Raw genomic sequence first — 109,413 nt, forward strand, 5'->3', positions numbered from 1 at the left:
ACGAGTCGAAGTCGCCGAACCGCGAGCTGGCCCGCCTGCAGTCGGGGGAGCGACTCACGCCCCGTCAGCTCTACGCGGAGTCGTTCTGGGAATCGGTCACGGTCGGAAGCGCCCGCGAGATCGCGGACGACGTGCAGGAGCGCTTCGAGAACGGCGCGGCCGACGGCTTCGTCGTGCAGGCCCTCACGCAGCCGCAGGGGTTCCGCGACTTCGTCGACCTCGTCGTGCCGGAGCTGCAGCGCCGCGGGCTCACGCGCACCGCATACGAGGAGAGCACCCTGCGCGAGCGCCTGGGTCTCGCGCGCCCCGCCCGCCGTGCGGCGGAGACGGTGGGCTGAATCGCGGGCGATGCCGACCCGATACGGTGGGGGCATGCTCCAGGCCCTCCGCACCTTCGGGCGCATCCTCGCGCGGCATTGGCCGGCGCTCGTGGCCTGGTATCTCGGCGGCGAGGCGGTGCACCAGCTGCTCGTGCAGCTGGCCGGATTCGTCGGCGGCCTGACCACGCTCGGCGGTCTGCTCCTGCTCCCGCTCGCGGTCGCGGCGCGACTCATCTCCTACGTCGCGATGTACCTCACGGTGCAGCCCTCGCTGCCGCATGCCGCTCCCGAGGGGGAGCCGGGACCGCGACGTTTCGCCCAGGCCATCCTCACGGCGATCCTGCCGTTCTTCGCGTTCTCGGCGGCCTGGGGTCTGCTCGACGCCGACCTCATCGAGTTCTTCCGGATCGCCAGCAGCATCGCTCTGCGCGATGCCGGATACGACCTCGACCAGCTCGGCGACCGCGGTGGGCTCGTCGCCATCGGAGTGCTGCCGGTCGCGGTGCTCGTGATCGCGCTCGCCGTCCGTGTCGTCCTCGCCCGATTCGGCGCCCGGCTGCCCTCGTGGACGCTCGTCGTCGCGGCGTACGCCGAGGTGCTCTGGACCTTCATGCTGTTCACGCTCGTGGGGCAGTGGTGGGCGAACACGAAGGAGTGGCTGGCCGAGCGGGCTGCGGCCGTCTGGCTCGACGGAGTCGGCGACTGGTTCGCCGCGAACCTGGTCCCCGTCGCCGCGCTGTGGGAGGGTGCGCTCTGGCTCGTCGGCTTCCTGGTCGCGGCCGTCTTCGTTCCCGCTGCCTGGCTGACCATCGCCGGTGTCACCTACGGCACCGCGTTCGATGAGACGCCGCCCGTGCTGCGTCGCTTCGCGGGCGCGTCGAACGGGACGGTGTCGCGCCTCGTCACGATCGTCACCCGCCGCTTCGAGGAGCTGTGGGCCGCGGTCGCCCTGATCTGGCGGGGCGGACCGGTCGTCTTCGGATGCCTGGCGGTCGCCTACGCGGTGTGGGCCTGGGCGACGCAGGTCGGCTCCCGGGCCGTGCTCGGCATCTTCGGAGGACAGGAGACGTCGTTCTGGGCGGCCTTCCTCCCGCTCCTGCTCGTGGCCGTCGGAGTGATCGCCGAGCCGCTCCGCGTCGCGATCGTGGCCACCGCCTTCGATGCGGTCATCGGACGTCCTGAGGCCGAGATGGGGACGCGGGACTCAGAGCTCGACGGGGAACCGGGCGATCTCGCCGTCGCCGGGGACCTCGAGCACGAACGGGCCGTCGGCGTCGTCGGGAAGCAGGAAGACGGCGAGCAGGGCGTAGGGCCCTGACGCCTCCTGGCAGTACGACTCTCCGGCGTCGAAGGGCACGTCCAGCACGGAGCGCGCGTTGCTCCAGACGCGGTCGCCCTCTGCCTCGGCGAGGGTGAACAGCCCGCAGGTCGTCGCCTGCGAACCGCCACCCGACTCGATCCGGATGCTGAGGGTGCGGGATCCCTCCGGAGCCTCGAACTCGCCCCAGCGGGCGGACTCGACGGAGAGCGTCTGTCCGGCGATCTCGGCGGAGCCGGCTTCTGCCTCGACCGTCGACGGGTCGCCGGTCGACGCGGGCAGCACGTCGAGCCACACGTGCACGGCGACGACAGCCGCGGCCGCCACGATCAGCGCCGTGAGGGCGACCCGCTGCCTGCGCCACCACGACGTCATGGCGTCCCCAGACGCGGGGCTTCGATCTCGACGCTCGGCGCCGTCGACGCCCGGTCGAGGTCGACCCGGAAGGCGATCACGTCATCGAGCTCCGGCGTCGGATAGCGCCCGCTGAGCCGCAGCTCGCCGACGCCCGAGCGCAGGTCGTCGGGCAGTTCGAACGCCAGCATCCCCACCGTGTCCGTCCCTACGCGCAGATCCGTGGCGACGAGGGTCGCCGGCGGCCGTTCGCTCGCCTGGAACACCCGCCCGTCGATCAGCAGACTGGCCACGCCGATCGCGGCATCGACCTCGGTCGTCGGAGCGGAGACGGCGAGCTCGACGACGAGCCAGTTCCCCTCGGCCTCCCATTCCTCATCCGTCATCGTCACGTGCTCGGTGCGGGTGACGTCGACCACGACGACGGCGAGCGTGCGAGCCGTTGCCGGGCCGCCGTCGGCGGCACCGCGCACGACGAACGGATCGAGTAGTGCCTGCTCGGGCGGAGTGGCGGCTGTCACGACGCCGGCCACGAGGACGAGGACGGCACCGATGACCCAGGGGAGAGCACGACCCGACGCCCGGCCCTTCGCGACGCGCTTCACGGAGCAGCCGCCAACTCGATCTGCGCGCTGAGCGCGGCCCGCCGCCAGTTGATCGTGGAGGCTGCGAGAATGACCTGACCGGCCTGCTCCGTCGCGTCGTGGACGTCGAGCCGGGCCGTTCCGTCGGCGAGGGCGCGCACGGTGGCGTCGTCGTCGGCGACCGGCCACGCGATCGTCACCTCGGCGGGGACGCCCGGCTGCAGGATGACGGCGCGGGGCGAGCCGTCCGCGCGCCACGAGCGCGCCGTGCCGGTCACGACGACGCCGGAGATCTCGAGCATCGGCTCGCGCCCGACGATCATCCGCGAATCGACGCGGTCGGCCGAGCGCTCGACGCCGACCGCCCGGTCGGAGAGGTTCTCCAGCCGCACCGTCACCACGAGCAGCGTCTCGCCGGGTTCCGCCTCCAGGAACTGGCTCTCGACGGCGTCGGTGAGCTCCGCGTCGAGCACGGAGACGGTGTACAGCGAGGTGCGCGCGCCGTCGCCGGCGGAGACCTGAGCCGGCGTCCGGGATGCCGGGGCGAGGCCGCCGAAGCCGATGACCCCGGCGAGCAGGGCGACGATCGCGGCGGCGGCGATCCAGAACGGCAGCGCGGAGCGGCTCACGACCGTGCGCGCCGCGCCGGCAGCGGCAGCCCGCGCACCGGCCGCCACCCCCTGCGTCCTCGTCACGACGTCAGCCTAGCGAGGGCTTCGCCCCGACTGTCGTCCGGTGTCAGTCCTCGTCGACGACGCTCATGTCGGGATCCGTGTTCGTCCGGGTGTCCAGCAGCTCGGGCCCGGCATCGTCCGCCGCGGGATCGTCGGTGCCGGAGCCGTCTCGATGGGCACCGCCGTACTGCACGGCATCGGGAGCGGCGGGGTCGTCATGGGTGGCCGGGTCGTCGGCCGTGAAGACCTTCTCGCCGTCCGGCGCGGCTGCGGCGGCGTCGAAGGGGCTGTGGTCCTCGGGGTAGCTGCGGGGGTCGCTCATGAGGGATCCTCTCTGGTCGGACCACCAGGATCGCGGTTCCGTCGCGATCCGGCTCTCCCGTTGACAGGCACGCGATCGTCTGGGTGTCAGTCCGGGCAGGTCTCGAACACGTGGCCCTCGTCCGCAGGGGTGAGCAGGTCGCGGTCGCGCAGCACCATCGACGCGGGGGAATCCTCGTCGGCGCACATCTCGGCGAACGTCCGCGGCAGCTCGTCGGAGTACTCGACGTCGATCACGGCATCCCCGTAGACCGCGGTGTACGCGCGACATTCCTCGTAGGCCGCGCATTCCTCCGCGACGGCGAAGTCGAATCCCGCCTGCTCGTGCAGTGCGGCGGCATCCTCGGCGGAGTTCTTCTGCCCCGCGGCGAGACCGGCGCGGTGCGCGGCGTCGACGAGAACAGCGGCGAGCGCCAGGTTGTCCTCGAGGGATAGCGCCTCGTCCGAGCGCGTGTAGGTGTCGAGATTGTCGAACTCGACCGCGTCGAATCCGGCATCCGCGCAGCCGTCGATCCAGGGGACGACCTGTGCGGCGATGCGCTCACGATTCTCCGGGGTCGCCGTGTCGAGCAGCGCCTCATCCGGCCAGTCCGGGTCGAACACGACGTCGCCGTCGCGGTGCAGCAGCAGATCGGCATCCCAGGCGTCGAGCTCGCCGGGCTGGGTCTGGAAGCCGTTCACGTAGCAGACCGAGTAGATGCCGGGAGCGGGATCGGCTGCGCGGTCGCGCCCGACGACGGCGACCTCTGCGGCGGGCGCGTAGGCGCCGCCGAGCTGATAGTCGACCACGGCTCCCGCGGGAGGGAGCGACCAGTCGGTGGGCGGAGCGGATGCCGCGGGGGCGCCGGTCGCGGCGGTGCAGCCCGTGAGTCCGAGCAGGATGCCGACCGCCAGCGCGGCCAGCGCGGCCCGCGGCGTCCGGGCGGAGGAGGGGCGACGGAGCACTCCAGAAACCTACCCCGCCGATCGGGAATTCTCCGAGGGGAGGCGTCGTTGGCGTTATATGCAATTGCATGGACCTTGGAAAGGACCTCTTCGGTATGACCATCTACAACGTCGGCTTCCTCGTCGGCAGCATCTCCTCGACCTCGATCAACCGCCGGCTCTCGCGCGCCCTGGTGAAGCTCGCGCCGCAGGCCGATCTGACGCTCACCGAGATCCCGATCGCCGACCTCCCGTTCTACTCCGCGGATCACGATGCCGCGATCCCGGCCGAGGCGGCCGAGTTCAAGAAGGGCATCGAGGCGTCCGACGCGATCATCCTCGTGACGCCGGAGTACAACCGGTCGGTCCCCGGTGTGCTGAAGAACGCGCTCGACACCGCGAGCCGTCCGTGGGGTCAGAACAGCTTCGCCGGCAAGCCGTCCGCCGTCATCGGAGGCTCGATCGGACCGATCGGCACGGCCGTCGCCCAGCAGCAGCTGCGCTCGATCCTGTCGTTCCTCGCCTCGCCCGAGCTCGCGCAGCCCGAGGCGTACATCCACATGCGCGACGGACTGTTCACGGAGGACGGCGAGGTCACCGATGACTCGACCGTCGAGTTCCTCGTCTCCTGGCTGAAGGCCGTGCACACGCACATCGCGAAGACGCTCAGCCCCGTCACCTGACGCGGTCAGCTCGCGGTCGCTGTCCCGATCAGCGGTCGCTGTCCCGTTCTGCTGGCCCATCTCGGCGATGAGTCAGCAGAACGGGACAGGGTCAGCTGATCGGGACCGGGCCTCAGCTTCCGGCGCCGTACAGCTGCGCGACCTCTTTCGACCCCATGCCCTGATCGTAGGTCCCGTGCTGCGGCCAGCCCTCCGGCGAGTCCTCCCACACCTCCTGCCGACCGTACGGGAGCACGTCGACGAGCGCCTGCAGGTGACTGAAGCGCTCGGTGCCTCGCCCGTTCGTGTGCCAGGTGCGGTAGACGGTGTCGCCGTCGCGCAGGAACACGTTCACCGCGAACCCGCCGTCCGGCGGCGCGTCGACGTCGGAGCCGAACGTGCTGTCGGCGCTCGAGTACCACTCCATGCGGTTCCCCACCCGGTCGCGATAGGCGACGGCCTCGTCGATCGGGCCGTTCGTGACGATCACGAAGCGCGCGTCGTAGTAGCGGTCGAGGAAGTCCAGGCGCGTGAACTGCGAGGTGAACCCGGTGCAGCCAGGGCACTGCCACTCGTTGCCGTCGGACCACATGTGGTTGTAGACGATGAGCTGCGACTGCTCGCCGAAGACGTCGGCGAGCCGCACCGGGCCGTCGGCGCCCATGAGCGTGTAGTCCGGCACCCGCACCATCGGCAGGCGTCGTCGCTGCGCCGCGATGGCGTCGAGCTCGCGGGTGGCGGCCTTCTCGCGCACCCGCAGCGCATCGAGCTCGCGCTGCCAGGTCTCGGCGTCGACGACGGGCGGAAGGGGCGTCTGGGCAGTGCTCACGGTGACCTCCGGATGCTGATGAGACGATGCATCCAGTGTGCGCGCGGCCACCGACAGGGTCAACGGAGTTCAGCGCCGACCCACCCCGTTGTGGACGATCCGGCCTGTCGTGGGCGTTCGCAGAGGGCCGGTTCCCCCCGAAGGGGGTGGCCCGGCAGGGACTTACTCGCCCGTGCTCTGTTCGGCGGCGCGTTGCTCGACCGGGTTCCGACGGATCCCGATCCACGACACGACGCCGCCGAGCACCAGCAGTGACGCGGTGACCCAGGCGGCGTTGTGGAAGCCGCCGAGGTCGAGCGCCCCGCCGACGATCGTCGACAGCATCGCCACCACGAGCAGGCCCGCGACGCGCGACACCGCGTTGTTCACCGCCGAGGCGATGCCGGAGTGCTTCTCATCGATCGCGCCGAGGATCGCCGCGGTGAGCGGAGCGACCGTGAGGGACAGCCCGAGCCCCATCACGATCATCGCCGGGAGCACCTGCCACCAGTAGTCGAAGTCCGCGCCGACCGTGAGCAGCAGCAGGGCGCCTCCGGCCATCACGATCGGGCCGACCGTCATGAAGATGCGCGGGCCCCAGCGCCCGGCCCACGCTCCCGCGCGCGAGCTGAGCAGGATCATCAGGATCGTCATGGGGAGGCTGGCGAGACCGGCGGCCGTGGCGCTGAGCCCCGCGCCCTGCTGCAGGTACACGCCGACGACGAAGCCGTTGAGCGAGAGGGCGGCGTAGACGAAGAGCGTCGCCAGGTTCCCCCAGCCGAAGTCGCGCACGCGGAAGAGCCAGAGCGGCATCAGTGGCGTGGAGGAGGTGCGCTGACGCAGCAGGAACAGGACGAACAGCCCGGCACCGATCAGGGCGGGGAGCCAGATCGCGGGGGACTGCCAGCCGAGGTTCGGCTGCTCGATGAGCGCGAACACCACTGCGCCGAGGCCGAGGGCGCACAGCGCGCCGCTCCACCAGTCGACCCGCACCGTGCGCTCATGCTCCGGCAGGTGCAGGCGGGCGAGCAGGAGAAGCGTGATGGCGATCGGGACGACGTTGATGAGGAAGACGAAGCGCCAGGAGAGGAAGTCGACGAAGAGGCCGCCGAGCAGCGGACCGACGAGCATGGCGCCGGTCGTGAACGCCGTCCACACCCCGATCGCCCTGGCCTGCACCTCGGCGCGCATCGTGGCCGTGATCAGCGCGAGCGAGCTCGGAACGAGGAGCGCTCCCGCCGCGCCCTGCGCCGCGCGGGCGATGATGAGCGTCAGCGGATCGAACGCCGCGGCCACCGCGATCGAGGCCACTCCGAACGCGATCAGCCCGATGCGCATCACCAGCACGCGACCGTAGGCGTCCGACACGGAGCCGGCCAGGAGGATGAGCGCGCTCAGCGTGATCAGGTAGGCGTCGACCACCCACTGCTGAGTCGTGATGCCACCGCCGATCTCGCGGCTGATCGCCGGCAGCGCGACGTTGACGACCGTGCCGTCGAGGAAGGTGACGAAGGAGGCGAGCACCGCGATCGAGATCACGAGACGCTGAACAGGGGCGAAGGATGCCACAGGCCGAGACTACTCCCGGCTGCCCACCCCAAGGCGCGACGCGGGGCACGGCACCGCCCGGGTCACGGGGTCGGCGCCTGGTCCTGTTCGGTGATCGGGGCCGGGGTCCCCGCCCGGAGGAGCGCGGCCAGTCCGTGCACGCCCTCGTGTGCGACCGCACGTCGCTGCCGCGTCGCGCCGGTGCCGTCGCTGCGGATGCGCTCGAGCCGTTCGGTGACGAAGTCGTCGTCGCCGAACTCCTGGAGCGCGGGCGTGCTCGCTGCCCGCATCCGATCGACGACGGCCCAGGCATCGGCGGCCTCGCCCGTCGTGGGATCGATGATGCGTGCCTCCATGCCGGAGCGCGCGGCCGTCCACAGCGACGCATCGACCGCGTCGAGTCGGTCGCCCCGCAGGGAGCGGTCGTCCGAGAGCAGGAGGGCGCGGCAGAGCACGGCGGCGAGCACGGAGTCCTCGGGCTCCAGCTGCGCGTCGAACACCCGGACCTCGACCGTCGGGAAGCGCTCCGACAGCCGCACGGCCCAGGACAGCGACGCCGTCTCGCCGATCGCATCCAGGTCGAGGAGCTGCCGGATGCGGCCACGGTAGTCCTCGAGGTCGTGGAACCGGGGCGGGCACCAGGACGAGGGGAGACGGTGGATCAGCACGCTCCGCCAGCTGGCGAACGCCGTGTCGAGGCCGTTGGCGAAGGGACTGTTGCCGGTGAGGGCCAGCAGCACGGGGAGCCAGCCGCGGATCCGGTTGAGCGCGCGGACCCGCTCCTCGTCGTCGGCGATCTCGACGTGGACGTGCAGACCGTTCACCTCGTGGTCGCGGCTGAGATGCCCGAGACGGAAGGCGACATCGTCGTAGTGCGGGGAGGGGGAGACGATCGACGTCCGCGTCGTGGCGAACGGATGTCCGGTGGCGGCGGCGATCGCCCGCTGCTCCTGCGCATGCCATCCGACCAGGCCGCGCAGGTGGCGCAGCTGCGTCTCGGCCTCGGCACGGTCATCGACCGGCTCGGTGGCGGTCTCGAGCTGCGAGGTCAGGTACTCGGCCGTGACGCTGCCGCCGGTGCGGAGCCGCGTGAAGCGCTCCCGCGTGCCCGCGGCCATCGCCAGGGGCACGAGGGCGTCTTGGTCGAGAAGGAGGAACTCCTCCTCGATGCCGAATCGCGCCATCGCGGGTCAGTGATTCCGGAGGGCGGAGATGAGCTCGGACTTCCGCTTCCCGCTGTAGCCGGTCAGGCCCAGCTCCTTGGCGCGCTTCTTCAACTTGGGGACGGTCCAGTCCTCGTAGTCGCCGCTCTCGCCGCCGCGGCGGCCGACCGCCTTGCGTCCGTCTCTGGCCGCGGCGTTCGAGATGCGTGCGGCCTTCTCCTTGGATGCTCCGTCATCGCGGAGCTCCTCGTAGAGTTCCGGATCCTTCAGAGAGTTGTTCCGTCTGCCCGGCATGATCCTCAGCTCCTTGCGATGGCACCTGGGAGGTACCTGAGTCAACCCCCTGACGGGGAAAGTCGTACGTGGCTACGTTTGGTCGCTGTAGACGGGCGCACTGTGCCCCGGCGAAAGGAAATCTGATGAACATTCTGTTGATCATCGTCATCGTCGTCGCTGTGATCCTCGCGATCACCGGCGGACTCGTGCAGTCGCTTCAGTTCCTGCTCTGGGTCGGACTGGTCCTGCTGGCCATCGCCGTGATCGCCTGGTTGATCCGTGCGATCAGCGGGAGCCGACGGGCCTGACCCCACAAGTGAGGCCCGCCCGTCGGCGGGCCTCACTTGTCGAAAGCCGTCTTGGCGGCGTCCTTCACGTTCTCGCCGGCCTGCTTGGCTGAGGCCTTGACCTGGTCGGCCTTGCCCTCGGCTTCGAGCCGCTCGTTGTCCGTGACCTTGCCGAGGCCTTCCTTCGCCTTGCCGGCGGCCTTCTCGGCGGCGTTCTTGATGTCATCTGCGGCACTCATGTGCTGCTCCTCTCCTAGGCGGATCGTTTGCCTTCACACCCTCGCAAACCGCGGCGAAGACGGCCAAGGGATTGACAATCCGCAGGTGCCGTGTCAACGATGCCGAACCCGTCGACGTGGCTCCGTCGAAGGACTAGCCTGGCGCCAGGCGGGTGTCCTGCCCGCGGACCTCTCGAAGAAGGAAGCGGTGTGCGATGGACTCGATGATGATGGGCGCCATGTCGAAGAACATGGAGTCGATGACCGATGACATGGCCATGATGGACATGTCCGTCCTGCAGGCCTGTATGGACGCGTGCTCGGCCTGCGAGCAGGCCTGTACGGTGTGCTCCACTCAGCTGATGGACTGCGCGCCGGCATGCATGAACTGCGCCGACATGTGCAATACGATGATGCGCTCGATGATGCGGATGCAGGGGATGACCCCCGCCACCATGATGTCGATGCTCAACGCCTGCATCGCGATGTGTCAGCTCTGCATGGACGAGTGCATGAAGCACGCCGACCACAGCGAGGTCTGCAGGATGTGCGCTCAGGCATGCCAGGCCTGCATGGACGCGTGCATGGCCATGAAGGACATGATGATGGCGAGCGCCTGACCCTTCGACAGGCTCAGGGACCCAGCGACAGGCTCCGGGACCCAGCGAGGCCCAGGATGGCTCGGCGCCCAGCGGGGCTTGGGGCCCGGAGGGCTCAGGCCGCGGCGACGTTGTACTGCGTGCGCCCGATCGCGAGCACGCCGTAGCGCGCGTGCAGGGCCACCGGCGTGCCGGGGCCCGCTTCGAGCGAGGCGCCCGAGCCGTTCCACAGTGCGTGCGCCGCGCCGTCGAGCCCGCGCACGACGAGGTCGCCGGTCACGGCATCCGCCGACTCCACGATGCCGTCGACCCATTCGGCCGGCGTCGCCGAGGCGATGCGCGCCTGGATCAGGTGCAGGGCGTGGCCGGGAGCGAACGAGGAGCACCGGTCGCCGTGCTGGCACATGCACGCCGCACGCTCACGCACCGGGAGGGGCGAAAGGCGGTTCAGCGGCGTGGACACGGTGGTCTCCTTCATGATCGGGCGTTTCAGAAAGCGTAGGTCGGCATCCCGCGGGGCGATAGGCGCACCGACACGGAGTGAAACAAACAGGTGTAAGCTCGCCGGGTGCTGTTTTCGATGAGCGCCGTTCCGGCGCAGAACGGAGCCGCAGGCGCCCCCCGCGCCGCGGACAGAGGCTGAGGACCAGCCGGAGGCGGAATCCCCGTCCCCGGTGCTGCGTCATACCCGGCATCCATCGCCGGTGACCTCCACCTCCGATCGACTCGCCCGCTGCGGCGACCACTCCGAAAGCACCTCTCTCATGCGTCCCATCGACGAGCGCGCCATCCGCGCCTCCTTCATCAACGCCTCCCGCAAGGAGGTCTCCGACCTCCACCTGCCCGCCGACTTCGCGGACATCGACTTCGACAAGCTCGACTACCTCGGCTGGACCGATCCGAAGATGCCGCGCCGCGCCTACGTCGTGGCCTGGATCGACGATGCTCCCGTCGGCGTCGTGCTGCAGCGCGCCGAGCAGCGCGTGCTCGCCCGCGCGCAGTGCTCCTGGTGCGAGGACGTCACGCTCCGCAACGACGTGCAGCTGTTCGTGGCACGCAAGGCGGGCGCGGCCGGTCGCAAGGGCGACGCCGTCGGCAACCTCGCGTGCGCGGAGTTCGGATGCTCCCGCAACGTGCGGGTCCTGCCCCCGCTGGCGTACCAGGGCTACGACCGCGAGCTCGCGCGCGAGATGCGCATCCTGCGCCTGCAGGAGCACGTCACAGGGTTCCTGCGCGAGGTCGCGGGGACGACGGCCTAGGCGATCTCGAACGTCGCCACCGTCTCCTCGTCATCGCAGGCGCCGCCGACCCAGAGGCGGAATCCGCCGGGCTCGACCCGGCGGATTCCGTCGAGGCCGGAGCCGATCGAGCAGACGCACGTGACTCTTCCGACGCGGCTCGTGGTCAGGGCGACGACGGCGCGTCCCGCCGGGTGACCGCCCGGACGTGCTCCCACGCGGGCTCGGCAAGGCCGACCGAGAGCCGGGCGAACTCGTCGAAGCTGCGGCGGCCGGGCCAGTCGGACGGCAGCATCGACGGCGGCAGGCCGGGGTCGGTGTACGGCAGCACGCGCCAGCTGTCGATCAGCCGCACGTACGCCGCGAAGGGTTCGGCGGGAAGGGCGGCGAGCGAGTCCTGGAAGGCGAGGTGCTCGGCGCGCAGCGCCTCGAGATCCCACCAGTGCGCCGCGGCGTCGATCAGCGAGCCGGCAGGCAGCGGGTCGGACGCCCGGAACAGGGTGGTCCAGGGGCGGGCACCCAGGTCGTCGAGGATCTCGAGCACCTCGTCCAGGAGGTGTCCCGGGCAGATCCAGAGGGCGGGTGACACGTTGCCGGCGCCGATCCACTGCAGCCGGCGGCGCAGCTGGTGACGCACGCTGCGGGCGCTCTCGGGGACCGAGAACGACACGAGGCACCAGGTGTCGGCATCCGTCATCTCGCGCATCTCGAAGATGCGACGGTCACCGCGCTCCAGCATCCCGACGGCAGCCGGGTTCAGGCGGTACCCGATCGCCTCGGAGCGCTCCGGGACGAGGAGGCCCTTCTGCTTCAGCCGCGTGATGCCGGTCCGCGCCTGTGCGGCGGGGATGCCGAGATCGCCCGCGAGCGCGACAAGGTCGGCGGCCGAGATCTCTCCACCCAGCGGCCGCAGGTAGAGCCCGATCAGCGTGCGCAGCAGCGACGCGGTGCTTCCGGGTCGCGCATCGATGTCGTCCAGCACGGCCGGGCTCCCCGAGCCCGCCTGGGTCCCTGAGCCTCCCGGGGTCCCTGAGCCTCCCTGGGTCCCTGAGCCTCCCTGGGTCCCTGAGCCTGTCGAAGGGTCAGCGTCCATCGGACTTCAGAGCGTCGCGCACCGCGAGGATGCCCGTCACCGTCTCGACGTGCGACGTGCTCAGCGGCGAGAGCCCGAGGCGGATGCCGTCGGGGAAGCGGAAGTCGGGGATGATCCCGTCCTCCCACAGGCGCCGGGTGACCTCGCGGAAGTCGGGGTGGCCGATCGTCACGTGGCCGCCGCGGAGCTGCGGATCGCGCGGGCTGAGCAGGCGCACGTCGAGGGGGGCGAGGACCTCGTCGTAGGCCTGCACCGCGAGCTCGGTCAGCGATGTCGACTTCGCGCGCACCTCAGCGATCGTCGCCTGCTCGATGAGGTCGAGCATCCCCTGCATCGCGAGCATGGACGTCACCGGCGGAGTGCCGCTGAGCAGCTGCCGGATGTCGCCTGCCGGGGCGTACTCGGGACCCATCGCGAAGATGTCGGCCGCACTCCACCACCCCTGGATGGGCTGGCGCAGCACGCCCTGCAGGTCGTGGCGGAGGTACGCGAACGCGGGGGAGCCGGGTCCGCCGTTGAGGTACTTGTACGTGCACCCCACGGCCATGTCGACCCCCCAGGCGTCGAGCTGCATCGGGACGACACCGGCGGAATGGCACAGGTCCCACATCATCAGCGCGCCCGACTCGTGCACGGCCGCCGTGATCGCCTCCATGTCGGCGAGGGCGCCCGAACGGTAGTCCACGTGGCTGAGCGAAACGAGCGCGGTGCGCTCCGACACCGCGTGGTGCACGTCGGCCACGGTCACGCCCCGCACCGGGTCGGGGTCGAGCCAGCGCAGCGTCATGCCGGCCTCGGCTGCCACGCCTTCGGCGAGGAAGCGGTCGGTCGGGAAGTTGCCCGCCTCGATGACGAGCTCGGTCCGCGCAGGCGCGCCGTTCGTGCCCTGACGCCCATCCGTCGATCCCTGAGCGTGTCGAAGGGCGGCGCGCATGAGCTTGTAGATGAGCACGCTGGTCGAGTCGGCGACGACGGTCTGTCCGGCCGCGGCGCCCAGGGCGACGCGGCCGATGCGGTCGCCGAGCTCCATCGGCAGGGCCATCCACTGCTCGTCCCACGAGCGGATCAGTCGCGTGCCCCAGTCCTCGCGCACGAAGGTCGCGAGCTTCTCGGGGATGTCGCGCAGCGGGCGGCCGAGCGAGTTGCCGTCGAGGTACGCCGTGACGCCGGGGGCGTCGAGGAACGCGTCGCGGTGCGCACCGAGCGGGTCGGCGGCATCGAGGGCGCGGGCGGTGTCGAGGAGGTCGGTCATGTCACACCTTCAGATCGGCGGGGGTGAGGCGGCGGGCGCGGAGCGGGTCCGCGTCGCCGCGGAGGAAGAGGAGGACGGATGCCGGGTCGCGCGGGTCGGCCGGAGCGAGCGCGCGGACGAGGGCGAGGCTGTCGATGCCCGCCTCCCGGAGTGCGGCGACCTCGCCGGGATGCAGGTCGACGGGCGTCGGACCGTTGCCCATGTCGGTACCGTAGAGCACGGTTCCGCCCGCGGCGTGGAAGCGTCGGACGTTGTCGATCGCCGTCGCCCGCTCGGGGTCGTCGTGGATCGCGAGCGTCGAGATCCAGCGGACGGATGCCGCCTGCACCGCGATCTCCTCGTCGGAGAGCCGCTCGGAGAAAGGGGCGTGGGCGAGCGCGGCGGCACCGAGTCGGGCCGCCCGCTGCGCCTCGGCGGGGCCCTGCGCGTGCACGACGACGGGGAGGTCGCGCGCGGCGGCGAGCTCGATGATCGTGCGGAGCAGGTCATCGTCGAACACGGGACCGGCATCGCTGTTGCTCGCGACCTTGATGCGGGTGGCGCCGGCATCCGCCATCTCCGCGACGGCCGCGGCGGCGTCGTCGGTGCTCGCGATCTCGCGGAAGGAACCGCTCGGCGCCCAGTCGCGGTCGGACGGGTATCCGCCCGGCGGGGTGAGAAAGGCGCCGGCGAACTCGACGGTGGGGCCAAGCGGCGTGCGTAACTCAGCAAGAACTTCGCCGAACCGGGCGGAACCCGGCGGGGAGATGCTGTTCGGCGACGTTCGTGCTGAATTGTGAACGGCCAGCTGTGCCAGCACCTCGACGTTCCCGCCCAGATCCACGACGCGACCCAGCACCGAATCCGCCAGCAGGTCGGCGTCGACGAGCTGCAGGTGCACGTGGTGGTCGGTGAATCCGCCGACGATGACGCCGTCGAGGCGCGGCAGGTCCGCCGGCAGCGCGACTTCGCGCAGCAGCATCTGTCCGTCGTCGTCGGCCTCGACGACGCCCTCGCGCCATCCTTCGCCGTCGAAGAAGGTGACGGCGAACATCAGCCGCCGATCTCGGTGCGCACGGTGTACAGCTCGGGGAAGAACGTGAGATCCAGTGCGCGCTGCAGGAATTCCACCCCGCTCGATCCGCCGGTGCCGACCTTCATGCCGATCGTCCGGGCGACGGTCTTGAGGTGGCGGAAGCGCCAGAACTGGAAGTTGTCCTCGAGGTCGACGAGGTCTTCGCACGCCTCGTAAAGATCCCAGTTCTGCTGGTGGTTCTGGTAGATCTCGCGGATGGCCGGCACGAGCTCCGGGGTCTCGCGGTAGGGCTCGCGGACATCGCGCTCGAGGATCGAGGCGGGCACGGGCAGTCCACGCCGCGAGGCATAGCGGAGGAACTCGTCGTACAGGGTCGGCTTCTCCCACTCGGCCGTCAGCAGCGCGAGATTGGCGGGATGATCGGCGAAGACCTGCAGCATCTTCTCGTTCTTGTTGCCGAGGGCGAACTCCACCGCGCGGTACTGCACCGACTGGAAGCCGGACGAGTTGCCCAGCGCCCCGCGGAACTGCGCGTACTCGGTCGGCGTGAGCGTCGCCAGGATCGCCCACTGCTGCGTCATGACGTCCTGGATCCTCTTCACGCGCGCGACCCGCTTCAGCGCCTCGCGGAGGTCGTCGCTCGCGAGCAGTTCACGGGCCGAGGAGAGCTCGTGCAGCAGCTGCTTGAGCCAGAGCTCCGTGGTCTGGTGCTGGATGATGAACAGCATCTCGTCGTGGTGCTGCGGGGCGCTGACCGGATGCTGCGCCGTGAGCAGCTGATCGAGCCCGAGGTACGACCCGTAGGTCATCTTTCCCGACAGGTCGGTGACGATGCCGGACTCCAGGGTGCGCTCGTTCTCGGTGCTCATGATCCCGAACATATCACTTCTGTGGCGAACGTCATAGGTGTGAAATGCTGTCGCGCCGGTGGAGTTTCACAACTGGACCGTACCAATTGTTTCGAGAAGGTTACATTTTGTCGTCATGGTTGCTATGGTCTGGCATAGTCGAACCACCACTGGACCGTACCACTTGGAGGAATGATGCAGAAGAACCGAGCACTGACGCTGGGCGCAATCGCTGTGTCCGCAGCGCTGCTGGCCGGCTGCTCGACGGGATCGGGCGGCTCCGGCGGCTCCGACGGCTCGGGCGAGGGCACCGTGAAGCTCGTCGCCTGGCCGGGCCCGGAGGGCGATGCGATGGCTGAGGTCGTCGACGCCTACAACGCCGGGCAGGGCAAGGAGGACGGCGTCGAGGTCGAGGTGACCCTGCTCTCACGGCAGGACACGTTCTCGAAGGAGACGGCGCTCATGGCATCGAAGTCCTCCGACGTCGACATCTACTGGACGGCGTCGTACAACGTCGGGCAGTTCGCTCCGTCGCTCGAACCCCTCACCGACATCGACACGTCCGCATACTTCCCGGTCGCCGCCGAGGGGCTCACGTACGAGGGCGAGCTCTATGCCCTTCCGCTCGACGTGAGCAATCACTTCCTCCTCTACCGGAAGGACCTCATCGACGCGCTGCTCAGCAACCCGGCCGCGCAGGCCGAGTACGAGAAGATCAGCGAGACGGTGCTCGGCGAGGCGCGCGCCCCGAAGGACCCGAGCGAGTGGGACCTCGACGACTTCAAGGTCGCCGCCGCCTACTTCTCGCAGAGCACGAACCCCGATTCGCCCACCGAGTACGGCACGATCCTGCAGGCCAAGAACCTGCTGTACAACACGATGATCTGGAACGACGTGCTGTGGGGCTACGGCGGCAACTGGGAAGAGGACGGCAAGGCCGCCCTCACGAGCGACGCCGCGAAGAAGGCCGTCCAGCTCTACGCAGACATCTATGAGAACAAGTGGACGTCGCCGGACAGCGCGCAGGCCGAGTTCCCGGAGACCCAGGCGGCCCTGCAGTCGGGTGACACCGCTTTCGCGATCCAGTGGTCTGCGGCGTTCGCGGCACTCAACGACCCGGAGCAGTCGCCCGACGTCGCCGGCAAGATCGCCATCGCTCCCGTGCCGGGAGGGCAGACGCACGTGCACGCGCTCGCCGTCTCGCTGAACAAGTACAGCGAGAACAAGGATGCTGCGAAGAAGTTCCTCTCGTTCCTCGCCACCACCGATGCGATGACGCAGTACGCCGAGGCGGGCGGGATCCCGGCGATGCCCGAGGTGCTCGAGGCCAAGGCCGACATCAACCCCGCGTTCGCGCAGGTCTCCGACAGCATCTCGGAGTACGGCTTCTCGGAGCCGGTGTTCCCGCAGACCTTCCAGGCCTACAGCAAGCTGGCCGAGGATCTGAGCGGAGCGTGGGTCGGTCAGTCCGACGTCGATGAGGCGCTCGAGACCGCGAACGCCAACCTGCAGGAGCTGCTGGACCGCTAGCGACTCCGGGGCGGGCCAGCGCGGCCCGCCCCGGAGCACCCTGCACATCGCACGACAGACCGGATGGACGCCATGCCCCACACCGTCGAACGCGCCAAGACCATCGCCGCGGAGAGACACAAGAGGACGTTCGCGGCGACCGTTCTCAGCCTTCCCCTGATCCTCTTCGCGGCCGTCTTCGTGCTCTACCCGCTCGCATCGGGCGCGCTGACCGCGTTCCAGAGCAGCACTCTGCTCGACCAGTCCAACGAGCTGAACGGCATCGACAACTTCGTGTCGCTGTTCCGCAGCGACGGCTTCGCCAAGGCGGCCGGTTTCACGGTCGGCTTCTCCGCGATCGTCGTCGCCCTCGAGATGGTCCTCGGCTTCGCGCTCGCCCTGGTCATGAACCGCGCGTTCCCCGGCAAGAAGCTCTTCTTCACGTTGCTGCTGCTGCCGATCATGATCGCGCCCGCCCTGCTCGGTGTGATGTTCCGGCTTCTGCTCAACGGCGACATCGGTGCCCTGCCCACGCTGCTGGAGAGCGTCGGCCTGAGCGTGTCGCTGTTCTCGCCGGACTCGGTCGTCCCGCTGCTGGTCGTGCTCGACGTTCTCCAGTGGACGCCCTTCACGTTCCTGATCATCTACGCAGGACTCCAGTCCCTGCCCAAGGAGCTGCTCGAGGCGTCGGCGATGGACGGAGCCGGGTACTTCCGCTCCCTGTTCTCGGTCGTCGTCCCGGTGCTCAAGCCCGTGCTGTTCGCCGCGTTCTTCCTGCGCGCGATCGATGCGATCCGCACGTTCGACGTGATCTATGTGCTCACGGCGGGTGGTCCGGGCACGACGACCACCACTCTCAGCATCTTCATCTACAAGACCGCCTTCGAGGCCGGTGACTTCGGGAAGGCCGCCGCCGCGGCACTGGTCGTGCTGCTCTGCCTGATCCCGTTCGTGCCGTTCATCGTGCGACGCATCTCCTCGACCGGAATGGAGGCCAGGCGATGAGCACGACGACCGTCCGACCCTCGACAGCGTCCATCCGCCCGCGTGCGACACGGAAGCCCGCGGCATCCGGAAGGAAGTGGCTGTTCACCGCGCTCGCCGGAGTCGTCGCCCTGATCGTGAACGTGCCGCTGCTGAACGCGGCGCTGGTCAGCTTCAAGCCCGACGGCGAGATCGCGAAGAACCCCCTGGCGCCGCCGGCATCCCCCACTCTCGATCACTACGCGAACGTGCTCTACGCCTCGGGATACGACTTCCCGCGCTTCTTCCTGAATTCGGCGCTGATCGCGATCGGCACCGTCCTCGTCGTCCTGGTCATCGCGATCCCCGCGACGTACGCGATCGTGCGGCTCGGCTTCGGCGGACGGTGGATCATCAGCAGCGCATCCGGGCTGCGCCTGCTTCCCGCGATCTTCTTCGTGGTGCCGTTCTTCATCCTGTTCTCGACGCTGGGTCTGCAGGACACCATCCAGGGGCTGATCGCCGCGAACGCGTTCCTCAACCTCCCGCTCGCGATCATCCTGCTGTCGTCCGCCCTCGGAGACATCCCGCAGGAGATCGAGGAGGCGGCAGCGGTCGACGGCGCGAGCATCTACCGCACGCTGGGCTCGATCGTCCTGCCGCTGCTCGCTCCCACCGTGGTGGCGGTCGCCGTGCTCGTGTTCATCTTCAGCTGGAACGACTACCTCTTCGCACTGGTGCTGTCGACGTCGAACGCCACTCCGGTGACGCTCGGTGCGGCGAACTTCATCACCAGCACCGGCATCCGCTGGGGAGACATCTCCGCAGCCTCCGTGCTGTCGACGCTGCCGCCGCTGCTCTTCGCGGTGTTCGCCCAGCGATACCTTGTCAGTGGCCTGTCATCGGGGGCGGTCAAGGGATGATGCGGTCAGCTCAGGAAGGACCAGACCATGGCGCACAAGTATGAAGAGGTCGCTGCCAGCATCCGGGAGTCGATCGCGGAGTCCATGGCGCCGCACGATGCCCTGGCCTCCGAGCGTGAGCTCATGGCGATCCACGGGGTCAGTCGGATGACGGTGCGCAAGGCCATCGCGACGCTCGTCGAGGAGGGGCGGGTCTACAACGTCCACGGTTCGGGCACGTATGTCGGATCGGCCGACATCTTCTCCAAGACGCCGAAGCTGACCTCCTTCACAGAGGACATGATCAGCCGCGGAGCGGTCCCGTCATCCCGGGTTCTCGAGCTGGCCCGCATCGAAGCGCCCGAGAGCATCGCCGCCGCGCTCGGGCTCGCCCCGTCGGAGGAGACGACGCACATCCGGCGCCTCCGACTCGCCGACGATGTGCCGATCGCGATCGAGGACGTCTACGTTCCGCGGCTGGTGCTCGATCTCGAGTCGCTGAACCTCGGCGCCTCGCTGTACGAGCAGCTGCGCCTCGCCGGACACGAGGTGTTCCGTGCCGAGCAGGAGATCAAGGCGATCACGCTGACGGCGCAGGAGAGCCGGCTCTTGGAAGTCGCGAAGGGCGAGGCGGCGCTGTCGGTCACCCGGGTCAGCTCCTCTCGCCGTGGTCATCTGATCGAGTTCGCCCGCACCATCTACCGCGCCGATCGCTACACGTTCCAGCTCGCCGTCACCCGGGACGACAAATGACATCCGCGCGCACGCAGAGAAAGCTCCCCATGCTCCACAGCCTCCGCGGCGGCCTCATCGTCTCGTGTCAGGCGTATCCCGGCGAACCGCTCCGGAACGCCGAGGCCATGGCGCGCATCGCGCAGTCGGCCGTGCTCGGGGGCGCCGTCGCGATCCGGGCGCAGGGGATCCAGGACATCCGCGCCATCGCGCAGAGCGTGACGGTGCCGCAGATCGGACTGTGGAAGGTGGGCGCGGACGGCGTCTTCATCACCCCGACGCTGGATCACGCGCTGGCGGTGGCTGATGCCGGTGCCGACATCGTCGCGATCGACGGCACCCGCCGCGAGCGTCCTGACGGCCTGACGCTCGCGGAGACGGTCCGGCAGATCAGGGACCGCACCGGGCTCCTGGTGATGGCGGATGCCGGCAGCGTCGACGACGCGGTGGCCGCCGAAGACGCCGGGGCCGACATCGTCGGCACGACCCTCTCCGGGTACACGGGGGAGCGTGCACGCACGGCGGGGCCGGACCTCGAGCTCGTCCATCTGCTCGCATCCCGCCTTTCCGTCCCGGTGTTCGCGGAGGGGCGCATCCACACCCCCGCCGAAGCTCGCGCCGCTCTGGATGCCGGTGCGTACTCCGTCGTCGTCGGCACCGCCATCACGCATCCGACGTCGATCACCTCGTGGTTCGTCCGCGCGCTGACCGACGAGCCGGCCCCCGCCCAGGGCGGCGTCGACCGGGTCGGCATCTGACCTCTCCGGTCCGACTCTCTCGAAAGGACGCAGAGCCATGGTCGCAGTCGCGGTGGACATCGGTCAGACGCAGGCGCGCATCCGCGTGCTGTCGGCGGCGGCACCCGAGCTGCAGGTCTCGGGATTCTCGTACGGCGCGAACCTGCTCGCGGTGATCCCCGAGATCGTCGCCCAGGCGGCGAAGCAGCTGCAGCTCGCGACCATCGACGCGATCGGCGTCGGGAGCACCGGACTGTACGGCAGCGTCCCGGCCATCGACGCGTTGGCCGAGGATCTGCATCGTCGGTACGGCGTGAAGCGGGTCGTGGTCGCCGACGACGCCGTCACCGCGTATCTCGGCGCCGTGGGCGCCGCTCCGGGGGTGGTCGTGGCCGCGGGCACCGGGATGGTCGGGCTCGGGCACGGCCCGAAGGGAACGGCGCGGGTCGACGGTGTGGGAGGGATGATCGGCGACGACGGCGCGGGCTGGTGGATCGGGCGACGCGGCCTGATCGCCGCGATCAGCGCCGCCGATGGTCGCCCGCACGCGTCCGACGATCTCCTGGATCGGCTGGAGGCGCGTTTCGGTCCTGTGGCGGACTTCGCCGCGACGGTCGCGGCGGACTCCTCGCCGGTCGCCGTCGTCGCGTCGTTCGCCAAGGATGTGGCGGATGCGGCGCGCGCCGGCGATGCAGTGGCGGCGCGTATCTGGACGGAAGCGGGGACGCACATCGGGGGCGTCGTCGTCGCCGCGGCCGAGCGCTCCGGTCTCGCCGACGGGTTCCGGTGGGCCCTCATCGGACGGCTGGGCGCCGCAAGCGATCTGCTCGAGGGCGGGTGGGCACAGATCCTCGGCGAGCGGTTCCCCGGCGCCACTCGGGTCGCGCCCCGCGGAGAGCCGCTGGATGGCGTGGCACAGCTGCTCGACCTCGGTCCGGCGGACTTCGGTCCGCTCGTGCGCGAGGTCCGCATCCGCTGAATCGCGTCCCGGAAGAGTGCTCCGCCCGGCGCGCGTCAGAGATGCGAGATGCCGCGCTGATGCTTCTTCACGTACGCCCGCTCGCGGCGCGGACGGCTGTATTCGACGAAAGAACTGACCGCCCCTCCGATCAGCGCGTGGACGGCGGCGCCCAGAGCGAAGAGGATCCCTCCCGCGACCGCGATGACGACGGGCAGCAGCGGGCCGAAGAGCAGCAAGTAGAAGATCACCCCGTTGTCCACGACCCCAGAGTAGAGCCCCTCCCGCAAAGGCTGCCTAGAGCCGCGGCGTCCGCGGGGGCGGCGTGCGCCGCGTGCCAGGGGCGCCGCTCGCCTCGAACGCCGCAGCCAGCCGCAGCAGCCGCGTGTCGTCGTAGGCCCGCCCGGCAAAGGTCAGTCCGATCGGCATGCCGATGTCGGCCATCAGTCCCATCGGCACCGTCACGGTCGGGATGCCGAGGTGGCGCACCGCGAGGTTGCCGTTGGCGATCCAGGTGCCGTTGCGCCAGCCGAGATCCGCGGATGCCGGGTTGACGTCCATGTCCGCCGGGCCGACATCGGCGACGGCGGGGAAGACCACGGCGTCGAGGCCGAGGCCGTCCATCCATGCCTCGAGGTCGAGGCGACGGGTCTCCTCGAGACCACGCAGTCCCTCGGCGAGCTCGGGCATGTCCTCGAACCTCGCGCCGGGGTTGTGGCGCACCCAGTCCGGGTACTCGGCGATGTCGTCGTCGAAACCGGTGTACCGGTCGGGGAGTGCACCCTCCGGATGTGGCGAGATCGTCGCGCCGTCGACGTCGGCGAGGGTGTGCAGCGCGGGGTCGCCGTTCGCCTGCAGGAAGTCCTCCCAGCTCCAGGCCGACAGATCGACGATCTCCCTATGCAGGTACTCCGGCGACACCAGTCCGCGGGTCGCGAGTGTCGGCGCACCCGGTCGGTCGCCCTCGTAGTTCGACACGACCGGGAAGTCGACCTCGACGACGGTCGCCCCGGCGGCCTCGAGGTCTCGGCGGGCGGACTCCCACTGCGCGATGACCGAGTCCCGCGTCTCGATGCGCTGCCCGGTCGGTCCGCCGATTCCCGGGATGTCGGCGGTGCCGGCATCCGGATCGGCGTTGATGTACATCGTCGGGATCCCGATGCGGATGCCGTCGAGCGAGGCGCCTTCGGCCAGCGCCGGGTACGAGGGCGGGCGCACGGCGGATGCCGCCGGCAGCTCGACCCACGGCTGCGCGCGCCAGAAGTCGCCCCGGGTCTCGGCATCGTCGGCGACGATCACGTCGAGCACTTCGAGGAGGTCGGCCATGGTGCGCGCGTGCGGGACGACGACGTCCATCGTGGGGACGAGCGGCCAGTTGCCGCGGGTCGAGATCACGCCGCGCGAGGGCGTGTAGGCGCAGAGCGCGTTGTTGGTCGCGGGTCCCCGGCCGCTCGACCAGGTCTCCTCCCCGAGGCCGAAGGCGGCGAAGCTCGCAGCGGTCGCTGTGCCCGATCCGTTCGACGAGCCGGAGGCGAACGGCGCGGTGAGGAAGTCGCCGTTGTACGGGCTCTCGGCCCGGCCGTAGACGCCGCGCTGCATCCCGCCGTTGGCCATCGGGGGCATGTTCGTCAGCCCGAGGCAGATCGCGCCGCCCGCGCGCAGGCGCTCGATCGTGAAGGCGTCGCGCTGGGCCACGAGATCCGCGAACGCCGGGCTGCCGGCCGCTGCGGTGAGGCCCTCGACGAGATAGCTGTCCTTCGCCGTGTAGGGGATGCCGTCGAGCGGGCCGCGCGTCTCGCCGCGGGCTCGGCGGGCGTCGGATGCCGCGGCCTCGTCGCGCGCCGCGGGGTTCGCGACCACGACCGCGTTGAGGGCGGTGGCGGTCTCCGTCCCGTCGTACGCGGCGATGCGCGCGAGGTACGCGTCGACGAGCTCGACCGCGGTGGTCGCGCCGGAGTCGAGTGCACGGCGGAGGTCGGCGATCGTGGCTTCGGTGACGTCGATCATGAGAGGTCTTTCGGTGGTGGTGATTCGTCTCGCCGGTGCTCGCTCAACGACCGGCGGTCGGGAGCGCGGGCTGCTGCTGGGTGATGCAGTGGATGCCGCCGCCGCGGTCGAACAGGGGACGCGCGTCGACGGTCGCGACGCGGCGTCCGGGGTACGCGTCGGCGAGGACATCCCGCGCCGCGGCATCCGCCTTCTCCTCGCCGAACCCGCAGGCCACGACGCCGTCGTTCGTGACGAGGTGGTTCACGTAGCTCCAGTCGACGAAGCCGTGGTCGTCTCGCAGCGTGGCGGGGGCGGGAAGGCCGATGACCTCGAAGCGGCGGCCCGCGGCATCCGTCTGCTGCTCCAGGTGCGCCCGCAGGTCGCGGGTGACGGCGTGGTCGGGGTGATCGGCATCCTGCTGGTCATGCAGCAGGATGCGGCCGGGGGAGACGATGGTCGCGACGATGTCGACGTGGCCGTTCGTGCCGAAGTCGTCATAGTCGCGGGTGAGGCCGCGGGGGAGCCACACGGCCTTCGTCGCACCGATCGTGCGGAGCATCTCCGCCTCGACGCGCGCCTTGTCGGCGAAGGGATTGCGCCGCGGATCGAGCTGCACGGTCTCGGTGAGCAGCACCGTGCCTTCACCGTCGACGTGGATGCCGCCGCCCTCGTTCACGAGCACCGAGCTGACGATCTCCGCTCCGACGGAGCCCGCGACGATGCGTGCGTGCTCGGCGGCCAGGCGCCACTCGGCCCAGTCGGGTGCACCCCAGCCGTTGAAGATCCAGTCGACCGCGCCGAGCACACCGGGGCGCTCGTCGTCGATCACGAAGGTGGGTCCGGAGTCGCGCATCCAGAACTCGTCGACCGGCGCCTCGATGATGTCGATCCCCCCGCCCAGCATCCGGCGCGCCCGGGAGATCTCGCTCGGGTCGACGAGCATCGAGACGGGCTCGAACTCGGCGACGGCGTGGGCGACGGCCGTCCAGGTCGCGTAGCCCTCCTCGCGCTCGGCGGCAGTCTCGCCCAGGGTCTGGCCCTCGGCGGGGAACGCCATCCAGGTGCGGTCGTGGCGTGCGGTCTCGGCAGGCATGCGCCAGCTCATCGTGATCTCCTCGCTGGTGGTCCCGTTCACAGCATCAACGCTGTTGAACACGTGATCAACGGGTGCTACGGTATCCCTCGATGAACACCACGTCAAGAGCACCCGCACCGCGGCGGTTGCCGCCGGAAGAACGCGAGCGGTCGATCGTCGACGGCGCCGTCGCCCTGGCACGCGAGAGCGGGATCGACACGCTCACCGTGCGCGCCGTCGCCGCGCGCGTCGGGGTGACCCCGGCCCTCGTGGCGCACTACCGCCCCGTCATGGACGCCTTCGTCGCCGAGGTCTTCGGCACGATCGTCGCGGCCGAGCGAGACGAGGTGCTCGACGACTTCACGCCGACCGGCGGTCTGCGTGCGAGCCTGCAACGGCTGGTCGAGACCCTGCTCGACGACTCCCGTGAGGACGTCGCCCTCGTCTGGGTGCAGGCGTGGTCGCTCGGGGTGCGCAACGAGCCGCTGGGGGAGCGCGTCCGCGCCGAGATGGACCTCTGGCAGAGCCGGCTCGCGGCCGTGATCGCCGACGCCGACTCGGCCGACCCCGACGACTCCGCGGATCCGGCCTTCGCCGCGTGGATGCTGCTGGCCATGGTCGACGGCATGAGCGCGCACTCCCTCGTGAAGTGGGCGCCCCGCGACCGCGCCGACCTCGCCCGCCGCACGGTCGCGGCCGTGCTCGACCGACATTCCGCCATCCCGATCAGTGAGGACCGCCCATGAGCGCCGACCGCATGCACGCCGCATCGCCCGAATCGACCGCGATCGTCGACGCCGTGCTCGATTACTCCCGGCGGCGGATGCTGGCCACCGACGTGCCGCTCGACAAGCCGCAGTCCGAGGCCGAGCTCAACCGCCTGATCGGCGCGACCATCACGGATGCCGGGCTCGGGGCCTCTCGGGCGCTGAGCCTGTTCGAGCACGTGCTCGCCCCGGCGTGCCTGACCACCAGTCATCCGCTCTACCTGTCCTTCATCCCGACCGCTCCGACGATGGCCGCCATCGCGTTCGACCTGGTCGTCTCGGCATCCGGTCTCTACGGAGGCAGCTGGCTCGAAGGCGCGGGCGCGGTGCACGCCGAGAACGAGGTGCTGTCGTTCCTCGCGAAGGAGTTCGGACTGCCCGACACGGCCGGCGGCGTGTTCGTGCAGGGCGGCACGATCGGCAACCTGTCGGCGCTCGTCGCCGCGCGCGAGGCGGCGAAGGCACGGCTGATCGCTGCCGGCAAGGAGCTGCCGACGCGGTGGAAGATCGTGTGCAGCGTCGAGGCGCACTCCTCGAACAAGTCGGCCGCCAGGGTCATGGATGCCGACGTGCTCCTGGTCCCGGCCGGCGACGACGGCGTGCTGCGAGCGGATGCCGTGCGCGAGGCGCTGGCCGAGCACGGCGACGAGATCTGCGCGGTCGTCGCGACGGGCGGGTCCACCAACTTCGGGATCGTCGACGACATCGCGGGCATCGCGGCGCTGAAGGACGAGTTCGACTTCTGGCTGCACATCGACGGCGCCTACGGGCTCACCGCGATGCTCGCGCCCGAGGCGCGGCCGATCTTCGCGGGCGTCGAGCGCGCCGACTCCGTGATCGTCGACCCGCACAAGTGGCTGTTCGCTCCCTTCGACTGCTGCGCCCTGATCTACCGCGATCCCGACAACGGCCGCCGCGCGCACACGCAGCACGCCGAGTATCTCGACATCCTCACCGACGTCGACGAGTTCAGCCCCTCGGACTACTCGATCCAGCTCACCCGACGCCCGCGCGGGCTGCCGATGTGGTTCTCGCTCGCGACATACGGCGTCACCGCCTACCGGGATGCCGTGAGCAGCACGATCGCCCTCACGAAGCGCATCGCCGGAGAGATCGCGCGTCGCCCCGAGCTGCGGCTCGTGCGGGACCCGCAGCTGTCGGTCGTGGTCTTCGAGCGCGAGGGCTGGGAGCGCGCCGACTACGACCGCTGGTCGGCCGAGCTGCTCGACTCGCAGCGCGCGTTCGTCGTGCCGAGCTCGCATGCGGGCCGCCCGAACACGCGCTTCGCGATCCTCAACCCGCTCACGACGTTCGACGACCTGGTCGGCATCCTCGACACGATGAAGTAGGCCGCGGGGGCGGATGCCGTCAGCGCGTGGTGTGCGCGTTCAGGAAGGCGATCGTCTTCTGCAGGGCCGTCTGCGCGTCGGGCATGTCCAGGTGGAACTGGTACTCGTGCGGCAGCGCGGGCTCGTGCGGGGCGGGCCAGAACTGCGTCGTCACGTCCACGCCGAGCTCCTCGAGACGCTGCGCCATGGGGATCGACTGCAGCCAGGTGAGACCGTCGCCGTTGCCGCCGGAGATGTACGTCGTCGGGAAGTCCGCGGTCACCCAGTCGACGGTCGACATGGTCGCCCCGGTCGAGTCCTCGGCCCAGGTGCGCGTGCCGGAGTACGCCCACATCGCCGACTTGAAGCCCCAGCCGGCGATACCGTCCAGTCGGGCGAGGGCGGCGAGGTCGTACACGCCGCAGTTCAGCACGGTCGCGACGACCTGATCGGCCGCGATGGTCGGCTCGATGCCCATGATCTCGGCGTAGTCGGGGCTCGTGATGAGCGTCGCCATCTGGCTGGCGAGCTGTCCGCCGGCGGAGTCTCCGGCCAGCACGATCTGCTTCGGGTCGACGCCGAGCTCCTCCGCGTGCCCGTCGATGTAGGCGAGGGCCTCGTTGAGCTGGTTCACGGCGAGCGGGTACACGCCCTCCGGGCCGATCGTGTAGTTCACCGCGATGGTCGTGTAGCCCTCGGCGGCGAGGATCCGCATGTACGGGTCGACGTTCTCCTTGGCTCCTGAGATCCAGGCGCCGCCGTGGATCCAGACCACGGTCGGAAGGGGGCCGTCGGCGGATGCCGGACGGAAGACGTCCATCGTGGTGTCGGCGCCCGCGTCGCCGTACGAGACGTCGAGCGTCTCGGTGAGCTTCGTGTCGGGCACGTGCTTGTCCATCTCGGCGGCGGTCGCGTCGCCGCCCTTCGTGAACACCGCGCGGATGATCATCGCCGAGGGCCAGGGGCTGATCGACCCGATGATCGCGACCACCGCGACCACGGCGATGATCACGCCGAGGGCGACCTTCGTGCGGTGCCATGGCCGGCGGGCCTTCTTCGGGTGATCGGACTCTTCGGCGTGCGCGCCAATGCTCATGGAACCCCTCCCTGCGCATCAGTGTGCCAGTATTCCGGTTCGCCTCGCACGCAGTCCGCCTCGCATGAGCGTCGCGCGAGGTCGGCGCGGGTTCGCGCGTCGGCTACGTTAGTAAGGTAACCCTTACTAACCTCAGGAGCCCCATGTTCTTCCGCCCCGCCTCGGCGACGCTCTCGTGACCACCGTCGGCGGAGTGTTCCGGGAAGCCGTCTGGGGCAGGGGGCGCCGCGCGCGGGCCGCGCTCTCGATCGTGGGCTTCTGCGGCCACCAGCTCGCCGAGGTGATGGTTCCGGTGGCGGTCGGCGTCGTGATCGATCGGGCCATCGCCCCGCACGACCCGGTCGCGCTGGCCTGGTCGCTGGCCTTCCTGGTCGTGGTCTTCGCGGTGCTGATCTGCGCCTGGCAGCTCGGCGACCGTGTCGGCACCGTCGTCTACGCGCGCGGCGAGCACTCCCTCCGGCAGGGCGTCCTCGGTCTCGCCCTGCGCCGACGCACTCGCCGACCGGCAGGCGAGGTCCTCACGATCTCCTCCTCGGATGCCGGTGAGACGGCCGGCTTCTTCTGGGTCGTGGCCGAGCAGGCGGCGGCCGTGACGGCCGTGATCGTCGCGTGCATCACCTTGCTGATCATCGCCTGGCCGCTCGCGCTCGCCGTCGTCATCGGCACGCTCGTGCAGGCGCTCGTGGTCAACGCCGTCAGCGGAGGTCTGCGGCGGCGCGGCTACGAGGCGCAGCGGCAGGCCGCCCGGCTCGACGCGGTGAGCACGGACTTCGCCACCGGGCTCCGTGTGCTGGGCGCCCTGGGCGGCGCCACGCGGGCGACGGAGCGCTACGTCGCCGAGAGCGCGGTCGCCGCGGGGGCGGCGTATCGCGCCGAGAAGGCGGCTGCGGCGCTGACCGCGCTCAATCTCGTCGTCAGCGGTCTCGCCTTCACGGGGATCGCGGTCCTCGGCGGGTGGCTGGCCCTGGACGGGGCGATCACGGTCGGCGGCTTCGTCACCGCGATGGGTTTGGCGCAGACGATCCGCGGACCCCTGTCGGCACTCGGATACCTCCCCGCGGAGATCGCGTCGAAGCACGGTTCGGCGACGCGCATCGCCGAGTTCGCCCAGGAGGCGGGGGAGGCGTCGGCCGCTTCGGATGCCGTGCTGCCGGATGCCGCACTGCCGGGCGCCCCTTCCGGAGGCAGTGACGTCGTCGCGCGGGTGGTCGTCGACGGGCGACGCCTCGACATCGCCGCCGGCGAGATCACCGGCATCCGTGCGGACCCGGAGCGCATCTCCGATCTCGCCCACCTGTTCGGCGGGCGAAGGGAGGCCGACGCGGGCGAGCTCGTCGTCGACGACATCGACGCGATCCACCTCGGACCCGAGGGCCTGCGGGCGCTGGTGTTCGCGCCGCCGCACGACGCAGCCGTGTTCACCGGCTCGGCCGCCGAGAACATCGCCGAGACGATCGAGGACGCCCACCTGTCGGCATCCGCCTTCGACGAGGTCGTGCACCGCCTGCCCGACGGTCTCGACGAGCGCATCGGGGAACGCGGTCTGCGGCTGTCGGGAGGGCAGCGCCAGCGCCTGCTGCTCGCCCGTGCGCTGCACCAGCCGCAGCGCCTTCTCGTGCTGCACGAGCCGACCACCGCGATAGATCCCATCACCGAGGCGCAGGTCGCGGCCGGGCTCGCCGGCGAAGGTCGCACGATCGTCCTGCTCACGGACCGGGCATCCCTGCTGTCGGCCTGTCATCGCGTGCACGACCTGAGGAGGGCGGCGTCATGATCGAGGAGAAGCTGCCCATCGCCTCGGGTCGCGATACCGCCCGCGGTCTGCTCGCCGCGCTGGGTCGGCGCCGGGGCCTGACGATCCTGGCGCTGGTCACCCTGTGCGCCGGCGTCGGCGCGGCGCTCGTGGCCCCCTGGATCATCGGCCTCATGGTCGACGACATCACCCGGGGCGGCGGATCGCTGCTGCCCTACGGGCTCGCGCTCGTCGGCTCGCTCACCGCGGGTGCCGCGCTCACCTGGGCGGGACGCGTGCTGCTGGCGCGCCTCGGCCAGGGCACGATCCGCGAGGTGCGGGAGGCCGCGTTCCGCACGGCGCTGGCACAGCCCACGGCTCGCATCGAGGCCGCCGGGACAGGCGACCTGGTCGCCCGCCTCTCCGGTGACGTGCGTGCGGTCGGGCAGGTCGTCGAGGAGGCGCTCCCGGCCTTCCTGGCCGCGCTGTTCGGCATCGTGCTGAGCCTCGCCGGCATGGGGCTGCTCGACGGACGGTTCGCCCTCGCCGCCCTGCTGGCCGCTCCCGTGCAGTACTTCTCGCTGCGCTGGTTCCTGCGTCGATCCGCCCCGGTCTACCGTCGGCACCGGGCCGTGGTCGCGGAGCGCGGACAGCGCACGATCGAGGCGGTCCGCGGGGTCGACACCGTGCTGGCGCTGCGCACGGAGGAACGGCATCTGGAGCGCATCGCCGAGGCGAGCGAAGACGCGATCGGGCTCGAGGTCCGGGCGACCAAGGTGCGCAACGACTTCAACGTCTTCCTGAACGGCGCCGAGCTGGTCGGTCTGTCCGCGGTGCTCGTGGTCGGCTACTTCCTCGTGGCCGACGGTCAGGTCGAGCTGGGGGCTGCGACCGCCGCCGCCCTGTACTTCCTCGGCCTCTTCGGGCCGATGGGGACGCTCCTGTTCCGGATCGACGAGCTGCAGGATGCCGGCGCGAGCCTCGCCCGGCTGTTCGGCGTGATCGGTCTGCCCTCGCCCGCCCCGCGAGACGAGGTCGCGGCACCGCGCAGAGGCGCGATCGATGTGCGCGAGCTCGGTTTCGCGCATCGGCCGGGACAGCGCGACCTCGACGCGGTGTCGATGTCGGCGGAGCCGGGGGAGAAGATCGCCGTCGTCGGTGCGAGCGGCGCGGGCAAGACGACTCTGGCGCGGGTGCTGGCCGGCGCTCTGCCGCACGGGGAGGGCGCGGTGTGGCACGACGAGGTCGACATCGAGGCCTGGCATCCGCACGATCTGCGCGACGCTGTGGTGATGCTGACGCAGGAGCCCCATGTCTTCGCCGGCTCGATCCGCGACGACCTCGCGCTCTTCAGCGACGCCGACGAACAGCGGATGCGCGGGGTCATCGACGAGCTCGGAGCGGGGTGGATCCTCGCGCTGCCGGAGGGCCTCGACACGGTCGTCGGAGAGGCGGGAGTGCCGCTCACTCCGGGGCAGACGCAACACCTCGCCCTCGTGCGGGTCGCGCTCGCCGCGGCATCCGTCGTCATCCTCGACGAGGCCACCGCCGAAGCGGGATCCGCCGATGCCGAGCTGCTCGACGAGGCCGCACTCGCTGCGATCGGCGAACGCACCGGCATCGTGATCGCGCACCGGCTGAGTCAGGCCGTCACAGCCGACCGCATCCTGGTGATGCAGGACGGCCGCGTGGTGCAGTCCGGCACGCACGACGAGCTGGTCGCCGCGCCGGGCCCGTACGCGGACCTGTGGGCGGCCTGGACCGCGTGGTGAGGCCCCGTCGCCGATTCGGCCCCACCTCTCGGCGTGAGGCTGACGGCAAGCGCGACCCGGGAACGCGAACGGATGCCGCTCGTCAGGCCGTGAGCCCGGCGATCAGACGGCGCAGCCCGTAGTCGAAGGCGCGGTCGACGTCGCCGCCGAGCCGGAAGGCGCCGGAGAGCTCCATCTGCAGGAAGCCCGTCGCCCAGGCTGTGAACAGGCGGGCGGCGTCGAGCGCGTCATCGTCACCGACCAGGGCGGATGCCGCGCGGATGAGCGGGGCGGCCGAGCGCTGCAGAGCGGCATGCGGCGCGGCAGCGCTGAACATGAGCCGGAACGCCTCGGGCTGCTGCCGGGCGAAGGACCGATAGGCTCCCGCGATGTCGGTGAGATCGGCATCCGCGGCTTCGAGGCGGGCGGTGAGCTCGTCGATGATCGATTCGGCGATGGCCGAGAGCAGGGCGTCGCGATCGCGCACACGCTTGTAGAGCGAAGGAGCGCGCACGCCGACGCGCGTGGCGACGGCCTGCATCGTCACGCCGGCGGGTCCCGAGGCGTCGAGGATCTCGCGGCCCGCGGCGATGATCTGCGCGAGCGAGGTCCGATCGGGTGTCGGCATGGGAACTCCTTGATAGCTATTGACAATAGCCATCATAGCTACGTATCGTAGCCATCGCAAACATCCCCGGAAGGAATCCGCCATGAAGCTCGCACCGCACCTGCATCGGCTCGGCAACGACATCGTCGCGTCGTACCTCATCGACGTCCCGGAGGGGATCACGCTGATCGACGCGGGACTCCCCGGGCACTGGAACGACCTGAAGGCCGAGCTGGCGGAGATCGGGCGTCCGATGTCCGACATCCGGGGCCTTGTGCTGACGCACGGCGACAGCGATCACATCGGGTTCGCCGAGCGCCTGCGGCGGGAGGCCGGGGTTCCCGTCTTCATCCATGCGGCGGATGCCCACCGCGTGCGCACCGGGGAGAAGCCGAAGACGGCGATGGGGCCGGCACGGCTCGGACCGACGCTGGGCTTCTTCGCCTACGGCATCCGCAAGAACGCCCTGCGCACGCACCACGTCAGCGAGGTCGTCGAGGTCGCGGACGGCGACGTGCTCGCTCTCCCCGGCGCTCCGGTGATCCTCGGGATGCCGGGCCACTCGCCGGGGAGCATCGCGGTGCACGTGCCCGTCGCCGACGCGGTCTTCGTCGGTGACGCGCTCACCACACGCCACGTGCTCACCGGTCGCACGGGCGCTCAGCCGGCGCCGTTCACCGACGAGCCCGACACGGCCATGAGCTCGCTCGACCGGTTGGCAGGGGTGTCGGCGTCGTGGGTGCTGCCGGGGCACGGCGCCCCGTGGCAGGGGTCGCCTGCCGGCATCGCCGCGGCGGTGCGGGCTGCGGCCTGACCGGGGTCCCGATTCGCGGAGTCCGTCCCGATCAGCGGACGGTTTCGGGGAATTCGCCCGCAGATCGGGACAGGGTATGCAGATCGGGACAGGGCTCAGCGCGCCGCGAGGACGGATGCCGTGTCGCTCACGGTGATCTGCGGCGGATACAGGCCCATGACCTGGATCGCCGCGGCGTGGTTCTCGGCGGTCGACCCTGCGCAGGCGTCTGCGGCGATGGTCACGTGTGCCCCGGCATCCGCCGCGGCCAGCGCCGTGGAGATCACGCAGCAGTCGGTCGACACCCCGGCCAGCACGACACGCGCCGCTCGCCCGACCAGGGCCTCGAGCTCCGGGCCCCACTTCCCGAAAGTGGGCAGATCCAGCGTCGGATGCGGCGACAGCCCGACCGCCTCGGGTACCAGGGCGAACAGCGGATCCGTCGGCGGCTGGTCGGCGAAGGGCCACGCGGCGAAGTAGGCGCCCCAGGAGGTCGAGCGGTCGGCCGTCGGCATCCACCGCGTCACGATCACGCGCTCGCCGAAGGCGTCGGCCAGGGCGCGGATGCGCGGCATCGCGTCGGCGAAGAACGGCGATCCCCAGGCCGAGTCGGGTGCGGCGAAGATCGTCTGCGGGTCGATCACGACCAGCCAGGCGTCGGGGCCTGGCGTCTCGTCTCGTCGCTGGGCTCCTCGCTCGACGACCTCTTCCTGGGTCCCTGAGCCGGTCGAAGGGCTCACGCCTCTTCCTGTCGCCGGATCTTCGCGGCGCGCGCGAAATACGTCACCACGAATGACAGCACCAGCGCGAAGAAGACGCCGAGGTTCGCGTAGGCCCAGTCGCCCTCGACGCCGCCGACGAGGAACAGCAGATAGCCCTGCCAGTTGTTCCAGGGGGCGGCATCCGCGAAGCCGTTGAGCACGAAGCCCCAGCCGATCACGGAGGCGACGATCATGGTGCCGATCGAGGTCCAATCCCAGGCGCCGTAGCGGCCGGCCGAGTCGAACAGGGCATCCTCGTCATAGTCCTTCCTACGGCGCAGGATGTCGGCGATCAGGATGCCGGCCCACGACGCGAGCGGCACACCGAGCGTGATGAGGAAGCTCTGGAACGGTCCGAGGAAGTCGGTCGCGAAGAAGACGACGAAGACCGTTCCGATCGTGAGGATCACGCCGTCGATCGCCGCCGCCGAGGGGCGGGGGATGCGGATGCCGAGGCTCAGCAGCGTGAGCCCGGAGGAGTAGATGCCCAGCACCGCTCCCGACACGAGCGCGAGCACGGCCGTGAGCAGGAACGGCACCAGCACCCAGACCGGGAGGATCGAGGCGAGCGCGCCGATCGGGTCGGCGGCGATCGCGTTCATGAGGTCGTCGTCCGAGCCGCCGAGGAGCAGGCCGAACACCACCAGGATCACCGGAGCCACCGAGCCGCCGATCGTGTTCCACGCGACGATCGCCCCGTCGGATGCCGTGCGCTTCTGGTAGCGCGACCAGTCCGCGGCGATGTTGATCCAGCCGAGGCCGAATCCGGTCATGACCATGACGAGGGCGCCGACGACCTGGCCGATGCCGCCGTCGGGACGCGCCATGACGGCGGCGAGATCGATGCTCGGCGCCGCGAGGATGATGTAGAGCACGGTGACGACGCCGGTGATCCAGGTGAGCACCGACTGCAGCTTCATGATCGTGTGGTACCCGAGGACGGATGCCGTCACGATGAGCGCCGCGACGATCACGGTCGCGATGATCTTCAGCGCGACGCTGTCGCCGTCGCCGCCGAGCTGCGTGATGATCGTCGCGGTGGCGAGCACGGCGAGGATCGCGAGGAACGTCTCCCAGCCGATCGACGTCAGCCACGAGATGATGCCGGGCACCTTCTGCCCCTGCACGCCGAACGCGGCCCGGGAGAGCACCATGGTCGGCGCCGAGCCGCGCTTGCCGGCGATCGCGATGAGCCCGCACAGCAGGAACGACACCACGATGCCGATGATCGACACCAGGGTCGCCTGCCAGAACGAGATGCCGAAGCCGAGCACGAACGACCCGTACGACATGCCGAAGACCGACACGTTCGCTGCGAACCAGGGCCAGAACAGGTCGCGGGGCTTCGCGTTCCGCTCGGATTCGGGGATGATCTCGATGCCCGCGCGCTCGATGAGAGCAGGCTTGATGTCCGTCATGGACACATCTTGGCACTGCGCGAGCGTGCCGGGGCGGCAATCGGGGTCAGGCGGTGAAGAACGACTCCGCGGTGCGCGAGAGGTCGTACAGGTCGGAGACGCCGGCGAGCTCGCGCGCGGAGTGCATCGACAGGATCGGGATGCCGACGTCGACGGTGCGGATGCCGAGCCGGGTGGCGGTGATCGGGCCGATCGTCGAGCCGCACGGCACTCCGTTGTTCGACACGAACTCCTGGGTCGTGACCCCGACCCGCTCGCACCATTCGCGCCACGCGGCCGTGCCGACGGCATCCGTCGCGTAACGCTGGTTCGCGTTCAGCTTGAGGATCGGGCCCGACCCGAGGACGGGCTGCACGACCGGGTCGTGCTTGGCGACGTAGTTCGGGTGCACCGAGTGGCCGACGTCGCTGGACAGGCACCAGGACGATGCGTATGCCCGACGGCGGTCGGTGGCGTCCGCGCCGAGTCCGGCGTAGAGGCGCTCGAGCACGTCTTCGAGGAAGGGGCCGGCCGCTCCTGAGCGGGATTCGGAACCGAGTTCCTCGTGATCGAAGGCGGCGAGCACCGCGATGGGGCGACCCGCACGGGGCCCTGAGCCTGTCGAACGGGCGGCGATCTCACCGAGCGCGACGACTCCGGCGTGCACGGACGCGAGGTCATCGAGGCGTCCGGAGGCGAAGAACGCGTCATCCTTGCCGAAGACGGCGCCGCGCGCGGTGTCTGCGATGACGACGTCGTAGCCGCGGACATCGGATGCCGTCACGCCGGCGGACGCACCGAGCTCCGCGAGGATGTCGGCCTGGGTCGGGTCGCCGAGACCCCAGACGGGCTGCGTCTCGGTCTGCTTGTCGAGGGAGAGCCCGTTGTTGACGCCGCGATCGAGATGGATGGCCAGCTGCGGCAGCCGCAGCAGAGGGCCGGTGTCGGCGAGCACGACTCGGCCGTCCGCGAGGGCGAGGCGCCCGGCGAGGCGCAGCTCGCGGTCGAGCCAGGAGTTGAGCAGCGGACCGCCGTACACCTCGACCGCCGCCTGCAGCCATCCGCGCGCACCGGTGGTCGGCTGCGGCTTGAGCTTGAAGCCGGGGGAGTCGGTGTGCGCGCCGAAGACGTGCACGGGCGTGGTCGCCGCGGCATCCGTCGGCACCACCCAGGCGATCGTGGCGCCGTCCCTGACGACGACGAAGCGCCCGCCGGGCTGCGCAGGCCACGCCTCTTCCTCCTGCAGTCGGGTGAACCCGGCGCCTTCGAGGCGGCGGGCGACCTCGGCAGCCGCGTGGTAGCTCGACGGAGAGGCGGCGACGAAGTCGGCGAGGTCCTCGGCGTGGGCGAGAGCGTCCGGGGTGACGGGCATGTCGTGACCTTCCTGCAGGGGTGTCCTTCGATCGTAGGCGGCGCAGCGCGCTCGTCCTGTTCATCTCCCGTTCCCGACGATGGGTTATGGTGTACCGCGATAGCGCCTAGGGTTCCGGGGTCCGTCCCGTCTGGTCCGAGCGGCGCCACGGCCCGCCTCCGCAGGCGAGCCGTCATCTGACAGGACAAAAGCCCGGAGGACCCTGTTCGTCGCGCCCGCGTCGGACGGAAGGGTCTCACCGTGTCCCCTCTCGCGTTCGTCCTGGTCTTCGGCGCCGCGATAGCCCACGCCGCCTGGAACGTCATCGCGCACGGCGTGAGCCGAGCGGGCTTCCCGTTCCTGTGGTGGGGCGCCGTGTCCAGCACCGTCGTGTGGATCGGGGCGGTGCCGTTCACCGGTGGTCTCGGCGCCGACGACCTCGGATCGTTCGTGCTCGGGGTGGGGGTCTCCGCGACCCTCCACGTGGGCTACATGGTGGTGCTGCAGCGCGGGTACCGGGAAGGGAACCTGTCGACCGTGTACGCGACCGCGCGGGGAACGGGACCGTTCCTGTCGGTGATCGTCGCCGTGCTGCTGCTCGGCGAGCGGCCGTCGGTCGTCGCACTGGTCGGCGTCGCGGCGATCATCGTCGGCGTCGTGGCGATCGGTCTCGTCGACCGCGGGACCGGAGCGCGGACCCGTCGGATCGATCCCGGCCTGCTGTTCGGGCTGCTCACCGGTGTCGCGATCGCGATCTACACGATCTGGGACGCGCACGCGGTGCGCACCTGGAACCTCTCCCCGGTCGCGTTCATGGTCGGGACGACTCTGCTGCAGGTGCCGTTCTACTCCGTGGCGGTGCGTCGGCGGTGGGATGCCGTGTGGGCCCTCGGTCGCCTGCACTGGCGGCGGATCCTCGTGTTCGGCATCCTGTCCCCGCTGTCGTACATCCTCGTGCTCACCGCCATCCAGATCGCCCCCGTGGCGCTGGTCGCGCCCCTGCGGGAAGTGAGCGTGGTGCTCGTCAGCCTCTTCGGGGTGTTCGTGCTGCGGGAATCGCGACCCTGGTGGCGCATCGGCGCGTCACTGGTCGTGGTCCTCGGCATCGTGCTGCTCGCCGTGTGAGCGGAGCGGGTCGACTCCGTCGCCCGGGCCCGCACGCGGCTTCGTCAGCGGAAGTTCACGAGCCCGGCGTGCGCGGCCGCGACGAGGATCTGCACGCGGTCCCGCAGGTGCCACTTCGACATCATGCGCCCGAGGTGCGCCTTCACGGTCCCCTCGGACACGATGAGGGCCCGCGCGATCTCGGCGTTGGACATGCCCTTCGCCAGGCACTGGAGCACCTCCGCCTCGCGGTCGGTGAGCGGCTCGAGGTCTGTCGCGTCTCCGGTGAGCGGTTCGGAATCGCGTACGTGCTTGATGAGCATCGATGCGATCCGCGGTGACAGCGAGCTCTGGCCGCTGTGCACCTCGCGCACGCCGATCACGATCTCCTCGGCGCTGGAGTCCTTGAGCAGGTACCCCGATGCTCCGGCGCTCAGCATCGGCAGGACCGTGTCGCGTCCGTCGAGCGTCGTCACGGCGAGGACCCGCACGTGCGGCCACCGCTCGACGATGACGCCCGTCGCCTCGATGCCGTTCATCTCGGGCATCTGCACGTCCATCATGACCACGTCCGGCTGCTCGCGCTCCACCGTGGCGATGGCCTCGACGCCATCCTCGGCCTGACCGATGACCTTGATCTCAGGGTCGCGAGAGACGAAGTGCGAGAGCGCCGAGCGGACCAATGGGTCGTCGTCGACGATCAGGACTCGGATGTCAGGCATGAGGGAAGCCTAACGGCGGCGGCTTCGGGCCGCTCGCATGTAGACCTTTGGCCAAAAAGGTCTAGCTGCAAGTCAGATGTGCTCACTGTGCATCGCCGAGAAGATGGGTAAAGACATCGACGAACGACTAGGAAATGAGGTGAGTGTTATGACTTTTTGGCAGCAGGTTGGCAAGTTCTTTGGTCTTCACAGCTAGAGTACCTGGCGAATAGGAGATAGTGAAACATGGCCTTCGACCACTCAGACCGGGCATCCGCGGACACGTTCCGCTTGGCCCGGGGTGAGAAGCTCAGCACCATCGAGCGGATCGTCGTCCTGGTGATCGTCTCCATCACCGTCGCCACAGATCTCATAGGTTTCTTCACGACACCAGGGGTAAACCCGATCGCATTGCTCGTGAGCATCGCCTCGACGGCCGCGTTCACGCTCTACCTCTGGAAACCTCTCATCGCGACATGCGCCCTCGGTGCCGTGTTCGCGTTGTCCTTCATCCCCGGGTCTGAACTCCAGGTTCTGACCGCCGCCGCTGTCGCCGCTGGGCTGGTCATGCGGTTGGGGTGGACTTCCCTGATCCTCTCCTACACCGGCGCGTTCCTCGTGGCGGCGGCGCTCGTCGCGAACGGCGACGCCGAAGCGAACGTGAACGTCGGGCTGTACCTCGTCTTCGCCACCGTGGCAGGCGCCGTGGGCTTCGCCCTGCGGCTGGCCTTCGCACGAGGTCGCCGACTGGAACTGCAGCTGATCGAACAGGCAGAGCAGGAGAAAGAAGCAGTGCTCGCCGAGCGACGGTGGATCGCCGGCGAGCTGCACGACAGCATCGCCCATCACCTCACGGTGGTGGCGCTGCATGTGCAGATGCTCGAGGACCCCTCCACCAGCAACGACTCACGAGAGGCGATCCGCGTCGCCGCGAGAAAGGCGATGGCGGATCTCCGATTCGTGATCGAGCTCGCGGACGACGGACCGCGGTCCGCCGAGATGCAGACGGGTGACCTCGCCGACGCGATCGACGAGGCGCGGCAGGAGTTCGAATCCGCCGGCCACCCGGTGCGTCTCGAAGGCGACCTCCGGGATGAGCGCATCCCGCGTGCTGCGGAGATCGTGCTCGCGAGGATCGTGCGCGAGTCCGCCACCAACATCCTGAAGTACGCCGGCCCCGGAGAGGTGCTGGTCCGTCTCGAACTCGATGATGACGCGGCCGCGCTCACGTTGCGCAGCCCGCTCCCGACGACGCCCCGACGCGAGCTGTCCTCCAGCCGCACGGGTCTCGGACGGATGGCGGAGCGGGTGATCGGCGCGAGTGGCGAGTTCAGCGCGGGCGAGGTCGACGGTCACTGGCTGGTGTCCGCCCGCCTTCCCATCGCCTGACGCGCGGCGGGGTATAGTAGGCCGATGAATCGCGTGGCATCTCCGCGATAATGGACGAAAGTCCACTGAAGGTCTCGACCTTTGGCCCTACGAATCGGGCTCTCCAGGCAAATATCCTGAAACCTCCCCAGAATAAAGCGTCCCCAGCGCTGCGATCGCGAGCGCGGTCTTTCTGGCTTCTGAAACACTTGCGCGCTCGCGATCGCCTTCTGTCCTTCCGGACACCGCTACTTCGCTGCGCCCGCTGTCGCCAGACCGACATCCGGGCGCCTGCGCTCCTTCGCTAGCCGCCCACCGCTCTCATGTAGTGGCCGTCGTTCGAGATCCCGGATGCCGCGACGGTGAAGCGCACGACCTCGCTGAGGTAGCGGTCCTCCGATGCCTCGAAGATCCGGCCCTCCGCGTCTCGCGACGTGCGGCTGAGCCGCAGGATCGGCGTCCCGCGAGCCACCCGCAGCAGCGCGGCATCCTGATCGTCCGCCGCCACGGCGTCGATCACATGCTGCAGGCTCACGATCGGATGCCCGACCGACGCGAGGTGCTCGGTGATCGAGACCTCGTCCAGGTCGACCTCGAAGAGCCGCCGGCCCGCGACCTCGGTGTACGCGAGACGCTCCAGCATCGTCGGGCGCCCGTCGAGAAGTCGGAGGCGGACGACGCTGACGATCGTGTCGTCGGGCTCCACGCCGAGCGCGGCGGCCATGTCGCCGGCGCGCCGCAGGCTCAGCTCCTGCGTCTGAGCGCCGGGGGAGACGCCCAGCTCGCGCGCCCATCGCGTGAACGGCACCGAGACGTCGACGGCCTGGTTCGCCTTCCGTGCGACCACGCGTGCCGGCCGCCCGCGGCTCGTCTCGATCAGCCCCTCGCTCCGCAGCGCTGCCAGCGCGTTCCGGATCGGGCCGCGCGACGTGCGCCACTTCTCGGCGAGCTCCGCCTCGGTCGGAACGTCATCGCCCGGACGCAAGGCGCCCGCGACGATCTGGTCGCGGAGGTCGTCCGCGATCTGGGTGTACACAGCTTCGGCCACATAGGTACATTACTTCACCACCTCAGCGGGCCGCGCCTCGTTCCGTCAGTGTTCATTCAGGAGAATCCCGGGTAAACGACCGCTGAACTCTTCCAAGTTAGGTACATATCTCGATGGAGCGCGTGCGAGAGTCTTCGTGGATCACCCCTCCCACCCTGAAAGGTCCTCATGAAGCTTCGCGCTCTCCCCGCCCTCGCCGGCGCGGCGATCCTCGCCCTCGGCCTCGCCGCCTGTTCCGGCTCGGCCGAGGCCACCGGCACCCCCGGAGCGGACGAGTCGTCGTCCACGAGCAGCTTCGCGGTCGACGAGAACACCCTCGTCTTCGGCGTCGTGCCCGACTCGGTCGACACCGAGACGAACTACCAGCCGCTCATGGACTACATCGCCGAGATCTCGGGTAAGACGGTCGAGTACCACGAGTCCACCGACTACGCCGCGCTGATCGAGGCCGCGGTCGCCGGCAAGGTCGACGTCGCATCGTTCTCCGGCTTCACCTACGTCACCGCCACCAACAACGGCGCCAAGCTCACCCCGATCTCCTCCATCGTCACCGAGGAGGGCCAGGAGCCCGGGTACTACTCGCAGGCGATCGTGCCCAAGGACAGCGACATCTCCAGCATCGCCGATTTCAAGGGCAAGAAGGTCTGCTTCGTCGACCCGTCCTCGACCTCGGGCTACCTCTTCCCCTCGTACAACCTGCTCAAGGCGGGCATCGACCCCAAGACCGACATCACCCCCGTTTTCGCCGGCAAGCACGACGTCAGCGTGCAGAAGACCGGTGAGGGCGTCGAGTGCGAGGCCGGATTCGCCGAGGACTCCGAGGTCGAGAAGTCGGATGCCGTCAAGGTCATCGACGAGACCATGGTGCCGGGCGCCCCGCTGGTCTACTCCTCGACCCTCCCCGAGGACGTCTCGAAGAAGCTGATCGACGGCCTGGCCGACATCACGATCGACGACATCATCGCAGCCGGCATCGACAGCGCCGACTCCGACTCGTTCCGCAGCGTGTTCTACGCCACGAAGCCGGTCGACGACGCGTACTACGACCTCATCCGCGACATCTGCAAGGAGACCGAAGCGGAGCAGTGCCAGGGCTGACGCCCCGCAGCCCGCTCGACCGTGCGCTTCGGCAGGCTCAGCGACCCAGTGGGTCCCTGAGCCTGTCGAAGGGCCATCCATCTCTCGCTCGATCTCACCAGGAGAAACCCATGAACGCGGCATCCGATGCCCTCATCCGTCTCGAGGGCGTGACGAAGACCTTCGGGTCCACCACGGCGCTGAAGGATGCCTCGTTGCAGGTCTCCCGGGGCGAGATCGTCGTCCTGCTCGGCCTCAGCGGCTCCGGCAAGTCGACGCTTCTCCGCCACCTCGACGGACTCGAGCTCCCGACCGCCGGGTCGGTGGAGGTGCTGGGCCGGCAGGTGCCGACGCTGAAGGGTCGGGCGCTGCGCAACCTGCGCAGTCGCGTGGGCTTCATCTTCCAGCAGTTCGAGCTCGTGCCCTCGCTCACGGTGCTCGAGAACGTGCTCACCGGGTCGCTCTCGGGGGTCCGCGGTCCGCGCCTCGGCCTCTGGGGCTACTCGAAGGCCGCGAAGCTCACCGCACTCGAGCACCTCGATCGGGTGGGCCTGCTCGACCGCGCCTACCAGCGCAGCGACACGCTCTCCGGCGGACAGCAGCAGCGGGTCGCCATCGCGCGCGCTCTGATGCAGAAGCCCGACATCCTGCTCGCCGACGAGCCCGTCGCCTCGCTCGACCCGGAGTCGAGCGACCAGGTGATGGCACTCATCCGCGAGATCGCGGCCGACGAAGGCCTCACCGTGGTCTGCAGCCTGCACCAGGTCGACCTCGCGATCTCCTGGGCCGACCGCATCGTCGGGCTCCGCCACGGCGAGATCGTGCTGGACATGCCGACCACCGACCTCACCAAGGCCGAGGTCATGGAGATCTACGGCCGGGTCGCGACGACGACCGCCGAGATCGCCGCCGTCACGATGGAACTGGCGGATGCCGCGTCGCAGGTGGCGGCGTCATGACGGTCGTGCGCCCTTCGACAGGCTCAGGGACCCAGGGTGCAGGCTCAGGGACCCAGGGTGCAGGCTCAGGGACCCAGGGTGCAGGCTCAGGGACCCAGGGCGCAGGCTCAGGGACCCAGGGGGGAGGCTCGGGGACCCCGGGTGATGTCGCCGAGCGCGCGCCGCGCCGCGCCGTCTCCCCGGAGCGGATCGCCGCATCGCTGACGCTGCTCGCCCTCCTCGTGATCGGCATCCTCGCCGTGAACGAGGTCGGGATCTCGCTCCCCGCGATGGCACAGAGCTGGGGCAACGCCGAGAACTTCCTGGCGCGCGTCGGCGGGCTGTCGTTCCCGGAACCCGGCGATCTCGCCTGGCTCATCGCCCTCACCGTCGGGCTCGTGCTCGTCGGCACCCTGCTCGCCGCGGTGCTCTCGGTGCCGATCGCCTACCTCGCGGCGTCCAACACGACGCCCGGCAACGGCTGGCGCGCGGCGGCGCGCTTCATCGGCGTGCTCACCCGCGCGCTTCCGGACGTCGTGCTCGCGATGGCCTTCGTGCTCATGTTCTCGCTCGGCACGCTCCCCGGCATCCTGGCCATCGGCATCCACTCGATCGGCATGATCTCGAAGATGTTCGCCGATGCGATCGAGCAGATCGACGAGGGGCCCCGCCTCGCGATCCGCGCCGCCGGCGGCTCGAAGCTGCAGGAGTTCACCTCGGGCATCCTCCCGCAGGTGCTCCCCAGCTGGGTCGCGACGGTGCTGCACCGCAACGACATCAACCTCCGCGGCAGCGTGGTCCTCGGCTATGTGGGCGTCGCGGGTCTCGGACTGGAGATGTCCTACGCGTTCAAGGCGCTCAACTACGGCAAGGGTCTCGGCATCGCCCTGGTCATCTTCATCCTCTGCATCGTCATGGAGATCGTCTCGAGCATGGTGCGCGGTGCGATGCTCGGACAGCAGCAGCAGACGCGCTCGTGGATCGACCGCCTGCTGCACCCGCGCCTCGGTTCGCGGGGGTCTGCAGCCGCATCGACCGAGCGTCCCGCCTGGGCGGCGAGCCCCGCGACAGCCGTGCGCCGCCCGTGGACGGCGCAGCGTGTGCGCCACGCGATCGCCGGCGTCGTGGCGGTGCTCATCGTGGTCGGCAGCGTCGTCGTGAGCCAGATCAACTGGCTCGACTTCTTCACCTTCTGGGGCAAGCTCCCCGAGGTCGCCGTGAAGTTCTGGCCGCCCTCCTTCGGCAGCTACGACGCGAGCGTCATGTTCGAGGCCATGCGCGACACGGTCGCGATCGCACTCGCCGCGACCGTGCTGACCCTGCTTCCCTCGCTCATCCTCGGCTCGCTCGCGGCGAGCAACGTCGCGCCGAGCCCCGGGGCGCGCGGCGCCGCGCGCTTCCTGCTCGTCGGCATCCGGGGCATCCCGGAGCTCATCCTCGCGATCGTGCTCGTGGTGGTCACCGGGCTCGGCCCGCAGGCCGGCGTCATCGCGCTCGCCATCGGCGGCGTCGGCCTGCTCGGCAAGCTCATCGCCGACTCCTTCGAGGAGGTCGACCGCGGACCGGAGCGCGCGCTGCGCGCCGTCGGCGCCACCCGCCTGCAGACCTACACGTCGGCCACGGTGCCGCAGGGGATGCAGGCCCTGATCGGTCACAGCTTCTACATGCTCGACACCAACATCCGCGCGGCGACGATCCTCGGCATCGTCGGCGGCGGCGGCGTGGGCTACTACCTGCTCAACGCCAGCCAGGGCTCTCGGTACGAGACCGTGACCGCGATCGTCCTGATGATCCTCGCCACCGTGCTCGTCGTCGAGGGTCTCGCCATGTGGATGCGGAAGGTGTTCCGATGACCACGTCACCTGATTCCGCCGACCTCGTCGTCGTCGGCTCCGGCATCGTCGGACTCGGCGCCGCGTATGGGGCGGTCCGCCGCGGCCTTCGCGTCATCGTGGTCGACCGTGCGGATGCCGTGACAGGAGCCACGATCCGCAACTTCGGGCACCTCTGCATCGGGGCGCAGAGCGGAGAGGCCCGGCGCTACGCCGACGCCTCTCGCGAGCTCTGGCTGCGCCTCTCCCAGGACGCCGGGTTCTGGCTGCGGGAGTCGGGCACGCTGGTCGCCGCCCGCCATGACGACGAGCTCGCCGTTCTCGAGGCGGCCGCCGGCGACGGCGGCATCCGGATGCTGGAGGCCGACGAACTGCTCCGCCTCGCGCCGCTGCGACGCGAGGGCCTCCTCGGCGGCGCCCGCATCGAGACCGATCTGCAGACCGACCCGCGCACCGCGGCCGCTGCGATCGTGCGTCACCTCGCGGCGCTGGGCGTGGAGTTCCGGTTCCGCACGGCCGTCACCGCGCTGGGAGCCGGTCGCGTCGAGACGACGCGCGGAACCATCACCTGCGCGAACGTCGTCGTCGCCGTCAACCACGACATCGATCAGCTGCTGCCGGAGGTCGCCGAACGCCACGGCATCGTCCGCTGCGCGCTGGACATGATGCGTGCGGCCGTGACGCTCCGGCATCCGCTCTCCGCCCCGCTGCTCACCGGCTGGTCGCTGGTGCGGTACGGGCGATTCGCCGGCGGTCCGGAGTCCGCCGCACTGCGCGATCGACTGCACGCCGAACGGCCGGATCTCGCCGCCCTCGACCTCAACCAGATGTACACGCAGCTGCCGGACGGCTCGCTCATCATCGGCGACTCCCACGCGACCGCGATCGCGCCCGCCCCCTTCCAGCCCGAGGCCGCGTTCACGGCGTTCCTCGCCGAGGCGGAGGCCCTGTTCGACATGCCGACGCCGCGCGTGCTCGAGCGGTGGCAGGGCGTGTACGCCAAGGGCGCGCGGGAGTTCCTCATCGAACGGGGCGACGAGGGAGCGCTGGTGCTCGCCGCGACCACCGGCATCGGAATGACCACGGGTCTGGGGCTCGCCGAAGAGAATCTCACCGCCGCCTTCGGGTGGGCACCCGCAATGGAAGGAACATCATGACCACGACAACTCCCCTCGAACTCGTCGTCCTCGACATGGCAGGAACCACGGTGCTCGACGACGGCGTCGTGGAGCAGGCGTTCCAGCGCGCCGCCGAGCGCACGGGCGTCGCCGAGCGGATGCCGTGGGCCGAGGCGCTCGACCACGTCCGCGTCACCATGGGCCAGTCCAAGATCGACGTCTTCACCCACCTCGCCGGCGGCGACGTCGCGGCAGCCGAGCGTGCCACCGCCGCCTTCGAGGGCGCGTACGCCGAGATCGTCGCCGAGCAGGGCGTCACGGAGATCCCGGGTGCGGCCGACGCGATCCAGGGGCTCAAGGACGCCGGGCTCACGGTCGTGCTGACCACCGGCTTCGCGCCGGTCACCCGCGACGCGCTGATCGACGGGCTCGGCTGGCACGGACTCGTCGACCTGGTGCTCTCGCCGGTCGACGCCGGCCGCGGCCGCCCTGCCCCCGACCTGGTGCTCACCGCCCTGCTCCGCACGCAGACGTCCTCCGTCGCGGCGGTCGGCGTCGCGGGCGACACCGTCAGCGACGTCGAGTCCGGACGCCGTGCGGGCGCGGGCTTCGTCGCCGGCGTCCTCAGCGGCGCCCACGACCGGGTCGCTCTCGAGGGCGCGGGAGCGGATGCCGTGCTCGACGACGTCACCGCCCTCCGCGACGTGCTCGCCGACCGCGGACTGCTGCGCGCGGTCCCCGCCACCTGAGACGCGGGCGCGACATGGGCACCCTGCTGATCCGTCCGCCCGGCCACCGGCGCGACGTGGCCCTCCGCCCCGCAGCGACCGCGATGGTGTGGGTCGGCGAGGGGCATCCGCACGAGACGATCGCGGTGCCGGGTGTCGCCCTCGCCGACGGCGACGTGCTGGTCGCCGTCGAGATGTCCACGATCTGCGGCTCCGACGTGCACACCGTGCAGGGACGCCGGTCGGCGCCGACGCCCCTGGTGCTCGGTCACGAGAGCGTGGGCCGCGTGATCGCGACCGGCGACTCCGGGGCGAACGCGGTCGACGGCACTCCGCTCCGCATCGGCGACCGCGTGGTCTGGTCGGTCACGGTCTCGTGCGCGAGCTGCGACCGGTGCCTGCAGGGCCTTCCGCAGAAATGCCGGACCCTGGGCAAGTACGGCCACGACCGCGTCGGCGCGCACGGCGACCTCACCGGCGCGTTCGGGACCCACGTGCAACTCCGAGAGGGCACCGCCATCGTCCGCGTGCCGGAGGCGCTGCCGGCATCCGTCCTCGCTCCGGCATCCTGCGCGACCGCGACGGCGTGGGCGGCGGTGGCGCGCGCCGGTCGGGACCACGACCTCGACGGAGCGACGGTGCGCATCCACGGCGCGGGTCTCGTCGGGCTGTCCGCCGCGGCCATCGCGGCGGAGCAGGGAGCGACGGTCGAGGTGCTCGATCCGAACCCTGCGCGGCGGGCGCTGGCCACGCGCTTCGGCGCTGCGGATGCCCTCTCGCGCGAACCCGACGTCGTCATCGAGGCGTCGGGGCACGCGGTGGTGGCCGCGCTCGACGGGGTCGCGGTCGGCGGGACGGTCGTGCTCGTCGGCAGCGTCTTCCCGGCCGACCCCGTGCCGTTCGACGCGGAGAGCATCGTGCGCCGCCTGGTCACCGTCGCCGGCATCCACAACTACACCGGCGCGGAGCTGGCGGAGGCGGTGGCGTTCCTCGCCGGCCGCGGTCGCGCCTATCCGTTCGCCGACGCGGTCGGCGCCGTCCGATCCCTGCTCGACATCGACGAGGCCCTCGTCGAGGCCGCAGGTCCGGAGGCACCGCTGCGCATCGGCCTCGTGCCCGGGCGCTGAGGCCGACGGGGGGTCAGTCGGGGTCAGTCGGGGTCAGGCGGCCCCGTCGCCGGACCGGTCAGACGCCCCGGTCGGGCGCGGACTGCGGCTCGTTCGTCTGGGGAGCATCGGTGGACGCGGGGTCTTCCGGCTGCGGCTCGTCGGCGGCCTCCGGCGCCTCGCCGGCGGCGTAATCCGGACGCGGAGGCTGCAGGGGCTGGTCGGAGTACTCGCCACCCTTGCGGCCGCCGAAGGGGCGACCGTGATCGGCGAACTCCTCGCGCGCGAAGACGAGCGTCCACGGCCCCGCGGTGAACCGCGCGCCGGTGCGCAGCGTCTCGGTGGCATCGCCCTCGTGCGTGGCATCCGCTGCGGGGTTGGCGTTCATCTCGCCCTCGCCGTGGAGGGTCAGCACGTACTCGTCGCGCTCGTCGTGCGTGATCGTGGCGTGCACGGGATCCGTGTCGGGCAGTCGAAGCTCGTTGCCGTCGGCCGAGCCGATGCGCACGACGTCGGCCTCGAGTGCGAACTCCGACCGCTCATCGTCGCGCGTGATGCGCAGCAGCGGGTTGCCGGCACCCCATTCGGCATGCGTGGTCGTCGGCGTGTAGCCGTCATCGGGGCGGTCGTCGATGTGTCGTGCGTTCATGGCGGTGGCCTCCTCGGATCGGTCCCTTCACGCTAGGCGGCGGGCGCCGTTCTGCGTGAGGGGGTTGACTTCGCCCTCACGGGGCGTCCGTCTCGTCGCTCTCGTCCTTCGGGATCATGTCGGCGGTCAGCAGGGTGATGCCGCCGCTGGAGTTCGCCGATGTCGCCATCGCGGTGATCCACTCGGGCTGCAGCTCCGGGGCCACGGGGTCGTCGAAAGTGAACCGCAGCGGGATCGACGGGTGGAGCCAGATCGTCGAGCGGCCGTCGGGATCGCCCTCGGGATGGCGCCACGACAGGGTGAAGCTCTCGTTCCGACGCAGCTTTGTCGCGATCACGACCTTGAGGTGCGCCAGCACGAGATCGTCGATCTGGATCGGATTCCTCGCGTCACCGTAGTACAGGATGCCCATAGGCTTTACGCTACGCAGACGAGGACGAATCGGACAAGACTCGTCGGGCCGCCGCACCGGGAGAACGAGGAGCACATGGGCAAGTTCATCTACGAGGGCGGCGTGAAGACCGAGATCGAGGATCGCGCCCTCACACACCTGCAGCTCGTCATCACCGCCAAGCTCCGTCGCGGCGAGCCGTTCCCCTTCAGCTGGCGCGAGGATGCGAGCGTCGGCGGCGGACGGACCACCGTGTGGATCCAGCCCAACAGCTCCCTCGTCTTCAAGTACTTCGGCAGCCGTCAGCCCTCGATCAACCGCGCCTGGATCGAGGCTCTCGCCTTCACGGCCAACGCGCCGAGCGGCTTGTACCTGGTGCCCGAACCCTCCGATGCGGGCGAGGCGGCGGGCGCAGGAGACGCCCCGGCCGGCGCACCGGTGTAGCAGCCGGCACCTTCGGCCCGGCGGACGCCGCTGTCAACCCCCTGCCCGCGGCGGAAGCCGTCGGGGAGGCTCGTCGCTGACGCCCGGGCGACACCTGCTCGAGCGCACGCCGAGCAGAGGAGGAGCCAGCATGGCCGACAGCACATCCGACCCCCGGCACGCCCACCGCGAAGAGGGCTTCCCCGCGCAGCAGCAGGACCAGCCGGGGCTCACGGACCGCACGACCCCGACGCCGGACCACGGCGAGGAGACCTATGTCGGGCACGGCCGCCTCGACGGCCGGCGGGCTCTGATCACCGGCGGCGACTCCGGCATCGGCCGCGCCGTCGCGATCGCCTTCGCCCGTGAGGGCGCCGATGTCGCGATCGCCCACATGCCCGAGGAGCAGGCGGATGCCGACGCGACGCTCGCCCTCGTCCGGGAGGCCGGAGGCAAGGGCCTGAGCCTCGCCGGCGACCTGCGCGACGAGGCCTTCGCCACCGACATCGTCGCCCGCACGAGGAGCGAGTTCGGCGGGCTGGACGTGCTGGTGCTGAACGCCGCCTACCAGCACGACATCGACGGGTTCGAGAACCTTCCGACCGAGCGGATGCGCCGCGTCTTCGACACGAACCTCGCCGGCCTCGTGTTCACGGCGCGGGCCGCCTACCCTGACCTCGAGCCCGGCGCGAGCATCATCGTGACCTCGTCGATCCAGTCGTCGCAGCCGTCGCCGGGGCTCATCGACTACGCCATGACCAAGGCCGCCCAGGTGGCCTTCGTCAAGGCGCTCGCCGAAGAGGCAGGACCGCGCGGCATCCGGGTCAACGCCGTCGCGCCCGGCCCGATCTGGACGCCGCTGATCCCCGCCACCGGATGGGATGCCGAGCGCCTCGCGACGTTCGGGGCCGACACCCCGCTCGGGCGCGCCGGTCAGCCGGCGGAGCTCGCCGGCACCTACGTGCACCTGGCCTCGGCGGAGTCGTCGTACGTCACGGGAGCCGTGATCGCGGTCACCGGCGGAAAGGCGCTCTGACACCGCGGGAACCGCCGGCGCGGCGTGGTCGCCCCGGCGATCGCGCCTAGGCTGGGGGAGTGCAGAAGCCCGCGGCATCCGGTCCCCTCGTCGGGGTCGCGCTGGTCGTCGGCTCCTGCCTCTCCCTGCCTTTCGGCGCGGCGGTCGCCGCGCAGCTGTTCCCGGTCCTCGGCCCGTGGGGAGTGACCTCTCTGCGGGTCGCGATCGCCGCCCTGCTGCTGGTCGTGATCGTGCGACCGCGCCCCCGACGGTGGACGGGCAGGCAGTGGCTGGCCGCGACTCTCTTCGGAGTGTCGCTGGCCGCGATGAACGGCTTCTTCTACGCCGCGATCGACCGCATCCCGCTCGGGCCGGCGGTCGCCATCGAGTTCCTCGGGCCGCTCGTGCTCGCCGCGGTGCTGACCCGGCGACTCGCGGACGCCGCATGGGTCGGGGTCGCCCTCCTCGGCATGGCGCTGCTCGGGATCGACGGTCTGATCGGCGCCGAGCCGCTCGACCCTCTCGGCGTCGTGTTCATCCTCATCGCGGCGGGCTTCTGGATCATGTACATCCGGATGAGCGCCAGGGTCGGCGCGCTCATCCCGGGCAGCAGCGGCCTGGCCATGGGTCTCGTCGTGGCGGCGGTGCTGCTTCTGCCGGTGGGCGTTCCGACCGTGTCGATCGTCGCCGGCGACATGCAGCTGCTGCTGCTGGCCGCGATCACCGCCGTGCTGTCGTCCGTCATCCCGTACAGCTTCGAGCTCGCGGCGCTCCGGAGGCTGCCGCAGCGCGTGTTCGGTGTGCTGCTGAGTCTCGAGCCCGCCTTCGCCACGCTCGCCGGCTGGCTCATCCTCGGACAGGACGCGACCCCGCTGCGGATGCTGGCCGTCGTGCTCGTGATCGCGGCGAGCGTCGGCACCACGCTCGGCGTGCGCCGCGAACGCCGGACGGACAGCGGGTCCGGCCCGTTCACGGCGCCGATCCCGCTGCCCGACTGACGTCAGCCCCGCACCGGGACGGCGAGCGGGAATCGCCGCCGCAGGATGACGCGCTGCACGAGCGTCCAGACGACGGTCACGGTCAGGTAGAGCGCCGCGGCGAGCGGCACGAACACCGCGAACACCGCGGTCAGGTAGTGCATCGCGCAGACCACGCGCAGCATGGTCGGCGAGTTCAGCGGGGAGTCGTCGCCCTCGACCGGAGCCGGCTGGAAGACGCGACGCGTCACCTCCGCGACGGCGATCATCACGAGGAGCAGGGCGCCGAAGACGAGCCAGGTCGACGGCGTGGCCGTCCCGCCGAAGAGCGCCGACACGAGGCTCGTGCCGAGCGGCGCACCGAGCAGATCATGGGCGAGCAGGTCGTTCGCGTGCCCCGCGATGTCGGTGCGGATGAACAGCGTGTAGAGGATGCCGACCACGGGCGCCTGCGCGAGCACCGGCAGCATCCCCGCGAAGGGGGACGTGTTCTCCTCGCGGTACAGCGCGAGCGTCTCCTTCTGCAGGCGCTCCGGATTCTTCTTGTGGCGGCGCTGCAGCTCGCGCAGCTTCGGGGCGAGGCGGGACCTGGTCTGCTCGGCCTTGGCCTGCGAGATGCCGACGGGGACGAGCAGGGCGCGCACGAGCAGCGTGACGAGCACGACGGCGAGGGCGGCGGCGGATGCCCCGGCGAGGGGCTCGAGGAGCGTGGAGAGGCCGACCAGGGCGCCGTAGGCGGCGTTCAGGAGGGCGGCGAGGGGCGGAAAGGCAAAGGGGTCCATGGAGGTGTCCGTTCGAGACGTCGGGAAGGGTCGGCGAAGGCCGCGCTATCCCGAGTGAACGGACTACGCGGCGGTCGCGACTCCCGGCGCCCGCGGACGGGGGTGGCCCGCGGCATCCGGATCGCTCTGCGAGAGAAGCGTGCCGACGTCGATGGCGCGCAGCGGATGCGGCTCGTCGGCGCCGAGCATCGGACGCACGCTCAGCACGACGGCGAGCGTGAGGGCGGTCACGGCGAGCAGGGCCACCGCGAGGCCGAGGGCCGCGGCATCCGGCATCGAGACGAGCCCGAGCGCGGTCGCGAGGATGCTCAGCATCTGCCCGAACCACTCGCTCATGCGCGCACTCCTCTCCTGCAGCGAGGCTAGCATCGGCCGGCGGGCCATGTCGGCCTCGATCCGCCCTGTTCGCGGCGGGAGTAACGTCGAAGCATGAGTGACCTTCGCGCGCTGCTCGGCATCGAGCATCCGATCTTCCTCGGTCCGTACGGCGGACTCTCCTCTGTCGGGCTGACCGCCGCCGTGAGCGACGCGGGCGGCTTCGGCCAGTTCGGGCTGTACGGCTACGACGGCGACCGCATCCGGGCGACCGGTGCCGAGCTGCACGCCGCGACCGACCGGCCGTTCGGGGTCAACATCTGGCTCCCGACGGGCGACGAGGTCGCACCCAATGCCCAGCACACGGTGTTCGCCCAGGCGTTGGAGCCCTTCTACGAGGCGGTCGGCGTCGAGGTGCCGGGGCGGCCGGAGCAGTACCTGCCGTCGCTCGACGAGCAGCTCGAGGCGATCTGGGACATCTCGCCCGCGGTGCTGAGCGTCGTCTTCGGGGTGCCGTCGGCCGAGCTGATCGACGAGGCCCGCCGCCGCGGCATCCGCGTGGTGGGAACGGCGACGACGGTCGCCGAGGCCACAGCTCTCGCCGAGGCGGGCGTGGACGCGATCGTGGCGACGGGGATGGAGGCTGCGGGGCACCGGGTCTCGTTCCTGCGCCCGGCCGAGGACTCGCTGGTCGGGACCTTCGCGCTGATCCCGCAGGTCGTCGACGCGGTGGATGTGCCGGTGATCGCGGCGGGCGGCATCGCGGACCGGCGAGGTGTCGCTGCGGCCTTCGCTCTCGGCGCGTCAGGCGTGCAGGTCGGGACGGCGTTCCTCGCCACGGAGGAGTCCGCGACGACGGATGCGCACCGTGCCGCGATCCGCGCCACCGCCGCCGACGAGACCGTGCTCACCCGGGCGATGAGCGGCCGGCTCGCGCGCGGAGCGCGCAACCGCGTGGTGCGCGCGATCGAGGCAAGCGGGACCATCGCGCCCTTCCCGATGCAGAACTGGCTGACGGGGCGCTTCCGCACCGCGGCCAATCAGCAGGGCCTCGGCGAGCTGCAGGGTCTGTGGATGGGGCAGGTCGCCCCGCTGATCCGCCACGACACCGCGGCCGAGGTCTTCGCGGAGCTCGTGGCGGGGGTTCCCGTCGATCAGTGACCCTGGAGCCTAGCCAGGAAGATGGCTAGGCTAGCCATATGTCCATCTACAACGTGCTCGAAGCGCGTAACAACCTCTCGCGGTTGATCGCCGACTCCCAGGCAGGCGAAGAGGTGGTGATCACCAAGCGCGGAACGCCGGTGGCGAAGATCGTCCCCATCGGCCCGGTCGATGTCGTGCACAGCGGGCGGTTCCTCGTCGAATGGATCGAGCAGCACCCGCTGCCGGACCGGCTCACTCGTTCCGCTGCAGATCTTGACGCCCAGATCGCCGAGAGCCGGGACGCCTGGGAATGATCTATCTCGATTCGTGCATCCTGATCTACGCGCTCGAAGACAGCGGCCCCAGGGGCGATGCCGTGAGACGTGCGCTCAAGGAGATCGATGTCGCGGTGGTCTCGAGTCCCCTCGCGCTTCACGAGTGCCTCGTTCGTCCGATCAAAGACCGCAACGCCGAGCTGCGGGACCGTTATCTGGGTGCGTTCGAGCGAATGGAGTCAATCGATCTCGATGCGGCAGTCTTCATCCGCTCCGCCGAGTTGCGCGCGGACTTCGGCCTGAAGACCCCGGATGCTCTGCACCTCGCTGCCGCTCAGCTGGCCGGTTGCACAGAGCTGTGGACGAACGACAAGCGCTTGGTTGCGGCATCACATGGGCTCGCCGTCGACATCATCGGTGCGAGAGCCTGACGCGCTCCCTGCGCCTGCGCTAGAGGATGACGGTGGACTTGCCGTGCACGATCACGCGATCCTCGGCGTGCCACTGCACGGCGCGGGCGAGCACCTGGCGCTCGACGTCGGCGCCGCGGCTCTGCAGCTGCGCTGCGGACTCCGAGTGCGTCACGCGCGTGACGTCCTGCTCGATGATGGGTCCCTCGTCGAGGTCGGCCGTCGCGTAGTGCGCTGTCGCGCCGATCAGCTTCACCCCGCGATCCTTCGCTCGCGCGTACGGGTTCGCGCCGATGAACGCGGGCAGGAAGGAGTGGTGGATGTTGATGACCGGGGCGCCGAGCCGCTCGATGAAGTCGTCGGTGAGGATCTGCATGTAGCGGGCGAGCACGACCAGGTCGACGTTGCCCTGCAGCAGCTCGAGCTGGCGCTGCTCCATGAGCTGCTTGTCGCCCGAGGGGATGTGCACGAACGGGACGCCGAACGAGCGCACCGCCTCGGCGAGGTCGGGGTGGTTCGAGACGACCATCGTGATGTCGATGTCGAGCTGGCCGCGCTGCGTGCGCCAGAGCAGCTCCATCAGGCAGTGGTCGTACTTCGAGACGAAGATCGCGACGCGCTTGCGGCGGGCGACGTCGTGCAGCGACCACTCCATGCCGAAGCGCTCGGCGACAGCGGCGATGTCGGCCTCGAGCGCCGGGCGCGCGGCGGCGAGGCCGTCGAGGTGGATCACCGTGCGCTGGAAGAAGCGCCCGCCCTCGGAGTCCGTCGAGTGCTGGTCGAGCGAGATGATGTTCGCGCCGTGCCGCGCGAGCACTCCGGCCACCGCTGCGACGATGCCGGGCTGGTCATCGCAGGCGATCAGGAGGCGGGCGGTATCGGGCTGAGACATGGAGACTCCTCGAGGGTGTGCATCGATTCTGCCGTGGATGCAGGCCGCCGGGCGAATCGCCGCCCGGCGTCGCTACTCTGAGACCGTGGACGCGAGCGACCTGGCACTGGTGCTGATCCCCCTGCTGGCCGTCGCGGCGCCTCTCCTCGCCCGCGGTGTCCGGCCGGTCGTGCGCGTGCCCATCATCGTGTTCGAGCTCGTGCTCGGCATCCTGGTGGGGCCTGCGGTGCTGGGCTGGGTCGAGCCGGGCCCGCTCCTCGACAAGCTCAGCGACTTCGGGCTCGCCGCGCTCTTCTTCGTCGCCGGCTCCGAGATCGACTTCCGCGCGGTCTCGGGAAAGCCGCTCGCGCGCGCCTCGCTCGGCTGGATCCTGAGCGTCGCAGCCGGCATCGCCCTCGGATTCCTGCTCGCGCCGGGGGAGGGCATGGTCGTGATCGGCATCGCGCTGAGCTCGACCGCGCTCGGCACCCTGATGCCGATCCTGCGCGATGCGCGCGAGATGGACACCCCGTTCGGCAAGGCCATCAGCGTGATCGGCGCCGTGGGCGAGTTCCTCCCGCTGATCGCGATCTCGATCTTCCTCAGCACGCGGGCCACGCCGATCGCCGCTGCCGTGCTCCTCGGCTTCGTGATCCTGGCCGGGCTCGCCGTGCTCCTGGCCCGTCGCATTCCTCCCGGGCGCCTCCACGGGCTCGTGCGCGCGACCCTGCACACTTCGGAGCAGTTCGCCGTGCGGTTCGTGCTGCTCCTCATCGCGGCGCTCGTCGGACTCAGCGTCATGCTCGATCTCGACATGCTGCTCGGGGCATTCGTGGCCGGCGCGATCTGGCGGATCCTCATGGCGCGCGCGCCGAAGAAGGACGCCGAGGTGGTGGAGAGCAAGATCGAGGCGATCGCGTTCGGATTCCTCGTGCCGATCTTCTTCCTCTCCACCGGAGTCGCCCTCGACCTGCAGGCCCTCGTCACGTCGCCGGCGGCCCTCTGGCTCGTGCCGGTGTTCTTGATCGCCATGCTCGTGATCCGCGGTGCGGCCGCGCAGGTCTCCGCGCCGGCGGGGGCGAGCATCCGCGATCGGGCGGCGCTCGGCTTCCTCGCCGCGACGGGCCTCCCGATCATCGTGGCGGTCGCGGCGATCGGCGTCGACCAGCACATGATCGACTCCGGGATGGGCGCCGCCCTGGTCGGAGCGGGGATGCTGTCGGTGCTGATCTATCCGCTGGTGGGTATCACCCTCCGCGGCGAGCGGTCGCGCATCACGGGCCCGAAGCCGGCAGACGAACGTATCCAGGGGGAGCTGTGATGACCGCGAGCGCTCTGCTCACCCAGGCTGTCCGGGATCTCGCCGGCGCCCCGAAGGAAGGACTCGGCGAGGAGCGCGAATCCCGATGGCGCGGCCGGCGCATCGTGCGCGTCGGCGAGGCGTGGCACCTGGGCGCGCTGCTGCTGACCGAGACGCATGCCCTGGCGACCGCCGAGGTGCTGCGGGCGGCGGATCCCGGACGCCGCGGCTACAGCGCCGAGTCGGCGCGGGCGCGGGCGGAGCGGCGGGCGGAGGCGCTGCGCGGCGGATTCCACGAGGGCGACGTGGTGCACGTGGGATGGAGCGTGATCGACGTGGATGCCGTGGACGCCGGCGGGGCGTCCGGTCCGCTCGCGCTGATCGACGGCGTTCCCTCGGTGCGCTGGAGCGCCGCCGGCGGGTTCATGCCGTTGGAGGCATACCTGCGCGAACGGGTGGAGCTGCTGCGCGGAAGCGCCGACTAGGCGAAGGTCTCGGCGAACCGGCGGAGGAGCGCTGCGCCCTCGGTGACGGATGCCGCGAGCACCTGACCCTGCACGCGATCGAACTCGTCGGGGTCGAAGTAGCCGGTCGTGCGATAGAACGTCATACGGTCGGCGAAGTCACGCGGTGTGGGCTCCGGGTGGAACTGCGCGGCGTACAGGTGGGTCCCGACGCGGTATGCCTGCACGGGGCAGACCTCGTTGGTCGCGAGCAGCACGGCTCCGGGCGGAGTGCTCGCCGCGCTCTCCTTGTGAGCGGTGAACACGGTCAGGGCTCGCCCGCTGGGGCCGAAGACCGGATCCTCCGCGCCCTCCGGAGTCGTCTCGATCACGGTGGCGCTCGCCGACTCCGGCATGGCGGTGACGACGTCGCCGCCGAGCATCCGTGTGACGACGCCGATGCTGAAGCAGGTGAAGAACACCGCGACCTCGCCGGCGATGGCGGAGCGGGCGAGCGCCTCGAGATTCGCCTCGACCCGTTGCTGCACCACGGACTTCGCCTCGTCCGTCACGTTGAACGGGGACCCGCCGACGACCACGCCGCGATAGCCCCGCAGGCGCGCCGGGTCGAGCGGCTCCCGGAGCAGATCGAGGCGGTCGACCACGTCGACGCCGAGCGCCCGCCGGAACGAGGCATGCTCGGCATCCGCCGCCCCGGTCTCGGGTCGCACGCACACGTAGAGAAGCGAGGCCATCAGGAGATTCTAACGATCGTGCGGGGACGCGACCGCCCGTGTCGTCACCGGGAGGAGTTCGCGGTGCGACCGCGCACGATTCCGACGAAGGTGTCGACGTCGGGCGTCGTGCGCTCGCGGGGCCAGACCAGGGCCACGGTCGACGTCGGCCCGTCGACCAGACGCCGGTGGTCGGCGTCCTTGCGGCGGTGCATCCGGGCCAACGACATCGGCACGATCAGGATGCCGACCCCGGATGCCGCGGTGGCGATCGCCTCATGCGTCGGCAGCGGCGCGAATGCGGCCGGGACGGTGCCCGGCAGATCGAGCGGGCCGAGCACGTCGTCGGTCAGGCCGATGACGACCTCGCCCTCCAGGTCGGTCGCGGTGAGCTCGTCGACGGCCATGAGGTGCGAATCGGCGGCGGCGACCACGACCGGGATCTCGTCGTACAGCGGGATGATGTGCAGGGACGGGTCGGTGAGCGGGAGCCGTACGAGGGCGGCGTCGAGCTCGTCGATCGCGGCACGCTGTCCGGCGACGTCGATCGGGACGAGTTCGAGCGGCACGCGCGGCATCCGCTGCTTCCACGCGTCGACCCACCTGCCCGGCGTCGCGCCCGGGACGACACCGAGCCGGAAGGTGCGCGGCTCCTCGGAGTCGGATGCGGGGGCGTCGAAGACGACCTTCTGGTCGGTCCTCGCGGTCTTGCGCGGAGGCTTCGGGGGCGGGAAGCGCTCGGCGGGAGCGGCCTTGTTCCGACGCACGGGGGTCGGCTTGCCGGTTCCGCGTCCGGGTCGTCGTGCCTGCTTCGCCATGGGGTCCAGGGTACCCGCCGGGGCGGACGACCCCGGCGGGCAGGCGCCTACTCGGCGGGAACGTGGCCGAGCGGATGCTGCTCGCCGCGGGCCGCGATCCCGCGCTGCACCCGGCGGAGCAGGGCCGACGCGCCCGCGACGAGCAGGAGCACCCCGATCGTCAGGATCAGGAGCGTCGTGATCGTGACGGGCGTGAGAGACAGCGCCCAGTCGGAGATGCCCGCTCGGCGGTCGTCGTCGGCGATCAGCCAGAGCGAGATCGCCGATACGGCGGCGAACAAGAGCCCCCAGATGATGGCCGCCCAGCGCGTGCGCGGCAGCGTCGGCGTCTCGGCGGGGAGAGCGGATGCGACGGTCGTCGCGGGGGTCGTCGTCGGGATGCTCATCGCTGGTCCTCTTCCTCGGGTTCGATGACGGTGATGTTGATCTCGCCGCTGGTCTGCGCGATGGTCACGCGCTGCACGGTGGTCGTCGTGGCGTTCTCCGCGCCGATGACCTCGGAGACGACCGATTCGCCGCCGCGCTCCGTGCCGGTCCAGATGCCGCTGTCGATGATCATGCCGGTGTCGGCCTCCACGCGGACCCAGCTCACGTCGGCGGTCCCGAGCGTGGCACGCAGATCGAGCTGCACGCCGGGATCGACCGAGATCCAGGTGCTGCCGGTGCCCTTCTCGACCACGATCGGTCGGGGCGCGCCATCGTGCCTGTTCAGGGTGATGGAGAGCTCTCCGAACGGTTGCCGCACGTGAGCGGCTTCGTTGTTGGAGATCGATGCCCAGCCGAGCGTCACGTCCTGGAAGGCGGAGAAGCCGCCGGCGACGAGCCCGCCCGCGAGCGTGAGCACGGTCGTGAAGGCGAGGAAGCCGCTCCGCCGACGGAACGCGCCGGCCACGATCATCCCGAGCGCGAGCACCAGGGCCGCGGACAGCAGGCCGAGCGCGCCGCCCGTGCCGTCTGCGCCGCTCCAGAGCCCGACGACGGCACCGGTCACGATCGCGAGGCCGATCACGGATGCGACGATCGCGAAGCCCGCGCGAGGGTTCGAGGCGCGGCGGATCCGGCGCCTCTCGGCGGCCTCCACGGCGAACACCGCGGCCTCGGCCTGGCGCTCGCGGCGGAGCTGGTCTCTGGCGGCGCGCTCGGCATCCTGCTGGCGGCGGCGCCAGGCCTGGTCCTGCTCCTTCCACGCCGTGTGCTGCACGCGCCACGCGGCGACGTCGGCGGGGTCCTGGACGCCGGCAGGCAGGGGCGCCGGGGGTGCGGGGGGAACCTCTCCGACGCCGTCGAACGGCTGTGCGGGTGCGGAGGTGGGTGCAGAAGCGGGTGCGGAAGTGGCGTCCGCCCCCTCGGCGGTACCCGAACCGACGAGGGGGGCGGACGCGGCCGGGGCCGCCTGATCTGCGGAAGCCATCGGCAGATCAGGCGCGGAAGCACCCGGGGTGCGGCTCGCAGCACGCACGATCAGGAAGAGCAGGCCGCCCACGACGACGAGGCCGACGATCCAGCCGAACAGCGCGAGCGCCGACCAGCTCTCGTAGCCGAACCCGAACAGCCGGCCGGTGAGCGGCGCCGTCGGGATGAGTCCGACGATCGCCATCCCCAGGATGCCGAGCTGCACCGGCTGGTAGTCCTGCCGGAGCAGGTCGCGGGCGTGGACCCGTCCGTCGACATCGGGCAGCAGGGCCCAGGCCACGGCGTAGAGGAAGATCACGGGCAGGCCGAAGAGCGCCGCGACCACGAGCACGCCGCGCACGATGAGCGGGTCGATGCGCAGCCGCGCCGCAATGCCTGCGGCGACTCCGCCGAGCCATCCGTCGGAGCGGGCGACGCCGAGACCGGCGACCCACAGGAGGAAGCGCTCGGCACCCTGCGGGGCGACCGGACCCGGGGAGCCTGCGCCGGGATCGGCGTGGTCGGCGGGGGGCGGAGGCGCAGTCGGAATCGTCATGATTCGATCCTGACGGTGGAGACTCCCTCCCTGCCATGGGGTGAACCCCTGAGCGACCCCTGATTCTGGTCGGGGGACGCCCCGGATGACCGGCCCGGATGATTGGATGTCGACATGTCCTCTTCGGCGCCCGCCTCCGCGCGACCCTCCCGCGTCGCGGCGTCCGAACGCGCGCCCCGACCCGCGCTGACGCGCGACCGCGACTGCCTGGTCTCCGGTGTGAGCGCCGGTCTCGCCCGTCACCTCGGCGTGCGCGTCTGGATGGTGCGCGCGCTCTTCCTCGCTCTCGCGGTGTGCGGCGGCGCGGGCATCCTCCTCTACGCCTGGTGCTGGACGTTCGCGCCGTGGGCGGAGGGCGAGGAATCGCCGTCGAGACGGATGCCTGTGGCCTGGCTGCTGCTCGCGCCGGCGGTCGTGGGCACGCTCATCGTCGTGTTCTGGCAGGCCCGCGGCGGCGGGATCGACGGAGCCGTCCCCTCGGACGCCGCCGCCGTCGTCGTGTTCGCCACCGTGGCCCTCGCGACCGGCGCAGGTCTCTGGGCGACCCTGATCGACCGGACCGACACGGCCCGCGGTCCGCGGCACACGATGACGCTGCGGATCCTCTCGGCCCTGCTCCTCGCGCTGCTGTTCGGCCTGCTCCTCACGAGCCCTGTGGGCAGCAGTGGGGTCGCGCTCGTGCTGATCCCGCTCGCCGGACTCCTCGCCGTCATCTCGTCGACGCTGATCCCGCGCTGGCGCGAGCTCGCGGGGGAGCGGGTCCGACGCATCCGCGAGGAGCAACGCAGCGAGATGGCCGCGCATCTGCACGACTCCGTGCTGCAGACCCTCGCGCTGATCCAGAACAGGGCCGGCGCGTCGAGCGAGGCGGCGCGTCTGGCGAGAGCGCAGGAGCGCGAGCTGCGCGCCTGGCTGTACGACGGCGACGCCCCCGCCGACAGCGACCTGGCGACCGACCTGCGCGACTACGCCGGGGGACTGGAGCTCGACTACCCGGTGCGGATCGACGTGGTGTCGGCCGGGTTGTCCACGGAGCGCGCGAGCGGCGAGCTCGCCGCCGCGGCACGCGAGGCGATGCTGAACGCCGCGCGGCATGCCGAGGGCGAGATCTCGGTGTACATCGAGGGCAGCGCGACCGGCGTGGACGTGTTCGTCCGCGATCGGGGCACTGGATTCCGGCTCGACGACGTGCCGAGCGACCGGCTGGGTGTGCGCGAGTCGATCATCGGGCGCATGCGGCGCGCCGGCGGCTCCGGCACCCTGCGCAGCGACGAGAACGGCACCGAGGTGCATCTGCGCATCACGACGGCGCCGCGCGGCGCAGCGGCCCCGTACCCGGCGGGCCCGCCGCAGGACGAGCCGACGGCGCAGAGTCGCCGCGAAGAGGAGGGCGACCGTGGCTGACAGCATCCGGATCGTGATCGTCGACGACCATTCGATCTTCCGCTCCGGCCTCCGCGCCGATCTCGACGCGACCGTCGACGTGGTCGGGGAGGCCGCCGACGTGCCGTCGGCGATCGCGGTGATCCGCGAGACGCAGCCCGACGTCGTGCTGCTCGACGTGCATATGCCCGGCGGAGGCGGCGACGACTCCACGGGCGGGGAGTCCGTCATCCGGGGGTCGATGCCGGTGGCGTCCCGGTTCCTCGCGCTGAGCGTGTCGGATGCCGCCGCCGACGTGGTGCGGGTGATCCGGGCCGGGGCCCGCGGATACATCACCAAGGGGTCGTCCGGTGCCGAGGTGAGCCGCGCCGTGCACGCCGTGGCCGGCGGCGATGCGGTGTTCTCGCCGAGGCTCGCGGGTTTCGTCCTCGACGCCTTCGGCGCGGTCGCCGGAGAGATCGCCACCGCGACCGACGAGCTCGACCGCCTCTCGGCGCGCGAGCAGGAGGTCATGCGGCTGATCGCTCGCGGCTACGCCTACAAGGAGGTCGCCTCGGAGCTCTTCATCTCGATCAAGACGGTCGAGACCCACGTGTCGTCGGTGCTGCGCAAGCTGCAGCTCTCGTCACGGCACGAGCTCACCGTGTGGGCGTCGGAGCGTCGCCTGCTCTGAGGGTCGGCGATGCCTCCGCGCGTTCAGGCGGCGAGCCAGAGGCCCTTCGACGTCGTGGCGACGGTGAGTCCGGCGGCGACCGTCTCGTCGTCGCCGATGCGTGCGCCGCGGACGATGCGCGCTCCGGGTCCGACCTCGGTGCGGACACCGACGTACGCGTTGTCGCCGACGGCGGCACCCTGACCGATGTGCGCGTGCGCCTCGATGTGCGCACCCTCGCCGATCACGGCATCCGGTTCGATCCACGCGCCGCGAGCGATGGTCGCTCCGGCGCCGATGCGCGCGCCCGGTTCGATGTACGCGCCGGCTTCGACGTGCGCCTTCGGGTGCACCTTGGCTCCATGCGCGACGAGACCGCGACCGTTGGCGTGCTTGCGGTACCGCAGCGTCGCTCCCTGGTCGTTCTCGATGTCGACGTAGTTCTTGCCCACGATTCCTCCCGTGTTCCGGAGTTTCCCCGGATATATCAACAACCACAGGACGCGCGGATTCATTCCCGCGGATGGATGTGTGTCGGCGGGGTCGGAGAACCGCGTCAGCGCTGGCAGAACGGGCACCAGAACGTGATGCGCTCCCGGGGCGGATCGGCGCCGAGCTCGCCGCGCAGGACCTTCGTTCCGCAGCGTCGGCAGGGGCGGCCGGACCGTCCGTACACCCACGCGGCCTGGCCGGGCCGGTCGATGCCGGTGAACGTGCGGGAGGGGCGATCGCGATTGGCGCGGATGGTGCGGACGCCGAGCGAGAGGAGGGCGGCGACGTCGACCTCCGGTGTCGGGGTCGTCGGAAGGATTCCTCGCAGGAACAGGAGTTCCGCCGCGTACTCGTTCCCGAACCCCGCGACGTTGCGCTGGTCGAGGAGGGCGACGTGGATGCTGCGCGTGTCAGCGCCCAGGCGGCGGACGGCCTCGGCCATGTCCCAGTCGTCGGCGAGCGGATCGGGTCCCAGATATCCGACGAGCTCAGCCTCGTCGCGGGTCGGCACGACCTCGATCTCGGCGATGTCCACGCCGACGGCTTCGCGTTCGGCCGTCCCGACGATGGCCCTCACCTTGAACGCCGGATGACGCCACTTCTCGCCCGGACGGTAGACGAACCAGGCGCCGTCCATGCGCAGATGGGAATGGAGCGTGCTGTCGCCGATGCGGAGCAGCAGATGCTTGCCGCGCGAGGCCGCGCCATGGACCGGCTGACCGGTGAGGTCGAGGGTCGCGAAGCGCGGCACCCGGAGGTCGAAGCGCGTGACCTCGCCCCCGGCCAGCGCGTCGTCGAGGCGCCGCGCCGTGCGGAAGACGGTGTCGCCCTCGGGCATCAGGAGGCTCCGGGCGTGTTCGGGAGCGCATGGGTGCCTGAGCCCGGGACCTGGGGCCCTGAGCCCTCGACCTGGGTCCCTGAGCCCGCGACCTGGGTCCCTGACCCCGCGACCTGGGGCCCTGAGCCCGGGACCTGGGGCCCCGAGCTTGTCGAATGGCCCGAGGGAAGGGCGGTCCGGGCGAGCATGTCGCGCGCGAGCATCGTGCTCCCGGCGACGGCCACCGGCATCACGACGACGGCACCGCCGGGGATGAGGAAGCAGAGCTGGGTGGCGACGCCGAACCCGAGCACCCGGGCACGGCTCCCCGAGAACAGGGTCGCGCGATCGGCGGGGGAGAGGTCGCGGGCATCGAAGGCGCGGCCGGTGAGCTCGCGCGCGAGAAGCCGCCCGGTGAGGACCACACCGGCCACCGGGCCCAGGAATCCGCCGACGGCAGGGATGAGGCCGATGAGCAGCACGAGGATCGCGATCAGGATGCCGAGCACCACCAGCCGCAGACCTTCCGCCACGGTGGTCCAGAAGCCCCCGCCGTCCTCCGGCGGGGCATCGCCGAGCTCGACCTCGACCGCGTGCCAGATGCGCTGATAGAACGGGTCGCCGATCGTCAGGGTCAGCGCGGTGAACACGGCGCTGGACAGCGCGAGCGCCGCGACGACGACCACGAACCCGACCGCACCGCGGACCAGGCCCTTCCACGGCGCCGGCCATTCCTCGGCGAAGGGCGTGATCCAGGCCGCGATCGAGGTCATGTTGAGGGCCAGGGGGATCAGCACCGCTCCCAGGACGACGATCGTGATGATCGCGGGGATCAGACCGAGGTTCATCAGTCCCGGGCGCGTGCGCCACAGGCCGAACCCGCGGAGCAGGGTGCGGATGCCGGCGGCGAACTCTCGGATCATGGCTCTCAGCGTAGGTCAGTAGTGGTAGCGGGCTTGCAGGATCGTGACGTGGTGATCCGTCGCGGTGTAGACGAGGCGGTTCGTCTCGTCTACACGCCGCGACCAGGCCCCTGCCAGGACGTGCTTCAGCGGCTCGGGCTTGCCGACTCCGTCGAACGGATCGTCTCGGAGCACGTCCGCGATGAGCATGTTGATGCGCTTGAGAGAGCGTCGATCCTGCGTCTGCCAGTAGACGTAGTCCTCCCGGCCCTCGGCGGTCCAGACGAGGAGTCGCTGACTCATGCCTCGGAAAGTTCGTGCTCCGCGACGTCGCCCGCCCGGGCGGCCGCGAGGGCGGACAGGAGGCGGTTCGCATTCGCGGGGGACCGGAGGAGGTGCGTGGTCTCGATGAGCGAGTCGTACTCGGCCTTCGACATGAGGACGGCAGAGCCCCGGCGCGACGTGATCTCCACCTCGGAGTGATCGAGGTTCACGCGCTCGATGAGCCCGAAGAGGTCTCGTCGTGCTTCGCTGGTGGTGATGGCCATATCGGTCCCTTCTCGTACCATATATGGTACCACTCCAACGTTCAGACGGCCTTGCGAAGGGTGTAGCCGCGAGGCGTCGCCACGAAGCCGGCCTCCTGCAGGGCGAGGGCGAGCTCGGTCCCGTAGACGCCCTCGCCGTCGATCTTCTCCACGGTGAGCGTGTCGAGCCGGCGGGCCCGCGCCGTCGCCGCGAGGTCGGACGCCGCCGCGCGCAGCACGGCGCCGTCGTCGCTGAACGAGAGCACGGTGCGGCCGCCGCGCTCGAGGTAGAGCACGAGCGCTCCGTCGACGAGGACGACGAGACCGCCGGCCTTGCGCCCGGGGCGATGCGACACCTCGTCGCGCTTGGGCCACCCGAGCGCGGCGCCGTACGGGTTGGCCGGGTCGGTCGCAGCCAGGGTCACGGCGGCGCGCGGAGGCGGATCGGCGAGCCCGGCGTAGGTGCGCAGTCGATCGACCGTGGCGGATGCCGCGAACTGCGCCGCGCCCAGCCGCTCGATCACATAGCCGCGACGGCAGTGCCCGGCCTCCTCGAAGCCCGCGAGCACGCGGTACGCCTGGGCGAATCCGCCGGGAACACCCTCGGATTGCACGGCGCCCCGCGTGACGACGCCGTAGCGGTCGAGGAGCAGTCCTGCGGTGACGGTCGCGCGACGGGCGGCATCCGTCTCGATCGTGGGCAGCACCGACCAGCGTCCGCCGATCGATGCGGGCCGCGGGGCGGTGCGGGTGAGCGACATGCCCCGGTACGTGCGGGCCCGGGGGGCGCGGCGGGTGACCTTATGCGCCTGCGAACCGCCGGCGAGCAGGGAGCGGATCGGTGCGAAGGTGTCGTTCGTGACGTGCCCCGACCAGGTGAGGTTCCACAGGGCCTCGAGCACGGACTGCTCGTTCTCGGCGGAGGCCATCTCCTTCAACTGGCTCGCGAAGTACGCGCCGCCCGCCTGGAGCGCGGCGAGGACGCGTGCCTCCAGCGAATCGGTCGCGATCTCGGCGTCGGGCTCCGGGAGCGTGAACGGCGCGAGATCAGCCGGGTGCAGAGAGACCCAGCCATCGCGACCGGGCAGCGTGCCGTGGCCCGACCAGATCACCTCGCCGGCCGTCGTCAGCTCGTCGAGCATGGTGGGGGAGTAGTCGCGGACGCGCGACGGGAGCACCAGGGACTCCCAGGCGCTCGCCGGGATCGGGACGCCGGCGAACTGCTCGATCACAGTGAGCACCCCGTCGAGGCCCTCGAGCGGACGCCCCAGGTGCTGCCAGTCAGGCAGGAAGCGCGCGTACGCCTCGGGGGAGACCGGCTCGACTGATCCGCGGATCGCCGCGAGCGACCGCATGCGCAGGCGCCGCAGCACCTCGGTGTCGCACCACTCGATGTCGGACCCGGAACCGGCGGCCTCGGGAAGGAAGTACCCGCTCGTGAGCCGACCGGCGTTCTCGAGACGCTGGAGGGTGTGTCGGGCGACGGCCGCGCCGATGCCGAAGCGGGTGGCGACGGCATCCGTCGTGAAAGGTCCGTGGGTGCGGGCATGCCGGGCGACGAGGTCGCCGAGCGGATCGGCGAGCGGCTCGAGGAAGGCGACCGGGATGCCGGTGGGAAGCGCGGCGCCGAGCGCGTCGCGGAGGCGCCCGGCGTCTTCGATCGCCGCGACACGGCTCACTCCGCCGATCGTCACGGGAATCGCGCGGCGGGTGGTGATCAGCTCATCGAGAAGAGCGGATGCCGAGGAGCTGACCGTCTCCGGATCGAGGCGCGCGGCGACCTCGTCGGCATCGAGCGGGCCGAGCATGCGCAGCAGATCGGCGATGCCCTCGAGGCCGCGGGCGCGCCGCTCCGGGTCGAGCCGCTGAGCCTCGCGCTCGAACTGCGCGATGACGTCGGGGTCGAGGAGCTCGCGCAGCTCGACCGTGCCGAGCAGCTCGCCCAGCAGAGCCGGGTCGACCGAGAGCGCGGCGGCGCGGCGTTCGGCGAGCGGCGAGTCGCCCTCGTACATGAAGGCGCCGACGTACCCGAACAGCAGGTCGCGGGCATACGGCGAGGGCTGGCCGGGCTGCGTCTCGACCAGGCGGATGCGGCGGTCGGCGATCGAGGTCGCGAGTCTGCGCAGCGACGGGAGGTCGTACACGTCTTGCAGCACCTCGCGGAGCGTCTCGAGGATGACCGGGAACGTGGGATGACGCCGGGCGACCTCGAGCAGCTGCGCCGAGCGCTGGCGCTGCTGCCAGAGCGGACTGCGGCGGTTCGGGTTCGTGCGGGGCATGAGCAGGGCGCGTGCCGCGCACTCGCGGAAGCGCGAGGCGAACAGCGCGGAACCGCCGACCTCCTGCGTGACGAGGACCTCGAGCTCGTCGGGGTCGAACACGAACAGCTCGGCGCCCGGCGGCTCGGCCTCGGCGTCCGGGATGCGCACGATGATGCCGTCGTCGCTCGCGACCGCCGAACCCTCGACGCCGAGGCGCTCGCGCATGCGGGCGTTGATCGCCAGAGCCCAGGGCGCGTGCACCTTCATGCCGTACGGCGAGTGCAGGATCACACGCCAGTCGCCGACCTCGTCGTGCCCGCGCTCGACCGTGAGGGTGCGATCGGTCGGCAGGGTGCCGGTGGCCTCTCGCTGTTCGGTGAGGTGGGCCATGAGGTTGGTGCGCGCCTGCTCGTCGAGGCCCGCCTCGATGAGACGCTGCGCCGCCTTCTCGGGGGTCGCCGCCGCGACCTCGCGGGAGAACTTGCCCAGGGCCTCGCCGAGCTCGAACGGGCGCCCGATGCCGTCGCCGTGCCAGAACGGCACCTTGCCGGGCTGCCCGTAGGCCGGGATCACGTTGACGCGGTCGTGCGTGATCTCGGCGATCCGCCAGCTGGTGGTGCCGAGCGTGAAGACGTCGCCGACCCGCGACTCGTAGACCATCTCCTCGTCGAGCTCGCCGACGCGGCGGCCGGCGCCCTCGCCCGCGACGAAGACGCCGAAGAGCCCGCGGTCGGGGATCGTGCCGCCGCTGGTCACCGCGATCCGCTGCGCGCCCGGACGCCCGGTGAGGGTGCCGGCATCGCGGTCCCAGACCAGCCGCGGGCGGAGCTCGGCGAACTCGTCGGAGGGGAACCGACCCGCGAGCAGGTCGAGCGTCGCCTCGTAGGCCGAGCGCGGCAGCGACTGGAAGGGCGCCGAGCGGCGGACCGTCTCGAACCACTCCTCGACGCTGATCGCGCCCAGCGCGCTCGCCGCGACGGTTTGCTGGGCGAGGATGTCGAGCGGATTGCGCGGCACCTGGATCGCCTCGATCCGGCCCGCGAGCATCCGCTCGGTCACGATCGCGGTGTGCAGCACGTCGCCGCGATGCTTGGGGAACAGGGCCGCGCGGCTGATCTCGCCGACCTGGTGGCCCGCACGCCCGACGCGCTGCAGACCGGATGCCGCGGACGGCGGCGCCTCGACCTGGATCACGAGGTCGACCGCGCCCATGTCGATGCCGAGCTCGAGGCTGCTCGTCGCGACGACGCAGCGGAGTACGCCCGACTTCAGCTCCTCCTCGACCTGGGCCCGCTGCTCCTTCGAGACGGACCCGTGGTGCGCCTTGGCGAGCACCGGATCGGCGCCCGCGGTCGCGCCCGCCTGGGCCATCATCGCGGCGGGGACGGTGGCGGCAGGCAGCGCGGCCCCGATGCGCTCGGAGTAGATCTCGTTGAGGCGGCCCGTCAGCCGCTCGGCGAGCCGCCGGGAGTTCGAGAACACGATCGTCGAGTTGTTCTGCAGGATGCGGTCGACGATCGCCTCTTCGACGTGCGGCCAGACGGAACCCGTCACCTCGGTGTATTCCGCGTCTTCCGCGGGCGGGGTCCCTGAGCTTGTCGAAGGGCCCGGCGGCGGCGGGGGATTGGTCATGTCGTCCATCGGCACGACCACCGAGAGCTCGAAGGTCTTCGACGCCGGAGGGGCGACGATGTCGACGGGAGCCGAACCCCCGAGGAATCGGGCGACCTCGTCGATCGGGCGCACGGTCGCGGACAGGCCGATGCGCTGCGCCGCGGTCGCGTTGCCGTGCGAGGCGCGCAGGGCGTCGAGGCGCTCCAGGCTCACCGCGAGGTGCGCACCGCGCTTGGTCGCCGCGACCGCGTGCACCTCGTCGATGATCACGGTGTGCACGTCGCGCAGAGTCTCGCCGGCGCGACTGGTGAGCATCAGATACAGCGACTCGGGGGTCGTGATGAGGATGTCGGGCGGGTCGGAGACGAGCTTGCGTCGATCGCTCGAGGTGGTGTCACCCGACCGGACGCCGACCGTGACCGACGGCGCGGGCAGACCGAGGCGCCTGGCCGACTGGCCGATGCCGATGAGCGGGGAGCGGAGGTTGCGCTCGACATCGACGCCGAGGGCCTTCAACGGCGAGATGTAGAGGATGCGGGTGCGCGCGGCATCCTTCTTCGGCTTCTCTGACTTCTCGAGCTTCTCGGACAGCGACGGCTTCCCCTGCGTCCCTGAGCCTGTCGAAGGGTCCATGTGCTCGCGGAACACGCTGTCGATCGCCCAGAGAAAGGCCGACAGGGTCTTTCCCGAACCGGTCGGAGCGACCACGAGCGCGTGCTTGCCGGCGGAGATCGCGTCCCACGCGCCGGCCTGGGCCGGCGTGGGCGCGGGAAACGCACCCCGGAACCAGTCCTGCGTGGCCGGAGTGAAGCGCTCGAGCACATCCCCCATCCGTCCATCTTCCCCGAGACCACCGACATCGGGGCGGGGATTGACGGCGCACGCGACGGATGTCCGACCTGTGCGCGATGCTGAGGCCATGGTGACGCACACGACGAACTATCGCGAGACCTTCATCGAGGTCGCAGAGGACTGCCCCACCGACCACGCGGAGGAGCCGCCGCTGGCGGATTCGCCGTCGATCGCCGCCCTGCATCATCGCCTGATCGTGGAACAGCCCTACAGTCGCACCTCCGACGACGTGATCTTCGAGACGCATGCACTCCGGCGGGGCATCGCCGTCGACGACGCCGCGGCACGCGAGGAGTTCTTCTCGAAGGGGCAGCCGTGTCTGCGCTCCTCGCCCCTCGGCAAGCGCTACGGCTGGGGCATCCATCATGACGCCGAAGGCCGCGTGGCGCTCGTGCCGCGCGAATCCGAGCAATACGAGCTGCTCGCCGCCGACCCCGCGCTCGCCCACACGAAGGCGATGAGATCGAGACGTGTGTGAGACCTGCCGTCAGAGCCGTGCCGGTGCCGGGGCCCACGCGGTCGCGAACGCGGCCCAGATGATCGGCGAGTGACGAGGGTCGCCGGTCGAGGTCCAGAGTTCCCGCCGCTCTCGCTGCCAGGCTCCGAGCGCACTGATCGGGTCGTCCTGCTCGTGCGCCGCGTTCACGGCGACGATCGCCTCGGTCAGCATCCCCTCGGCGCGCTCGCCGAGACCCGGCACGAGACGGCGCAGCCCCGCCTCCGTGGGCAGCGTCCATCGCGTGGCGGTCACGTACTCCGCGCCGCTGTGCAGGAAGGCGGCCACGAGTCCGGTGGGCTCGGCGAAGCGCAGGTCCGTGCCGGAGTCGCACGCGATCAGGGCCACCCGGTTCGGTGCGCGGAGGGGTGCGAGACCTGCTCCGCCCAGCGCGATCTCGGCGGCGGAGTACGGCCGATGCGCTCCGATGAGCGGGGTGCTGCCCGGGGCATCTGCGCCGTCCGAAAGATGCAGCCGCGCGTCCAGGGCGTGCGTCGACGCGGTGACGTGCCCGACATAGAGGAGTCTCCCCGCATCGACCACCGCATCCGCGAGGGCGAGACGACCGATGTCCGCCCGGCGGAACGTCTCGCCGAACGGCACCCGTCGGGGTCCGAGGTCGGTGATCGCCCTCGCCAGCGGCGACCCCTCGGACACGGGACCCAGCACGCTCCCCAGCTCTCCGGTCGCGGAGAACCCGGGCACCACGGGGTCCAGCACGGCAGCCACGGGCGACGAGGGGGACCACGGCGATATCGTGCGCGCGGGATCATTGCGCAGCGTCGCCGGCAGCAGCACCGAGACATCGGCCAGGTCGATGCCGCGTTCGCCGCCCGAGATGCTCATCAGCTCCCACGGCACCTGCGCGGTCGACGGCGACAGCTGCACCCGCAGGAGCGGTCGGAGCCCGGCCTGTGCGAGCGTGTTCAGCTCGGCGCTCAGCCACGACGGGACCAGCACAGAGGCGAGCTGGGCCGCGAGGGACTGCTCGCGCTCGGGATCGAGCAGCGCACCATCCGTGAGTGCGCGCTGCAGCGCCTGAAGCCCGCTCTCGCCCGGCAGAGGGGAGGGAAGCGCCTGCGCGAGCTCGTCCATGACCGGTGCGACGTGCGCGCGCGGGATGATCGTCATGCGCGGCGAGCTGCGCTGGTGCTCCCACACCCAACTCACGAGCAGGTCGTCGGCGTCGATGTAGCGCAGCCGGGCGGTCGGACGGACGCCGGGCGGCAGGTCGGTCAGCACGGCGTCGCCGTCGGTCCGGGTCATCGGCAGCGGGGCGCCCAGCTGCGGGATGTCGCGCCAGTTGCCCCCGCTCACCACGTCGCCACCACCGTCGTCGATCGCAGGGTCATGCCGTACTCGGCCTCTGCCGTGTCGATCCAGGCAGCGAGCACGGGGGCTGCCCCCGGCATCGCGACGACGCGCGGCGGTGGCGCGAACCGGACGGATGCCGTCGCCGACGCACCGCCCGCCAGCCCGCCTGCCAGCCCGGCGGCCGCGGCGGGCAGCTGGTCGAGGTCGTCGGAAGGCCGCGCGTCGGAAGGCGCGTCGGGTTCGGACGGGGGCTCAGAAATCCGGAAGGGCAGCAGCGCGCCGGTGGAGGGCGCGGTGTCGGCGGTCTCTGCGACCGCCTGCAGCGTGACGGCGGCGGCCGCGTTCTCCACGAGCTCGAACAGCAGCGCGGCGTCTCCGAGCGTGCGCGCCAGCCGGAACGCCAGCTCGCGTGCGGGCGCCGCGACCTGCAGGCTCCAGCGCTCGCGCGTGCCCCCGGGGGCGAAGCCGTCGCGGAGCGCTTCGGTGACGAGCAGCACGGGGACGGCCAGATCGCGCGCCTTCTCCAGGCGCAGCATCCGAGACCGCGAGGTGATCGACATGGCGGCCCATTCGGCGTGCATCTCGGCGCGGCGCAGATTCACCCGCGCGCGCTCGCTCGCGGAACGGGTGAGGTCGAGGGCCGCCCGGTAGGCGTCGTCCGCCGCCGGGTACCGGTGCCGCGCCGACTCCGCGTCGCCCAGGAACGCCTGTGCCTCGAGTCGCTCGTGCACCGCGGCATCCTGCCCGAGGTCGTTCAGCAGGACGCGCAGGGTCTTGGCGGCGGCGCCCGCACGGCCGGCCTGCAGCTGCACGGCGGCGAGCCCCGTGCGGCTGGCGGCGAGCCGCGTCTTCAGGCCGATACGCCCGGCGAGCTCGGCCGCCTTCCGGAATCCGTCCTCCGCCTCGCGGTGCCTGCCCGCCTGCATCGCCTCCCGCGCGAGGTTCTCGATCGCGAGCTGTCGGCCGGTGGCATCACCGCCGAGCTCCTGGGCGTGCTGCGCGAGCTGCAGATACTCGCGCGCGGCGGCATCGTCGCCGGTGCGCTGGGCGATCACGCCGAGGTTGGCGTACGCGTGTCCGGAGAGCTCGGGGCCGACCGTCACGGCGATGGCCAGGCCGCGCTTCGCCTCGTCCTCGGCCTCCTGCAGGCGGCCGGTCATGATCAGCGCCGCGGTGCGGGCGTTGTGCACCGCGAAGGCGAGCAGGTCGTGCTGGTCGACCTCGTCGTCGGCAGGGTCGTCGAGCCGGGCCTCGGCATCGGCGATGCCGTCGAGCGCCTCGTCGAGGCGATCCATGAGCGTCAGGGTCTGTGCGCGCGACAGCATCCCGTTGATCTGCACCGTGCGGGTCGCACGCTCGTCGCCGATGAGGGCGATGGCCTGCGCGGCCGCGTCGAGCCCCTCGTCGGTGAGGCGGAGGGCGCCGTCGAGGTCCCCGCCGAACTCGTGGGCCGAGGCCAGATTCAACAGTGCTCGCGCGCGGAGATCGAGCCCCTCGCCGTCGATGTCGTCCACCCGTGTGAGCGCCACCGCCTCGCGCAGCTTCGCGGCCCCTTCGTCGACGCGCCCCTCGTGCAGCAGCATCGCGGCCGCGTTGTTGATGTCGCGCCCGCTCTTCCAGCGGGCCGTCGCCGGAATGCGTCCGCGGATCGCGCTCGGTGGCCGGGCCTCCTCGTCGCTCACCGGCTCGCCCCTGCGCTGCGCTCCGCGAGCGACGTGCTCGGAGACTCGAGGCGATCGGCGGCGAACCGGATCACGGTGTCGCGAGCCTCGGCGGTCTCCGGCGCTCCCGGCGACGGCGCCAGCACCGGATCGTGGACCCAGAGGGTGCGTTCGCCGGCGGGGAGGAAGGCGACGGATGCCGGCACATCGGTCTCGCCGGAGAACCGGTCGCCGACGCGTTCGAGAGCGAGATCGACCGCGGAATCCGACGGTCCGAACCGCGCCGCGAGCGTCGTCGCCGCGACATCGGCGTCGACCGCCGGGACCTCGACGCGCAGCGTCATGCGTCCGTCGTGCTGCCGCAGCCACCAGCGCGCCTCGCCCTCGGCGTCGACGGACTGGGCGGGGACGTCGGCCCAGCGCACGGCATCCGCACCCGTCGCGAGCTCGATCCCGGCCGAGGCGGGCCCTGCACCACCCGCCGCGAGCGCCCATTCCTCCCGGGCGGTCGTGACGGGCAGGAGGGCGATGCCGTGGTCGTCGGCCAGTTCGGCGAGTTCCGCCGATACGGCCGCGCCGTCGGGAGCGAGGGCGAGTGGGAGCGCCGCGAGCCGGGAGGCGGCATCGGCCGCATCTCGCAGGGCGTGCTCGACGGCATCCTCGTCGTCGAGAAGATGCGAGACGAGGTGGCTCGTCAGCGCGATCTCCGCCGCGAGCAGTGCGGGGTCGAGGGCGGGGATCCGTGCGCCCGCCGGCCACCACGCGCGCGCCCATGCCAGGTGCCCGAGCCGGAGCACGGCCTCGACGATGCCGGGATCGGCGTCCGCGATCTCGACGGCCGCGTCCGATTCCGACGACGCGGCAGCGGCGACCGCCGGACCGTAGACGTCGGCGAGCCATCCGCTCGCCGCCGCGATGTCGTCGATGTCGGCATCCGGCCAGTTCGCCCCCGCGGTCGCGTCCCAGTGCAGCAGTGCGCCGGCGCCCTCGACGATCGCCGTCAGGAACGAGGGATCCTCTACCCCGGAGACTCCGGACGAGAGGTGCGCGACCCCGTCGCGCACCCGGATCAGCGTGCTCACGCCGCCTCCGATCCGATGGCCCCGACAGCTCCGCGGCCCATCGCGACCTTCAGCCGCTGACGCTGATCCATCACGACCGAGCGGAGCACGCCGTCGAGCAGATCCCACAGATCATCCGCCGCGATCGCCTGATCGCGCAGCTCCCGTCCGTGCAGGCGCACCCAGAGCCGCCGCAGATAGCCGCGGCGCACGTCGCGGACGTCGGCGACGACGGATGCCGGCACCCCGCTGAACTCGATCGGCAGCCGCAGCGCCCGCCGTACATAGGCTTCACGCCGCCAGCGCGCGGCGAGCCGGCGGTGCGCGGCGGTGAGACGCTGCGCGTCGATCACCTCGGCCGCCTCGAGAGCACGACTCGCCTCGACGCCGAGCACCATCGCCACGCGGCTCTCCTCCTCGCCGAGCTCCCACGCGCGTGCCGACCGGAGGATCTCCTCTTCGACGAGTCCGCGGGCGTCGACGGCCAGCTCAGGGGCGGCACCGCCGGACAGGGCGGCGAACAGCCGCTCGAAGATCGACCGGTCGAACGGGAGCGGCAGATCGCGCTTCGAGGCCGTCCCGCCGAGAGAGGGCAGCAGCGGCGCGGGGTTCCGCGTCAGTCCCAGCGCCCGGGCCGCGCCGTCGCCGTCGAGCGCGGACGCGGCCGCTGTCCCGGCATCCGCCTCGATCAGCGCGGCGAAGTCCGCGTCGGGTCCGTCGCCGGTGCAGGCGTCGAGAGCTCGCGCGATCGCGTCGAGCGCGACCGGGTGCGCCCCGGGAGTCGGACGCGATGCCCAGGCGTCGGCGAGCTCGGCGACCAGCCGCGGGGTCTCGTCCCCGTCGCGCAGCAGCTGCCGCACCTGCGCGAGCAGCGAGTCGCCGGACGCCTGCGCGATCTCCGACACGACCTCGCGGGCCACGGCATCCGCATCGTGACTCGGGGCCCCGGCGTTGCGGGCGAGTTCGTAGCACCGCTGGAAGTACTTCTCCTGCGGATTGCCCTCGGTGATGCGCAACCGCCGCCGCGCGGCCTTGAGCTCCAGGAACCAGGCGGACGCCGCCGCCAGCTCGACGCGCGCGGCGCGGATGCGGTCCCGGAGCTCGTCGGCGGCCTCGGCGGTCAGCGTGCCGCCCGCGAGACCGGGATTCTGCACGGGGCGGATCACCAGCGGGTCGAGGATGAGCTTCATCGTGCGCGCCAGCGGGCGCCCGGAGCCGTTGCTGAACGGGGCGACGCCGTCGCCCAGCTCCTGCCATGCCTGCGCGATCACCTGGGCCCGCGGATACAGCGCGACCACCGCATCGACGTCGGCGCTCACAGGTGTGAGCTCGGCAGGCGCACTCATGTCGCCAGCCTATAGAGAGAGGGTCCGCTCGGGCGCGCACGACGGAGAACCCGTGATCGGGAGATCCCGCGCGCCACGGCATCCTGGCGACATGAACACCAACGAGTCGCGAGGATATGTGCTCAACGGCACCACGGTCCTGCCGCTGCAGTCGACGTCGCTGCCGACGCGAGGGCCGCGGGACCCGCGGAAGGTGCGCCGGCGCATCCGGCTGCGGTTCCTCGGCTTCTTCCTGGCGCCGGTCCTCGTCGGAGGCACGATCGCCCTGGTCGCCTGGATCTCCACGCCGCCGACCCGCGATGTCGAGATCCTGCCGGGGTCCGCCGTCCTCAGCATCGACGAGCAGGACGTGGCCGTCGTGGTCTACGCCGACTCCTCCCGTCCCGGCCTGTTCGAGTCCATCTTCCAGACGCGGGCGACTGCGATCCGGCTCTCCGACGGCGAGGCCCTGTGGGACCAGCGGCTGAACGAGGAGCTCGCGAGCGAGGCGGTCGCCTTGGCCGGCGACTCGTCGCGGGTCTACATCGGCACCGACGAGGGCCTTGTGATCCTCGACGCGGCGACAGGGGCGATCGAGGCGCAGGGCACCGGCATCTCCGGGCTCGGCGCCGACGCGGTGCTCTCCGCCTCGGCCTACGGCTACGACGCCGAGGCGAACGCCGTGGTGGCACTCACCGCTTCGGGGGGATTCGTGCAGATCCCTGTCGGCGCGCTGGATGCGCAGCCGGCGGATGCCGCGGTGGCGAGCCGCTGGCAGGGCACGCTGAGCGCTTCGGCGTTCCTGGACACCAGCGCGCTCACGCGCTTCGTCGACACGGCCATCGCCCCCGACGGCACGACCTTCGCGATCGAGCCGCTCTCCGCGGCGGTGGATCGCGACGCCCTGGTGATCACGTCGTCCGATGAGCAGCTCGTCCGCCGCACCGAACTGGTCGACGCGGAGATCCTCCCCGAGACGGGTGCGGAGCCGCGTCCCGGCGTGATGCTCGACACCGGCCAGTTCCTGGAGGGCGACTTCACCGGGGTCGATCCCGACGACATCGAGGCTCTCCTCGAGGCGGCGAGCCGACTGACCGGGGAGTCGATCCCGGCCCCTGCGGCATCCGGCACCGGGTTCGTACTCGTGCAGCATCGGGAATCGGTGAACGCCGACAAGAGGCTGCTCAGCAGTGTGGACATCGCGACGGGACAGCTCGTCGACACGGTCGAGATGGGTGCGGATGCCGTGCGCGCGATCACCGGACCGTCGGGGACGACGGCGGTCCTCGCCGCCGCCCCCGACTCCTGGTACCCGAACACCCTCTTCGTGCTGCAGGAGGACGGCACGCTCCGACAGGTCGCCGTGGGAGTCGTGCCGTGGTGGGTGTCTCCGCTGAGCTAGACCTCGCTCAGCGTGCCGTCGGCCTGGATCTCGAGCGTGAGATCCAGGTCGAGCCGCGCCAGGAACGCATCGTCGTGGCTGACGACGAGCACGGCTCCGCGGTAGGCCCGCAGGGCCTCGACGAGCTGGTCGACCGTATCGATGTCGAGGTTGTTCGTCGGCTCGTCGAGCACCACGAGGTGCGGCGGCGGGTCCGAGAGCAGCAGCTTCGCCAGAGCGACCCGGAAGCGCTCGCCGCCGGAGAGCGCCGATACCGGGCGCTCGGCGGTCGCACCGCGGATGAGGAACCGGGCGAGCCGGTTCCGCAGCTCCTTCTCGGGCACCTGCGGGGCGGCAGCCGCGATGTTCTCGAACACCGAGCGGTCCGCGTCGAGGCCGTCGATCCGCTGCGGCAGGTAGCCGATGCGGTCGGTGAGGGCCTCGGCGACGAGGGGCGGCCGTTCCGTATTCAGCAAGAACGCGCCGGATTCGGTCGGGATCGCCGGATCCGCGCCGTCGTCGCGAGTTCTTGCTGAATCGTGAACGCCGACTTGCGGTGCACCGGCGACCAGACGTTCGAGCAGGGTCGTCTTGCCGGCCCCGTTCCGCCCGATCAGGGCGACGCGCTCGGGGCCCTGGAGCACCCACGCCCGCTCCTCGTCGCCGAGCATCGCGATGCGCCGCGACCGGGAGACCTGCGGATCCGGCAGTTCGATCTTCATCGACGCGTCCGAGCGCACCCGGCGCCCGGCCTCGTCGAGGGTCGCGCGCGCAGCCTCCTCCTTCGCTCCGACTTCGGTGCGGAGCTTGCCCGCCGACACCTCGGCCGCCATCTTGCGGCCATGCGCGATGATCTTCGGGACGCGCTTCTCGATCTCGGCCTTCTTCGCCGTGCGGGTGCGGTGCGAGAGCTTCACCTCGGCCTCGATGCGCTGGCGCTTCTCCTTGCGGAACGCCTGCGCGGCGGTGACCTCGGCCTGCTTGGCGGCATCCTGCTCGGCATCCAGCCAGGCGCGCCATTCGGAGTACGGGCCTCCGAAGACGCTCAGGCTCTGCGCGTACAGCTCGGCGGTGTCGTCCATGAGCTCGAGCAGCGACAGATCGTGACTGACCACGATGAGCGTGCCCTTCCAGGCCTGCACCATCGCGCCCAGCTTCGCCCTGGCGTCGCGGTCGAGATTGTTGGTCGGCTCGTCGAGGAGCGTGATCGGCGCACGACGCAGGCGGATGCCGGCGATCGCGACCAGCACGGCCTCGCCGCCCGAGAGCTCGCCGACCCGGCGGTCGAGGAAGTCCGGGGCGAGGCCCGCCTCTGCGAGCGACGCCTGGGCGCGCGCCTCGATGTCCCAGTCGTCGCCGACCGCGTCGAAGTGCGCCGGGTCGACGTCACCGGTGCTGATCGCGCGCACCGCGTCGAGCGCCTCGGACACGCCGAGGAGCTCGGCGACGCGGCGATCGACGTCGAGCGTCAGCTGCTGCGGAAGGTACGCGACATCGCCGGATGCCGTGACGACGCCCGATGTCGGTTCGAGTTCGCCGGCCATCAGGCGCAGCAGCGTGGACTTCCCGGCGCCGTTGCGGCCGACGAGACCGGTGCGCCCGGAGCCGAAGGCGCCCGAGAGTCCGTCGAGAGCGTGCGAGCCGTCCGGCCAGGTGAAGGTGAGTCGGTCGAGAGTGACCGACGCGTGAAGGGTGGGTTGTGACATGGGATGTCTCCTGTCGAGTGCGAGGGTGCACTGACGCCGGACCTCGGTCACGAGCCGCGAGCGGTCGGAGCGGAGGCGGAAGGTCCTGGAGAGGCAGAAGGGTCCCGGAAGGGGATGGTCCCGGAGCGGGATGGTCCCGGAGCGGGGCGGTCCCTGCGCGGGGCGGTCCCTGCGCGGGGCGGTCCCGGAGCGGGATGGTCCCTGAGCGGGATGGTCCCGGAAGGGGATGGTCCCGGAACGGGATGGGTCCCTGAGCCTGTCGAAGGGTCGTCGGGTCAGCGCGCGGAAAGAGGGGCGCGGAGGCGACGGATCAGATCAAAGGACTTCCAGACACGGCGGACAGGACGCATCGACGATACCCGGGCGTGTCGCGACGCGCAACCCCGGGCGTGTCGCAGGTCAGGACGCGACGATCCCGTCGATCCACTTGGTGAGGAACAGACGCACGTCGGCGAGCTCCTCCTCGGAGATGCTGTGCGTCAGCCCCGTGTAGACGCGGCCGGAGAGCTCGGAGTGGTCGGGCAGCCACTGGGCGGTGTGGTCGATCAGGGCGGGAGGGATGACGTCGTCGTTCGTTCCGCGGCCCCAGAAGACGGCGGGGCGCAGCTCCCGGAGCTCCTCATCGCGGGGGAGTGGCCCGGGCGACGCGTAGCCGCTCAGCGCCACGATCGCGCCGAAGCGCTCCGGCGCGAGGCGGAGGGTCTGCAGCGCGACCGCAGCCCCCTGCGAGAAGCCGAGCAGTGCGACCGAGGGGGCGTCGCCGACCGCGGTCTCGAGCCAGCGCAGGAACGCTTCGGCCGCGGATGTCACCGCGTCGGGGCTCCGGCCGTCGAGTCCTTCGATCGGATACCACGAGCGGCCGGGCATCGGCCACGGCGGTGCGAGGGGAGCCGCGACGGATGCCACGGCGATGCCGTCGGGCAGGTAGGGGACGAGGCCGAACAGGTCGTGCTCGTCGGCGCCGTAGCCGTGCAGGAGCACGAGCAGCGGCATCCGTCCTCGTTCTTCGGACGACCATCTCGTCGCGGCGTCGTCGATCGTCAGGTTCTCGCTCACACCGACATCCTGCCAGCGGCATCCGACGCGCCCCACCTCGCACGGTCAGGCGCGGCTGGTAGAAAGGACACATGTCCGTCCGCACACCTGATCCCGACCCGGAACCCGAAGACGACGGTCTCGGCGCCTTCCGCGATGCGAATCCGTCGGCACCCGGCTCGAATCCCGGGTGGCTGAGCGACATCGAGCTCGAAGAGGCGCGTCGGCATCTGCCGATGCTCTACGTCGAGGCGATCCCGGTGCGCACCGACGGGTCCGGGCAGGTGACCGAGATCGGCATCCTGCTGCGTTCGACGCCGATGGGCGAGATGACCCGCACGATCGTGTCCGGTCGAGTGCGCTTCGGCGAGACGATCCGCGACGCGCTCTTCCGTCACGTCGAGAACGACCTCGGCCCGATGGCGTTCCCGCTGCTCCCGCCGCAGCCGCTGCCGTTCACGGTGGCGGAGTACTTCCCCATCCCGGGCGTGAGCGCATACCACGACGACCGTCAGCACGCGGTGTCGCTGGCGTTCGTCGTGCCGGTGACGGGCACCTGCGAGCCGCGTCAGGACGCGCTCGAGGTGACCTGGTTCCCGCCGGAGGCCGCGGCATCCGACGCGGTCGCCGCCGAGATGGAGGGCGGCCGCGGCACGCTCATCCGCCTGGCTCTCGCGAACCTCGGGCTGCTGCGCTAGCCACACCGAACGCGCCGTCTGCGGCCCTGCCTCTCGCGTGATGACGGGAGGAGAAGGGGCCTCTTCGTCGTGCGACTCTTGCGCCGGTTGAACTAATGGGCTAGAAAGTAGACCATTAGTCCAATCGGCAAAAGGATGTTCGCATGGATGCTTCGACAACGACGTCGCGCAGCGCAGGAACAGCACAGGACCGCAGCCTCCGCGGAAACCTCGGGGCGGTCTCGGTCACCTTCATGGTGATCGCCGCGGCGGCGCCGCTCACGGTGGTCGGCGGCCTGGTGCCGATCGGCTATCTCGTGGGGAACGGCATCGGCTTCCCGGTCATGTTCCTCGTCGCCACCGTGATCCTGCTGCTTTTCTCGGTGGGTCTCACGGCGATGAGCCGCTATCTCCCCAAGGCGGGCTCGTTCTTCGTCTTCGCCACGCACGGACTCGGTCGTACCCCGGGCCTCGCCACGGCGTACCTCGCCCTCATCTGCTACACGACCGTGCAGATCGCGGTGTTCTCCTACCTGGGGGCGACGATCAGCTCCAGCATCGCCCTCCTGGGCGGCCCCGAGATCCCGTGGTGGCTGCTCACGCTCGCCACCGTGGCGATCGTCGGCGCGCTCGGGTACCGGCAGATCGAGCTCAGCTCCCGCGTGCTCGTGGTCGTGCTGCTCGCCGAGATCGGCATCGTGGTGCTGCTCGGCATCGTGATCCTGGTCACCGGGGGAGCGGAGGGCGTGACCTACGGCTCGTTCCTGCTCGAGAACGTGCTCTCGGGCGCTCCCGCCCTCGGCCTCATGTTCGCCATCGCGAGCTTCATCGGGTTCGAGTCGACGGTCGTCTACCGTGACGAGGTGCGCACGCCGGAACGCACGATCCCGCGCGCCACCTACGCTTCCGCGATCGTCATCGGCGTGTTCTACGCTTTCGCAGCCTGGGCGATCGTGATCGGCGTCGGCGAAGGCGCGATCATCGACGAGGCGGCCGCCGACCCCACGACGCTGATCGCCCGCGTGACCGAACAGTACCTCGGCCCGGTCGGCTCGATCGCCGTCGCCATCCTGTTCCTCGGCAGCATGTTCGCGGCGGTCCTGTCCCTGCACAACGTGCTGACCCGCTACCACCACGCGATGGCGAACGCCCGCGTGCTGCCGCACCGCGTCGGCGCCGTCCACCGGCACCACGGCTCACCGCACGTCGCCTCGATCGTGCAGGTGGCGACCTCCGGCCTCGCGATCATCGTGCTCGCGCTGATCGGCTTCGCGCCGGAGAACATCTTCGCCTGGTTCGCCGGTATCGGGACGCTCGCGATCGTCATCCTCATGGCGGTCACCTGCCTCGCGGTCGTCGTGTACTTCGGCCGCACGCGCCAGCTGCGGAGCCCGTGGCACACCGTGATCGCTCCGACCCTGGGCTTCCTCGGGCTGGCCGTCTCCGCCGTGCTCATCGCCGCCAACTTCCCCCTGCTCGTGAGCGACGTCGATGCAGAGGGGAACCCCGCCTGGGGGCCGATCAGCGTCACGCTGGTGGCCGTCGTCGTCCTCGCGCCCGTGATCGGCCTCGTGCAGGCCGCCGTCATGCGGGCGAAGGCCCCCGAGGCGTACGCGCAGATAATGCGTCGCTTCGACGAGAACGCCTGACCCAGGCCCCCGACCACTGCAGACGAAGGATGGAAATCATCGGCACCTCCGCCCTGGCCCGCCCCCTGATCGGCATCTCCGGTCGACGACTGCGGGGCTCCGCGATCGGCGCACCGCACGGCTTCGCCGACGCGCCGCTCGAGGCATATCTCAGCGAGTACTCGACATCCGTCCTCCACGCCGGCGGCCTGCCGGTGCACCTACCGATGGATGCTGCGCCGGCGGAGCTCGTCGAACGCCTCGAGGGCGTCGTGATCGTCGGCGGCGACGATGTGGACCCGCGCCGCTACGGTCGGACGCCGGGACCGTTCACGCCGCAGATCGATCCGCAGCGTGATGAGTTCGAGGCCGGACTCATCGAGGCCGCGATCGACGGAGCCGTCCCTCTGCTGGGCGTCTGCCGCGGCGCGCAGCTCCTCAACGTCGTCCGCGGCGGCACGCTCCATCCGCACCTCGCTTACGGCGACGGAGAGTCGCACGGCTCGTACGCCTACCCCCGTGCGCACCGCGTGCACGACGTGCACACGGCAGCGGGCAGCGTCGCGCACGCCCTCTACGGAGAGACGACACGGGTCAACTCGTTCCACCATCAGGCCGTCGACGTGCCGGGGAGCGGGATCGTGGTGACCGGCTGGGCGCCGGACGGCATCGTCGAGGCCATCGAGCTCGAGGGATTCCCGGTCGTCGGGGTGCAGTGGCATCCGGAGGTCTTCGGGACCGATCCCGTCTTCGGCTGGCTGGTCGATCAGGCAGCCGCCCGCGCGACGCGCGGCGTCGCGTCCGCCACGCAGAACGTCGCCTAGGCGTCACCGAACACAGTCGTCACCGAACACAGTCGTCACCGAACACGGTCGTCACCGAACAGGGAGAAGAAATGCGACACGCAGACAAGAACGCCTTCATCACCGGCGCAGGCTCCGGAATCGGACGGGAGACGGCCCTCCGCCTCGCGAGCGAGGGCGCCCGGGTTCTCGTCACCGACGTCTCGGCAGACGGTGCGGCCGAGACCGTACGCCTCATCGAGGAAGCCGGTGGCACCGCCCTCGCCGCCGTGGTCGACGTGCGGTCGCGGGACCAGATCCGCGCCGCCGTCGAGCGCGCCCGTGAGGAATGGGGAGCGCTGCACCTGCTGATCAACAACGCCGGCGTCGTGACGGAGCACTCGTTCGAGACCCTCACGGAGGAGGCATGGGACTTCGTCTTCGACATCAACCTCAAGGGGCAGTTCCTCGTCGCCCAGGAGATCGCCCCGCTCATCGCCGAATCCGGCGGCGGCGCGATCGTGAACCTCTCCACGGTCGAGGCTCTCGTCGTCGTGACGAGCACCGGCACCGCGCAGCCGCACTACAACGCGAGCAAGGGCGGGGTGCCCATGCTCACCAAGGCTCTGGCGGTCGAGCTCGCCGCGAAGAACATCCGCGTCAACTGCGTCGCGCCTGGCCCCATCGCCACCGACTTCTTCGACTACGAGAGCGTCACGAGCGACGAGGCACTGGAGTTCATGAAGCAGCGCCTCCTCGTGCCCCGGGTCGGGCTCCCCGCCGACATCGCGTCGGCCGTATCCTGGCTGCTCAGCGACGAGGCGTCCTGGATCGACGGCATCCAGCTCCCTGTCGACGGAGGGTGGCTGACACGATGATCGATGATGTACGCCTCGCGCCCGATGAGCTCGAGGCCGCCGGCATCCGCACGGTGATCGTCGCGACGCCCGACATGCAGGGTCGGCTCGTCGGCCGGCGCATCCCCGTCGAGGGGTTCGGCCGTGTGGTCGAGAACGGCGTCGACATCTGCACCTGCGCGTGGTCGTGGGACATCGAGCAGGGGCTCGAGCTGATCGACGCCAATCGGTTCGCCCTCTGCGGCATGCACAACGGCGTGCCCGACGTGACGCTCATCCCCGATCTCGACACGCTCCGCCCCGCGGCGTGGCTCGAGGGCGTCGCGATCTGCCTCGCCGACCCGGTCGACGTGCATTCGCACGAGCCCATGCCGATCTCGCCGCGCGTGCTCCTGAAACAGGAGCTCGCGCGCATCCGGGAGAGGGGGCTCACCCCGCTCGCGGGGACCGAGCTCGAGTTCTACCTGTTCCGCAATGATCCTCGGGAGCTTCGCCGTTCCGGCTTCCGCGACCTCGACCCGACCACCCTCACCCCCTCGGACTTCCTGATCCACGAGGGGAACCTCTACGAGCCGTTCTTCCAGAAGCTGCGCTCCGACCTCCGGGCCAGCGGCATCCTGGTCGAGACCGCGCAGAGCGAGTGGGGGCTCGGGCAGTGGGAGATGACGTTCGAGTACGGGGATCCGCTGGAGATGGCCGACCGGCACGCGCTCTACAAGCTGGCCGTGCGCGACACCGCGGCGCGCGCCGGGATGTCCGCGACGTTCATGGCCCGGCCGCTCAACGACCAGCCGGGGTCGTCCTGCCACGTGCACGTGTCGTTCGTGGACGAGCAGGGTGCGGCGGTGTTCTGGGACGAGTCGGCCGCGGATCACCTCAGCGGGCGGATGCGGGCGGCGATCGCCGGGGCGCTCGAGCACGCTCCCGCACTGATGGCGTGGTACGCCCCGACCGTGAACGCCTACCGCCGCAGCAACTCCGCGGACGTGGCGGGGAACGGGCGCACCTGGGGCTTCGACAACCGCACGACAACCGTGCGCGTGGTCGGGCACTCGCCGAAGGCCCTGCGGTTCGAGTTCCGCCTCCCCGGGGCCGACACGAACCCGTACTTCACCCTCACCGGGCTCCTGGCCTCTGCGCGGGACGGGATGGACAAGGAGACCGCGCTCGCGGACCCCGTGACCGGCAGCGCGTACGACCTGCCCGGCGACGGAGCGATGCCCGCGGACCCGCGTCAGGCAAGCATCCTGTTCGGCGAGAGTGCACTGGTGCGGGAGCTCCTCACTCCCGACGTCATCTCCCACCAGCAGGTCCTGCTCGAGCACGAGTGGACGACGTTCATGTCCCGCGTCACGGACTGGGACCTGCACCGCTACTTCGATCGGATCTGACATGACCTACCCCGCCCTGCGCACCTGGATCGGCGGCGTCGCCGAGGAGAGCCCCGAGAGCGACGGCACGTGGCTGCACGACCCGAACACAGCGGAGCCGCTGGCCGCGTCGGCGTCGAGCACGCTCGAGCAGGTCGACCGCGCGGTGGCCGCCGCGCGGGAGGCGCATGACGACGCGCGCTGGCGCGGTCTCGCACCGGAGCGACGGGCCGAGAAGCTCATCGCCCTCGCCGACTGGCTCGACGAGCGCACCGAGGAGGTCGCCCGCCTCGATGCGCTCAACAGCGGCGTCCCGATCTCGGTCACGCGACTGTTCGGCGGGGCGAACGGCGCGACGCTGCGGGATGCCGCACAGCGCGCGGCGGCCGTCGGCGACGTGCGCGACCTGCCCTCCGCGCAGGGCGGCGTGCGGCTGCACCGGGTGCCGTGGGGTCCGACCGCGCTGATCCTGCCCTGGAACGCGCCGTCGGCGATGGCCGTCAAGAAGACGGCGTTCGCGCTCGCGGCGGGAGCGACCGTCGTGCTCAAGCCCTCGTCGTTCTCGCCGTGGAGCGCCCAGCTGCTGCTCGAGGGCGTGCACGCGGCGGGCATCCCCGACGGAGTGGTCGGGCTCGTGCAAGGCAGCGGAGGGATCGGACGCGCCCTGGTCGCGGACGAGCGGATCGCCGCGATCTCGATGACGGGATCCACGCCGACGGGCCGGGCGATCGCCGCGACGGCCGCCCCGCGCTTCGCCCGGCTGCAGCTGGAGCTCGGCTCCAACAACCCCGCCATCGTCCGCGCGGATGCCGACCTGGATGCTGCGGCGAAGGCGCTGACCGACGGCGTTCTCAAGCTGTCCGGCCAGTGGTGCGAGGCGCCGCGGCGCGTGCTCGTCGACCGGGCACGCCGCGACGAGCTGGCGGGACTACTGATCGCCGAGTTCGGACGGCGCGCGATCGGATCGAGCCTCGACGACGCGACCGAGGTGGGGCCCGTCGCCTTCGCCGGCCGCCGCGATGAGCTCGCCGCGCAACGGGATCGGCTGAGGGAGGCCGGCGCGGAGGCGCTGAGCGTCTCGCAGACCCCGGCGCAGGGCTGGTTCTTCGCACCCACGGTGGCGGTGCTCGACGGGCCGGGTCTCGCCGACGAGGTGTTCGGACCGATGCTGCTCGTGGGCGGCTACGCCGACGAGGACGAAGCCGTCGCCCTCGCGAACACCGGCCAGGTCGGGCTCGCCGGCTACGTGTTCGGCGCCGACGAGGAGGCCGCGACCGCACTCGGCACCCGGCTCGTCGCAGGAGAGGTCAAGGTCAACGGCACGAGCGTTCTCGACATGTCGCCGGAATCGGCGCAGAGCTTCTTCGGCGCGAGCGGTCTCGGCGGGCACGGAGACGACGATGTGCTTGACTTCTTCGTGGGGAAGCAGGTCGTGGGCTCCGATCGCCCAGGGCTCCCCCTCTGACCGGAGGAGTGCGGATGAGCGAGCGTGACGACGCGCCGCACGACTTCTCCCGTGCGGTGCTGCAGCCCGTGTCCGGGTACCAGGCCGTCGCCGGTTTCCTGCGGCGCGAGATGGCGCTCGGGCGCATCCGGCCCGGCGATCGACTTCCACCCGAGCGGCGGCTCTCCGAGCAGCTGGGCGTCTCGCGAGAGACCCTCCGGCAGGCCCTGCGCATCCTCGAGGGGAGCGGTCAGATCGTGATCTCGCGCGGCGCTTCCGGCGGCGCGATCGTGCAGGATGCCGCACTGGACCCGCGGCTCATCCGCGAAGAGGTCCGCACGCGTTCAGGCGAGATCGGCGAGCTCACCGAGTTCCGCGCGATCGTCGAATCCGGCGGGGCGGCGCTGGCCGCTGTCCGCCGCAGCGAGGACGATCTGGAGGCGATGGCGCAGGCTCAGCGCGACCTCGCGGAGGCCGCCACGAAGGCGGAGTCGCGCATCGCCGACACGGACTTCCACATCGCGCTCGCCGAGGCGTCGGGCAACTCCTTCGTGCGCGACGCGGTCGAGGAGGCGAGGGTGCGGATGTTCGAGCCCGTCGACCTGATCAGCTTCGACTTCGTGAAGGAGTCGAGCTGGGACGCGCACGAGCAGATCCTCGAGGCCGTGCGCCGTGGCGATGCCGTGGCTGCGGATGCCGCGATGCGCGCGCATCTGCAGACGACGCGCGAGGAGTTCACCCGCGTCGTCGAATCCTGACGCGCCGCGGGCCGGCCTGAGCCGCGAGGGCCGTGGGCTCAGGCCGTGGTGAGGCGCGACAGCTCCGCGACGAACGCGTCGACGTCGGACTCCTCGGTGTCGAAGCTGCACATCCAGCGCACCTCGTTGCGCGCGGCATCCCAGTCGTAGAAGCGGAAGGACTCGCGCAGGCTGTCGGCGACGCCGTCGGGGAGCGTCGCGAAGACGCCGTTCGACTGGGTCGGCTGCGTGAACGAGACGCCGCGGATCGAGCCGTCGGCGATGCCCGCCTCGACGGATGCCCGGAGGCGCGCGGCCATCGCGTTGGAGTGCCGGGCGTTGCGCAGCCACAGGTCGCCCTCGAGCAGCGCGATCAGCTGGGCCGAGACGAAGCGCATCTTCGAGGAGAGCTGCATGTTGAACTTGCGCGAGTAGATGAGACCGTCGGATGCCGCGGGGTTCAGCACGACGACGGCTTCGCCGAGCATCGCGCCGTTCTTCGTGCCGCCGAAGCTGAGCACGTCGACGCCGGCGTCGCGCGTGAAGGCGCGCAGCGGCAGGTCGAGGGCAGCGGCGGCGTTCGACAGGCGCGCGCCGTCGAGGTGCAGCTTCATGCCGCGCTCGTGGGCATGGTCCGCGATCGCGCGGATCTCGTCGGCCGTGTACAGGGTGCCGAGTTCGGTGGACTGCGTGATCGAGACGACCAGCGGCTGCGCGCGGTGCTCATCGCCCCAGCCCCAGGCCTCGCGGTCGATGAGCTCGGGGGTGAGCTTGCCGTCGTCGGTCGGGACGGTGAGCAGCTTGAATCCGCCGATCTTCTCGGGGGCACCGCCCTCGTCGACGTTGATGTGCGCGGTGGAGGCCGCGATCACCGCACCCCACCGCGGGAGCATCGACTGCAGGCCCGTGACGTTCGCGCCGGTGCCGTTGAACACCGGGAACGCCTGCACGCCCTCGCCGAACTGCGCCTGGAAGACCTCCTGCAGGCGCACGGTGTACGCGTCCTCGCCGTAGGCGACCTGGTGGCCCCCGTTCGCCGCGGCGATCGCCGCGAGGACCTCGGGGTGGATGCCGGAGTAGTTGTCACTGGCGAATCCCCGGATCGCGGGGTCATGCGTAAGGCTCACCGCACAAGCCTATGTCCCGGATGACGGGGGCGGGCACCGCGGAGGGGTTCCGGATGTCCGAGGCTCGTCCTACCCTCGGAGACATGGAGCGCACCGCAGCGAAGACCGCATTCGCCAACGTCCTCGTCAACACGCTCATCGCGAACGTGACGACGAGCTTCCTGTGGTTCGCGCTCACGTTCTGGGTGTACATCGAGACGCAGTCCGTGCTGGCGACCGGCATCATCGGCGGCGCCTACATGCTCTTCATCGCGTTCTTCGCGATGCTGTTCGGCACGATCGTCGATCGGCACCGCAAGCACACGGTCATGCTGCTGTCGAGCGTGATCTCGGCCGTGGCGTTTCTCATCGCCGGCGTGCTCTACGTCTGGCAGGGCGAGGCGCCGCTCCTCGACCTCGGCGGCCCCTGGTTCTGGCTGTTCTCGGGAATCATCCTGTTCGGCGGGGTGATCGAGCAGCTGCGCAACATCGCGCTGTCCACCACGGTCACCCTCCTCGTGCCGGAGGAGAAGCGCGCGAACGCCAACGGACTCGTCGGCACCGTGCAGGGCATCGCGTTCCTGGTGACGAGCGTGTTCTCCGGACTCTCGATCGGGTTCCTCGGCATGGGATGGACGCTCGCGATCGCGATCGGGGCGATGGCCGTCACGTTCGCCCACCTGCTGTTCATCCGCATCCCCGAGGGCACGCCGGAACCCGATCCGAACGGCAAGAGCGCGCTGGACTTCCGTGGCAGCGTGCAGGCGATCCGGCTCGCGCCCGGGCTGTTCGCCCTGATCATCTTCTCCACGTTCAACAACCTCATCGGCGGCGTCTACATGGCGCTGATGGACCCGTACGGGCTCACGCTGTTCGACGCGCAGACCTGGGGCTTCGCTCTGGCGTTCGCCTCGACCGGTTTCCTGATCGGCGGCGGCCTGGTGGCGAAGTTCGGCCTCGGGCGCAAACCCGTGCGCACGATGCTGCTCGTCGTTATCGCGATGGGGCTGCTCGGCTCGGTCTTCATGCTGCGCGAGTGGTGGCCGCTGTACGTGATCGGCATGTGGGTCTACATGGCCCTGGTCCCGCCGGTCGAGGCCGCGGAGCAGACCGTGATCCAGAAGGTCGTGCCTTTCGAGCGCCAGGGGAGGGTGTTCGGCGTGGCCGCGGCCATGGAGGCGGCGGCAGCCCCGATCACCGCGTTCCTCATCGCGCCGCTCGCGGAGTTCCTCATCATCCCGTACATGGACAGCTCCGCGGGGCAGCGGCAGTGGGGCTGGCTGCTCGGCGAGGGCGAGGCGCGCGGCATCGCGCTGATCTGCCTGTTCGCGGGCCTCGTGATGGTCGTCGCCGCCACGCTGGCCTTCTTCACGCGCTCGTATCGCCACCTCACCGAGCTGTACGCGACCGCGCCGGATCCGATGCCCGAAGACGAGGATGGGCAGGGCACGAGCACTCCGGAAGCCGCGGCGAACGATGCAGGTGATGAGCGAGAGCTGCCCGAGCAGCGAGGTGTCGATGCACCCGCACCGGTGCGCGGGTCGCCTCCGGAACTGCCCGAGCGGTCGATCTGACGGCGCTGCTGCACCGCCGCCCACCGCGAGCTCAGGCCAGGTCGACGATCCGGTCGTTGAGCTCGGCGGCATCCGAGTCCCACAGCGCGACGATCGCCGGCGCGAGCGCGGCCGGATCGAGAGCCTTCGCGCGGAAGGCGACGGATGCTGCGCGCAGCGGCTCGTCCGCATCCCGCGCGGCCTTCGCGTACCCCTGCGCGACCGCGCGGGTCCACGCCTCGCTCGCCGCCTTCACGGCCGCGTAGTTCGCCCCGCCGGCGAGCGGTCGAGCCACCGCTGTCGCGGAGACCATCGCGAATCGCCCGGCATCCGATGCGCGCAGCGCTCCGTCGAAGGCGCGGCTCGTCGCACGCACCGCCTCGAGTGCGGGCAGCAGGGCACGGAAGTCATCGTCGGACTGCCCGGCGAGCCCGCCGCCGCCGCGCCAGCCCCCGACGAGCGAGATCACGCCGTCCACGGGACCGAGGCGCGCAGCGAGAGCGGTCATGTCGTCGAGCGATGTCGCGTCGGCGACCTCGACCTCGGCACCGGCATCCTTCAGCGGCTGAAGTCGCTCGACCGAGCGGCCCGTGGCGACGACGCGCGCGCCGGCGTCGACCAGAGCCCGTGCGAGGGCGAGGCCGGAGGCGCTGGTCGCTCCGGCGAGGACGATGGTGCGGTCGATGACGGTCATGTTCTCAACTTTCGCGGATGAGGCGAACTTCTGCGGCCGATCCGGCCCGGAATGGCCGCAGAAGTTCGGAATGGCCGCAGAAGTCGGCGGCGGATCAGTCGTCGGTGCCGCGGATGCCGACCGTCGACTCGATCACGGGCTTCATCTTCTTGTCGAGGGCCTCGAAGAACATCGACAGCGGGAACTCGTCGTCCAGCACGGCGTCGGTGTAGCCCTTCGGGGCTCCGGAGAGGATCTCGTCCGAGAGCCCGCGGGCCCAGTTCGACGCCGGGTGCGGCGTGAGCACGCTGCGGACCAGGTCGTAGGCCGCGAGCCAGTGCGCGGTCTTCGGACGGTCGATCGAGCGCCAGTAGAGCTCGTCGATCGCGTCGCCCAGAGCGACGACCGCATCGGGGACAGCGTCCCAGTCGAATGCGAGGGCCGTGTCGGTCCAGTGCAGCACGCCGCGCTGGTGCAGCCAGGCGAACAGCAGCTGGCCACCGAGGCCGTCGTAGTTGCGCACGCGCGAGCCCGTGATCGCGAACCGGAAGATGCGGTCGAAGATCACGGCGTACTGCACGAGACCGGCCTGGTCGAGCGTCTCCTGCTCGATCGCGGTGAGGTCCTCGCCGGCCGATGCGCGGGCGGCGAGCGACCGCTCGATCTTCACCGACTCGCGGAAGGCGGTCAGGTCGCAGCGCAGCTCCTCGAGCGAGTAGAGGAAGAACGGCATCCGCTGCTTGATCATGAACGGGTCGAACGGCAGGTCGCCGCGCATGTGCGTGCGGTCGTGGATGATGTCCCACATCACGAACGCGCGCTCGGTCAGCGCCTGGTCGTCGAGCATCGCGGCGGCGCGCTCCGGCAGGTCGAGCTTCGTGATCTCGGCGGCGGCACGGGTCACGCGCCGGTAGCGCGCGGCCTCGCGGTCCTGGAAGATCGCACCCCAGGTGAAGGACGGGATCTTGCGCATGGCGACGGTCTCGGGGAAGAGCACGGCCGAGTTCGTGTCGTAGCCGGGGGTGAAGTCCACGAGGCGCAGCGAGACGAACAGCTTGTTGCCGTAGTCGCCGGCTTCGAGGTCGGCGATGAACTCCGGCCAGATGGTCTCGACGATGAGCGCCTCGACGAGGCGGTCGCTGGAACCGTTCTGCGTGTACATCGGGAAGACCACGAGGTGGCGGATGCCGTCGACGCGGTGCTGCTGCGGCTGGAAGGCCACGAGCGAGTCGAGGAAGTCCGGCACTCCGAAGCCCTCCGACGCCCAGCGGTCGAAGTCGACGATCGAGGCGGCCAGGTAGTCGGCGTCGTGCGGGAACACGGGAGCCAGAGCGCGGATGCCGGCGGTGATGGCCGCGACGAGCTCGGTGGCCTTCCCGTGGACGGCCGAGTCGGTCGATGCCTCCGGGATCGAACCGTCCTTGACCTGCAGCTCGCGGATCGCGATCGCGGCATCCTTCAACTGCGCCCAGGCGGCGGAGTCCTCGACGCCCTCCGATGCAGAGTGCGCCTGCACTGAGCCTGTCGAAGTGTCCTCGACGACCTCGGGTTCGCCGACGATGGCCTGTGCAGCGGAGCTGTTGGCGGAAATGATGGACATCGGGACCTCCGATCCTGAGGAATGCCGGAAACTTTCCGGTCATAACGGAATACTGACGATAATCTTACATCCATGGATGATTCTGTCGACCGCGCGATCGTCGCGGAGATCGCCCGCGACGGCCGGGCCACGCTGTCCCAGCTGTCCGAGGCGATCGGTCTCTCGGTCTCTGCCGTGCAGTCGCGACTGCGTCGCCTCGAGACGCGCGGCGTGATCTCCGGCTACCGTGCCATCCTCGATCCCGAACTGGTGGGCACGCCGCTGTCCGCGTTCATCGAGATCACGCCCCTCGACCCGGCGCAGCCCGACAACGCCCCCGAACTGCTCGAGCACCTCGACGCGATCGAGGCATGCCACTCGATCGCGGGCGATGCCAGCTACATGCTGTTCGTGCGCGTCGCCTCGCCGCGCGCGCTCGAGGAACTGGTGCGCGACGTGCGCACGGCGGCGAACGTCAGCACCCGGACCACGGTCGTCCTGCAGACGTACTACGAGCACCGGCCGATCATCCCGCTCGCCACCGAGGCGTAGCCGCCCGGGAAACTTCCGCCCGCCTCAGAGCACCGCGCCGACCATGGCCTCGCCGAGGGGTGAGCGCAGGTGCAGCATCCGTGCGCCGTCGCGCTCGCTGGCGATCAGCCCGGCCTCGCGGAGCACGGTGAGATGATGCGAGGCCGTCGACGCCGCGATCCCGGCCTCCCTGGCGACCTGCGAGGTCGTGCGCGCGGTCCCCGCGCGGAGCAGGATGCCGGCCCTCGCGGGGCCGAGCAGGGCGCCCAGAGCATCCGCGATCTCGGTCTCGTCTCGTGCCCAGCCCGCGGTCACGCCGCGCGCCGGGTAGAACAGGGTCGGCTGCGCCGGCGGCTCGGTGAGCACCATGCACCCCCACGACGACAGGACCGACGGCACGAGCACCAGCCCGCTGCCGTGGCAGTCGACCTGCTCGCTGTGCCGACGGAGCGAGACCCGCACGGCGTCTGCGCCCCAGCTCACCTGCGGGTGGAGGGCTCCGGCCATGCGCGCGATGCCCGCCGTCGCGATCGTGCGGGATCGCACCGCGACGTCGGCGCGCAGCAGACGCTCGAGCTGCGGCCACACCGGCGCGAGCGCGGCATCCCACACCTCCGACCAGGCGTCGGCGATCATGCGCCGAGCGCGAGCGGGATCGTGCTGCATCTCGCGCAGCGCCCGCTGCCGCGCGCCGGTCGAACGGAGCACCATCTTGCCGAAGTCCACGCGCATCCCCTCGAGCGGGGCATCGCGCAGGGCGGCCAGCTCGGCCTCCGGGGTCATCTCCCAGTGCGGAGCAGCGGTGAGGAAGTCGGGCAGATACCCGTCGCCGCCGATCACCGCCACGAGCAGGCCGAAGGCGTCATGCGGGAGGCGGTCGCGGACGACGCGGAGCCACCCCCACTGCAGCGGGTGCTGCTCGGGTCGCAGCAGCACCCGCACGGCGTGGGCCAGTTCGTGTCCGGGGGAGATCCCGAACCGCACCGCCTGGATGTCTCCTGGGCTCAGGTGGAACTCGACCCGGTGATCCGGATGCTCGACACCCTCGACCGGCACGCTGTTTCGATCCACATCGAAACTCTAGGGTGGGCTCCGATGGCTGTCGAGACTGGAGCCATGAACAGCACAGAACTCCTCCCCGAAGGAATCATCGCCGCTGCTGACATCCGTATCGGCACCGGTCGCAGCCGCCGGTTCGTCGGCGCCGAGCACGGCGCAGCCGTCTCGTACTTCTATGTCGAGAATCAGCCGGGCGAGGGCCCGGGCCTGCACTGGCATCCCTATCCTGAGACCTGGGTCGTGCTCGAGGGCACCGCTCGCATCACCGTCGGCGACGACACCTTCGTCGCGGGCGCCGGAGACACCGCCACCGGTCCCGCGTTCACACCGCACTGCTTCACGAACGTCGGGGACGGCGTCCTGAAGATCATCGGCATCCACGCATCCGCCACCATCATCCAGACGTTCCTCGACGAGGACTGACACCAGGAGCCCCCATGTCCTTCCAGGCATACCTCGACAAGGTCGAGACCCAGACCGGCCTCACCCCGCGGCAGTTCATCGCTCTCGCGAAGGAGCAGGGCTTCGACGAGACCACCAAGTCCACCGTCGTCCTGAACTGGCTCAAAGAGGAGTACAGCCTCGGGCACGGACACGCGCAGGCGATGGTCCACGTGATCCTCAAGGGGCCGAAGATCAGCGACAAGCACGTCGGCAAGGGCGGCGCGCACGGAGACAAGTCCGACACGCTCTGGCTCGACGGCAAGGACAGCAACCCGAATCCCTGACGCTTCGACGGGCTCAGCGACCCAGCGATGCTTCGACAGGCTCAGCGACCCAGCGGCTCAGCGACCCCGCGACGCTTCGACGGGCTCAGCGACCCAGCGACGCTTCGACCCAGCGGCTCACCGACCCAGCGACGCTTCGACCCAGCGGCTCAGCGACCCAGCGAGTGGGTCCCTGAGCTGGTCGAAGGGCCCGCATCGGTGCGGCCAGTAGGATTCCCTGCGTGGCAGCATCCTCACAGCGCAAGAAGAAGAGCACGGGCGCGAAGCGCACCCCGGCCCGCACGAGCGGCAACCCGGCGAAGCGCAGCGGCAACCCCGCGAAGCGCCCGGTGATCGAAGCGGGCCCCGTCACGGCGTCCGACTGGATCGGCGCTGCGCGCCTGCGGACCCTGCCGCTCGCGGTGGCTCCCGTGGTCATCGGCACCGGAGCCGCGCGCAGCACCGGACCGGAGTTCCACTGGGTCATCGCGCTCGCCTGCCTCGCCGTCGCCGTGCTGCTGCAGATCGGCGTGAACTTCACGAACGACTACAGCGACGGCATCCGCGGCACCGATGCGCACCGGGTCGGACCCGCGCGTCTCACCGCCTCGGGCCGGGTGAAGCCGCGCACCGTGCTCATCATCGGACTGATCTTCTTCGCCCTCGCCGCCGCCGTCGGCGTCGCGATCGTGGTGCGGACGGGACAGTGGTGGATGCTCGCCATCGGCGCTGCCTGCATCGTCGCCGCCTGGTTCTACACCGGCGGCAAGCGCCCGTACGGGTACTACGGCCTCGGCGAGGTGTTCGTCTTCGTCTTCTTCGGGCTCGTCGCCACGCTCGGCACCACCTGGGTGCAGATCTTCGACCTGCCGCAGCAGGCGTGGCTCGGGGCGATCGCGGCCGGCCTTTTCGCGTGCGCGGTGCTGCTCGCCAACAACCTCCGCGACATCGATCAGGACCGCGAGGTCGGCAAGCGCACCCTGACGGTGCTGATCGGCCGTCGCGCGACCCAGGTGCTGTTCACGCTCTTCGTGCTCGCGCCGTTCGGAATCGCGGTGTTCCTCGCTCTGCTGTTCCCGATCGCCTGGATCGCGCTGCTCGCGCTGCTGGCGGGACTCCCGGCCATCCTGATCGTGTGGACCTATCGTCAGCCGCGCGAGCTGGTGGTCGCCCTCGCGCTCACCTCGCTCACCGCGCTGCTGTATGCGGGCGCGCTGTTCTGGGCGTTCGTCGGCTGACGACGGCATCCGCCACTCGCCGAACCGGCCCCTGGGAAACGAACCCGCCCCTTGAGAGCGGATTCACGGGGCCCGTTCGCGCAGAGAGGGGTGGCTCGGCGGGCTCACGAAGAGGCCCAGAGCGAGCGAGCTTCAGGCCCTCGAGTCTCCGTCGATCGCCTCGTCCTCGGCTTCGGCGTCCGCGTCGGTCCGGGCGCCCGAGGTGCGGCTCTCGCGACGCTCGAGCAGGCGAGCGGAGGCATCGGTCAGGGGGGCGCGCAGGAACAGCATCGAGATGCTCACGCCGATGAGGGCCGAGAAGATCGCGGCGAGCCACCAGAACTCGCGGAAGATCGGGAAGAAGAACCAGAGGATCGCGAGCGGGACGAGGAACGCCAGCAGCCGCAGCACGGTGTAGACGAGGAAAGGGGCGGTCTTCTTCACCCCGTCAGTCTACGTTCGCGCCCTATGAGCTCCCCGACCGCTCAGCCGTCGATGCCGAGGCCGGCGAACGGGATGCCGCGCACCACGCGTCGCCACGGATGCTCGCCGAGCGACCAGAGGAGCCTCTCGTCCGGATCGAGCGCGAGGTCCTCGCAGCCGACAGGCAGGGAGACCGGGTCTCGCTCGAGTCGGTCGCGCGTGCCGCGCCAGAGGATGCCGGGGCGCAGCCGGTCCGACTGCGAGACGAAGTAGCGGTCTCCCCAGCGGACGGCGCCCTGCATCGAGCGGATGCCGGGGGCGAAGCGCTCCGCCTCCTCGAATCGGTCGTCGTCGCCATCCGGGATGTCGAACTCGCCGATCCGGCCGCTGCCGTCGGTGCGGTACTCGCCGATGAGCACGCGGCGCAGCGGTTCGCCGTCGGCGTCGAAAACGCGGCCGAGGTAGGAGCACCGCAGATCCACCGGGTGCACCCTGGTCCGCACCGCGACCAGCGCGGTCGCTCGCCAGCCGCGGCCGCGGGCTCCGGCCAGTCGCCGGGCGAGGGAGCCGCGCACGCGGCGGATGTCGGAGAGGTCGAACTCCCAGATGCCGCGACCGGTCGCCGCCACGAACAGGCGATCGTCGAACCAGGCGAGCCCGCCGGCGTGGATCTGCGCCGGCAGGAGCTCGCCGTCGTCGTCATCCACCGCGAGCAGCACGTCGAGGTGCCGTGACCGCTCCAGATCGACGAAGGCGACCCGGGAGGCGAGGTGATTCCTGGCACGGTCCTGGCGGAACCAGCTCACGGCGAGGGTGCGCCGCCCGCGCCAGAGGCCGAGATCGATGCCCTGCGGGTACCAGCGCTGAGTCCAGGACCGGGCGCTGAGCCACCGCAGATCCACGGTGTCGCGCCGCTTCTGGCGCACGGGGCGCCAGGTCGATCCGAAGGGCCAGAGCATGCCGTCCATCGTCGCCGATCGGAGACCGCGGCGCGAACTCGCCCGCGCGTGGCGCGGGGAGACCGCGCAGGACACCGCGCGTTCACCTGCGCGTCCCCGGTCGGCAACGAACGCCTGACACCATGCCTGACACCGCTCACCACCGGGAGATCCGTGCGCACACCCCTCGTCACCGTCATCCTGCCTGCCAAGGACGCCGGCGAGTACATCGGGACGACGCTCGAGACGCTCACCCGCCAGTTCGCCGACCCGTCTGCGCTCAAGCTCGTCGCGATCGACGACGGATCCCGCGATGACACGGGGTCGATCATGCAGCGCTACGCGGAGCGCTTCGGGCGGGCCGAGCTCGTGCGCAATCCGCGGCCACGCGGGCTGGCGAGTGCGCGCAACCAGGGGCTGGCGCATGTCGAGGGAGAGGCCTTCTGCTTCCTCGACGGTGACGACTGGATGCAGCCGCGGCGCCTCGAGGTGCTCGCTTCGCGGCTCGGCGAACTCGGCTGCGACTTCCTCCGCACCGACCACGTCACGGTGACCGCGGGCCGTCGCGCCCTGGTGCGCGCGCCGCATCCCTGGCGCGAGCAGGTCACACCGGCGCGGGAGGCGATCCTCCCCGAGAACGAGTCCACGATGGTCGACTACCCCTTCGCGTGGGCGGGCCTCTTCCACCGTCGGATCATCGACCGCGGCCTGGCCGCCTTCCCGCCCGGCCTGTTCACGGCGGAGGACCGTCCGTGGATCTGGCGACTGCACCTGCGGGCCGACAGCTTCGCCGTCGTCGACGCGCCCGCGCTGCTCTACCGGCGCGGTGTCACGACCTCGCTGACGCAGGTGCGGGATCGACGCCAGCTCGACTTCGCGAAGGCGATGCACCAGGTGCTCGACACCGTCGACACCGACCCTGAGGCCGACCGCTTCCGCGCGAAGGCCGTGTGGACCGCGCTCGCGCTGAGCTCCCACCACCTCGTGCGTTCCCGGAGGATGCGACCGGCGCTGCGTGCCGAGATGCGCGCCGGCATCCGCGACGTGCTGGCGAGGCTCCCCGATGCCGAGGTCGCCGCTGTGCTCGGACGCTTCGACGGCCCGCGTCGGCGCGTGCTCGCACGGGTGCTCCGGCAGGCGGGGAGGGCGTCGTGACCCAGCTCTTCGCCCTGCACAGCGCCTACGGACTCGCGACGGCGTCCGCGGCGATCGATGCCGGGCTGCTCGACACGACGACGCCCGAGCATGTCGACCGCCTCCTCGTCCCGTTCACCTCGTCGCGCGTCCCGGAGACCACCGTGGGCATCGCTGTCGACCCGGCGCTGCGCTCCCTACGGGAGCGGTTCGGTCGCATCGAGGAGCTCGAGGGGATCCTCGGGCCGCTGCATCCGAGCTCGTGGGAACCGTCCGACGGCGACCTGCCCATCCTCGAGCGCCTCCTCACCCGCGTCTGGTCGCTGGATCCGCACGATCTGGAGCTGTTCGTGCAGAGTCCGCAGGTCGCACCGGCGCGCACGCTGATGTCGCTGTTCCCGCACGCCCGCATCACCGTGATCGGCGACGGCCTGATGACCTACTCGCCGATGCGGGTGCGCCTGCCGCACACGGTCGCCGCCCGCATCGGACGCGTCGTGCACGCCGACGTCGTGCCCGGTGTGCGCCCGCTCGTCGGATCGCCGCACGCCGAGATCGTGCCGGTGCCTCCCGCGGTCTTCGCCGCCGCGCTCAGAGAGACGGATGCCGCGGAGACGGAAGCCCTGTTCGACGAGGAGCTCCCCACCGTGCTCGTGCTCGGGCAGTACCTCTCGGCCCTCGGGCTGATGAGCCCTGCCGAGGAGATCGCCCTCCAGGAGCAGATGATCGACCGCGCCGCACGGTGGTCGCCACGGCGCATCGTCTTCAAGCCGCATCCGTCGGCTCCTCCGCTGCTGACCGACGCGGTGCGGGCGCGGGCGACGGCGCAGGGTGCGGCCTTCGAGGAGTATCGCGGCGGCCTCGCCGCCGAACTGCTGGCCGAGCGGCTCGACGCCGTGGCCGTGGTGGCGGGGTTCTCCACCGCGCTCCCGACCGTGCACGCGCTGTTCGGCCGGGCGATCGGTGCGGCCGGCGCCGACACGGTGCTCCGGCGGTTGACCCCATTCGAGAACAGCAACAGGATCCCGGCGACCATCGTCGACGCCCTCACCCGCGACCGCTCGCCGTACGCCGATCCCGCACGCCTGCAGCTGCTGGTCGACGCGGTCGGCTACGCGATGCAGCCGGAGCTCGCCGGGCACCTGCGACCCCGGGCCGAAGAGCTCCTCCGCGGGCTCGATGCGCGCGAGCGCGACCGGTACTTCGCGCCGGAGAGGCTCGCCGACCTGCGGCTGCCCGGGGCCCCGGCCGACGGCATCGTGCGACGGATGCTGCGCCCTGCCGGGGGAGTGGGCAGAGTCGAGGAGTGGCGGCTCACGGCCATCGGCGCTCGCCGCAGGGCCGGGCGGGCATGGCGGGCGATACGAGGGAGATGACGGTGGAGACGACGGTGGAGACGGTGCCGAGGACGGTGGCGATCATTCCGGCGCGCGGTGGATCGAAGCAGGTCCCGCGCAAGAATCTGCAGCGGGTCGGCGGTGTTCCCCTCGTCGAGCGCGCGGTGCGGGCGGCAGTGGCGGCGAGCATCGACCTGGTCGTGGTCTCGACGGACGACGAGGAGATCGCGGCGGTGGGCGCGGCGGCCGGCGCGCGCGTGATCCGGCGGCCGGCAGAGCTCTCCGGCGACACCGCCGCATCGGAGAGCGCGATCCTGCATGCGCTCGACGCACTCGAGGCCGACGGCGAGCGTTTCGACATCGTGGCCTTCCTGCAGGCGACGTCGCCCTTCATCCCGAGCGATGCCCTGTCCGCAGCGGTCGACGAGGTGCGCGCCGATCGCGCCGACAGCGTCTTCTCGGCGCACCAGACCTATGGGTTCCTGTGGCGGCGCGACGCCGAGGGCGCGGCGGTCGCGATCAACCACGACGCATCGCACCGGCCGCGGCGTCAGGACCGGGAGCCGCACCACCTCGAGACGGGCGCCTTCTACGTCTTCCGCGCCGAGGGGTTCCGTCAGAGCCGACACCGCTTCTTCGGGCGCACCCGCGTCGCCGAGGTGCCGGAGTGGACGGCGATCGAGATCGACGACGAGCACCAGCTGCGCATCGCGCGTGCGCTCGCCGCACTGCATGACACCGTCGGCCCGATCCCGGTGCGGGCCGTCGTCACCGATTTCGACGGCGTGCACACCGATGACACGGCGATCATCGACGCCGACGGCGGGGAGCGCGTGCGCGTCAGCCGTGAGGACGGCATGGGCGTGGCGCTGCTGCGCCGGGCGGGGGTGCCGATGCTGATCCTGTCGACCGAGGTCAATCCCGTCGTCCGCGCGCGCGCCGACAAGCTGCGCGTCCCGGTGCTGCACGGCATCGACGACAAGGAGGCCGCCCTGCGCGTCTGGGCGCACGACAACGATCTGCCCCTCGCCGACATCGCCTATCTCGGCAACGACGTCAACGACCTCCCCGCCCTGCGCATCGTCGGCTGGCCGATCGCGGTCGCGGATGCGCATCCGCTGGTCCTCGCGGAGGCCCGCGTCGTGCTGCGGCGTCGCGGCGGCGACGGTGCTGTTCGCGAGCTGGTCGAGCGGGTGTTGTCGAGCTGACCGCCGCCGGTAACCCTCCGGTCGCGCGGTGTTCACCCCCGCCGCGTACCCAGGAGGGAGGGGTCCGCGAGGGCCGTTCGACGACCGGAGGAATCATGACTGTCAGCATCGGCTCACGGGTGATCGGCGGCGGCCGTCCCGCCTACGTCATCGCCGAGATCGGCTTGAACCACAACGGAGACGTCGACATCGCGAAGCGGCTCATCGACGTCGCCGCGCGCGCCGGCGCCGACGCCGTGAAGTTCCAGAAGCGCACGCCGGAGATCTCGACCCCCGAGCACATGCGCGACGTCCCGCGCGAGACGCCGTGGGGGACCATGAGCTACCTCGACTACCGGCGCCGTGTGGAGTTCGGCCGCGACGAGTACGTCGAGATCGGCGACCACGCCACGATGCAGGGCCTCGACTGGTTCGCCTCGCCGTGGGATGTGCCGAGCGTCGCCTTCCTCGAAGAGCTCAACGTCGTCGCCCACAAGGTGGCATCGGCGAGCCTCACCGACACCGAGCTGCTGGTCGCCCTGCGCGAGACCGGCAAGCCCGTCATCCTCTCCACCGGGATGTCGACGATCGAGCAGATCGACCGGGCGCTCGACACGCTCGGCACGGATCGCGTCGTGCTGATGCACGCCACCTCGACCTATCCGCTCGAGCCGGAGGAGGCGAACCTGCGCGTGATCTCGACGCTCCGCGACCGCTACGCCGGCGTGCCGGTCGGCTACTCCGGCCACGAGCGCGGGCTGCAGATCTCCCTCGCGGCGGTCGCGCTCGGCGCGGTCGCGGTCGAGCGCCACATCACGCTCGACCGCACGATGTGGGGCTCCGACCACGCCGCCTCTCTCGAGCCCACCGGTCTCGAGCACCTCGTCCGCGACATCCGCGTGATCGAGAAGGCGCTCGGCGACGGCGTCAAGCGGGTGTTCGACAGCGAGCGCGCGCCGATGGCGAAGCTCCGCCGCATCCCCGCATGACGGATGCCGCGGGCATCCGCGTCATAGCGATCGCGGATGCCGACTCGTTCGTGAAGTGGTCGGCTGCCCTCCTCGGCGGCGTCCCGGGTCTCCGGCCGCATCTGCTCCTCGTGCGTACTCCGCTCACCGCGAGCGTCGAGCAGCAGCGCACGGCCCTCGCCGGCACCGGTCTTCGCCCCGAGGATGTCACGCGCGTGAGCTTCGCCGAGACGGCCGGATGGCTGGAAGGCCAGCGCCCCGATGTGGTGCTGCTGGCGGGTCGCGGACCGTTCGTCCGGCTCATGGGACGAGTGATCGACTCTCTGACGCACCGGCCGGTGACGATCTCGGGCCTCCCCGGCATGGCGATCCCCGCGCAGCGCGGAGCGCTGGACTACCGGCGGCACACGGATCTGCTGGTGGTCCACTCGCACCGGGAGGAGCGCGCCTTCGCGGAGCTCAGCCGTCACATCGGCGTCACGATGCCCACAGCGCTCGCGACCCTCCCCTTCGCGCGCCGACGCCAGCGGATGCTGCGCCCGGAGCGCGCTCGCGTCGAGGCGCTCGCCGCTCGTCCCGGTGGGGTCGCGGTCGCCGAGCGTCCGCCGCTGCCGGTCGCGGTGCGTCCGCCGGCGACCGACATCGTGTTCGCGGCCCAGGCGCTCGTGCCGGTCGCGCACGAGGAGCGCGTGGAGATCGCCGCGACTCTCGTGCGGGCGGCCGAGGCGGATCCCGGCCGTCGCGTCGTGGTGAAGCTGCGGTCGCGACCGGGGGAGGCCGAGACGCATCTCGAACGCGATCCCTACGTCGCCCTGCTTCCGCCCCGCCGACCCCGCAACCTCGTCTTCTCATACGACTCGATGGCGTCGGCACTGGAGAGCGCGGCGGGCCTTGTCACCGTGAGCTCGACCGCGGCCATCGAGGCGACCGCCCTCGGCATCCCGGTGATCGCGCTCGACTCCTTCGGCGTGAGCAAGAGCCTCCTGAACACGGTGTTCGTGGGCAGCGGCCTGCTCGGCGGGCGGAACGAGGTCGTAGCCGGTCGCTTCCGGCATCCGCACCCCGACTGGCTGCGCGACAACTACTTCCATCCCGAGGCGGAGTCGGACTGGTGGCAGCGGGTGCAGGAGCTCGTGGCGATGCGCCGGGCCGGCGCCCTTCCGCACCGTCGCGTCCCCGCAGCGCGAGGCGGTGCTCTGCACGACGCGTGGCATCGGGCGAGTGTGCTCGGGCGCGAGGACCGGTCGCTCCGGGGCGGGCTGGCGCTGACGGTCGGAGCACCGGCCACGCGCGCTCTGTCGGCGGTGCGCCGTCGTCGGGAGCCGTCGGACGGCGGCACCTGGGTCGACCCGTCGACCGACTTCACGCTCGAGCCGAACCCGTTCCACGACTCGATCCGGCGCTGAGCCCGCGGCGCGGACATCCGGGGCGGCATTCGACGAGCTGCCTCAGGCTCTTGACGGCTGTGCAGCGGCATCCGCTCTGCCAGGGGAAACACGGACGAAGTCTCGCGCGCACGGCGATTCGCCTGCGGACACGCCGTGAGCGGGCCGTGGCATCCGGGATTCCCGACGCCACGGCCCGCTCGGCTGTGCTTCGAATGCTGTGCACTCAGCTGCTGCGCTTGATCGCGCGGACCCCGACCACGAGTCCGACGATCGCGACCGCGAGCGCGGACACCCAGCCCCAGAGCACGGTGATGTCGCCGAGGTCGCCCGCGAACAGGGCGCGTTCGGCCTGCACGACCCAGTTGATCGGGTTGACCGAGGCCACGGCCCGCATCCAGCCCGGAGCGTCGTCGAGCGGCAGCAGCATGCCCGACAGGATCAGCAGCGGGAAGATGAGCGACTGCTGCACGCCCCAGAACAGCCACTCGCGGTCCTTCGTGGCGAGGGCCAGCGAGTAGGAGAGCGACCCGAGCCCCACGCCGAAGACGGCGAGCAGCGCCAGTCCGATGAGCAGGCCCGGGATGTCGGCGGCGAACCCGAACGGCCACGCGATCAGGACGATCACCAGCGCCTGCACGACGATCGGTGCGATCTCCTTGAGTGCGCGCCCGACCAGCAGCGAGGAGCGGGCGAGCGGGGCGACGAGCGTGCGCTCGTGCGAGCCGGTCATCATCTCGTACTGCAGATTCGATCCGGTGGCTCCGGTACCGAAGAGCACGATCATGACGAGTACCCCCGGCACGAACCAGGCGAGCGTCTCGCCGGCCGGACGCCCGGAGTCGCCGATCAGCAGCGGCGCGAACAGCCCCAGGAAGATCAGTGGCTGCAGCAGGCTGAAGATCAGCGTGAAGGGATCGCGGAGCACGGGCTTGAGCTCGCGGGTGAGCACGTTCCTCGTGTCGCGCGCGAGGTTGGGGCGCACGAGCGTGTCGATGGCGGTCATGAGAGGACTCCTGTCTTGCTGGTCTCGGAAGCGGTGTCTGCCGCGTCGGAATCGGATGCCTCGTTCTCGGCATCCGTCCCTTCCCCGGCCTCACGGAGGGTGCGGCCGGTGAGCGCGAGGAACACGTCGTCGAGTGTCGGCGGCACGCCCGTCGCCCGAGTGACGGAGATGCCCGCGGCATCCAACTCGCGGACGATCACGGGCAGCAGCCGGTCGCCGTCCGGCACGGCAAGTGACACGGCGTCGCCGTCGAGCGCGACCTTCGCGGTGCTGAGGCGGGCGACCACGGGGTGCGCGCTCGCCGCCGTCGCGGCATCCGCGAAGCCGAAGGTGAGCACGTCGCCGGCGAGCGTCGCCTTGAGGGCCGTCGCGCTGTCGTCGGCGATGATGCGGCCCTTGTCCATGACCATGACGCGCTCCGCGTAGCGGTCGGCCTCCTCGAGGTAGTGCGTGGTGAGGAAGACGGTCGTGCCGTGCTGGGTGCGGAGATCGAGGATGTGCTCCCAGAGGTTCGCCCTGCTCTGGGGGTCGAGTCCGGTGGAGGGCTCGTCGAGGAAGATCAGCGGCGGGGCGTGCATCAGGCCGAGGGCGATGTCGAGCCGGCGCTTCTGCCCGCCGCTGAGCTGCTGCACGCTCCGCGTCGCGAACGAGGAGAGGTCGAGCGACTCGATCAACTCATCGGCCCGACGGATGCTGTCGCGCTTCGACATGCCGTAGAACGAGCCCTGACTGAGCAGCTCGTCGCGCACGCGCTGCGAGAAGCTGCCGCTCGTGAGCTGTCCGACGTAGCCGATGCGGGCGCGGACGCCGGCGGCATCCGTCCTGATGTCGTGCCCGACCACCCGCGCGGTGCCGGCGGTCGGAGGGATGAGCGTCGTCAGCATCCGGAGGCTGGTGGACTTGCCGGCGCCGTTCGGGCCGAGGAACGCGACGAGCTCGCCGCGGGCGGCTGTGAAGGAGAGGTCGGTGACGGCTTCGACCTTCTTCTTCTTGACGGTGAAGACCTTGGTGAGGCCCTCGGTTTCGATGATGGATTCGTTCGTCATGCTTCGAAGCTAGAAGGCAACCAGGACAGATCCTGTCCGCGATTTCTGGCAATCTGTGAGACATGTCCGACACCACCTCTCGAGCCCTCGCCCTGCTCAACCTGCTGCAGACGCATCGGCACTGGCCGGGAACCGAACTCGCGACGCGGCTCGGCGTCACCGAGCGCACCGTGCGCCGTGACGTCGACCGCCTGCGCGAGCTCGGCTACCGGGTCGAATCCACGCCCGGAGCCGCAGGAGGCTATCGCCTCGAGGCAGGGAGCGCCGTGCCGCCGCTGCTGCTCACCGACGACGAGGCCGTCACGATGGCCATCGGGCTGCGGGTCGCGGCCACGCAGCAGCTCGTCGGCGGACCGGAGGTCACGCTCACCGCGCTCGCCAAGCTCGAGCAGGTGCTGCCGCAGGCGCTGCGTCGACGCGTGAACGCGCTCGCGGCCTCGGTGCAGACCCCGCGCATCGGCGACGGTCCCGTGGTCTCGCCCGTGGTGCTCGGTGAGATCGCCCTCGCCACCCGCGACACCGAGCGGCTGCGCCTGCGGTACGTCGACGCGGCCGGTGCGGAGAGCATCCGCCGCGTCGAGCCCCACGCGCTGGCACCCGCCGGGCGCAAGTGGTTCCTGCTGTGCTGGGATCTCGATCGAGACGACTGGCGCACGTTCCGCGTCGACCGGATCGAATCGGTCGAGCACACCCGCGTCCTGTTCCCACGCCGGGAGATCACCGAGGCGGAGATCGAGGAGCGGGTGCTCATCGCGTCGTCGTGGTCGCCGCAGAAGGTCGAGGGGGATGCCGTGATGGAACTGCCGCTCGCCGAGATGCAGGACCGCTTCGGGCCCTGGTGGCAGGGCGCGACGGCCGAGGGGGATACGCACACCCGGTGGCCGATCGGCGGGTCGGACTGGCGCGAGGCGATGTACGCGTTCCTCTGGATCCCCGAGGGCGTCGAGTACGCGATCACCTTCCCCGATCAGGATCGCGCCGAGCTGCGCGAGGCGGTGGAGCGTCTGCTGCGGGCGATCGACCGGCCGACGCCGGCGACGCGGGCGTGACAGCGGTGCCGTTCAGGTGAGACTCGGCGGATTCGCGTCGTCCCAGCGCTGGAAGGTCTGCACCCACCAGAACCACGCGAAGAGACTGAGGGCGGCGGCCTCGCCGAGGAGCACGATCGGGAACGCGCCGAGCTGCTCGCGGAAGACGAAGGCGGCGAGGAGCAGCAGCAGATCCGCGATCATGAGTCCTGCCACCCAGCGATAGACGGACCTCTGCCGCGCGGTCGGCGGCGTCTCCATCTCGTCGACGGGCCCGCGCGAGTGCAGGATCGGCACGGCGGCGAAGATCCCGAAGAAGATCAGCGTCACGGCGAAGTGGATGCTGGGCGGATACGGCCAGAAGTTGAACGGGAAGTCGGCGTTCAGCCCAGGGAGGAAGGTGAGGCCGGCCATCACGACCGCCGTGACGACGGCGATGACGGAGACGAGGGCGGAACCCGGCGTCGTGATTCCCCGTCTCGCGCGGATCACGGCCAGCGCGATGACGACGACGATCACGACGACGGCATAGGCGGCGACACCCGCGCGGACATCGTCGAGGTACGCGGCGGGGACGCATTCCTCCGTGCCGGGGCAGGCGAGCCCGTCGATCGGCTGCTCGGGGTCGATGCCCGTCGGGACGAGCGCGATGAGCGGCGCGAAGAGGGCGGCGATGTCGAGCAGGATCGTCGCCCGGTTGCGTCCGGACAGTGCGAGGAGTGCGAGAGCGGCGGCGATCAGAGCCCCGACGAACACGTTGCGCGCCGGGGTGTAGAAGTAGTGGCTGATCGAGGGGAGTGGCTCCCAGCCGAAGGCGAGCGGATCCCACGACACGACGACCGTCTCGATCGCCACGCTCACCAGGAGAGCGAAGACCACGAAGACGAGCGACAGCCGCAGGTAGCGATGCGTCTTCTGCGCGGTGGTCGCGGAGTCGAGCGCAGGGGCCATGCCCGTGACGGTACACCCGACCGCCGACGGCGAACCCGCACGACTCCGGACGATCGGAGGAGTCATCGGAAGACTCATCGGGTTATCTCAGGCAACGATCCTGGCCAAGAAGGTCACGGCCCGGTAACGTCGTCTCCATCGCGGCGATCCGGGCGGTCCCGGGCCTCAGCTCATATCTGACGGCGTTGCGGGTTCGACTCCCGCCGTCGCGTCCACGTCAGAAGGGCCGCGATCTCCCTCCCCGGAGATCGCGGCCCTTCTCGTTCGCGAGTGACCGGCGCCTCAGCGCGGCACGGCCATGGTGATCACCCAGAAGAGGGTCGTGAGGGCGCAGATCGCGAGACTGATGTACGCGAGCACGAGCGCGGTCTGCACCTTCCGCCGTCCCGGCGCGGACATCCGGGATGCCTTGAGCCAGGAGTGCCCGTTGATCAGTGCGGCGATCCCCAGCGGCGCGGCCAGGAAGAGCATGAACAGACCCCAGACCGGGATGGGGACGGACAGCGCGAAGAAGAGACTGGCGATGGCCAGGCCGAGCGAGCGCGTGGCCGGCCTGTCGCTGGGCAGGATGCTCGCTTCGGAAGCGGTCGCGCTCCGCGGGGCGGGGCGGGAGGTGTCGGTCATGTGGGCTCCGTTTCGGTCGATTGCAGTGATCCCGGCCAGGGCGGATACGGCTTCATCCGGTTCGCGTCCGGCATCGGCGTGGACGGGGCGGTGCTCCCTCCGGCCACCTCCGCCAGCTGCTCGTCGGTGAGCTCCCCGGAGACCGAGGTCGGCTTCTCCTCGTTGTGATCGTCCACCGTTCCATCCCTTCGACAGACGCCGCCGGGCTGGCGCTGCGGTCTGTCAGTCCATCGTGTGACGGCACAGCACGGCGTCACCATGGACGCAGGTCGCCCCTTCGTCACGGTGCGTCCTCTCGGCGGGAGGGGAGACCGGTGCGCGATCACGGAGAGGGGATTCAGGTCCATGGTCGTGCGGGCGCCCAGCGGGGATCGTTGAGGTCATCGAGCGGGGGCTCTCCGCGTTCGAACATCCGATGCACGTGAACGAGAGGTTCTCATGTCCGAACAGAACGACTACGCCAAGATCATCGCCAAGGCCTGGGCCGACGACGACTTCCGTGCCCGACTCCTCGCCGACCCGGGTGCCACGCTCCTCGCCGAGGGCGTCGAGCTGCCGGCAGGCAAGCGTGTCGTCGTCAACGAAGACACCGCTGACGTGATCAACATCTCCCTGCCTGCTCGTCCGAGCGAACTCTCGGACGAGGCGCTCGATTCGGTCGCGGGCGGGTTCTACTACCCGCAGCTGTCGCGTCCCGAGGACTACGGGAAGCTGGGCAAGAAGTAGTCGGCTCACCGCGCTGACGAGATCGCCGTGCCGTGCTGTGCCTCGAGGCCGCACCGCACGGCGATCATCGTCCTCTCCCGCTCCCGACGTCGAACGGACTTCTCCGATGACCATCTCCGCTGCCGCGACATCCACGGCGCGCGTCACACCGCCTGAGGGGGCTCCGTGGGCGCTCGATCCCCGGGTCGTGGTCCGTGGACTCGACGGGGCCGGTGTCGTCGTGCTGCAGGGGGAGGACTCCTCGCTGCTGCGCGGCGCCGTGCTCGATGCGGTCCTCGGGCTGGTCGACGGCACCCGCACATCCGACGGGATCGTGGCCGCGCTCGCCGGCGCCCATGCGGCCGAACGCGTGCTCTTCGCGATCCACCAGCTGCACCGGCGCGGAGTGATCGCGCCGCACACCGACCACGCCGGCGACCGGGAGCGGGCGTTCTGGGCCGGACTCGGCGCCGACGATCGCAGCCTTTCGCTCCAGACCGTCGCCGTCTTCGCGACGGCCGGGGTGCCCGACGACATCCTCGAGGTCATCGCGGTGGCACTGCGAGACGACGCCGCCGTCGTGCACGTGTCGCGGGATGCGTCGTCGTTCCTCGCCGTCTCCGCCGATCTGCGCCTGGTCCTCGCCGACGACTACACCGACCAGGCGCTCGAGCAGATCAACCGGTCGAGCCTCGCGAGCGGCGTGCCGTGGGTGCTCGTGCGCCCCGATGCGCACGACGTCTGGATGGGTCCGCTCTTCCGACCGGGTGAGACGGCGTGCTGGGAGTGCCTGATGAACAGGCGCCGCACGCGACGAAGGATCCATGCCGCGCTCGGCGCGGACGACGGCAGCCCGCTCACGGTGCCGATGCTCTCCACCGAACGGTCGGCAGGGCTCGTCGGGCGGCTCGTCGCTCTCGAGGTCGCGAAGGTGCTGCGCGGCATCGCTCCCCTCGAGATCGCGGATGCGCCATCCGGATCGTCGTACATCGCCCGCCTGGCGGTCGCCGACTGGACCACCTCGCCCCACGTGGTCGTGCGCCGACCGCAGTGCCCCGCGTGCGGCGATCCGACACCGCCGCCGACCTCGCGGGTGCAGCCGAGTCCCGAGAGGGCGAGGCTCGAGGTCGGCGGCGGGCTGCGCACCGCGACACCCGAGGAGACGTTCCGCCGATTCCGACATCACATCAGCGCCCTCTCCGGCGCCGTCGCCGAAATCGAGGAGCAGGCGACCCGGTACGACGGCGTGCACGTCTGGTCCGCCGGATCCAACCTCGGCCTCGAGCCCGAAGACCTCCTGACCCTCGATCTGACGGTGCGCGCGCGCTCGGCGGGCAAGGGCGCGACACGGGAGCAGGCGCGCACCGGCGCGCTCGCCGAGGCGCTCGAGAGGTACTCCTCGATGCGTCAGGGGGAGGAGCACACGGTGCGGGGGAGTCTCCGCAGGCTCGGAGATCGAGCCCTGCACCCCAACCGCGTCATGCTCTTCAGCGAGGATCAGCTCGACGGGGCGGGGACGACGGATGCCGGGGCGGGGTGGTTCAACCGCGTGCCCGCCCGCTTCGATGAGGACGCGGTGATCGACTGGACGCCGGTCTGGTCGCTGAGCGACGACCGCGAGGTGCTGCTGCCCACCGCGCTCTGCTACTACGGCACCCCGGGAGCGCGCGAGATGGGCATCTCGTCGAACTCGAACGGATGCGCCGCAGGGAACACGCTCACCGAGGCGATCCTGCAGGGGTTCTTCGAGCTCGTGGAACGCGATGGAGTCGCGATGTGGTGGTACAACCGCGTCCGCCGACCCGCCGTCGATCTCGG

General features: G+C 70.8%; 115 protein-coding genes and 1 pseudogene (2 of these 116 only partly in view). 58 read left to right on the forward strand and 58 right to left on the reverse strand.

The features are described 5' to 3' along the window. A protein-coding gene (locus tag MRBLWH11_RS09085) for an NtaA/DmoA family FMN-dependent monooxygenase (RefSeq protein ID WP_341947636.1) crosses the window boundary here: on the forward strand, positions 1-338 show its 3' end. The gene continues 997 nt to the left of window position 1, outside the view; 338 of the gene's 1,335 nt are visible here — the last part of the coding sequence; its start codon lies off the left edge, out of view; it ends in the stop codon at positions 336-338. A 34-nt stretch (positions 339-372) separates the two neighbouring features. Beyond that, the gene (locus tag MRBLWH11_RS09090) at positions 373-1,638 is read left to right on the forward strand and encodes a hypothetical protein (RefSeq protein WP_341947637.1); all 1,266 of its coding nucleotides are present in this window, start codon (positions 373-375) and stop codon (positions 1,636-1,638) included. Here MRBLWH11_RS09090 and MRBLWH11_RS09095 read toward each other — a convergent pair. From MRBLWH11_RS09095 to MRBLWH11_RS09115, 5 genes are all read right to left on the reverse strand, one after another. Then, positions 1,525-2,013, reverse strand: a complete 489-nt coding sequence (locus tag MRBLWH11_RS09095; protein ID WP_341947638.1) for a hypothetical protein — start codon at positions 2,011-2,013, stop codon at positions 1,525-1,527. The two genes, MRBLWH11_RS09090 and MRBLWH11_RS09095, sit on opposite strands and share 114 nt — an antisense overlap. After that, on the reverse strand, positions 2,010-2,597 hold the full coding sequence (locus tag MRBLWH11_RS09100) for a hypothetical protein (protein WP_341947639.1): 588 nt from the start codon (positions 2,595-2,597) through the stop codon (positions 2,010-2,012). The genes MRBLWH11_RS09095 and MRBLWH11_RS09100 overlap by 4 nt, the downstream gene beginning before the upstream one ends. Next, the gene (locus tag MRBLWH11_RS09105) at positions 2,594-3,271 is read right to left on the reverse strand and encodes a hypothetical protein (RefSeq protein ID WP_341947640.1); all 678 of its coding nucleotides are present in this window, start codon (positions 3,269-3,271) and stop codon (positions 2,594-2,596) included. The genes MRBLWH11_RS09100 and MRBLWH11_RS09105 overlap by 4 nt, the downstream gene beginning before the upstream one ends. A 43-nt stretch (positions 3,272-3,314) precedes the next feature. Beyond that, a complete protein-coding gene (locus tag MRBLWH11_RS09110; RefSeq protein ID WP_341947641.1) occupies positions 3,315-3,572 on the reverse strand; it encodes a hypothetical protein in 258 nt (85 codons plus the stop codon). A gap of 86 nt (positions 3,573-3,658) precedes the next feature. Continuing rightward, on the reverse strand, positions 3,659-4,516 hold the full coding sequence (locus MRBLWH11_RS09115) for an endo alpha-1,4 polygalactosaminidase (protein WP_341947643.1): 858 nt from the start codon (positions 4,514-4,516) through the stop codon (positions 3,659-3,661). A gap of 95 nt (positions 4,517-4,611) precedes the next feature. Here MRBLWH11_RS09115 and MRBLWH11_RS09120 point away from each other — a divergent pair, with 95 nt between their 5' ends. Continuing rightward, complete coding sequence (locus MRBLWH11_RS09120) at positions 4,612-5,178, forward strand: NADPH-dependent FMN reductase (protein WP_116635544.1); 567 nt, start codon at positions 4,612-4,614, stop codon at positions 5,176-5,178. Between the two features lie 112 nt (positions 5,179-5,290). Here the strand turns inward: MRBLWH11_RS09120 and MRBLWH11_RS09125 are convergent, their stop codons facing one another. The 4 genes from MRBLWH11_RS09125 to MRBLWH11_RS09140 all read right to left on the reverse strand — a co-directional run bounded on the left by MRBLWH11_RS09125 (position 5,291) and on the right by MRBLWH11_RS09140 (position 8,970). Next, positions 5,291-5,986, reverse strand: a complete 696-nt coding sequence (locus tag MRBLWH11_RS09125) for a DUF899 family protein (RefSeq protein WP_341947644.1) — start codon at positions 5,984-5,986, stop codon at positions 5,291-5,293. Between the two features lie 162 nt (positions 5,987-6,148). Beyond that, a complete protein-coding gene (locus MRBLWH11_RS09130) occupies positions 6,149-7,534 on the reverse strand; it encodes an MFS transporter (RefSeq protein WP_341947645.1) in 1,386 nt (461 codons plus the stop codon). A 62-nt stretch (positions 7,535-7,596) separates the two neighbouring features. Continuing rightward, positions 7,597-8,697, reverse strand: coding sequence for a YbdK family carboxylate-amine ligase (locus MRBLWH11_RS09135; protein WP_341947646.1), 1,101 nt, complete (start codon positions 8,695-8,697; stop codon positions 7,597-7,599). Positions 8,698-8,703: 6 nt separating this feature from the next. Further along, on the reverse strand, positions 8,704-8,970 hold the full coding sequence (locus tag MRBLWH11_RS09140) for a Rho termination factor N-terminal domain-containing protein (protein ID WP_341947647.1): 267 nt from the start codon (positions 8,968-8,970) through the stop codon (positions 8,704-8,706). Between the two features lie 125 nt (positions 8,971-9,095). Here MRBLWH11_RS09140 and MRBLWH11_RS09145 point away from each other — a divergent pair, with 125 nt between their 5' ends. Continuing rightward, positions 9,096-9,260, forward strand: coding sequence for a hypothetical protein (locus tag MRBLWH11_RS09145; RefSeq protein WP_162836769.1), 165 nt, complete (start codon positions 9,096-9,098; stop codon positions 9,258-9,260). Positions 9,261-9,292: 32 nt separating this feature from the next. Here MRBLWH11_RS09145 and MRBLWH11_RS09150 read toward each other — a convergent pair whose 3' ends face one another. Continuing rightward, the gene (locus MRBLWH11_RS09150) at positions 9,293-9,478 is read right to left on the reverse strand and encodes a CsbD family protein (RefSeq protein ID WP_116635548.1); all 186 of its coding nucleotides are present in this window, start codon (positions 9,476-9,478) and stop codon (positions 9,293-9,295) included. A 194-nt stretch (positions 9,479-9,672) separates the two neighbouring features. On the opposite strand from MRBLWH11_RS09150, the gene MRBLWH11_RS09155 reads away from it, so the two are divergent. Further along, a complete protein-coding gene (locus tag MRBLWH11_RS09155) occupies positions 9,673-10,077 on the forward strand; it encodes a hypothetical protein (RefSeq protein ID WP_116635549.1) in 405 nt (134 codons plus the stop codon). Positions 10,078-10,171: 94 nt separating this feature from the next. Here the strand turns inward: MRBLWH11_RS09155 and MRBLWH11_RS09160 are convergent, their stop codons facing one another. Next, entirely contained in the window at positions 10,172-10,519 is a 348-nt protein-coding gene (locus MRBLWH11_RS09160; protein WP_341947648.1) for a hypothetical protein, read from the reverse strand. 241 nt (positions 10,520-10,760) lie between these two features. On the opposite strand from MRBLWH11_RS09160, the gene MRBLWH11_RS09165 reads away from it, so the two are divergent. Further along, entirely contained in the window at positions 10,761-11,315 is a 555-nt protein-coding gene (locus MRBLWH11_RS09165; protein ID WP_341947649.1) for an FBP domain-containing protein, read from the forward strand. Here MRBLWH11_RS09165 and MRBLWH11_RS09170 read toward each other — a convergent pair. From MRBLWH11_RS09170 to MRBLWH11_RS09190, 5 genes are read right to left on the reverse strand one after another with little or no spacing between them, the layout of a single operon-like run. Continuing rightward, on the reverse strand, positions 11,312-11,512 hold the full coding sequence (locus MRBLWH11_RS09170; RefSeq protein WP_341947650.1) for a hypothetical protein: 201 nt from the start codon (positions 11,510-11,512) through the stop codon (positions 11,312-11,314). The two genes, MRBLWH11_RS09165 and MRBLWH11_RS09170, sit on opposite strands and share 4 nt — an antisense overlap. After that, the gene (locus tag MRBLWH11_RS09175) at positions 11,461-12,387 is read right to left on the reverse strand and encodes a PaaX family transcriptional regulator C-terminal domain-containing protein (RefSeq protein WP_341947651.1); all 927 of its coding nucleotides are present in this window, start codon (positions 12,385-12,387) and stop codon (positions 11,461-11,463) included. The genes MRBLWH11_RS09170 and MRBLWH11_RS09175 overlap by 52 nt, the downstream gene beginning before the upstream one ends. Then, positions 12,377-13,639, reverse strand: a complete 1,263-nt coding sequence (locus MRBLWH11_RS09180; RefSeq protein WP_341947652.1) for an aminotransferase class V-fold PLP-dependent enzyme — start codon at positions 13,637-13,639, stop codon at positions 12,377-12,379. Before MRBLWH11_RS09180 ends, MRBLWH11_RS09175 begins: the two co-directional genes overlap by 11 nt. Position 13,640: 1 nt before the next feature. Beyond that, the gene (locus MRBLWH11_RS09185; RefSeq protein WP_341947654.1) at positions 13,641-14,672 is read right to left on the reverse strand and encodes a hydrolase; all 1,032 of its coding nucleotides are present in this window, start codon (positions 14,670-14,672) and stop codon (positions 13,641-13,643) included. Next, positions 14,672-15,523 (reverse strand): tryptophan 2,3-dioxygenase family protein, encoded by an 852-nt coding sequence (locus tag MRBLWH11_RS09190; protein WP_341947655.1) that lies wholly within the window; start codon positions 15,521-15,523, stop codon positions 14,672-14,674. The genes MRBLWH11_RS09185 and MRBLWH11_RS09190 overlap by 1 nt, the downstream gene beginning before the upstream one ends. Positions 15,524-15,697: 174 nt before the next feature. On the opposite strand from MRBLWH11_RS09190, the gene MRBLWH11_RS09195 reads away from it, so the two are divergent. The 6 genes from MRBLWH11_RS09195 (at position 15,698) to MRBLWH11_RS09220 (ending at position 21,324) form a co-directional block, all read left to right on the forward strand. Next, positions 15,698-17,032, forward strand: a complete 1,335-nt coding sequence (locus MRBLWH11_RS09195; RefSeq protein ID WP_341947656.1) for an extracellular solute-binding protein — start codon at positions 15,698-15,700, stop codon at positions 17,030-17,032. A 72-nt stretch (positions 17,033-17,104) separates the two neighbouring features. After that, positions 17,105-18,016 (forward strand): sugar ABC transporter permease, encoded by a 912-nt coding sequence (locus MRBLWH11_RS09200; protein WP_165808062.1) that lies wholly within the window; start codon positions 17,105-17,107, stop codon positions 18,014-18,016. Further along, on the forward strand, positions 18,013-18,897 hold the full coding sequence (locus tag MRBLWH11_RS09205) for a carbohydrate ABC transporter permease (protein ID WP_341947657.1): 885 nt from the start codon (positions 18,013-18,015) through the stop codon (positions 18,895-18,897). Before MRBLWH11_RS09200 ends, MRBLWH11_RS09205 begins: the two co-directional genes overlap by 4 nt. A 27-nt stretch (positions 18,898-18,924) precedes the next feature. Continuing rightward, positions 18,925-19,629 (forward strand): GntR family transcriptional regulator, encoded by a 705-nt coding sequence (locus tag MRBLWH11_RS09210; protein ID WP_116635561.1) that lies wholly within the window; start codon positions 18,925-18,927, stop codon positions 19,627-19,629. Between the two features lie 29 nt (positions 19,630-19,658). Further along, a complete protein-coding gene (locus MRBLWH11_RS09215) occupies positions 19,659-20,366 on the forward strand; it encodes an N-acetylmannosamine-6-phosphate 2-epimerase (protein ID WP_207769966.1) in 708 nt (235 codons plus the stop codon). A 37-nt stretch (positions 20,367-20,403) separates the two neighbouring features. Next, complete coding sequence (locus tag MRBLWH11_RS09220) at positions 20,404-21,324, forward strand: BadF/BadG/BcrA/BcrD ATPase family protein (protein WP_341947658.1); 921 nt, start codon at positions 20,404-20,406, stop codon at positions 21,322-21,324. 35 nt (positions 21,325-21,359) lie between these two features. Here MRBLWH11_RS09220 and MRBLWH11_RS09225 read toward each other — a convergent pair whose 3' ends face one another. Genes MRBLWH11_RS09225 through MRBLWH11_RS09235 form a run of 3 tightly spaced genes read right to left on the reverse strand, consistent with a single transcriptional unit; the run spans position 21,360 to position 24,397 of the window. After that, the gene (locus tag MRBLWH11_RS09225) at positions 21,360-21,566 is read right to left on the reverse strand and encodes a hypothetical protein (RefSeq protein WP_116635564.1); all 207 of its coding nucleotides are present in this window, start codon (positions 21,564-21,566) and stop codon (positions 21,360-21,362) included. Positions 21,567-21,600: 34 nt separating this feature from the next. Beyond that, positions 21,601-23,310, reverse strand: coding sequence for an amidase (locus MRBLWH11_RS09230; protein WP_341947660.1), 1,710 nt, complete (start codon positions 23,308-23,310; stop codon positions 21,601-21,603). 43 nt (positions 23,311-23,353) lie between these two features. Then, positions 23,354-24,397 (reverse strand): agmatine deiminase family protein, encoded by a 1,044-nt coding sequence (locus tag MRBLWH11_RS09235; protein ID WP_341947818.1) that lies wholly within the window; start codon positions 24,395-24,397, stop codon positions 23,354-23,356. Between the two features lie 80 nt (positions 24,398-24,477). On the opposite strand from MRBLWH11_RS09235, the gene MRBLWH11_RS09240 reads away from it, so the two are divergent. Together MRBLWH11_RS09240 and MRBLWH11_RS09245 are read left to right on the forward strand one after the other, a co-directional pair. Next, a complete protein-coding gene (locus MRBLWH11_RS09240; protein WP_116635566.1) occupies positions 24,478-25,113 on the forward strand; it encodes a TetR/AcrR family transcriptional regulator in 636 nt (211 codons plus the stop codon). Further along, positions 25,110-26,483, forward strand: coding sequence for an aminotransferase class V-fold PLP-dependent enzyme (locus MRBLWH11_RS09245; protein WP_341947662.1), 1,374 nt, complete (start codon positions 25,110-25,112; stop codon positions 26,481-26,483). The genes MRBLWH11_RS09240 and MRBLWH11_RS09245 overlap by 4 nt, the downstream gene beginning before the upstream one ends. A gap of 19 nt (positions 26,484-26,502) precedes the next feature. On the opposite strand, the gene MRBLWH11_RS09250 is transcribed toward MRBLWH11_RS09245, so the two are convergent. Continuing rightward, a complete protein-coding gene (locus MRBLWH11_RS09250) occupies positions 26,503-27,558 on the reverse strand; it encodes an alpha/beta hydrolase (RefSeq protein ID WP_341947664.1) in 1,056 nt (351 codons plus the stop codon). A 175-nt stretch (positions 27,559-27,733) separates the two neighbouring features. On the opposite strand from MRBLWH11_RS09250, the gene MRBLWH11_RS09255 reads away from it, so the two are divergent. Together MRBLWH11_RS09255 and MRBLWH11_RS09260 are read left to right on the forward strand one after the other, a co-directional pair. Next, positions 27,734-29,332 carry an ABC transporter ATP-binding protein gene (locus MRBLWH11_RS09255; protein ID WP_341947665.1) on the forward strand — a complete coding sequence of 533 codons (1,599 nt, stop codon included), beginning with the start codon at positions 27,734-27,736 and terminating at the stop codon, positions 29,330-29,332. Next, positions 29,329-31,062 (forward strand): ABC transporter ATP-binding protein, encoded by a 1,734-nt coding sequence (locus MRBLWH11_RS09260; RefSeq protein ID WP_341947666.1) that lies wholly within the window; start codon positions 29,329-29,331, stop codon positions 31,060-31,062. Before MRBLWH11_RS09255 ends, MRBLWH11_RS09260 begins: the two co-directional genes overlap by 4 nt. Positions 31,063-31,144: 82 nt before the next feature. On the opposite strand, the gene MRBLWH11_RS09265 is transcribed toward MRBLWH11_RS09260, so the two are convergent. Next, positions 31,145-31,669 (reverse strand): WHG domain-containing protein, encoded by a 525-nt coding sequence (locus tag MRBLWH11_RS09265; RefSeq protein ID WP_341947667.1) that lies wholly within the window; start codon positions 31,667-31,669, stop codon positions 31,145-31,147. An 82-nt stretch (positions 31,670-31,751) separates the two neighbouring features. Between MRBLWH11_RS09265 and MRBLWH11_RS09270 the strand changes: the two genes are divergently transcribed. Further along, positions 31,752-32,462: an MBL fold metallo-hydrolase gene (locus tag MRBLWH11_RS09270; protein ID WP_116635572.1), complete on the forward strand. Its 711-nt coding sequence runs from the start codon at positions 31,752-31,754 to the stop codon at positions 32,460-32,462. 95 nt (positions 32,463-32,557) lie between these two features. Here MRBLWH11_RS09270 and MRBLWH11_RS09275 read toward each other — a convergent pair whose 3' ends face one another. From MRBLWH11_RS09275 to MRBLWH11_RS09285, 3 genes are all read right to left on the reverse strand, one after another. Then, positions 32,558-33,091, reverse strand: coding sequence for an isochorismatase family protein (locus MRBLWH11_RS09275; RefSeq protein ID WP_341947819.1), 534 nt, complete (start codon positions 33,089-33,091; stop codon positions 32,558-32,560). Positions 33,092-33,177: 86 nt separating this feature from the next. Beyond that, the gene (locus MRBLWH11_RS09280; protein WP_341947670.1) at positions 33,178-34,620 is read right to left on the reverse strand and encodes a cytosine permease; all 1,443 of its coding nucleotides are present in this window, start codon (positions 34,618-34,620) and stop codon (positions 33,178-33,180) included. Between the two features lie 46 nt (positions 34,621-34,666). Continuing rightward, positions 34,667-35,971, reverse strand: a complete 1,305-nt coding sequence (locus tag MRBLWH11_RS09285) for a M18 family aminopeptidase (protein ID WP_341947672.1) — start codon at positions 35,969-35,971, stop codon at positions 34,667-34,669. 240 nt (positions 35,972-36,211) lie between these two features. Between MRBLWH11_RS09285 and MRBLWH11_RS09290 the strand changes: the two genes are divergently transcribed. Continuing rightward, positions 36,212-37,075 carry an EamA family transporter gene (locus MRBLWH11_RS09290; RefSeq protein WP_116635575.1) on the forward strand — a complete coding sequence of 288 codons (864 nt, stop codon included), beginning with the start codon at positions 36,212-36,214 and terminating at the stop codon, positions 37,073-37,075. A gap of 44 nt (positions 37,076-37,119) precedes the next feature. On the opposite strand, the gene MRBLWH11_RS09295 is transcribed toward MRBLWH11_RS09290, so the two are convergent. After that, positions 37,120-37,776, reverse strand: coding sequence for a response regulator transcription factor (locus MRBLWH11_RS09295; RefSeq protein WP_243408912.1), 657 nt, complete (start codon positions 37,774-37,776; stop codon positions 37,120-37,122). Positions 37,777-38,001: 225 nt separating this feature from the next. Between MRBLWH11_RS09295 and MRBLWH11_RS09300 the strand changes: the two genes are divergently transcribed. Further along, on the forward strand, positions 38,002-39,144 hold the full coding sequence (locus tag MRBLWH11_RS09300) for a histidine kinase (RefSeq protein ID WP_116635576.1): 1,143 nt from the start codon (positions 38,002-38,004) through the stop codon (positions 39,142-39,144). Positions 39,145-39,427: 283 nt separating this feature from the next. Here MRBLWH11_RS09300 and MRBLWH11_RS09305 read toward each other — a convergent pair whose 3' ends face one another. Continuing rightward, complete coding sequence (locus MRBLWH11_RS09305; protein ID WP_341947673.1) at positions 39,428-40,171, reverse strand: GntR family transcriptional regulator; 744 nt, start codon at positions 40,169-40,171, stop codon at positions 39,428-39,430. Between the two features lie 168 nt (positions 40,172-40,339). On the opposite strand from MRBLWH11_RS09305, the gene MRBLWH11_RS09310 reads away from it, so the two are divergent. From MRBLWH11_RS09310 to MRBLWH11_RS09335, 6 genes are all read left to right on the forward strand, one after another. Beyond that, a complete protein-coding gene (locus MRBLWH11_RS09310) occupies positions 40,340-41,269 on the forward strand; it encodes a phosphate/phosphite/phosphonate ABC transporter substrate-binding protein (protein ID WP_116635578.1) in 930 nt (309 codons plus the stop codon). A 110-nt stretch (positions 41,270-41,379) separates the two neighbouring features. Then, positions 41,380-42,207: a phosphonate ABC transporter ATP-binding protein gene (gene phnC, locus MRBLWH11_RS09315; RefSeq protein ID WP_116635579.1), complete on the forward strand. Its 828-nt coding sequence runs from the start codon at positions 41,380-41,382 to the stop codon at positions 42,205-42,207. Next, complete coding sequence (gene phnE / locus MRBLWH11_RS09320; protein ID WP_341947674.1) at positions 42,204-44,039, forward strand: phosphonate ABC transporter, permease protein PhnE; 1,836 nt, start codon at positions 42,204-42,206, stop codon at positions 44,037-44,039. Before phnC ends, phnE begins: the two co-directional genes overlap by 4 nt. Then, positions 44,036-45,175 (forward strand): TIGR03364 family FAD-dependent oxidoreductase, encoded by a 1,140-nt coding sequence (locus tag MRBLWH11_RS09325; RefSeq protein WP_341947675.1) that lies wholly within the window; start codon positions 44,036-44,038, stop codon positions 45,173-45,175. The genes phnE and MRBLWH11_RS09325 overlap by 4 nt, the downstream gene beginning before the upstream one ends. After that, positions 45,172-45,885: an HAD family hydrolase gene (locus MRBLWH11_RS09330; protein ID WP_341947676.1), complete on the forward strand. Its 714-nt coding sequence runs from the start codon at positions 45,172-45,174 to the stop codon at positions 45,883-45,885. The genes MRBLWH11_RS09325 and MRBLWH11_RS09330 overlap by 4 nt, the downstream gene beginning before the upstream one ends. A gap of 14 nt (positions 45,886-45,899) precedes the next feature. Then, positions 45,900-46,991, forward strand: a complete 1,092-nt coding sequence (locus tag MRBLWH11_RS09335; protein WP_341947678.1) for an alcohol dehydrogenase catalytic domain-containing protein — start codon at positions 45,900-45,902, stop codon at positions 46,989-46,991. 58 nt (positions 46,992-47,049) lie between these two features. On the opposite strand, the gene MRBLWH11_RS09340 is transcribed toward MRBLWH11_RS09335, so the two are convergent. After that, the gene (locus MRBLWH11_RS09340; RefSeq protein WP_341947679.1) at positions 47,050-47,619 is read right to left on the reverse strand and encodes an FHA domain-containing protein; all 570 of its coding nucleotides are present in this window, start codon (positions 47,617-47,619) and stop codon (positions 47,050-47,052) included. A gap of 76 nt (positions 47,620-47,695) precedes the next feature. Next, positions 47,696-48,031, reverse strand: a complete 336-nt coding sequence (locus tag MRBLWH11_RS09345) for a hypothetical protein (protein ID WP_341947680.1) — start codon at positions 48,029-48,031, stop codon at positions 47,696-47,698. Between the two features lie 75 nt (positions 48,032-48,106). Here MRBLWH11_RS09345 and MRBLWH11_RS09350 point away from each other — a divergent pair, with 75 nt between their 5' ends. From MRBLWH11_RS09350 to MRBLWH11_RS09360, 3 genes are all read left to right on the forward strand, one after another. Further along, positions 48,107-48,454, forward strand: coding sequence for an ATP-dependent DNA ligase (locus MRBLWH11_RS09350; protein ID WP_116635585.1), 348 nt, complete (start codon positions 48,107-48,109; stop codon positions 48,452-48,454). Positions 48,455-48,584: 130 nt separating this feature from the next. Next, entirely contained in the window at positions 48,585-49,469 is an 885-nt protein-coding gene (locus MRBLWH11_RS09355; protein WP_341947681.1) for an SDR family oxidoreductase, read from the forward strand. 59 nt (positions 49,470-49,528) lie between these two features. Continuing rightward, a complete protein-coding gene (locus tag MRBLWH11_RS09360) occupies positions 49,529-50,446 on the forward strand; it encodes a DMT family transporter (protein WP_341947682.1) in 918 nt (305 codons plus the stop codon). 2 nt (positions 50,447-50,448) lie between these two features. Here MRBLWH11_RS09360 and yidC read toward each other — a convergent pair whose 3' ends face one another. Beyond that, positions 50,449-51,207, reverse strand: coding sequence for a membrane protein insertase YidC (gene yidC / locus MRBLWH11_RS09365; protein ID WP_341947683.1), 759 nt, complete (start codon positions 51,205-51,207; stop codon positions 50,449-50,451). Between the two features lie 63 nt (positions 51,208-51,270). Further along, the gene (locus tag MRBLWH11_RS09370) at positions 51,271-51,543 is read right to left on the reverse strand and encodes a DUF6412 domain-containing protein (protein ID WP_116635589.1); all 273 of its coding nucleotides are present in this window, start codon (positions 51,541-51,543) and stop codon (positions 51,271-51,273) included. Between the two features lie 93 nt (positions 51,544-51,636). Here MRBLWH11_RS09370 and MRBLWH11_RS09375 point away from each other — a divergent pair, with 93 nt between their 5' ends. The 3 genes from MRBLWH11_RS09375 to MRBLWH11_RS09385 are packed head-to-tail and all read left to right on the forward strand — an operon-like array spanning position 51,637 to position 53,371. Next, positions 51,637-52,683, forward strand: coding sequence for a DUF561 domain-containing protein (locus tag MRBLWH11_RS09375; RefSeq protein WP_341947684.1), 1,047 nt, complete (start codon positions 51,637-51,639; stop codon positions 52,681-52,683). Between the two features lie 38 nt (positions 52,684-52,721). Then, complete coding sequence (locus tag MRBLWH11_RS09380; protein WP_116635591.1) at positions 52,722-52,979, forward strand: type II toxin-antitoxin system prevent-host-death family antitoxin; 258 nt, start codon at positions 52,722-52,724, stop codon at positions 52,977-52,979. Next, entirely contained in the window at positions 52,976-53,371 is a 396-nt protein-coding gene (locus tag MRBLWH11_RS09385) for a PIN domain-containing protein (protein WP_341947685.1), read from the forward strand. Before MRBLWH11_RS09380 ends, MRBLWH11_RS09385 begins: the two co-directional genes overlap by 4 nt. A gap of 19 nt (positions 53,372-53,390) precedes the next feature. Here MRBLWH11_RS09385 and purU read toward each other — a convergent pair whose 3' ends face one another. Further along, positions 53,391-54,242 carry a formyltetrahydrofolate deformylase gene (gene purU, locus MRBLWH11_RS09390; RefSeq protein ID WP_341947686.1) on the reverse strand — a complete coding sequence of 284 codons (852 nt, stop codon included), beginning with the start codon at positions 54,240-54,242 and terminating at the stop codon, positions 53,391-53,393. Positions 54,243-54,327: 85 nt separating this feature from the next. On the opposite strand from purU, the gene MRBLWH11_RS09395 reads away from it, so the two are divergent. After that, positions 54,328-55,542, forward strand: a complete 1,215-nt coding sequence (locus tag MRBLWH11_RS09395) for a cation:proton antiporter (RefSeq protein ID WP_341947687.1) — start codon at positions 54,328-54,330, stop codon at positions 55,540-55,542. Then, positions 55,542-56,006, forward strand: a complete 465-nt coding sequence (locus MRBLWH11_RS09400) for a glutaminase (RefSeq protein ID WP_341947688.1) — start codon at positions 55,542-55,544, stop codon at positions 56,004-56,006. The genes MRBLWH11_RS09395 and MRBLWH11_RS09400 overlap by 1 nt, the downstream gene beginning before the upstream one ends. Here the strand turns inward: MRBLWH11_RS09400 and MRBLWH11_RS09405 are convergent. The 4 genes from MRBLWH11_RS09405 to MRBLWH11_RS09420 are packed head-to-tail and all read right to left on the reverse strand — an operon-like array spanning position 56,003 to position 59,464. Next, positions 56,003-56,719: a GMP synthase gene (locus tag MRBLWH11_RS09405; protein WP_341947689.1), complete on the reverse strand. Its 717-nt coding sequence runs from the start codon at positions 56,717-56,719 to the stop codon at positions 56,003-56,005. The genes MRBLWH11_RS09400 and MRBLWH11_RS09405 overlap by 4 nt on opposite strands. A gap of 44 nt (positions 56,720-56,763) precedes the next feature. Then, the gene (locus MRBLWH11_RS09410; protein WP_341947690.1) at positions 56,764-57,516 is read right to left on the reverse strand and encodes a LysR substrate-binding domain-containing protein; all 753 of its coding nucleotides are present in this window, start codon (positions 57,514-57,516) and stop codon (positions 56,764-56,766) included. Between the two features lie 47 nt (positions 57,517-57,563). Then, positions 57,564-57,902 (reverse strand): hypothetical protein, encoded by a 339-nt coding sequence (locus MRBLWH11_RS09415; protein WP_341947691.1) that lies wholly within the window; start codon positions 57,900-57,902, stop codon positions 57,564-57,566. Beyond that, entirely contained in the window at positions 57,899-59,464 is a 1,566-nt protein-coding gene (locus tag MRBLWH11_RS09420) for a PspC domain-containing protein (RefSeq protein WP_341947692.1), read from the reverse strand. Before MRBLWH11_RS09420 ends, MRBLWH11_RS09415 begins: the two co-directional genes overlap by 4 nt. A 114-nt stretch (positions 59,465-59,578) precedes the next feature. Between MRBLWH11_RS09420 and MRBLWH11_RS09425 the strand changes: the two genes are divergently transcribed. Together MRBLWH11_RS09425 and MRBLWH11_RS09430 are read left to right on the forward strand one after the other, a co-directional pair. Beyond that, positions 59,579-60,868, forward strand: coding sequence for a PspC domain-containing protein (locus tag MRBLWH11_RS09425; protein ID WP_341947693.1), 1,290 nt, complete (start codon positions 59,579-59,581; stop codon positions 60,866-60,868). Then, positions 60,861-61,520, forward strand: coding sequence for a response regulator transcription factor (locus MRBLWH11_RS09430; RefSeq protein WP_341947694.1), 660 nt, complete (start codon positions 60,861-60,863; stop codon positions 61,518-61,520). The genes MRBLWH11_RS09425 and MRBLWH11_RS09430 overlap by 8 nt, the downstream gene beginning before the upstream one ends. Before the next feature lie 23 nt (positions 61,521-61,543). On the opposite strand, the gene MRBLWH11_RS09435 is transcribed toward MRBLWH11_RS09430, so the two are convergent. The 6 genes from MRBLWH11_RS09435 to MRBLWH11_RS09460 all read right to left on the reverse strand — a co-directional run bounded on the left by MRBLWH11_RS09435 (position 61,544) and on the right by MRBLWH11_RS09460 (position 68,943). Further along, positions 61,544-61,951 (reverse strand): DapH/DapD/GlmU-related protein, encoded by a 408-nt coding sequence (locus tag MRBLWH11_RS09435; RefSeq protein WP_116635599.1) that lies wholly within the window; start codon positions 61,949-61,951, stop codon positions 61,544-61,546. Between the two features lie 104 nt (positions 61,952-62,055). Further along, a complete protein-coding gene (locus MRBLWH11_RS09440; protein WP_341947695.1) occupies positions 62,056-62,829 on the reverse strand; it encodes a DNA-formamidopyrimidine glycosylase family protein in 774 nt (257 codons plus the stop codon). Beyond that, complete coding sequence (locus MRBLWH11_RS09445) at positions 62,829-63,731, reverse strand: EI24 domain-containing protein (RefSeq protein WP_341947696.1); 903 nt, start codon at positions 63,729-63,731, stop codon at positions 62,829-62,831. The genes MRBLWH11_RS09440 and MRBLWH11_RS09445 overlap by 1 nt, the downstream gene beginning before the upstream one ends. 15 nt (positions 63,732-63,746) lie before the next feature. Then, positions 63,747-64,013, reverse strand: coding sequence for a Txe/YoeB family addiction module toxin (locus MRBLWH11_RS09450; RefSeq protein WP_116635602.1), 267 nt, complete (start codon positions 64,011-64,013; stop codon positions 63,747-63,749). Continuing rightward, positions 64,010-64,258 (reverse strand): type II toxin-antitoxin system prevent-host-death family antitoxin, encoded by a 249-nt coding sequence (locus MRBLWH11_RS09455; RefSeq protein ID WP_116635603.1) that lies wholly within the window; start codon positions 64,256-64,258, stop codon positions 64,010-64,012. Before MRBLWH11_RS09455 ends, MRBLWH11_RS09450 begins: the two co-directional genes overlap by 4 nt. Positions 64,259-64,299: 41 nt before the next feature. Beyond that, the gene (locus MRBLWH11_RS09460) at positions 64,300-68,943 is read right to left on the reverse strand and encodes an ATP-dependent helicase (protein WP_341947697.1); all 4,644 of its coding nucleotides are present in this window, start codon (positions 68,941-68,943) and stop codon (positions 64,300-64,302) included. 88 nt (positions 68,944-69,031) lie between these two features. Between MRBLWH11_RS09460 and MRBLWH11_RS09465 the strand changes: the two genes are divergently transcribed. After that, on the forward strand, positions 69,032-69,442 hold the full coding sequence (locus tag MRBLWH11_RS09465) for a DUF6157 family protein (protein ID WP_341947698.1): 411 nt from the start codon (positions 69,032-69,034) through the stop codon (positions 69,440-69,442). Between the two features lie 9 nt (positions 69,443-69,451). Here MRBLWH11_RS09465 and MRBLWH11_RS09470 read toward each other — a convergent pair whose 3' ends face one another. The 4 genes from MRBLWH11_RS09470 to MRBLWH11_RS09485 are packed head-to-tail and all read right to left on the reverse strand — an operon-like array spanning position 69,452 to position 74,842. Next, complete coding sequence (locus MRBLWH11_RS09470) at positions 69,452-70,777, reverse strand: CHAT domain-containing protein (RefSeq protein ID WP_341947699.1); 1,326 nt, start codon at positions 70,775-70,777, stop codon at positions 69,452-69,454. Continuing rightward, positions 70,774-72,456, reverse strand: a complete 1,683-nt coding sequence (locus MRBLWH11_RS09475; protein WP_341947700.1) for a hypothetical protein — start codon at positions 72,454-72,456, stop codon at positions 70,774-70,776. Before MRBLWH11_RS09475 ends, MRBLWH11_RS09470 begins: the two co-directional genes overlap by 4 nt. Next, complete coding sequence (locus tag MRBLWH11_RS09480; RefSeq protein WP_116635608.1) at positions 72,453-73,517, reverse strand: hypothetical protein; 1,065 nt, start codon at positions 73,515-73,517, stop codon at positions 72,453-72,455. Before MRBLWH11_RS09480 ends, MRBLWH11_RS09475 begins: the two co-directional genes overlap by 4 nt. Beyond that, positions 73,514-74,842, reverse strand: a complete 1,329-nt coding sequence (locus tag MRBLWH11_RS09485; protein ID WP_133192802.1) for a hypothetical protein — start codon at positions 74,840-74,842, stop codon at positions 73,514-73,516. Before MRBLWH11_RS09485 ends, MRBLWH11_RS09480 begins: the two co-directional genes overlap by 4 nt. Before the next feature lie 91 nt (positions 74,843-74,933). Here MRBLWH11_RS09485 and MRBLWH11_RS09490 point away from each other — a divergent pair, with 91 nt between their 5' ends. Then, on the forward strand, positions 74,934-76,223 hold the full coding sequence (locus tag MRBLWH11_RS09490) for a PA2928 family protein (RefSeq protein WP_116635610.1): 1,290 nt from the start codon (positions 74,934-74,936) through the stop codon (positions 76,221-76,223). Here the strand turns inward: MRBLWH11_RS09490 and MRBLWH11_RS09495 are convergent. After that, positions 76,220-77,908 carry an ABC-F family ATP-binding cassette domain-containing protein gene (locus MRBLWH11_RS09495; RefSeq protein ID WP_116635611.1) on the reverse strand — a complete coding sequence of 563 codons (1,689 nt, stop codon included), beginning with the start codon at positions 77,906-77,908 and terminating at the stop codon, positions 76,220-76,222. The genes MRBLWH11_RS09490 and MRBLWH11_RS09495 overlap by 4 nt on opposite strands. 399 nt (positions 77,909-78,307) lie before the next feature. Then, the gene (locus MRBLWH11_RS09500; protein WP_207769968.1) at positions 78,308-78,964 is read right to left on the reverse strand and encodes an alpha/beta fold hydrolase; all 657 of its coding nucleotides are present in this window, start codon (positions 78,962-78,964) and stop codon (positions 78,308-78,310) included. Between the two features lie 71 nt (positions 78,965-79,035). Between MRBLWH11_RS09500 and MRBLWH11_RS09505 the strand changes: the two genes are divergently transcribed. From MRBLWH11_RS09505 to MRBLWH11_RS09535, 7 genes are all read left to right on the forward strand, one after another. Then, positions 79,036-79,641, forward strand: a complete 606-nt coding sequence (locus MRBLWH11_RS09505) for a DUF4916 domain-containing protein (protein WP_341947703.1) — start codon at positions 79,036-79,038, stop codon at positions 79,639-79,641. Positions 79,642-79,784: 143 nt separating this feature from the next. Continuing rightward, on the forward strand, positions 79,785-81,269 hold the full coding sequence (locus MRBLWH11_RS09510) for an APC family permease (RefSeq protein WP_116635613.1): 1,485 nt from the start codon (positions 79,785-79,787) through the stop codon (positions 81,267-81,269). A 29-nt stretch (positions 81,270-81,298) separates the two neighbouring features. Next, the gene (locus MRBLWH11_RS09515; RefSeq protein ID WP_116635614.1) at positions 81,299-82,072 is read left to right on the forward strand and encodes a gamma-glutamyl-gamma-aminobutyrate hydrolase family protein; all 774 of its coding nucleotides are present in this window, start codon (positions 81,299-81,301) and stop codon (positions 82,070-82,072) included. 71 nt (positions 82,073-82,143) lie between these two features. Beyond that, on the forward strand, positions 82,144-82,908 hold the full coding sequence (locus MRBLWH11_RS09520; RefSeq protein ID WP_116635615.1) for a glucose 1-dehydrogenase: 765 nt from the start codon (positions 82,144-82,146) through the stop codon (positions 82,906-82,908). Next, the gene (locus tag MRBLWH11_RS09525) at positions 82,905-84,278 is read left to right on the forward strand and encodes a glutamine synthetase family protein (RefSeq protein ID WP_116635616.1); all 1,374 of its coding nucleotides are present in this window, start codon (positions 82,905-82,907) and stop codon (positions 84,276-84,278) included. Before MRBLWH11_RS09520 ends, MRBLWH11_RS09525 begins: the two co-directional genes overlap by 4 nt. A 1-nt stretch (position 84,279) precedes the next feature. Continuing rightward, positions 84,280-85,722, forward strand: coding sequence for an aldehyde dehydrogenase family protein (locus MRBLWH11_RS09530; protein WP_341947705.1), 1,443 nt, complete (start codon positions 84,280-84,282; stop codon positions 85,720-85,722). A 14-nt stretch (positions 85,723-85,736) separates the two neighbouring features. Beyond that, entirely contained in the window at positions 85,737-86,459 is a 723-nt protein-coding gene (locus MRBLWH11_RS09535) for an FCD domain-containing protein (protein WP_116635618.1), read from the forward strand. A gap of 38 nt (positions 86,460-86,497) precedes the next feature. Here the strand turns inward: MRBLWH11_RS09535 and MRBLWH11_RS09540 are convergent, their stop codons facing one another. Beyond that, positions 86,498-87,565, reverse strand: a complete 1,068-nt coding sequence (locus tag MRBLWH11_RS09540) for a low specificity L-threonine aldolase (RefSeq protein WP_341947706.1) — start codon at positions 87,563-87,565, stop codon at positions 86,498-86,500. 83 nt (positions 87,566-87,648) lie between these two features. On the opposite strand from MRBLWH11_RS09540, the gene MRBLWH11_RS09545 reads away from it, so the two are divergent. Further along, positions 87,649-89,118 (forward strand): MFS transporter, encoded by a 1,470-nt coding sequence (locus tag MRBLWH11_RS09545; RefSeq protein ID WP_341947707.1) that lies wholly within the window; start codon positions 87,649-87,651, stop codon positions 89,116-89,118. Positions 89,119-89,149: 31 nt separating this feature from the next. Here MRBLWH11_RS09545 and MRBLWH11_RS09550 read toward each other — a convergent pair whose 3' ends face one another. Continuing rightward, positions 89,150-89,791 carry an SDR family oxidoreductase gene (locus MRBLWH11_RS09550; RefSeq protein ID WP_341947708.1) on the reverse strand — a complete coding sequence of 214 codons (642 nt, stop codon included), beginning with the start codon at positions 89,789-89,791 and terminating at the stop codon, positions 89,150-89,152. Positions 89,792-89,885: 94 nt separating this feature from the next. Next, complete coding sequence (locus tag MRBLWH11_RS09555) at positions 89,886-91,370, reverse strand: DUF6421 family protein (protein WP_341947709.1); 1,485 nt, start codon at positions 91,368-91,370, stop codon at positions 89,886-89,888. 72 nt (positions 91,371-91,442) lie between these two features. Between MRBLWH11_RS09555 and MRBLWH11_RS09560 the strand changes: the two genes are divergently transcribed. Continuing rightward, positions 91,443-91,901 carry an Lrp/AsnC family transcriptional regulator gene (locus MRBLWH11_RS09560; protein WP_116635623.1) on the forward strand — a complete coding sequence of 153 codons (459 nt, stop codon included), beginning with the start codon at positions 91,443-91,445 and terminating at the stop codon, positions 91,899-91,901. Positions 91,902-91,925: 24 nt separating this feature from the next. Here the strand turns inward: MRBLWH11_RS09560 and MRBLWH11_RS09565 are convergent, their stop codons facing one another. Beyond that, positions 91,926-92,951 carry a DUF5937 family protein gene (locus MRBLWH11_RS09565; RefSeq protein WP_341947710.1) on the reverse strand — a complete coding sequence of 342 codons (1,026 nt, stop codon included), beginning with the start codon at positions 92,949-92,951 and terminating at the stop codon, positions 91,926-91,928. 45 nt (positions 92,952-92,996) lie between these two features. Between MRBLWH11_RS09565 and MRBLWH11_RS09570 the strand changes: the two genes are divergently transcribed. The 3 genes from MRBLWH11_RS09570 to MRBLWH11_RS09580 all read left to right on the forward strand — a co-directional run bounded on the left by MRBLWH11_RS09570 (position 92,997) and on the right by MRBLWH11_RS09580 (position 94,884). Further along, on the forward strand, positions 92,997-93,362 hold the full coding sequence (locus tag MRBLWH11_RS09570; RefSeq protein ID WP_116635625.1) for a cupin domain-containing protein: 366 nt from the start codon (positions 92,997-92,999) through the stop codon (positions 93,360-93,362). 14 nt (positions 93,363-93,376) lie between these two features. After that, entirely contained in the window at positions 93,377-93,667 is a 291-nt protein-coding gene (locus tag MRBLWH11_RS09575) for a DUF4287 domain-containing protein (RefSeq protein WP_116635626.1), read from the forward strand. A gap of 221 nt (positions 93,668-93,888) precedes the next feature. Continuing rightward, a complete protein-coding gene (locus tag MRBLWH11_RS09580; protein ID WP_116635627.1) occupies positions 93,889-94,884 on the forward strand; it encodes a 1,4-dihydroxy-2-naphthoate polyprenyltransferase in 996 nt (331 codons plus the stop codon). 132 nt (positions 94,885-95,016) lie between these two features. Here the strand turns inward: MRBLWH11_RS09580 and MRBLWH11_RS09585 are convergent, their stop codons facing one another. Together MRBLWH11_RS09585 and MRBLWH11_RS09590 are read right to left on the reverse strand one after the other, a co-directional pair. After that, positions 95,017-95,307 carry a DUF4229 domain-containing protein gene (locus MRBLWH11_RS09585; RefSeq protein ID WP_116635628.1) on the reverse strand — a complete coding sequence of 97 codons (291 nt, stop codon included), beginning with the start codon at positions 95,305-95,307 and terminating at the stop codon, positions 95,017-95,019. Between the two features lie 41 nt (positions 95,308-95,348). Continuing rightward, positions 95,349-96,245 (reverse strand): hypothetical protein, encoded by an 897-nt coding sequence (locus MRBLWH11_RS09590; RefSeq protein ID WP_341947712.1) that lies wholly within the window; start codon positions 96,243-96,245, stop codon positions 95,349-95,351. A gap of 153 nt (positions 96,246-96,398) precedes the next feature. Between MRBLWH11_RS09590 and MRBLWH11_RS09595 the strand changes: the two genes are divergently transcribed. From MRBLWH11_RS09595 to MRBLWH11_RS09615, 5 genes are all read left to right on the forward strand, one after another. After that, entirely contained in the window at positions 96,399-97,379 is a 981-nt protein-coding gene (locus MRBLWH11_RS09595; RefSeq protein WP_341947713.1) for a glycosyltransferase family 2 protein, read from the forward strand. Further along, positions 97,376-98,734: a polysialyltransferase family glycosyltransferase gene (locus MRBLWH11_RS09600; RefSeq protein ID WP_341947714.1), complete on the forward strand. Its 1,359-nt coding sequence runs from the start codon at positions 97,376-97,378 to the stop codon at positions 98,732-98,734. Before MRBLWH11_RS09595 ends, MRBLWH11_RS09600 begins: the two co-directional genes overlap by 4 nt. Continuing rightward, positions 98,731-99,903 carry an acylneuraminate cytidylyltransferase gene (locus MRBLWH11_RS09605; protein ID WP_341947715.1) on the forward strand — a complete coding sequence of 391 codons (1,173 nt, stop codon included), beginning with the start codon at positions 98,731-98,733 and terminating at the stop codon, positions 99,901-99,903. Before MRBLWH11_RS09600 ends, MRBLWH11_RS09605 begins: the two co-directional genes overlap by 4 nt. Positions 99,904-99,998: 95 nt before the next feature. Continuing rightward, complete coding sequence (locus tag MRBLWH11_RS09610; RefSeq protein WP_116635633.1) at positions 99,999-100,871, forward strand: N-acetylneuraminate synthase family protein; 873 nt, start codon at positions 99,999-100,001, stop codon at positions 100,869-100,871. Further along, positions 100,868-102,256, forward strand: coding sequence for a DUF6716 putative glycosyltransferase (locus tag MRBLWH11_RS09615; RefSeq protein ID WP_341947716.1), 1,389 nt, complete (start codon positions 100,868-100,870; stop codon positions 102,254-102,256). The genes MRBLWH11_RS09610 and MRBLWH11_RS09615 overlap by 4 nt, the downstream gene beginning before the upstream one ends. 205 nt (positions 102,257-102,461) lie before the next feature. Here MRBLWH11_RS09615 and MRBLWH11_RS09620 read toward each other — a convergent pair whose 3' ends face one another. Beyond that, on the reverse strand, positions 102,462-103,241 hold the full coding sequence (locus tag MRBLWH11_RS09620; RefSeq protein WP_341947717.1) for an ABC transporter permease: 780 nt from the start codon (positions 103,239-103,241) through the stop codon (positions 102,462-102,464). Further along, a complete protein-coding gene (locus tag MRBLWH11_RS09625; protein WP_341947719.1) occupies positions 103,238-104,287 on the reverse strand; it encodes an ATP-binding cassette domain-containing protein in 1,050 nt (349 codons plus the stop codon). Before MRBLWH11_RS09625 ends, MRBLWH11_RS09620 begins: the two co-directional genes overlap by 4 nt. Positions 104,288-104,349: 62 nt before the next feature. Here MRBLWH11_RS09625 and MRBLWH11_RS09630 point away from each other — a divergent pair, with 62 nt between their 5' ends. Beyond that, on the forward strand, positions 104,350-105,336 hold the full coding sequence (locus MRBLWH11_RS09630; protein WP_341947720.1) for a WYL domain-containing protein: 987 nt from the start codon (positions 104,350-104,352) through the stop codon (positions 105,334-105,336). A 12-nt stretch (positions 105,337-105,348) separates the two neighbouring features. Here MRBLWH11_RS09630 and MRBLWH11_RS09635 read toward each other — a convergent pair whose 3' ends face one another. Further along, positions 105,349-106,266, reverse strand: coding sequence for a hypothetical protein (locus tag MRBLWH11_RS09635; protein ID WP_341947721.1), 918 nt, complete (start codon positions 106,264-106,266; stop codon positions 105,349-105,351). 139 nt (positions 106,267-106,405) lie between these two features. On the opposite strand from MRBLWH11_RS09635, the pseudogene MRBLWH11_RS09640 reads away from it, so the two are divergent. Beyond that, a pseudogene (locus tag MRBLWH11_RS09640) lies at positions 106,406-106,481 on the forward strand. Between the two features lie 67 nt (positions 106,482-106,548). Here MRBLWH11_RS09640 and MRBLWH11_RS09645 read toward each other — a convergent pair. Together MRBLWH11_RS09645 and MRBLWH11_RS09650 are read right to left on the reverse strand one after the other, a co-directional pair. Further along, positions 106,549-106,890: a hypothetical protein gene (locus MRBLWH11_RS09645; RefSeq protein WP_341947723.1), complete on the reverse strand. Its 342-nt coding sequence runs from the start codon at positions 106,888-106,890 to the stop codon at positions 106,549-106,551. Continuing rightward, complete coding sequence (locus MRBLWH11_RS09650; RefSeq protein ID WP_341947724.1) at positions 106,887-107,066, reverse strand: hypothetical protein; 180 nt, start codon at positions 107,064-107,066, stop codon at positions 106,887-106,889. The genes MRBLWH11_RS09645 and MRBLWH11_RS09650 overlap by 4 nt, the downstream gene beginning before the upstream one ends. Positions 107,067-107,328: 262 nt before the next feature. Between MRBLWH11_RS09650 and MRBLWH11_RS09655 the strand changes: the two genes are divergently transcribed. Together MRBLWH11_RS09655 and MRBLWH11_RS09660 are read left to right on the forward strand one after the other, a co-directional pair. Further along, positions 107,329-107,616, forward strand: coding sequence for an NHLP leader peptide family RiPP precursor (locus MRBLWH11_RS09655; RefSeq protein WP_116635641.1), 288 nt, complete (start codon positions 107,329-107,331; stop codon positions 107,614-107,616). Positions 107,617-107,722: 106 nt separating this feature from the next. Beyond that, a protein-coding gene (locus tag MRBLWH11_RS09660; protein WP_341947725.1) for a TOMM precursor leader peptide-binding protein crosses the window boundary here: on the forward strand, positions 107,723-109,413 show its 5' portion. 625 nt of this gene lie beyond the right edge of the window; the window shows 1,691 of its 2,316 coding nt (coding positions 1-1,691); it begins with the start codon at positions 107,723-107,725; its stop codon lies off the right edge, out of view.

It is taken from the genome of Microbacterium sp. LWH11-1.2, from assembly GCF_038397745.1.
In the GTDB taxonomy this organism is placed as follows: domain Bacteria; phylum Actinomycetota; class Actinomycetes; order Actinomycetales; family Microbacteriaceae; genus Microbacterium.

Bases quoted from the DNA above. Each gene is read 5' to 3' on its own strand.
- MRBLWH11_RS09090 (WP_341947637.1), top strand. From the start codon at position 373: ATGCTCCAGGCCCTCCGCACCTTCGGGCGCATCCTCGCGCGGCATTGG.
- MRBLWH11_RS09095 (WP_341947638.1), bottom strand. From the start codon at position 2,013: ATGACGTCGTGGTGGCGCAGGCAGCGGGTCGCCCTCACGGCGCTGATC.
- MRBLWH11_RS09110 (WP_341947641.1), bottom strand. From the start codon at position 3,572: ATGAGCGACCCCCGCAGCTACCCCGAGGACCACAGCCCCTTCGACGCC.
- MRBLWH11_RS09120 (WP_116635544.1), top strand. From the start codon at position 4,612: ATGACCATCTACAACGTCGGCTTCCTCGTCGGCAGCATCTCCTCGACC.
- MRBLWH11_RS09135 (WP_341947646.1), bottom strand. From the start codon at position 8,697: ATGGCGCGATTCGGCATCGAGGAGGAGTTCCTCCTTCTCGACCAAGAC.
- MRBLWH11_RS09140 (WP_341947647.1), bottom strand. From the start codon at position 8,970: ATGCCGGGCAGACGGAACAACTCTCTGAAGGATCCGGAACTCTACGAG.
- MRBLWH11_RS09145 (WP_162836769.1), top strand. From the start codon at position 9,096: ATGAACATTCTGTTGATCATCGTCATCGTCGTCGCTGTGATCCTCGCG.
- MRBLWH11_RS09150 (WP_116635548.1), bottom strand. From the start codon at position 9,478: ATGAGTGCCGCAGATGACATCAAGAACGCCGCCGAGAAGGCCGCCGGC.
- MRBLWH11_RS09155 (WP_116635549.1), top strand. From the start codon at position 9,673: ATGGACTCGATGATGATGGGCGCCATGTCGAAGAACATGGAGTCGATG.
- MRBLWH11_RS09175 (WP_341947651.1), bottom strand. From the start codon at position 12,387: ATGGACGCTGACCCTTCGACAGGCTCAGGGACCCAGGGAGGCTCAGGG.
- MRBLWH11_RS09180 (WP_341947652.1), bottom strand. From the start codon at position 13,639: ATGACCGACCTCCTCGACACCGCCCGCGCCCTCGATGCCGCCGACCCG.
- MRBLWH11_RS09185 (WP_341947654.1), bottom strand. From the start codon at position 14,672: ATGTTCGCCGTCACCTTCTTCGACGGCGAAGGATGGCGCGAGGGCGTC.
- MRBLWH11_RS09190 (WP_341947655.1), bottom strand. From the start codon at position 15,523: ATGAGCACCGAGAACGAGCGCACCCTGGAGTCCGGCATCGTCACCGAC.
- MRBLWH11_RS09195 (WP_341947656.1), top strand. From the start codon at position 15,698: ATGCAGAAGAACCGAGCACTGACGCTGGGCGCAATCGCTGTGTCCGCA.
- MRBLWH11_RS09200 (WP_165808062.1), top strand. From the start codon at position 17,105: ATGCCCCACACCGTCGAACGCGCCAAGACCATCGCCGCGGAGAGACAC.
- MRBLWH11_RS09205 (WP_341947657.1), top strand. From the start codon at position 18,013: ATGAGCACGACGACCGTCCGACCCTCGACAGCGTCCATCCGCCCGCGT.
- MRBLWH11_RS09210 (WP_116635561.1), top strand. From the start codon at position 18,925: ATGGCGCACAAGTATGAAGAGGTCGCTGCCAGCATCCGGGAGTCGATC.
- MRBLWH11_RS09215 (WP_207769966.1), top strand. From the start codon at position 19,659: ATGCTCCACAGCCTCCGCGGCGGCCTCATCGTCTCGTGTCAGGCGTAT.
- MRBLWH11_RS09220 (WP_341947658.1), top strand. From the start codon at position 20,404: ATGGTCGCAGTCGCGGTGGACATCGGTCAGACGCAGGCGCGCATCCGC.
- MRBLWH11_RS09230 (WP_341947660.1), bottom strand. From the start codon at position 23,310: ATGATCGACGTCACCGAAGCCACGATCGCCGACCTCCGCCGTGCACTC.
- MRBLWH11_RS09235 (WP_341947818.1), bottom strand. From the start codon at position 24,397: ATGAGCTGGCGCATGCCTGCCGAGACCGCACGCCACGACCGCACCTGG.
- MRBLWH11_RS09240 (WP_116635566.1), top strand. From the start codon at position 24,478: ATGAACACCACGTCAAGAGCACCCGCACCGCGGCGGTTGCCGCCGGAA.
- MRBLWH11_RS09245 (WP_341947662.1), top strand. From the start codon at position 25,110: ATGAGCGCCGACCGCATGCACGCCGCATCGCCCGAATCGACCGCGATC.
- MRBLWH11_RS09250 (WP_341947664.1), bottom strand. From the start codon at position 27,558: ATGAGCATTGGCGCGCACGCCGAAGAGTCCGATCACCCGAAGAAGGCC.
- MRBLWH11_RS09260 (WP_341947666.1), top strand. From the start codon at position 29,329: ATGATCGAGGAGAAGCTGCCCATCGCCTCGGGTCGCGATACCGCCCGC.
- MRBLWH11_RS09265 (WP_341947667.1), bottom strand. From the start codon at position 31,669: ATGCCGACACCCGATCGGACCTCGCTCGCGCAGATCATCGCCGCGGGC.
- MRBLWH11_RS09270 (WP_116635572.1), top strand. From the start codon at position 31,752: ATGAAGCTCGCACCGCACCTGCATCGGCTCGGCAACGACATCGTCGCG.
- MRBLWH11_RS09280 (WP_341947670.1), bottom strand. From the start codon at position 34,620: ATGACGGACATCAAGCCTGCTCTCATCGAGCGCGCGGGCATCGAGATC.
- MRBLWH11_RS09285 (WP_341947672.1), bottom strand. From the start codon at position 35,971: ATGCCCGTCACCCCGGACGCTCTCGCCCACGCCGAGGACCTCGCCGAC.
- MRBLWH11_RS09295 (WP_243408912.1), bottom strand. From the start codon at position 37,776: ATGCCTGACATCCGAGTCCTGATCGTCGACGACGACCCATTGGTCCGC.
- MRBLWH11_RS09300 (WP_116635576.1), top strand. From the start codon at position 38,002: ATGGCCTTCGACCACTCAGACCGGGCATCCGCGGACACGTTCCGCTTG.
- MRBLWH11_RS09310 (WP_116635578.1), top strand. From the start codon at position 40,340: ATGAAGCTTCGCGCTCTCCCCGCCCTCGCCGGCGCGGCGATCCTCGCC.
- phnC (WP_116635579.1), top strand. From the start codon at position 41,380: ATGAACGCGGCATCCGATGCCCTCATCCGTCTCGAGGGCGTGACGAAG.
- phnE (WP_341947674.1), top strand. From the start codon at position 42,204: ATGACGGTCGTGCGCCCTTCGACAGGCTCAGGGACCCAGGGTGCAGGC.
- MRBLWH11_RS09325 (WP_341947675.1), top strand. From the start codon at position 44,036: ATGACCACGTCACCTGATTCCGCCGACCTCGTCGTCGTCGGCTCCGGC.
- MRBLWH11_RS09330 (WP_341947676.1), top strand. From the start codon at position 45,172: ATGACCACGACAACTCCCCTCGAACTCGTCGTCCTCGACATGGCAGGA.
- MRBLWH11_RS09335 (WP_341947678.1), top strand. From the start codon at position 45,900: ATGGGCACCCTGCTGATCCGTCCGCCCGGCCACCGGCGCGACGTGGCC.
- MRBLWH11_RS09340 (WP_341947679.1), bottom strand. From the start codon at position 47,619: ATGAACGCACGACACATCGACGACCGCCCCGATGACGGCTACACGCCG.
- MRBLWH11_RS09345 (WP_341947680.1), bottom strand. From the start codon at position 48,031: ATGGGCATCCTGTACTACGGTGACGCGAGGAATCCGATCCAGATCGAC.
- MRBLWH11_RS09350 (WP_116635585.1), top strand. From the start codon at position 48,107: ATGGGCAAGTTCATCTACGAGGGCGGCGTGAAGACCGAGATCGAGGAT.
- MRBLWH11_RS09355 (WP_341947681.1), top strand. From the start codon at position 48,585: ATGGCCGACAGCACATCCGACCCCCGGCACGCCCACCGCGAAGAGGGC.
- yidC (WP_341947683.1), bottom strand. From the start codon at position 51,207: ATGGACCCCTTTGCCTTTCCGCCCCTCGCCGCCCTCCTGAACGCCGCC.
- MRBLWH11_RS09370 (WP_116635589.1), bottom strand. From the start codon at position 51,543: ATGAGCGAGTGGTTCGGGCAGATGCTGAGCATCCTCGCGACCGCGCTC.
- MRBLWH11_RS09375 (WP_341947684.1), top strand. From the start codon at position 51,637: ATGAGTGACCTTCGCGCGCTGCTCGGCATCGAGCATCCGATCTTCCTC.
- MRBLWH11_RS09380 (WP_116635591.1), top strand. From the start codon at position 52,722: ATGTCCATCTACAACGTGCTCGAAGCGCGTAACAACCTCTCGCGGTTG.
- MRBLWH11_RS09385 (WP_341947685.1), top strand. From the start codon at position 52,976: ATGATCTATCTCGATTCGTGCATCCTGATCTACGCGCTCGAAGACAGC.
- purU (WP_341947686.1), bottom strand. From the start codon at position 54,242: ATGTCTCAGCCCGATACCGCCCGCCTCCTGATCGCCTGCGATGACCAG.
- MRBLWH11_RS09400 (WP_341947688.1), top strand. From the start codon at position 55,542: ATGACCGCGAGCGCTCTGCTCACCCAGGCTGTCCGGGATCTCGCCGGC.
- MRBLWH11_RS09405 (WP_341947689.1), bottom strand. From the start codon at position 56,719: ATGGCCTCGCTTCTCTACGTGTGCGTGCGACCCGAGACCGGGGCGGCG.
- MRBLWH11_RS09410 (WP_341947690.1), bottom strand. From the start codon at position 57,516: ATGGCGAAGCAGGCACGACGACCCGGACGCGGAACCGGCAAGCCGACC.
- MRBLWH11_RS09415 (WP_341947691.1), bottom strand. From the start codon at position 57,902: ATGAGCATCCCGACGACGACCCCCGCGACGACCGTCGCATCCGCTCTC.
- MRBLWH11_RS09420 (WP_341947692.1), bottom strand. From the start codon at position 59,464: ATGACGATTCCGACTGCGCCTCCGCCCCCCGCCGACCACGCCGATCCC.
- MRBLWH11_RS09425 (WP_341947693.1), top strand. From the start codon at position 59,579: ATGTCCTCTTCGGCGCCCGCCTCCGCGCGACCCTCCCGCGTCGCGGCG.
- MRBLWH11_RS09440 (WP_341947695.1), bottom strand. From the start codon at position 62,829: ATGCCCGAGGGCGACACCGTCTTCCGCACGGCGCGGCGCCTCGACGAC.
- MRBLWH11_RS09445 (WP_341947696.1), bottom strand. From the start codon at position 63,731: ATGATCCGAGAGTTCGCCGCCGGCATCCGCACCCTGCTCCGCGGGTTC.
- MRBLWH11_RS09450 (WP_116635602.1), bottom strand. From the start codon at position 64,013: ATGAGTCAGCGACTCCTCGTCTGGACCGCCGAGGGCCGGGAGGACTAC.
- MRBLWH11_RS09455 (WP_116635603.1), bottom strand. From the start codon at position 64,258: ATGGCCATCACCACCAGCGAAGCACGACGAGACCTCTTCGGGCTCATC.
- MRBLWH11_RS09460 (WP_341947697.1), bottom strand. From the start codon at position 68,943: ATGGGGGATGTGCTCGAGCGCTTCACTCCGGCCACGCAGGACTGGTTC.
- MRBLWH11_RS09465 (WP_341947698.1), top strand. From the start codon at position 69,032: ATGGTGACGCACACGACGAACTATCGCGAGACCTTCATCGAGGTCGCA.
- MRBLWH11_RS09485 (WP_133192802.1), bottom strand. From the start codon at position 74,842: ATGAGTGCGCCTGCCGAGCTCACACCTGTGAGCGCCGACGTCGATGCG.
- MRBLWH11_RS09490 (WP_116635610.1), top strand. From the start codon at position 74,934: ATGAACACCAACGAGTCGCGAGGATATGTGCTCAACGGCACCACGGTC.
- MRBLWH11_RS09495 (WP_116635611.1), bottom strand. From the start codon at position 77,908: ATGTCACAACCCACCCTTCACGCGTCGGTCACTCTCGACCGACTCACC.
- MRBLWH11_RS09505 (WP_341947703.1), top strand. From the start codon at position 79,036: ATGTCCGTCCGCACACCTGATCCCGACCCGGAACCCGAAGACGACGGT.
- MRBLWH11_RS09510 (WP_116635613.1), top strand. From the start codon at position 79,785: ATGGATGCTTCGACAACGACGTCGCGCAGCGCAGGAACAGCACAGGAC.
- MRBLWH11_RS09515 (WP_116635614.1), top strand. From the start codon at position 81,299: ATGGAAATCATCGGCACCTCCGCCCTGGCCCGCCCCCTGATCGGCATC.
- MRBLWH11_RS09520 (WP_116635615.1), top strand. From the start codon at position 82,144: ATGCGACACGCAGACAAGAACGCCTTCATCACCGGCGCAGGCTCCGGA.
- MRBLWH11_RS09525 (WP_116635616.1), top strand. From the start codon at position 82,905: ATGATCGATGATGTACGCCTCGCGCCCGATGAGCTCGAGGCCGCCGGC.
- MRBLWH11_RS09530 (WP_341947705.1), top strand. From the start codon at position 84,280: ATGACCTACCCCGCCCTGCGCACCTGGATCGGCGGCGTCGCCGAGGAG.
- MRBLWH11_RS09535 (WP_116635618.1), top strand. From the start codon at position 85,737: ATGAGCGAGCGTGACGACGCGCCGCACGACTTCTCCCGTGCGGTGCTG.
- MRBLWH11_RS09545 (WP_341947707.1), top strand. From the start codon at position 87,649: ATGGAGCGCACCGCAGCGAAGACCGCATTCGCCAACGTCCTCGTCAAC.
- MRBLWH11_RS09550 (WP_341947708.1), bottom strand. From the start codon at position 89,791: ATGACCGTCATCGACCGCACCATCGTCCTCGCCGGAGCGACCAGCGCC.
- MRBLWH11_RS09555 (WP_341947709.1), bottom strand. From the start codon at position 91,370: ATGTCCATCATTTCCGCCAACAGCTCCGCTGCACAGGCCATCGTCGGC.
- MRBLWH11_RS09560 (WP_116635623.1), top strand. From the start codon at position 91,443: ATGGATGATTCTGTCGACCGCGCGATCGTCGCGGAGATCGCCCGCGAC.
- MRBLWH11_RS09570 (WP_116635625.1), top strand. From the start codon at position 92,997: ATGAACAGCACAGAACTCCTCCCCGAAGGAATCATCGCCGCTGCTGAC.
- MRBLWH11_RS09575 (WP_116635626.1), top strand. From the start codon at position 93,377: ATGTCCTTCCAGGCATACCTCGACAAGGTCGAGACCCAGACCGGCCTC.
- MRBLWH11_RS09590 (WP_341947712.1), bottom strand. From the start codon at position 96,245: ATGCTCTGGCCCTTCGGATCGACCTGGCGCCCCGTGCGCCAGAAGCGG.
- MRBLWH11_RS09605 (WP_341947715.1), top strand. From the start codon at position 98,731: ATGACGGTGGAGACGACGGTGGAGACGGTGCCGAGGACGGTGGCGATC.
- MRBLWH11_RS09610 (WP_116635633.1), top strand. From the start codon at position 99,999: ATGACTGTCAGCATCGGCTCACGGGTGATCGGCGGCGGCCGTCCCGCC.
- MRBLWH11_RS09615 (WP_341947716.1), top strand. From the start codon at position 100,868: ATGACGGATGCCGCGGGCATCCGCGTCATAGCGATCGCGGATGCCGAC.
- MRBLWH11_RS09620 (WP_341947717.1), bottom strand. From the start codon at position 103,241: ATGACCGCCATCGACACGCTCGTGCGCCCCAACCTCGCGCGCGACACG.
- MRBLWH11_RS09625 (WP_341947719.1), bottom strand. From the start codon at position 104,287: ATGACGAACGAATCCATCATCGAAACCGAGGGCCTCACCAAGGTCTTC.
- MRBLWH11_RS09630 (WP_341947720.1), top strand. From the start codon at position 104,350: ATGTCCGACACCACCTCTCGAGCCCTCGCCCTGCTCAACCTGCTGCAG.
- MRBLWH11_RS09635 (WP_341947721.1), bottom strand. From the start codon at position 106,266: ATGGCCCCTGCGCTCGACTCCGCGACCACCGCGCAGAAGACGCATCGC.
- MRBLWH11_RS09645 (WP_341947723.1), bottom strand. From the start codon at position 106,890: ATGACCGACACCTCCCGCCCCGCCCCGCGGAGCGCGACCGCTTCCGAA.
- MRBLWH11_RS09655 (WP_116635641.1), top strand. From the start codon at position 107,329: ATGTCCGAACAGAACGACTACGCCAAGATCATCGCCAAGGCCTGGGCC.